This window comes from Bifidobacterium vansinderenii (assembly GCF_002234915.1).
GTDB classification, from domain to species: domain Bacteria; phylum Actinomycetota; class Actinomycetes; order Actinomycetales; family Bifidobacteriaceae; genus Galliscardovia; species Galliscardovia vansinderenii.
This window is the reverse complement of sequence record NZ_NEWD01000004.1, coordinates 57,672-173,014: the sequence shown is the minus strand read 5'-3', so window position 1 is coordinate 173,014 and position 115,343 is coordinate 57,672. Positions and strand designations below refer to the sequence as shown.

97 protein-coding genes, 8 tRNA genes and 2 pseudogenes are annotated in these 115,343 nt (G+C 61.6%); 37 read left to right on the top strand and 70 right to left on the bottom strand.

Going from position 1 to position 115,343, the window contains the following annotated elements:
- Positions 1-285: 285 nt before the first annotated feature.
- Positions 286-1,740 (top strand): NADP-dependent phosphogluconate dehydrogenase, encoded by a 1,455-nt coding sequence (gene gndA, locus Tam10B_RS01795; RefSeq protein WP_093959732.1) that lies wholly within the window; start codon positions 286-288, stop codon positions 1,738-1,740.
- A 529-nt stretch (positions 1,741-2,269) separates the two neighbouring features.
- Here gndA and pgl read toward each other — a convergent pair.
- The 8 genes from pgl to Tam10B_RS01755 all read right to left on the bottom strand — a co-directional run bounded on the left by pgl (position 2,270) and on the right by Tam10B_RS01755 (position 10,421).
- The gene (gene pgl / locus Tam10B_RS01790; RefSeq protein ID WP_093959558.1) at positions 2,270-3,076 is read right to left on the bottom strand and encodes a 6-phosphogluconolactonase; all 807 of its coding nucleotides are present in this window, start codon (positions 3,074-3,076) and stop codon (positions 2,270-2,272) included.
- A gap of 291 nt (positions 3,077-3,367) precedes the next feature.
- Entirely contained in the window at positions 3,368-3,751 is a 384-nt protein-coding gene (panD, locus tag Tam10B_RS01785) for an aspartate 1-decarboxylase (RefSeq protein ID WP_093959557.1), read from the bottom strand.
- 243 nt (positions 3,752-3,994) lie between these two features.
- A complete protein-coding gene (gene panC / locus Tam10B_RS01780) occupies positions 3,995-4,870 on the bottom strand; it encodes a pantoate--beta-alanine ligase (RefSeq protein WP_093959556.1) in 876 nt (291 codons plus the stop codon).
- A 257-nt stretch (positions 4,871-5,127) separates the two neighbouring features.
- Positions 5,128-5,955 (bottom strand): 3-methyl-2-oxobutanoate hydroxymethyltransferase, encoded by an 828-nt coding sequence (gene panB, locus Tam10B_RS01775; RefSeq protein WP_093959555.1) that lies wholly within the window; start codon positions 5,953-5,955, stop codon positions 5,128-5,130.
- A gap of 108 nt (positions 5,956-6,063) precedes the next feature.
- Positions 6,064-6,951, bottom strand: coding sequence for a Rossmann-like and DUF2520 domain-containing protein (locus Tam10B_RS01770; RefSeq protein WP_093959554.1), 888 nt, complete (start codon positions 6,949-6,951; stop codon positions 6,064-6,066).
- Between the two features lie 15 nt (positions 6,952-6,966).
- Positions 6,967-7,776 carry a type III pantothenate kinase gene (locus Tam10B_RS01765; protein WP_093959553.1) on the bottom strand — a complete coding sequence of 270 codons (810 nt, stop codon included), beginning with the start codon at positions 7,774-7,776 and terminating at the stop codon, positions 6,967-6,969.
- Between the two features lie 126 nt (positions 7,777-7,902).
- A complete protein-coding gene (locus tag Tam10B_RS01760) occupies positions 7,903-9,516 on the bottom strand; it encodes a bifunctional phosphopantothenoylcysteine decarboxylase/phosphopantothenate synthase (RefSeq protein WP_233133536.1) in 1,614 nt (537 codons plus the stop codon).
- A gap of 365 nt (positions 9,517-9,881) precedes the next feature.
- Complete coding sequence (locus Tam10B_RS01755; protein ID WP_093959552.1) at positions 9,882-10,421, bottom strand: hypothetical protein; 540 nt, start codon at positions 10,419-10,421, stop codon at positions 9,882-9,884.
- A 423-nt stretch (positions 10,422-10,844) separates the two neighbouring features.
- Between Tam10B_RS01755 and Tam10B_RS01750 the strand changes: the two genes are divergently transcribed.
- The 3 genes from Tam10B_RS01750 to Tam10B_RS01740 all read left to right on the top strand — a co-directional run bounded on the left by Tam10B_RS01750 (position 10,845) and on the right by Tam10B_RS01740 (position 13,279).
- Complete coding sequence (locus tag Tam10B_RS01750) at positions 10,845-11,624, top strand: SDR family oxidoreductase (protein WP_093959551.1); 780 nt, start codon at positions 10,845-10,847, stop codon at positions 11,622-11,624.
- A 103-nt stretch (positions 11,625-11,727) separates the two neighbouring features.
- Positions 11,728-12,057 carry a Cif family virulence factor gene (locus Tam10B_RS01745; RefSeq protein ID WP_093959550.1) on the top strand — a complete coding sequence of 110 codons (330 nt, stop codon included), beginning with the start codon at positions 11,728-11,730 and terminating at the stop codon, positions 12,055-12,057.
- Between the two features lie 199 nt (positions 12,058-12,256).
- Positions 12,257-13,279 carry a LacI family DNA-binding transcriptional regulator gene (locus Tam10B_RS01740; RefSeq protein WP_093959549.1) on the top strand — a complete coding sequence of 341 codons (1,023 nt, stop codon included), beginning with the start codon at positions 12,257-12,259 and terminating at the stop codon, positions 13,277-13,279.
- 300 nt (positions 13,280-13,579) lie between these two features.
- Here Tam10B_RS01740 and Tam10B_RS01735 read toward each other — a convergent pair whose 3' ends face one another.
- A complete protein-coding gene (locus Tam10B_RS01735) occupies positions 13,580-16,804 on the bottom strand; it encodes a glycoside hydrolase family 2 TIM barrel-domain containing protein (protein ID WP_093959548.1) in 3,225 nt (1,074 codons plus the stop codon).
- A gap of 537 nt (positions 16,805-17,341) precedes the next feature.
- Between Tam10B_RS01735 and Tam10B_RS01730 the strand changes: the two genes are divergently transcribed.
- The 4 genes from Tam10B_RS01730 to Tam10B_RS01715 all read left to right on the top strand — a co-directional run bounded on the left by Tam10B_RS01730 (position 17,342) and on the right by Tam10B_RS01715 (position 24,560).
- Complete coding sequence (locus Tam10B_RS01730; protein WP_093959547.1) at positions 17,342-18,901, top strand: glycoside-pentoside-hexuronide (GPH):cation symporter; 1,560 nt, start codon at positions 17,342-17,344, stop codon at positions 18,899-18,901.
- Between the two features lie 153 nt (positions 18,902-19,054).
- On the top strand, positions 19,055-21,304 hold the full coding sequence (locus Tam10B_RS01725) for a beta-galactosidase (protein WP_093959546.1): 2,250 nt from the start codon (positions 19,055-19,057) through the stop codon (positions 21,302-21,304).
- 784 nt (positions 21,305-22,088) lie between these two features.
- Positions 22,089-23,117: a cystathionine beta-synthase gene (locus Tam10B_RS01720; RefSeq protein ID WP_093959545.1), complete on the top strand. Its 1,029-nt coding sequence runs from the start codon at positions 22,089-22,091 to the stop codon at positions 23,115-23,117.
- A 270-nt stretch (positions 23,118-23,387) separates the two neighbouring features.
- Complete coding sequence (locus Tam10B_RS01715; RefSeq protein WP_093959544.1) at positions 23,388-24,560, top strand: cystathionine gamma-synthase; 1,173 nt, start codon at positions 23,388-23,390, stop codon at positions 24,558-24,560.
- A 414-nt stretch (positions 24,561-24,974) separates the two neighbouring features.
- On the opposite strand, the gene Tam10B_RS13470 is transcribed toward Tam10B_RS01715, so the two are convergent.
- The 5 genes and pseudogenes from Tam10B_RS13470 to Tam10B_RS01695 all read right to left on the bottom strand — a co-directional run bounded on the left by Tam10B_RS13470 (position 24,975) and on the right by Tam10B_RS01695 (position 28,173).
- Complete coding sequence (locus tag Tam10B_RS13470; RefSeq protein ID WP_233133550.1) at positions 24,975-25,361, bottom strand: ABC-2 transporter permease; 387 nt, start codon at positions 25,359-25,361, stop codon at positions 24,975-24,977.
- Positions 25,362-25,374: 13 nt separating this feature from the next.
- Positions 25,375-25,875 (bottom strand): annotated as a pseudogene (locus tag Tam10B_RS13465) (UTP--glucose-1-phosphate uridylyltransferase); the annotation flags it as partial.
- A gap of 449 nt (positions 25,876-26,324) precedes the next feature.
- Positions 26,325-26,849: an MFS transporter gene (locus Tam10B_RS13460; RefSeq protein WP_233133535.1), complete on the bottom strand. Its 525-nt coding sequence runs from the start codon at positions 26,847-26,849 to the stop codon at positions 26,325-26,327.
- A gap of 148 nt (positions 26,850-26,997) precedes the next feature.
- Positions 26,998-27,405: pseudogene (locus tag Tam10B_RS13780) on the bottom strand (MFS transporter); the annotation flags it as partial.
- A 222-nt stretch (positions 27,406-27,627) separates the two neighbouring features.
- Positions 27,628-28,173, bottom strand: a complete 546-nt coding sequence (locus Tam10B_RS01695) for a TetR/AcrR family transcriptional regulator (protein WP_093959541.1) — start codon at positions 28,171-28,173, stop codon at positions 27,628-27,630.
- Positions 28,174-28,357: 184 nt separating this feature from the next.
- Here Tam10B_RS01695 and Tam10B_RS01690 point away from each other — a divergent pair, with 184 nt between their 5' ends.
- The 3 genes from Tam10B_RS01690 to Tam10B_RS01680 all read left to right on the top strand — a co-directional run bounded on the left by Tam10B_RS01690 (position 28,358) and on the right by Tam10B_RS01680 (position 31,402).
- Positions 28,358-29,770 carry a DHA2 family efflux MFS transporter permease subunit gene (locus tag Tam10B_RS01690; RefSeq protein ID WP_143248499.1) on the top strand — a complete coding sequence of 471 codons (1,413 nt, stop codon included), beginning with the start codon at positions 28,358-28,360 and terminating at the stop codon, positions 29,768-29,770.
- 48 nt (positions 29,771-29,818) lie between these two features.
- Positions 29,819-30,838, top strand: a complete 1,020-nt coding sequence (locus Tam10B_RS01685) for a lipocalin-like domain-containing protein (RefSeq protein ID WP_093959539.1) — start codon at positions 29,819-29,821, stop codon at positions 30,836-30,838.
- A 276-nt stretch (positions 30,839-31,114) separates the two neighbouring features.
- On the top strand, positions 31,115-31,402 hold the full coding sequence (locus Tam10B_RS01680) for a hypothetical protein (protein ID WP_093959538.1): 288 nt from the start codon (positions 31,115-31,117) through the stop codon (positions 31,400-31,402).
- 95 nt (positions 31,403-31,497) lie between these two features.
- Here Tam10B_RS01680 and Tam10B_RS01675 read toward each other — a convergent pair.
- The 6 genes from Tam10B_RS01675 to Tam10B_RS01650 all read right to left on the bottom strand — a co-directional run bounded on the left by Tam10B_RS01675 (position 31,498) and on the right by Tam10B_RS01650 (position 37,355).
- Positions 31,498-31,571: transfer RNA gene (locus Tam10B_RS01675), tRNA-Pro, on the bottom strand.
- 97 nt (positions 31,572-31,668) lie between these two features.
- Positions 31,669-32,316 carry a class I SAM-dependent methyltransferase gene (locus Tam10B_RS01670; protein ID WP_093959537.1) on the bottom strand — a complete coding sequence of 216 codons (648 nt, stop codon included), beginning with the start codon at positions 32,314-32,316 and terminating at the stop codon, positions 31,669-31,671.
- Positions 32,317-32,393: 77 nt separating this feature from the next.
- The gene (tnpB, locus tag Tam10B_RS01665; RefSeq protein ID WP_093959536.1) at positions 32,394-33,695 is read right to left on the bottom strand and encodes an IS607 family element RNA-guided endonuclease TnpB; all 1,302 of its coding nucleotides are present in this window, start codon (positions 33,693-33,695) and stop codon (positions 32,394-32,396) included.
- On the bottom strand, positions 33,688-34,269 hold the full coding sequence (locus tag Tam10B_RS01660) for an IS607 family transposase (protein ID WP_093959535.1): 582 nt from the start codon (positions 34,267-34,269) through the stop codon (positions 33,688-33,690). Before Tam10B_RS01660 ends, tnpB begins: the two co-directional genes overlap by 8 nt.
- A 159-nt stretch (positions 34,270-34,428) precedes the next feature.
- Entirely contained in the window at positions 34,429-36,576 is a 2,148-nt protein-coding gene (gene der / locus Tam10B_RS01655) for a bifunctional cytidylate kinase/GTPase Der (RefSeq protein ID WP_093959534.1), read from the bottom strand.
- On the bottom strand, positions 36,573-37,355 hold the full coding sequence (locus tag Tam10B_RS01650; protein ID WP_093959533.1) for a pseudouridine synthase: 783 nt from the start codon (positions 37,353-37,355) through the stop codon (positions 36,573-36,575). The genes der and Tam10B_RS01650 overlap by 4 nt, the downstream gene beginning before the upstream one ends.
- A 149-nt stretch (positions 37,356-37,504) precedes the next feature.
- On the opposite strand from Tam10B_RS01650, the gene Tam10B_RS01645 reads away from it, so the two are divergent.
- Complete coding sequence (locus Tam10B_RS01645; protein WP_093959532.1) at positions 37,505-38,611, top strand: MIP/aquaporin family protein; 1,107 nt, start codon at positions 37,505-37,507, stop codon at positions 38,609-38,611.
- A gap of 95 nt (positions 38,612-38,706) precedes the next feature.
- Here the strand turns inward: Tam10B_RS01645 and Tam10B_RS01640 are convergent, their stop codons facing one another.
- From Tam10B_RS01640 to Tam10B_RS01530, 23 genes are all read right to left on the bottom strand, one after another.
- Positions 38,707-39,021, bottom strand: a complete 315-nt coding sequence (locus tag Tam10B_RS01640; RefSeq protein WP_233133533.1) for a DUF3017 domain-containing protein — start codon at positions 39,019-39,021, stop codon at positions 38,707-38,709.
- Positions 39,022-39,047: 26 nt separating this feature from the next.
- Positions 39,048-40,676, bottom strand: coding sequence for a bifunctional phosphoribosylaminoimidazolecarboxamide formyltransferase/IMP cyclohydrolase (gene purH, locus Tam10B_RS01635; RefSeq protein WP_093959530.1), 1,629 nt, complete (start codon positions 40,674-40,676; stop codon positions 39,048-39,050).
- Entirely contained in the window at positions 40,676-42,163 is a 1,488-nt protein-coding gene (locus Tam10B_RS01630) for a cell division protein PerM (RefSeq protein ID WP_093959529.1), read from the bottom strand. Before Tam10B_RS01630 ends, purH begins: the two co-directional genes overlap by 1 nt.
- Positions 42,160-43,080 carry a succinate--CoA ligase subunit alpha gene (gene sucD, locus Tam10B_RS01625; protein ID WP_093959528.1) on the bottom strand — a complete coding sequence of 307 codons (921 nt, stop codon included), beginning with the start codon at positions 43,078-43,080 and terminating at the stop codon, positions 42,160-42,162. The genes Tam10B_RS01630 and sucD overlap by 4 nt, the downstream gene beginning before the upstream one ends.
- Positions 43,077-44,273: an ADP-forming succinate--CoA ligase subunit beta gene (gene sucC, locus Tam10B_RS01620; RefSeq protein WP_093959527.1), complete on the bottom strand. Its 1,197-nt coding sequence runs from the start codon at positions 44,271-44,273 to the stop codon at positions 43,077-43,079. Before sucC ends, sucD begins: the two co-directional genes overlap by 4 nt.
- 100 nt (positions 44,274-44,373) lie before the next feature.
- Positions 44,374-44,952, bottom strand: a complete 579-nt coding sequence (locus Tam10B_RS01615) for an adenine phosphoribosyltransferase (protein ID WP_093959526.1) — start codon at positions 44,950-44,952, stop codon at positions 44,374-44,376.
- Positions 44,953-45,038: 86 nt separating this feature from the next.
- Positions 45,039-45,518, bottom strand: coding sequence for a preprotein translocase subunit YajC (locus Tam10B_RS01610; protein ID WP_158214091.1), 480 nt, complete (start codon positions 45,516-45,518; stop codon positions 45,039-45,041).
- Positions 45,519-45,595: 77 nt separating this feature from the next.
- Positions 45,596-46,654: a Holliday junction branch migration DNA helicase RuvB gene (gene ruvB, locus Tam10B_RS01605; protein ID WP_408606619.1), complete on the bottom strand. Its 1,059-nt coding sequence runs from the start codon at positions 46,652-46,654 to the stop codon at positions 45,596-45,598.
- Positions 46,655-46,657: 3 nt separating this feature from the next.
- Positions 46,658-47,275 carry a Holliday junction branch migration protein RuvA gene (gene ruvA, locus Tam10B_RS01600; RefSeq protein ID WP_093959524.1) on the bottom strand — a complete coding sequence of 206 codons (618 nt, stop codon included), beginning with the start codon at positions 47,273-47,275 and terminating at the stop codon, positions 46,658-46,660.
- An 80-nt stretch (positions 47,276-47,355) separates the two neighbouring features.
- Positions 47,356-47,940 (bottom strand): crossover junction endodeoxyribonuclease RuvC, encoded by a 585-nt coding sequence (gene ruvC, locus Tam10B_RS01595; RefSeq protein ID WP_093959523.1) that lies wholly within the window; start codon positions 47,938-47,940, stop codon positions 47,356-47,358.
- Positions 47,941-47,976: 36 nt separating this feature from the next.
- Positions 47,977-48,732 (bottom strand): YebC/PmpR family DNA-binding transcriptional regulator, encoded by a 756-nt coding sequence (locus tag Tam10B_RS01590; RefSeq protein WP_093959522.1) that lies wholly within the window; start codon positions 48,730-48,732, stop codon positions 47,977-47,979.
- 147 nt (positions 48,733-48,879) lie between these two features.
- The gene (gene thrS, locus Tam10B_RS01585; protein WP_093959521.1) at positions 48,880-50,913 is read right to left on the bottom strand and encodes a threonine--tRNA ligase; all 2,034 of its coding nucleotides are present in this window, start codon (positions 50,911-50,913) and stop codon (positions 48,880-48,882) included.
- 133 nt (positions 50,914-51,046) lie between these two features.
- Positions 51,047-51,898, bottom strand: a complete 852-nt coding sequence (locus Tam10B_RS01580) for a hypothetical protein (protein ID WP_093959520.1) — start codon at positions 51,896-51,898, stop codon at positions 51,047-51,049.
- Positions 51,899-52,219: 321 nt separating this feature from the next.
- Positions 52,220-52,900: an ABC transporter ATP-binding protein gene (locus tag Tam10B_RS01575; protein ID WP_093959519.1), complete on the bottom strand. Its 681-nt coding sequence runs from the start codon at positions 52,898-52,900 to the stop codon at positions 52,220-52,222.
- Positions 52,885-53,949, bottom strand: a complete 1,065-nt coding sequence (locus Tam10B_RS01570; protein WP_093959518.1) for a peptidoglycan-binding domain-containing protein — start codon at positions 53,947-53,949, stop codon at positions 52,885-52,887. The genes Tam10B_RS01575 and Tam10B_RS01570 overlap by 16 nt, the downstream gene beginning before the upstream one ends.
- A gap of 55 nt (positions 53,950-54,004) precedes the next feature.
- Positions 54,005-54,619, bottom strand: a complete 615-nt coding sequence (locus tag Tam10B_RS01565) for a hypothetical protein (RefSeq protein ID WP_143248498.1) — start codon at positions 54,617-54,619, stop codon at positions 54,005-54,007.
- 282 nt (positions 54,620-54,901) lie between these two features.
- A tRNA-Gly gene (locus Tam10B_RS01560) sits at positions 54,902-54,977 on the bottom strand.
- Between the two features lie 27 nt (positions 54,978-55,004).
- A tRNA-Val gene (locus tag Tam10B_RS01555) sits at positions 55,005-55,076 on the bottom strand.
- A 39-nt stretch (positions 55,077-55,115) separates the two neighbouring features.
- A tRNA-Gly gene (locus Tam10B_RS01550) sits at positions 55,116-55,188 on the bottom strand.
- Between the two features lie 22 nt (positions 55,189-55,210).
- Positions 55,211-55,283 (bottom strand) — tRNA-Val (locus Tam10B_RS01545).
- Between the two features lie 41 nt (positions 55,284-55,324).
- Positions 55,325-55,399, bottom strand: a tRNA-Val gene (locus tag Tam10B_RS01540).
- A 38-nt stretch (positions 55,400-55,437) separates the two neighbouring features.
- Positions 55,438-55,508: transfer RNA gene (locus Tam10B_RS01535), tRNA-Cys, on the bottom strand.
- Positions 55,509-55,531: 23 nt separating this feature from the next.
- Positions 55,532-55,604 (bottom strand) — tRNA-Gly (locus tag Tam10B_RS01530).
- 199 nt (positions 55,605-55,803) lie between these two features.
- Between Tam10B_RS01530 and Tam10B_RS01525 the strand changes: the two genes are divergently transcribed.
- Positions 55,804-56,628, top strand: coding sequence for a PAC2 family protein (locus Tam10B_RS01525; RefSeq protein ID WP_233133532.1), 825 nt, complete (start codon positions 55,804-55,806; stop codon positions 56,626-56,628).
- 114 nt (positions 56,629-56,742) lie between these two features.
- Here the strand turns inward: Tam10B_RS01525 and Tam10B_RS01520 are convergent, their stop codons facing one another.
- Positions 56,743-57,669: an undecaprenyl-diphosphate phosphatase gene (locus tag Tam10B_RS01520; protein WP_093959515.1), complete on the bottom strand. Its 927-nt coding sequence runs from the start codon at positions 57,667-57,669 to the stop codon at positions 56,743-56,745.
- A gap of 240 nt (positions 57,670-57,909) precedes the next feature.
- On the opposite strand from Tam10B_RS01520, the gene Tam10B_RS01515 reads away from it, so the two are divergent.
- Positions 57,910-58,704 (top strand): fructosamine kinase family protein, encoded by a 795-nt coding sequence (locus tag Tam10B_RS01515; protein ID WP_093959514.1) that lies wholly within the window; start codon positions 57,910-57,912, stop codon positions 58,702-58,704.
- 113 nt (positions 58,705-58,817) lie between these two features.
- Here Tam10B_RS01515 and dnaJ read toward each other — a convergent pair whose 3' ends face one another.
- Together dnaJ and hrcA are read right to left on the bottom strand one after the other, a co-directional pair.
- The gene (dnaJ, locus tag Tam10B_RS01510) at positions 58,818-59,969 is read right to left on the bottom strand and encodes a molecular chaperone DnaJ (protein ID WP_093959513.1); all 1,152 of its coding nucleotides are present in this window, start codon (positions 59,967-59,969) and stop codon (positions 58,818-58,820) included.
- Positions 59,970-60,063: 94 nt separating this feature from the next.
- Positions 60,064-61,179 carry a heat-inducible transcriptional repressor HrcA gene (hrcA, locus tag Tam10B_RS01505; RefSeq protein WP_093959512.1) on the bottom strand — a complete coding sequence of 372 codons (1,116 nt, stop codon included), beginning with the start codon at positions 61,177-61,179 and terminating at the stop codon, positions 60,064-60,066.
- Positions 61,180-61,463: 284 nt separating this feature from the next.
- Here hrcA and tkt point away from each other — a divergent pair, with 284 nt between their 5' ends.
- The 7 genes from tkt to Tam10B_RS01470 all read left to right on the top strand — a co-directional run bounded on the left by tkt (position 61,464) and on the right by Tam10B_RS01470 (position 69,768).
- Positions 61,464-63,566 (top strand): transketolase, encoded by a 2,103-nt coding sequence (gene tkt, locus Tam10B_RS01500; RefSeq protein WP_093959511.1) that lies wholly within the window; start codon positions 61,464-61,466, stop codon positions 63,564-63,566.
- 90 nt (positions 63,567-63,656) lie between these two features.
- Positions 63,657-64,760 (top strand): transaldolase, encoded by a 1,104-nt coding sequence (tal, locus tag Tam10B_RS01495; RefSeq protein ID WP_093959510.1) that lies wholly within the window; start codon positions 63,657-63,659, stop codon positions 64,758-64,760.
- Positions 64,761-64,991: 231 nt separating this feature from the next.
- Entirely contained in the window at positions 64,992-66,011 is a 1,020-nt protein-coding gene (locus tag Tam10B_RS01490) for an ABC transporter ATP-binding protein (RefSeq protein WP_093959509.1), read from the top strand.
- A complete protein-coding gene (locus tag Tam10B_RS01485) occupies positions 66,008-66,847 on the top strand; it encodes an ABC transporter permease (RefSeq protein ID WP_093959508.1) in 840 nt (279 codons plus the stop codon). Before Tam10B_RS01490 ends, Tam10B_RS01485 begins: the two co-directional genes overlap by 4 nt.
- Before the next feature lie 71 nt (positions 66,848-66,918).
- Positions 66,919-67,656: an ABC transporter permease gene (locus Tam10B_RS01480; RefSeq protein WP_233133531.1), complete on the top strand. Its 738-nt coding sequence runs from the start codon at positions 66,919-66,921 to the stop codon at positions 67,654-67,656.
- A gap of 106 nt (positions 67,657-67,762) precedes the next feature.
- Positions 67,763-69,073 carry an ATP-binding protein gene (locus Tam10B_RS01475; protein ID WP_158214090.1) on the top strand — a complete coding sequence of 437 codons (1,311 nt, stop codon included), beginning with the start codon at positions 67,763-67,765 and terminating at the stop codon, positions 69,071-69,073.
- Positions 69,070-69,768 carry a response regulator gene (locus Tam10B_RS01470; RefSeq protein ID WP_093959506.1) on the top strand — a complete coding sequence of 233 codons (699 nt, stop codon included), beginning with the start codon at positions 69,070-69,072 and terminating at the stop codon, positions 69,766-69,768. The genes Tam10B_RS01475 and Tam10B_RS01470 overlap by 4 nt, the downstream gene beginning before the upstream one ends.
- Positions 69,769-69,796: 28 nt before the next feature.
- On the opposite strand, the gene Tam10B_RS01465 is transcribed toward Tam10B_RS01470, so the two are convergent.
- From Tam10B_RS01465 to uvrA, 11 genes are all read right to left on the bottom strand, one after another.
- Entirely contained in the window at positions 69,797-70,408 is a 612-nt protein-coding gene (locus tag Tam10B_RS01465) for a pyridoxal phosphate-dependent aminotransferase (RefSeq protein WP_158214089.1), read from the bottom strand.
- 116 nt (positions 70,409-70,524) lie between these two features.
- Positions 70,525-72,120 (bottom strand): aminotransferase class I/II-fold pyridoxal phosphate-dependent enzyme, encoded by a 1,596-nt coding sequence (locus tag Tam10B_RS01460; RefSeq protein ID WP_093959504.1) that lies wholly within the window; start codon positions 72,118-72,120, stop codon positions 70,525-70,527.
- 392 nt (positions 72,121-72,512) lie between these two features.
- Entirely contained in the window at positions 72,513-73,349 is an 837-nt protein-coding gene (locus Tam10B_RS01455) for an HAD family hydrolase (protein WP_093959503.1), read from the bottom strand.
- Between the two features lie 126 nt (positions 73,350-73,475).
- Positions 73,476-73,724 carry a preprotein translocase subunit SecG gene (gene secG / locus Tam10B_RS01450; protein WP_093959502.1) on the bottom strand — a complete coding sequence of 83 codons (249 nt, stop codon included), beginning with the start codon at positions 73,722-73,724 and terminating at the stop codon, positions 73,476-73,478.
- A gap of 104 nt (positions 73,725-73,828) precedes the next feature.
- On the bottom strand, positions 73,829-74,629 hold the full coding sequence (tpiA, locus tag Tam10B_RS01445; RefSeq protein ID WP_093959501.1) for a triose-phosphate isomerase: 801 nt from the start codon (positions 74,627-74,629) through the stop codon (positions 73,829-73,831).
- Positions 74,630-74,807: 178 nt separating this feature from the next.
- Positions 74,808-76,016 carry a phosphoglycerate kinase gene (locus Tam10B_RS01440; RefSeq protein WP_093959500.1) on the bottom strand — a complete coding sequence of 403 codons (1,209 nt, stop codon included), beginning with the start codon at positions 76,014-76,016 and terminating at the stop codon, positions 74,808-74,810.
- A 264-nt stretch (positions 76,017-76,280) separates the two neighbouring features.
- The gene (gene whiA, locus Tam10B_RS01435) at positions 76,281-77,243 is read right to left on the bottom strand and encodes a DNA-binding protein WhiA (protein WP_093959499.1); all 963 of its coding nucleotides are present in this window, start codon (positions 77,241-77,243) and stop codon (positions 76,281-76,283) included.
- Positions 77,244-77,446: 203 nt separating this feature from the next.
- The gene (rapZ, locus tag Tam10B_RS01430; protein ID WP_093959498.1) at positions 77,447-78,355 is read right to left on the bottom strand and encodes an RNase adapter RapZ; all 909 of its coding nucleotides are present in this window, start codon (positions 78,353-78,355) and stop codon (positions 77,447-77,449) included.
- Positions 78,355-79,248: a shikimate dehydrogenase gene (locus Tam10B_RS01425; protein WP_093959497.1), complete on the bottom strand. Its 894-nt coding sequence runs from the start codon at positions 79,246-79,248 to the stop codon at positions 78,355-78,357. Before Tam10B_RS01425 ends, rapZ begins: the two co-directional genes overlap by 1 nt.
- A gap of 82 nt (positions 79,249-79,330) precedes the next feature.
- Complete coding sequence (gene uvrC / locus Tam10B_RS01420) at positions 79,331-81,673, bottom strand: excinuclease ABC subunit UvrC (RefSeq protein WP_233133530.1); 2,343 nt, start codon at positions 81,671-81,673, stop codon at positions 79,331-79,333.
- A gap of 2 nt (positions 81,674-81,675) precedes the next feature.
- On the bottom strand, positions 81,676-84,648 hold the full coding sequence (gene uvrA / locus Tam10B_RS01415; RefSeq protein WP_093959496.1) for an excinuclease ABC subunit UvrA: 2,973 nt from the start codon (positions 84,646-84,648) through the stop codon (positions 81,676-81,678).
- Between the two features lie 292 nt (positions 84,649-84,940).
- On the opposite strand from uvrA, the gene Tam10B_RS01410 reads away from it, so the two are divergent.
- Both Tam10B_RS01410 and Tam10B_RS01405 read left to right on the top strand, forming a co-directional pair.
- Positions 84,941-87,340 carry a carbon starvation CstA family protein gene (locus Tam10B_RS01410; protein ID WP_093959495.1) on the top strand — a complete coding sequence of 800 codons (2,400 nt, stop codon included), beginning with the start codon at positions 84,941-84,943 and terminating at the stop codon, positions 87,338-87,340.
- 111 nt (positions 87,341-87,451) lie between these two features.
- Positions 87,452-87,643, top strand: a complete 192-nt coding sequence (locus Tam10B_RS01405) for a YbdD/YjiX family protein (protein WP_198947496.1) — start codon at positions 87,452-87,454, stop codon at positions 87,641-87,643.
- Between the two features lie 16 nt (positions 87,644-87,659).
- On the opposite strand, the gene Tam10B_RS01400 is transcribed toward Tam10B_RS01405, so the two are convergent.
- Positions 87,660-88,028 (bottom strand): metallopeptidase family protein, encoded by a 369-nt coding sequence (locus Tam10B_RS01400; protein WP_093959493.1) that lies wholly within the window; start codon positions 88,026-88,028, stop codon positions 87,660-87,662.
- Positions 88,029-88,199: 171 nt separating this feature from the next.
- On the opposite strand from Tam10B_RS01400, the gene Tam10B_RS01395 reads away from it, so the two are divergent.
- The 3 genes from Tam10B_RS01395 to Tam10B_RS01385 are packed head-to-tail and all read left to right on the top strand — an operon-like array spanning position 88,200 to position 90,858.
- A complete protein-coding gene (locus tag Tam10B_RS01395) occupies positions 88,200-89,654 on the top strand; it encodes an MATE family efflux transporter (protein WP_093959492.1) in 1,455 nt (484 codons plus the stop codon).
- A complete protein-coding gene (locus Tam10B_RS01390) occupies positions 89,651-90,136 on the top strand; it encodes a KdsC family phosphatase (RefSeq protein ID WP_093959491.1) in 486 nt (161 codons plus the stop codon). The genes Tam10B_RS01395 and Tam10B_RS01390 overlap by 4 nt, the downstream gene beginning before the upstream one ends.
- Positions 90,133-90,858: a MurR/RpiR family transcriptional regulator gene (locus Tam10B_RS01385; protein WP_093959490.1), complete on the top strand. Its 726-nt coding sequence runs from the start codon at positions 90,133-90,135 to the stop codon at positions 90,856-90,858. The genes Tam10B_RS01390 and Tam10B_RS01385 overlap by 4 nt, the downstream gene beginning before the upstream one ends.
- On the opposite strand, the gene Tam10B_RS01380 is transcribed toward Tam10B_RS01385, so the two are convergent.
- From Tam10B_RS01380 to Tam10B_RS01370, 4 genes are all read right to left on the bottom strand, one after another.
- The gene (locus tag Tam10B_RS01380; RefSeq protein WP_093959489.1) at positions 90,855-91,499 is read right to left on the bottom strand and encodes a sugar O-acetyltransferase; all 645 of its coding nucleotides are present in this window, start codon (positions 91,497-91,499) and stop codon (positions 90,855-90,857) included. The two genes, Tam10B_RS01385 and Tam10B_RS01380, sit on opposite strands and share 4 nt — an antisense overlap.
- 11 nt (positions 91,500-91,510) lie before the next feature.
- Positions 91,511-91,891 (bottom strand): DapH/DapD/GlmU-related protein, encoded by a 381-nt coding sequence (locus tag Tam10B_RS13450; protein WP_233133529.1) that lies wholly within the window; start codon positions 91,889-91,891, stop codon positions 91,511-91,513.
- A complete protein-coding gene (locus Tam10B_RS13445; protein WP_233133528.1) occupies positions 91,824-92,177 on the bottom strand; it encodes a maltose acetyltransferase domain-containing protein in 354 nt (117 codons plus the stop codon). The genes Tam10B_RS13450 and Tam10B_RS13445 overlap by 68 nt, the downstream gene beginning before the upstream one ends.
- Positions 92,178-92,307: 130 nt before the next feature.
- Positions 92,308-92,880, bottom strand: coding sequence for a TetR/AcrR family transcriptional regulator (locus Tam10B_RS01370; protein ID WP_093959488.1), 573 nt, complete (start codon positions 92,878-92,880; stop codon positions 92,308-92,310).
- 145 nt (positions 92,881-93,025) lie between these two features.
- On the opposite strand from Tam10B_RS01370, the gene Tam10B_RS01365 reads away from it, so the two are divergent.
- From Tam10B_RS01365 to Tam10B_RS01345, 5 genes are all read left to right on the top strand, one after another.
- Positions 93,026-94,312: an NADH:flavin oxidoreductase/NADH oxidase family protein gene (locus Tam10B_RS01365; RefSeq protein ID WP_093959487.1), complete on the top strand. Its 1,287-nt coding sequence runs from the start codon at positions 93,026-93,028 to the stop codon at positions 94,310-94,312.
- A gap of 26 nt (positions 94,313-94,338) precedes the next feature.
- Positions 94,339-95,169, top strand: coding sequence for an SDR family NAD(P)-dependent oxidoreductase (locus tag Tam10B_RS01360; RefSeq protein WP_093959726.1), 831 nt, complete (start codon positions 94,339-94,341; stop codon positions 95,167-95,169).
- 213 nt (positions 95,170-95,382) lie between these two features.
- Entirely contained in the window at positions 95,383-96,984 is a 1,602-nt protein-coding gene (locus tag Tam10B_RS01355; RefSeq protein WP_093959486.1) for an ABC-F family ATP-binding cassette domain-containing protein, read from the top strand.
- A 266-nt stretch (positions 96,985-97,250) separates the two neighbouring features.
- A complete protein-coding gene (locus tag Tam10B_RS01350) occupies positions 97,251-98,297 on the top strand; it encodes a cation diffusion facilitator family transporter (protein WP_093959485.1) in 1,047 nt (348 codons plus the stop codon).
- Positions 98,298-98,532: 235 nt separating this feature from the next.
- The gene (locus Tam10B_RS01345; RefSeq protein ID WP_093959484.1) at positions 98,533-99,543 is read left to right on the top strand and encodes a hypothetical protein; all 1,011 of its coding nucleotides are present in this window, start codon (positions 98,533-98,535) and stop codon (positions 99,541-99,543) included.
- A 48-nt stretch (positions 99,544-99,591) separates the two neighbouring features.
- Here Tam10B_RS01345 and Tam10B_RS01340 read toward each other — a convergent pair whose 3' ends face one another.
- The 8 genes from Tam10B_RS01340 to Tam10B_RS01305 all read right to left on the bottom strand — a co-directional run bounded on the left by Tam10B_RS01340 (position 99,592) and on the right by Tam10B_RS01305 (position 108,696).
- Positions 99,592-100,794, bottom strand: coding sequence for a DUF3322 and DUF2220 domain-containing protein (locus Tam10B_RS01340; RefSeq protein WP_093959483.1), 1,203 nt, complete (start codon positions 100,792-100,794; stop codon positions 99,592-99,594).
- Positions 100,791-104,294 carry an ATP-binding protein gene (locus tag Tam10B_RS01335; protein WP_093959482.1) on the bottom strand — a complete coding sequence of 1,168 codons (3,504 nt, stop codon included), beginning with the start codon at positions 104,292-104,294 and terminating at the stop codon, positions 100,791-100,793. The genes Tam10B_RS01340 and Tam10B_RS01335 overlap by 4 nt, the downstream gene beginning before the upstream one ends.
- Before the next feature lie 45 nt (positions 104,295-104,339).
- Positions 104,340-105,116 carry a DUF4194 domain-containing protein gene (locus Tam10B_RS01330; RefSeq protein ID WP_093959725.1) on the bottom strand — a complete coding sequence of 259 codons (777 nt, stop codon included), beginning with the start codon at positions 105,114-105,116 and terminating at the stop codon, positions 104,340-104,342.
- Between the two features lie 8 nt (positions 105,117-105,124).
- Entirely contained in the window at positions 105,125-106,633 is a 1,509-nt protein-coding gene (locus Tam10B_RS01325) for a DUF3375 family protein (protein WP_093959481.1), read from the bottom strand.
- A 108-nt stretch (positions 106,634-106,741) separates the two neighbouring features.
- The gene (locus Tam10B_RS01320; protein ID WP_143248496.1) at positions 106,742-107,185 is read right to left on the bottom strand and encodes a hypothetical protein; all 444 of its coding nucleotides are present in this window, start codon (positions 107,183-107,185) and stop codon (positions 106,742-106,744) included.
- Between the two features lie 88 nt (positions 107,186-107,273).
- Complete coding sequence (locus Tam10B_RS01315) at positions 107,274-107,594, bottom strand: transcriptional regulator (protein ID WP_198947495.1); 321 nt, start codon at positions 107,592-107,594, stop codon at positions 107,274-107,276.
- Between the two features lie 268 nt (positions 107,595-107,862).
- Positions 107,863-108,228 carry a phage holin family protein gene (locus tag Tam10B_RS01310; protein ID WP_093959479.1) on the bottom strand — a complete coding sequence of 122 codons (366 nt, stop codon included), beginning with the start codon at positions 108,226-108,228 and terminating at the stop codon, positions 107,863-107,865.
- A gap of 165 nt (positions 108,229-108,393) precedes the next feature.
- Entirely contained in the window at positions 108,394-108,696 is a 303-nt protein-coding gene (locus tag Tam10B_RS01305) for a DUF2316 family protein (RefSeq protein WP_093959478.1), read from the bottom strand.
- Positions 108,697-108,914: 218 nt separating this feature from the next.
- Between Tam10B_RS01305 and Tam10B_RS01300 the strand changes: the two genes are divergently transcribed.
- The 6 genes from Tam10B_RS01300 to Tam10B_RS01275 all read left to right on the top strand — a co-directional run bounded on the left by Tam10B_RS01300 (position 108,915) and on the right by Tam10B_RS01275 (position 115,343).
- Complete coding sequence (locus tag Tam10B_RS01300; RefSeq protein WP_198947501.1) at positions 108,915-109,745, top strand: hypothetical protein; 831 nt, start codon at positions 108,915-108,917, stop codon at positions 109,743-109,745.
- Between the two features lie 75 nt (positions 109,746-109,820).
- The gene (locus Tam10B_RS01295; RefSeq protein ID WP_093959476.1) at positions 109,821-110,957 is read left to right on the top strand and encodes an ABC transporter ATP-binding protein; all 1,137 of its coding nucleotides are present in this window, start codon (positions 109,821-109,823) and stop codon (positions 110,955-110,957) included.
- Positions 110,958-111,154: 197 nt separating this feature from the next.
- Positions 111,155-111,865, top strand: coding sequence for a carbohydrate ABC transporter permease (locus Tam10B_RS01290; RefSeq protein ID WP_233133527.1), 711 nt, complete (start codon positions 111,155-111,157; stop codon positions 111,863-111,865).
- Positions 111,862-112,680: a carbohydrate ABC transporter permease gene (locus tag Tam10B_RS01285; protein WP_093959474.1), complete on the top strand. Its 819-nt coding sequence runs from the start codon at positions 111,862-111,864 to the stop codon at positions 112,678-112,680. Before Tam10B_RS01290 ends, Tam10B_RS01285 begins: the two co-directional genes overlap by 4 nt.
- Positions 112,664-114,016 carry an MBL fold metallo-hydrolase gene (locus Tam10B_RS01280; protein ID WP_093959473.1) on the top strand — a complete coding sequence of 451 codons (1,353 nt, stop codon included), beginning with the start codon at positions 112,664-112,666 and terminating at the stop codon, positions 114,014-114,016. The genes Tam10B_RS01285 and Tam10B_RS01280 overlap by 17 nt, the downstream gene beginning before the upstream one ends.
- A 46-nt stretch (positions 114,017-114,062) precedes the next feature.
- Positions 114,063-115,343 carry an ABC transporter substrate-binding protein gene (locus tag Tam10B_RS01275; protein ID WP_093959472.1) on the top strand — a complete coding sequence of 427 codons (1,281 nt, stop codon included), beginning with the start codon at positions 114,063-114,065 and terminating at the stop codon, positions 115,341-115,343.

The window sequence follows — 115,343 nt, the reverse complement described above, 5'->3', positions numbered from 1 at the left end:
TCGATGTGGTCTGCGTCATGCGGGCCGTGTCGGCGGGCATTGTCGTATGTCGACGGACGTTGGCCGTTGGTGTGTGTTGGATGCCGGTCATCGATATGTGCGGTCGTTCATGCGTCGGCGAAACATGTGGAATCAAAAGGTACTATCATTCGCGGCAATGATATACTTTCAATCGCGGGGAAAACCGTGCTCATGGGCGGAACCGTGGACCAGCCATGGAAACGTGGAATCGCGATCCCGGAATCGCGGGAATCGCGCCGCCCGATGTTCTATCGAAAGGCAATGATGAGCGAAGCACAAGCCAATATCGGTGTTGTCGGTCTTGCGGCGATGGGAGCGAGCCTGGCTCGTAACTTGGCGCACAAGGGCAACACGGTGGCCGTATACAACCGTCACTATTCGCGTACCGAAACCCTGATCAACGAACATGGCGACGAGGGCAAGTTCGTTCCCGCCAAGACTCTTGAGGAGTTCGTCGCATCCCTCACCAAGCCGCGCGCCGCCATCATCATGGTCAAGGCCGGCGAGCCCACCGACGACATGATCAACCAGCTGGCCGACCTCATGGAGCCCGGCGACATCATCGTGGACTGCGGTAACGCCTACTACAAGGACACCATGCGCCGCGAGAAGGCCATCCGCGCCCGCGGCCTGCACTTCGTCGGCTGCGGTGTGTCCGGCGGCGAGGAAGGCGCTCTCAAGGGACCGTCCATGATGCCCGGCGGCACCGCGGAATCCTGGAAGACCCTCAAGCCGATTCTGGAGAGCATCTCCGCCGTGGCCGAAGGTGAGCCGTGCGTCACGCACATCGGTTCCGACGGCGCCGGCCACTTCGTCAAGATGGTGCACAACGGCATCGAATACTCCGACATGCAGCTGATCGCCGAAAGCTACGACCTCATGCGTCGCGGCCTGGGCATGGAGCCCGCCGAGATCGGCGACCTGTTCGAGGAGTGGAACAAGACCGAGCTCAACTCCTACCTGATCGAGATCACCGCCGAAGTGCTCCACCACGTGGACAAGAAGACCGGCAAGCCGTTCATCGACGTGGTGCTCGACCACGCCGGCATGAAGGGCACCGGCACCTGGACCGTGCAGACCGCCCTCTCGCTGGGCGTGCCGGTGACGGGCATCGCCGAGGCCGTGTTCGCCCGTGGCCTGTCCTCGCAGACCGAGCTGCGCGCCGAGGCCGCCAAGCAGGGTCTTGAAGGCCCATCCGAGGTCGTGCCGATGCCGCTCGAGGAGCGCCAGGCGTTCATCAACGACATCCGCGAGGCGCTGTACGCGTCCAAGATCGTGGCCTACGCTCAGGGCTTCAACGAGATCTCCGAGGCCGCCAAGGAGTACGGCTGGGACATCGATCTGGCTGCCGTGGCCCGTATCTGGCGTGGCGGCTGCATCATCCGTGCCCAGTTCCTCAACCGCATCTCCGAGGCGTTCGAGTCCGGTGAGGCCAACGTGTCGCTGCTGTTCGCCCCGTACTTCAAGGATGCGGTGGAGACCGTGCAGCGCTCTTGGCGCCGCGTGATCTCCCGCGCCATCAGCTTCGGCATCCCGATGCCGGTGTTCTCCAGCTCCCTGGCCTACTACGACGGTCTGCGCTCCAAGCGTCTGCCCGCCGCCCTGATCCAGGGCCAGCGCGATCTGTTCGGCGCCCACACCTACCAGCGTGTGGACGAGCCCGGCGTGTTCCACACCCTGTGGACCGAGCCCGGTCAGGAGGAGATCAAGCAGGCCTGATCTGCTGATTGATCCTGTGAACGGCAGGTCTGCTGATCCACTGATCTGTGGTCCTGCCGGGTAACTGATGACGGGTGACGGTCCGACGGATCGTCACCCGTATTTATTTGTATTTGTATCTATATCGGGTGGATGGGGATCGTTTGTGAATCCCCATCCACCCGTCAACGAAACGCGGCCTCCCGGTTAGGGGAGGCCGTTCGTGGTTATGACCGATGGTTTCGGGCGGGCGAGGTCCTTGATTAACCGGTCTGGTCGGTCTGGTCGATTTGGTGGTTACTCCGGGGGATCTGGGTATAACCGCATCATAAAAATTGGTTCTGGGTATAACCGCATCACGAAGACCCTGAAAACCGGATCTTTATGATGCGGAAATACCCAGAACCAGATAAATGTGCCGGTTTTACCCAGAATTATTGTCCGGTTTTACCCAGATCGGTGCCTGGTTGGGCCCAGATTACTGTCCTGTTTGACCCAGATCGGTGTTCCGAAAGACCTGGGTAACAGACCGGGACGAATAGACGGGCGGTTATTCCGCGGAACCGCCGCGCAGGATGGAGGCCGCGTCGTCGTCGATGAGCCACAGGGACTCCTTCGCGCCACCGGCGAACGAGCTCGGCACCTGCGGATTGTTGATGCTGCCCAGAGCCTTCGCCACGGCATCGGCCTTGCGCTCGCCGGACGCGATCATCCACACGCGACGGCACTTGCGGATGAACGGTGACGTGAGGCTGATGCGCACCGGCGGCAGCTTGGGGGAGTCGCTCAGACCGATCACGCGCGTCTTCTTATCATGGCTCTTCAGCGCCGGATGGTTCGGGAACAGCGAGGCGAAATGACCGTCCGGGCCCACACCGAACAGCGCGATGTCAAACGCCTGCTTCTTGCCCAGCTCGTTGACGATCTCCTTCTCGTACGCGTGCGCGGCCTTGGCAGCGACGTCGTAGTTGTCCTTGTCGGACGCGGCGGCGATCTCCTCGGGAGTACGGGTGTCGGCCGGCATCTCATGCACGTGAGATTCGGGCATCACGCCGCTCTCCACCAGCTTGCCGAACCATGCCTCGCGAGCCTGCACGGCGTTGCGATCGGGATCGTCGGCGGGCACGAAACGTTCGTCGCCCCACCACAGATGCACGCGGCTCCAGTCCACTGCCTCGCTCAGCGGGCTCGCCGCCACGGCGCGCAGCACCGCATTGCCGTCAGTGCCGCCGGTGAGGGCCACATCCACGCGCTGATGACGGGCGAGACGATCGGAGATCTTGATAAGCAGACGTGCGGCTACGGCCTCGTGCAGCACATCGGCGTTCGGGTATTGGATGACACGACGTTCGACCATGATTCCTATTCCTCTGTCCTACGTTTCCGCTGCGGATTCGCTTGGTTCCGCGCGGTTTTCCAATCGCTACGATTTTAGTACGGAGCGGTTACGAGGTGGGATTCGCGTGCGCTTTTCGGGGTATGGGGCGTTGTAGGGCGTGGGAAGGATGCCTTGGTCGGATTTATGGTGGTGGCTCCCCTCAGTCAGCTGCGCTGACAGCCCCCTCCCTGCTGGATCCGGAGATCGTGTTTGCTTTCGGGTTTAGAAAACGGCTCCCCTTGGGGAGGGGAGCCGGGATGAGGGTGTGGGTCAGGCGATCTGGCCGTGCTTCTCGTAGTTGGTCACGCGGGTGGCGTGGTTCTTCTCGTCTACGAACACCACCTTGGGCTTGTGGGTCTTGGCCTCCTCGGCATCCATCTGGCAGTAGCACATGATGATGGCCGTGTCGCCGGGGTCGAAGAAGTGGGCTGCGGCGCCGTTCAGGCAGATCACGCCGCTGCCGGGTTCGCCGGCGATGGTGTAGGTCTCCAGACGCTGACCGTTGTTCACGTTTACCACGGCCACCTTCTCGTATTCGAGAATGCCGGCCGCGTCGAGCAGATCGGAGTCGATGGTGATCGAGCCGACGTAGTCGAGACGGGCCTCGGTGACGGTGACGCGATGGATCTTGCCTTTCAGCATGTTGAGCTGCATGAGTGTTTTCCTTTGGATTGAAGTTGTGGGATTTTTATGGGGTTGGGCCTTTGCCTTCCCCTTGAGGGGAAGGTGTCACGCGCAGCGTGACGGATGAGGTGGGTCGGCGTGAGCCGACGGGGTATTGCATCGACCGTAGGCCGATTCTGTCTGACTGCGGCCTTGCGGCCGTGTCACCTCATCCGTCCGGCGTTCGCCGGCCACCTTCCCCTCAAGAGGAAGGCGATCAGAACAAGCGGGAACTCAGTGGAGTTCGGGGTAGAAGAAGTTGTCGATCAGGCGGGTCTTGCCAATGCGCACGGCGATGGCCACGAGCACGGGCTGGTCGAGCGTGGCGACCGGGTGCACGTTCTCCAGATCCACCACCTCAACATACTCCGGGTCGGCGAGCGGTTCGGTGGCCAGCACCTCGCGCACCTTCGCCTTGATCGCGTCGGCGCTCTTCTCGCCAGACTTGGCCAGCGCACGACCGGCCTCCAGCGCCTTGTGCAGAATCGGCGCGGCGGCGCGCTCCTCCGGATTCAGATACGTGTTGCGAGAGCTCTTGGCCAGACCGTCGGCCTCGCGGATGATCGGGCAGCCGATGATCTCGATGTCGAAGTTGAGATCGCGCACCATGCGCTTGATGACCAGCAGCTGCTGCGCGTCCTTCTGGCCGAAGTAGGCGCGGTTCGGCGTCACGATGTTGAACAGCTTGGCGACCACGGTGCACACGCCGCCGAAGTGCACCGGACGGCTCTTGCCGCACAGCTCCTCGGTGATCGTGGCCATGGTGATGGCGGTGGTGCGGTTCGGGTAGTACATCTCCTCGGGGGAGGGGTTGAACAGCAGGTTCGCGCCGGCGCCGGACACGAGCTTGGAATCGCGGTCCAGATCGCGCGGGTAGGCCTCCAGATCCTCGTTCGGTCCGAACTGCACGGGGTTGACGAAGTCGGAGACGACCACACGGTCGTTGTCGGCCACGGCGCGCTCGATCAGGCTCTTGTGGCCCTCGTGCAGGAAGCCCATGGTGGGCACCAGGCCGACGGTCAGGCCCTGGGCCTTCCACGCCTTGACCTGTTCGCGCACCTCGGCGATGGTGTGAACGACGGCGAATCCGTTTTCGTTTTCAGTGGTCATGATGTTGTCCTTTGTGATTGTCTGTTTGATTGATTGGATTAATGACGTTTCGTTGGGTGTGGGTGCTCATCTCTGTCTTCCTTCCCCTCGAGGGGAAGGTGGCCGGCGAACGCCGGACGGATGAGGTGACCGACCGCAAGGCCGCAGTCAAGCGGAATCGGCCTGTGGCCGATGCGATATTCCGCCGACCATGCCGGCCCACCTCATCCGTCACGCTGCGCGCGACACCTTCCCCTCAAGGGGAAGGAAAGCGGGACTCAGTGGAGCTCGTCGAGGATGGACTCGTCCATCTTGAAGCCTTCGCGATCGTTGTCGGGGAAGGCGCCGGACTTCACATCGGCGCTGTACCGGGCGAACGCGTCACGCATCTGCGCGCCGATCTCGGCGTAATGACGCACGAACTTCGGCTTCATCTCGCCGTACATGTTCAGCAGATCCTGATACACGAGAATCTGACCGTCGGTCACATCTCCAGCACCGATGCCGATCGTCGGAATCGACAGCTCCTCAGTGATCTTCTTGGCCAGCAGCGTCGGCACGCCTTCCAAAACCACTGCGAACGCACCGGCGTCCTCGATCGCACGTGCGTCGTCGAGAATCTGCTGCGCGGTCTTGATGTTCTTGCCCTGCACCTTGAAACCGCCGAACGCGTTCACCGACTGCGGGGTCAGACCCAGATGGGCCATCACCGGAATCGACGCGGTCACGATCGCCTGAATCTGATCGTGGAACGCCACACCACCCTCGAGCTTCACGGCCTGCGCGCCGCCCTCCTTCACCAGACGGCCGGCGTTCTCCACGGCCTGATCGACGGTGTGATACGCCATGAACGGCAGATCGACGACCACGAGCGCGTTCTTGGCGCCACGCGTCACGCACTTGGCGTGGTGGATCATGTCCTCCATGGTCACCGGCAGCGTGGAATCGTAGCCGAGCATGACCATGCCCAGCGAATCGCCCACCAGAATGCCGTCGATGCCGGACTCGTCGACCAGCTTGGCGGTGGTGTAGTCGTAGGCGGTGAGCATGGACAGCTTCTCGCCCTTGGCCTTTGCCGCACGGAACGTTACCGCAGTGTTCTTCATCTGTTGTTTCCTTTCGTTGGTCGCAGTCGGGAAACCCGATCCACGCCGTGTTCAGTTATATTCAGTTATTGGGAAATCCAAAAATCTATTCGGCCGGTATGTGGTCGGCTATTCGGTTGGGTGACTATCGGCGGTGTCGTCGCCGAGCAGTTCCCGCAGAGCCGCATAGTCGCGGTTCGGGTTCTTCGCCTCAGCGATGCCTAGCAGCGCGCGCGACAACGGTTCGTACAACGCACGGGCCTCGGGGGAGAGCGCGGCAAGATGCGCGCGAACCGTGCCCACATCCGCCCGTTCGACCGGACCGGTGAGTGCCGATTTCGCGCCGCGCTCGCAGAAGCTTTCCGCGTTGTGCACGATCATCGCGCGCAACGCATCCCGTGCATCGGATTCCGTGAAACCGCACGATCGCAACGTTTCCACCGCCGCATTCCACAACGCGATCGGCAGATTGCTCGCCATCGCGGCCGCCGCATGATACCGGGTCTTGGCATCGGCGTCGATCACACGCGAACGATTGCCAAGCGACGCCAGCAGCTGCCCCAGCATCTCCGTCACGCGGGCATCGCCCTCAAGCGCGAAGAACGCGTTGTCGAGCTGATCACGGCCGTCAGCGGGGAAGCGCTCGCTCACCGCCTGCATCGGATGCATCGAGAACGTGGATACGCCGGCCTTGTCGCTGCCGTCGAACACGCGCGACGACAGGCATCCGCTGCAGTGGCCGATCGACATGCCGGATATCGAGTCGCCGGGCAGCTCCCGCAGTTCCCGCCACACGGATGCGATGGTGTCGTCCGGCACGGTGATGAACAGCATGTCGCTTTGTTCCACGATGTCGGTCAGTGACGTGAACTCGGTCACGCCCAACGCGTTCGCTGCGTCATGCGCAGCGTCGGCCGGCCGATTGTAGTAGCCACTGACGGTGACGAGCGCCGATCGGCGCAGATGCGCGCCCATCGCACAGCCGACCTTGCCGGCACCGATGAATCCGATTCTCATGTCGCCGCCGTCCTGTTACTTCCTGCGGGACTTGCCGTTGGTCTTGCCGCCCTTACCCTGCGCGCGGAACCGCGCGTAGATGATCGCCAGACCCTTGAAGATCAGCTGGCTGTCGTACACGTCGATCGAATCGGTGGCATCGTACAGCACGCGGCCGAGTCCGCCGGTGGCCACCACTTTGAAGTCGTGGCCGATCTCCTTGCGGAACTGCGCGATCGTGTACTCCACGCCGCCGAGGTACTGGTAGTAGATGCCGGCCTGCATGGCGGTCTTCGTATTCGTTGCGAGGATCGTGTCCGGCCGGTCGATTTCGATCTCCGGCAGTTGCGCGGTCTGGCTCCACAGGGAGTTCGCGCTCGTCTCCAGACCCACGCCGATCACGCCGGCGCTGAACACGCCATCCGCGTCCACGTAGTCGAAGGTGGTGGCCGTGCCGAAGTCGATCACCAGCACCGGGCCGCCGTACAGATAGTAGGCGCCCGCGCAGTCGGCGATGCGGTCGGCGCCCACGGTCTTCGGGTCGTCGAGACGCAGGTTGATGCCGCACTTGATGCCCGGCCCGATGATGATCGGCTCGAGTCCGAGGAACTTCTTGATGCTCGACCGGAACGCGTACATGACCTTCGGCACCACGGACGAGATGATCACGTCGTCCACCTCGTCGGGGCGGATGCGCGACATCGACATGAACGTGGACAGCATCATCGCGTACTCGTCGCTGGTGCGGCGGGTCTTGGTGGTCAGACGATAGGTGCCCACGATGTCGTCGCCATCGATGAAGCCGATGACGATGTTGGTGTTGCCGATGTCGACGGCGATCAGCATTGTTCTCCTCTTTTCCTACTTCTCGTTGTGCTGCTGCGCGTTTTGTGTGTGGGGTGTTTGACGATATTGGCGTTCGCTAGGACAGTGCCGGTTCGGACGGTCTGTCTGTCTGGCGCGGTGCGCGGATCAGTGCCTGTTCCGCAGACCGTTGAGCCGGGCGAGGATCAGCTTCGCCAGTTCGGTCTTGGGCATCTGCCCGATGCGTTCGATGTCGGCGATGTTGTGCGATTCGTCCGCGGGATCGTCGGCGTCGGCGGCCGGCGTGAGAATCGTCACCACGTTCGTGTCGGTGGCGAATCCGGCACCCGGATCGCGCAGATTGTTGGCCACGAGCATGTCGCAGTGCTTTTCGGCGAGCTTGCGCGCGGCATTCTCCACCAGATGCTCGGTCTCCATGGCGAATCCGCACAGCGTCTGCGAACCGTCGGTGCGCTTGTGTTCGCCGGCCCAGGCGAGAATGTCCGGATTGGCGACGAGCTCGAGCGTGAGCGTGGTACGGCCGTGCTTCTTGATCTTCTGCGGGCTGGCGGTCTCGGCTCGGAAGTCACCAACGGCGGCGGCCATCACGGTGATGTCGGCGTGCTCGAAGCTGTCGGACACCGCGGCGAACATGTCGCGTGCGGTGGTCACGTGCACGATGTTCACGCCCTCCGGTTCGGGCAGCGAGACCGGCCCGGACACGAGCGTGACCGTGGCGCCCAGATCGCGTGCGGCCTCGGCCAGCGCGTAGCCCATCTTGCCGGTGGAATGGTTGGTCAGGTAGCGCACCGGGTCGAGCGGCTCCTGCGTGGGGCCGGCGGTGACGAGCACGTTGAGGCCCTTGAGGAAGGGCGTGGTGTCCGGAGCGGCTGCGGGGGTGGTCGCGGTGGCTGCGGGGGTCGCGTTGCCGCTCGGCGTGGTTGCTCTCTCTGTCTCGGCCAGAATGTCGCCGATCACCGTCTCGATGTCGGCCGGCTCGGCCATGCGGCCCTTGCCCACATCCTGGCAGGCGAGCATGCCGGACGTCGGATCCACGAAACGGAAGCCGAGCTCACGGCAGATGCGAATGTTGCGCTGCGTGGCCGGATTCTCATACATATGCACGTTCATCGCCGGGCAGACCAGCTTGGGGCAGGTGGCGGCCAGCACGGTGCTGGTCAGGTAGTCGTCGGCCAGTCCGTACGCGAACTTGGCGATCACGTTGGCCGTGGCGGGCGCGATCACCACCATGTCGGCCCACTTGGCGTCCTCGATGTGGCTCACGCCGACGCGCGCGTCGCCGTATTCGTCGGTCGAAACGGCGTATTCGGAGGCGGGGAACATGTCGGTGCGGGTGGTGGTGTGCGTCAGAGCGTCGAACGAGGCCGGGCCGATGAACTTCTGCGCGGCGGCGGTCATCATCACACGCACCTCGCAGCCGTGCTTGGTCAGGCTCGACGCCAGCTGGCAGGCCTTGAACGCGGCGATCGAACCGGTGACGCCAAGAAGAATATGGAGCGGACGCTGCGTCTTGTGATGGCGGCGCTGGGAATGGGAGGTTGGGCGACGGCGGTTCTGCGCGGCGGGGGATGAAGTTGTCGCGGCGTCGGATGTGGTTCGGGTGGTGGTCGTCGTCTGCGGGGTCGTCGTCTGTGTGACGGTGGTCTGCGTGGTGGAGGTGGTTCGTACGGCGTCGGACTGCGCGGCTTCGTCGATGCCGCCGGTGTTGCCGGACCCGCCGTGGGTGTTGTGGTGCGATTCGTCGTTGAGCATGGCGTTCATTGCACTTGCCTCCATACGGCACGGTGCGATCATCGGTCGGTCGCGGTGCCACTGTTCCTAGTCTCTGCGGGAAGTCCCCGTCAAAGCCGATACAAGTCTAGTAAGAGTGCCGCGCGTGATGCCACTTCATGCCAAAGATTGCCCCTGTAATCTTCCTCACAGTCCGTCCCAACTGTCTAATTGCCGAATCCTCTCTCCGTACCGACTCGTGCTCTCCCTCTCGGGAGAGAGGCGTCGTAACGAATGTCATGGCAGAAGGAGGGCTTGTCCGGCCGCAATGACGAACCCGCAGCAAGGCGTTGACTTGGCTGCGGGTTCGGCTGGTGTGGTGGAACGGAAACGAAGACGTATGATGTGTTGCCGCGTTACCGATCCGAAACCGGAGTCGGGTTGCCGTCCTTGTCGAGGAGGTGGGTGCCGTCGTCGACCGGGACGGGCTTGCCATGCTCGTCGAACAGCTGCACGGTGTTGCGGTCCCGACGCAGCAGCGTGTACTGATGGAACAGGCCATCCCCGCCCCACGCATGCAGGAAGACCGTGCGACCCGGCTTGGGCAGGTCGCCGTTGGGTGCGAAGTCCATGTTCCATGCGTTGCGAATCGGGGTGAACGGGTCGGGGAGATTACGTGGCGGCTTCCGTTCTGACGGTGAGGGCAGGGCGAACGTCAGACCGATGAATACCAGGCATAGGGCGATCCAGGTGCGCGGGCCAAGTGCCGGGCTGGTTCTGGCGATCGCCGCGGCGCCGACGATCAGTAGAACGCCGAGAATTCTGACGACCCAGACCGAAATCTCCTTGATCTTGAACGACTGATCGTATTCGTCCGCCCACTCTTTGATATCGAGTGCGTTCGACGGTGTGTGGGATGCGTTTGGCGTGTCCGGGGATGTGCTCGGCGTGCTCATATCACTGCTCCTGATGCGGGTATTACGTAGGATTCCATTCTATCGATCACCATTGCGCCGAATTTGGTAGTCGGAACGATACATTCGCAAATTTGGTAGTCGAAATGAGACAGTTTCTCCGACTGTGTGCGCTCACATTGTCGCGTTTCGACTACCAAGTTTGTGCAGTGTCGCGTTTTGACTACCAAATCTGTGCAATGCTTCGTCGTGACTGCTGAAATCCACTCACGTATTTTGAACATGGGAAATGTGAGCGGGAACATGTTATTGGCAAAGCGTGGCAAGTTCCTACGCCAATGATTCCAATGCCTGTACAGTGAGAATCACCTTCCGGCAGTGACGCTTTCGGAGGGAATCTCACATTGTTCGGTTTCGTTTCACGATGGTCGTGATGTTGGCGGAACGGGCAGCGAAAGGACAAGCATGGGCGTTTACGTCATTACCGGCGCTACCAGCGGCATTGGAGCCAAGACCGCCGAAATTCTGCGCAATCGCGGGCACGAAGTCGTCAACATCGATCTCAAGGACGGCGACATCAGCGCGAATCTGGCCACCAAGGAAGGCCGCCAGTACGCCATCGACCAGCTGCACGAACGCTACCCCGACGGCATCGACGCCATGATCTGCAACGCAGGCGTGGCCGGTGGTCGTGCGCCCATCCCGCTGATCGTCTCCCTCAACTACTTCGGCGCCACCGTGATGGCCCAGGGCGTGTTCGACCTGCTCAAGAAGAAGCACGGCAGCTGCACCGTCACCTCCTCCAACTCCATCGCCCATGGCGACGCCCGCATGGACGTGGTCGGCATGCTCAACAACAACCCCGACGAGGAGCGCATCGTCAACCTCGTCAAGGACTACGATCCGATCGGCGGCCACGCCTTTTACGCCGCCACCAAGTACGCGCTCGCCCGCTGGGCCCGTCGCATGAGCGCTCAGTGGGGTGCTTCCGGCGTGCGTCTCAACGCCGTGGCCCCCGGCAACGTGCGCACCGCCATGACCGGCAATCTGCTGCCCGAGCAGCGCGCCGCCATGGAGGCCATCCAGGTGCCCACGCACTATGGCGAGGAGCCGCTCATGGATCCGGAGGAAGTGGCCAACGTGATCGCGTTCGTGGCCAGCCCGGAGGCCAGCGGTCTCAACGGCGTGGTGCTGTTCGCCGACGGCGGCACCGACGCGCTGCTCCACTCCGAGAAGGTCTACTGATCCGTCTCCCCGCCGGATTCGCTCCGGATTTCCGTTATTCCCCAGACTTGTGGGACTTTTCCCCGACTTTTCAGACCTTTCAGACCTTCAGACAGGAGACTTCATGATCATCGACGACTACATCAAGGCGCTGCAGGACAAGGATTACGAGGCGCTCGGTGCGTGCTTCGCCGAACAGAGCCGCATGTTCGACTACTGCCCCTCGCTCGTGGGCAAGGAGAATATCTTCCTCTACGGCAACAAGGCCGTTGATATGTTCTTCCACAACCAGTTCGTGATGGGCGGATTCTCGGTGAGTGATCCGCATATGGTCAACAGCCGCACCGTGAACTTCTACGCCAACTATGCGGGCGTGATCATCCATGCGCTTGCGCAGATCGAGAGCGTGGACGACGACGGCAAGATCCAGGAGCTCGTGGTGCGCCCCGCCTGAGCCTGGCCTAAGCCTGAGTCGTGTGTTCTCTTCTTTGGGAGAGCGCGGAGAAAAACCTTCCTCTCCTGAGGAAGGTTTTCTTGTATGGGGGTGTTTTGCACGATCACAATGTTGCATTTGTGCGGTAATATCGTTAAGTAAATAGATTTACTGACACGATGCGCACTGACGATGGCGCGCACTGGAGATACGAAGAAGCATGGTCACGATCAAGGAAATCGCCAAACGGGCGGGCTACTCGCAGGCGACGGTGTCCCGTCTGCTCAACGGTGATCCCACGCTGTCGGTCAAGGACGAAACCCGTCGCCGCATCATTCAGGCGAGCGAGGAACTGGGATACGCCACCCAGCCGTCACGTCACGTCACTGTGCCGCGCACCGTGGCGATCCTCGACATGATCGATCCGGGCGACCACCTGCAGGACGCCTACTTCAACGAACTGCGCGACGTGGTGGTCGGCACCGCCTCCGAACAGCATATGGACATCACGTTCTACACCGACGTGGAACAACTGATCGCCGAGGCCGCTCGATACGACGGATTCATCACGATCGGCGCCGAAATGCTGCCCGTTGAGGCCCTGCACCGTCTGCATGACGTGCTTCCGTACGGTGTGTTCCTCGACACCAACCCCGCGCCGAATTTGTTCGACTCCGTGCAGCCCGACCTGCAGCAGACCGTGCTCGACGCGCTCGATGAGTTCGCCGCGGCCGGCATGAAACGCGTCGGATTCATCGGCGGCACCGGCCGCATTATGGGCACGCACGAATACCCGGAAGACATGCGACTGCTCGCATTCCGCAACTGGGCGGATCGTCTCGGATTCGACACCGACGGGCTGATCTACATCGATGGCCCGTTCAACGTGGAAAGCGGTCGCAAGCTGGGGGAGAGGATCATCGCCGAACGTGGGGGCGATCTGCCCGACGCGTTCCTGGTGGCGGCCGACGTGATCGCCGTGGGCGTGCTGCAGTCGTTCACCGCGGCCGGTGTGATCGTGCCGCGCGACGTGAGTCTGATCAGCGTCAACAACCAGCCGATCGCCCAGTACACGTCGCCGCCGCTGAGCACGTACGACATCGACCGACGCGAACTCGTGCGCACGGGCATCGACGCTCTCGGCGAGGCGATCGCCGGTCGGCGCAAGGTGAAGCACCACGTGCTGCTGTCCACCACGCTCGTACCACGCGGCAGCTTCGTGCCGGCCGGCAGGGTGCGGTAGTCGCGCGGTAATGCGATAGGGGAGCGGTCGGCGGATGTCGGCCGACTCTCTACTCTGCGGAGGCGGAAACGAAATCGGCGCTTTACGCGGTATCCCGCTGTGGCGGGGGCCGCGTAAAGCGCCGATTTTTTATGGGATGGTATGGGGTCCTCCCTCAGTCACGCCATTTGGCGTGACAGCTCCCTCCCTTGGAGGGAGCACGGAGGTGGCTGAGCCCTCCCCTCAGTCCGCCGTTTGGCGGCCCTCCCATGGAGGGGAGCCAGAGGGGAACGGGTCGCACCCTCTAAAGGGGACGTCGACTCAGATCAGGGTGAGGGTGACGTCGAGGGTGTAGGGGTCGGAGGCGGGCAGCTGGAACTGCGGGTGCACCGGAGCGCCCCACGAATCATCGCCGCCAACGCCCATCTGGGCGGCCAGCAGACGCAGGAACGTGTGACGCGGTGCGGGCAGTTCGTTCTGATGACGGGCCTCCTCGAGCATCAGCGTGCTGTACGGCAGCAGGCTCGCCGAGAACGCATCGGCACCGGCCTCACCGCGGCCCGCGGCCACGCGCATGCCATGGCCGGTCGCATCCGTGACCTCGGCCCAGCGCACGCCCTCATGGTTGCCGGTCTCCTGCGGCACCAGATACGGCGCCACGGAATCGGCCGCCGTCGTGGTGAACACACCCAGCTTGCCGCCGTGCTTGCGGTCGAGATACGTCTCGTCCTGACCCAGACCGTAGAACTTCAGGTTCTCGTACTCGGCGGGCAGCGTCCACTCCAGACCGAACGCGGGCAGCGTCGGCGCGTCCACGCCGCCGGGGTAGGAGGCGGTCAGGTGCACGGTGCCGTCGGCCGCCACCTCGTAGCGCACGGTCACATGCGTACGGTTCGGCTCGGCCAGCTCGTACGTGTACGTGGCGGTGGCGGTCTCGTCGCCCGCCTCGAACGCGGTGTCCACCACTCGGGCGTAACGGCCGGCACCGAACCACTGCGCACGGTCGAAACCGCTGCCGTTGCCGCGGTCGTTGTCGGTGAGCGGACGGAACGTCACCAGATCCGGACGACGGATCACCATCTCGCGGTCACCCGAACGGAACGACACCATGCCGCCCTGCGTACGGGAGAGGATGACCTCGAAGTCCTTGCCGTTCGTGCCGTGCACACCCAGGTTCCAACGGGAGTCCACGACCTCCACATCGGCCTCGGCCGCGGCGCCGGACAGTACTCCCGCACCGGACGCAACGGCAGCAGCGTCATCATCAACGTCGTCAGCAACACCCGCGCCCTTGACCACGGTCACGTACTGGCCGAACGCCAACTCATAGCCGGCCTCCGCCCAATCGGTGGCCTCGGCCAGACGCTGATCCACCTCATACGTCACCTCAACGTCGTCGGCCTCGCTCACGTCGGGGAACGCCACGTCGAAGCGACGGGTCTCGCCGGCCGGCACGTCGAAACGGTAGTCGGCGCTCCACGTCTGCACGCCGTTGACCAGCAGTCGCGCGGTGAACACGTAGCCGGCGGTGGACACGAACAGGTTGTCGTTCGTGATCGTCACGTCGGTGTCGGTCGGCGCGATCTTCACATTCGCATACAGCTGCTTGACCTCCTGCGCCTTGGGGGACGCGGTGCGGTCGGCGAACACGATGCCGTCGCCGGAGAACTCGTAGTCGTGCGGACGGTCACCCCAGTCACCGCCGTAGGTGAGGCGCTCGCTGCCGTCGCCGAGCTTCTGCCAGATCGCCTGATCGATGTAATCCCAGATGAAGCCGCCCTGATAGTGCGGGTAGCGCTCCAGTTCGGTGTACAGGTGCATGCCGCCCACGGAGTTGCCCATCGCGTGCATGTACTCGCAGGAGATGTACGGCTTCTTCGGGTCGTTGGTCAGATACTCCTCGATCTCGGCCGGCTTGGCGTACATGCGGCTTTCGATGTCGGACAGCGCGTCGAACTCGCGGTTCCAGAACACGCCCTCGTAGTGCACCGGACGGACCGGATCGAGCTCGTGCGTCAGATCGCTCATGGCCTGGAACACGGTGCCGGCGTAGGACTCGTTGCCCATCGACCAGATCACCACGCTCGGATGGTTGAAGTCGCGGCGCACCATATTGTTCACGCGGTCGAGGCAGGCGCCGAGCCACTCGTCCTTGTTGCCGGGCACGTTGGTCTCGGCGGTCACCTGGTCGCCGGGGGCGTTCCACGTGCCATGCGTCTCGATGTTGGTCTCGTCGATCACGTACACGCCGTACTCGTCGCACAGCTCGTACCAGCGGGTCTGGTTCGGGTAGTGGCTGGTGCGCACGGCGTTGAGGTTGTGGCGCTTGAAGAAGCGGATGTCCCACAGCATGTCCTCTTCGGTGACGGCACGGCCGTGGCGGGCGTCGAACTCGTGACGGTCCACACCCTTGAACACGATGCGCTTGCCGTTGAGCTTCATGATGCCGTCCTCGATGGCGAAGTGGCGGAAGCCGATGCAGGTCTGCGCCACCTCGATCACGTCGTCGACCGTGTCGTTCAGCGGGCCGTTGAGCGTGACGGTGAGCGTGTACAGCGTGGGCTCCTCGGCGCTCCACGGGTTCACTTCGCCCACGCCGGATTCGATGTGCAGGACGCCGTCGGCGATGTCCGCGGTGGCGAATTCCTGCTTCCAGACGACGTTGCCGTTGGCGTCGGTGATCTCGGCGACGCCGGAGTCGACCGCCTCGGCGTTGGCGATGCGCGCGGTGACGTCGATCGAGCCTTCCTCGGTGGTGTGATCGTAGTCGGCCACGGTGCGCAGATCCACGACGTGGGCCTCGGGCTGGGCGGTGAGCTCCACGCTGCGGAACAGGCCGTACAGGCGCCAGTAGTCCTGATCCTCGAGCCAGCTGGCGGACGTGTATTCGTAGCAGGCGACGGCCAGCACGTTCTCGCCCTCGTGAATCGCGTCGGTCACGTCGAACTCGCTGGGCGTGAAGGAGTCCTCCGCGTAGCCGATGAACGTGCCGTTGAGCCACACGTAGATGGCGGTCTGCGCGCCCTGGAAGGTGAGGGTGACGGGGCGCGCGGCGGCGATGGCCGCGGCGATCTCTCCACCGGCGGTGAACGTGCGACGGTAGAGCGCCACGTGGTTGTTCGCGGGCACATCGGGGGCGATTGGATCGTCGTGGCCGTCCCACGGGTACTGGATGTTCACGTACTGCGGGTTGAGGTAGCCGCCTTCGCTCAGGTGGGCGGGCACGGCGATGGTGCCGAATGCGGAGTCGTCGTAGTCGGGCTGGGCGAAGTCGGGGGCGTGCTTGCCGGGCGCGCTGGCCACGGGGTAGCCGTCCGCGCCGGTGGTGACCACGTTCACGCGCCATTCGCCGTCGAGGCTGGTGCGCAGGGCCATGGTCTCGCCGGGCTGGGGCTTGTGATCGTAGAAGCGGTGGCTGGTGTGGGCGGGCAGACGGTTGACGGCGAACGTCTGCGGGTCGGTGATCCATGCGGCGCTGGCCTCGGTGGCGTGCGCGATGTGGATGGATTCCGCGAGGGATGCGTGTGCGGTGGGCTGGGTGGTCATGTTCCCTGTCTTTCTGACATATAACGTCGTTGTCTCAGTCGGTGGCGGTCGTGGCGGCGAGCGTGTCGACCGCATGACCAAGAGTTAAGTAAAACTCTTTGCTGATAACGGTAATAACAGATGGCGGTTTATGCAAGTCGATGCTTCGTTGTGTCGTGGTCATGCCGATATTGTGCGACGATCTGTGGGGTATATGAGCGCTTTTGTTGACATTTTGTGCGATTTACCATGGGATTTTGTGTAGTTTCGGCGGTGTCTGCGGGCGTATGGGTCATACCTCTTATAGAAAGCAAATCAACGCAACAAAAACAATCTGACGTGCGACTGACTAATATCGTTGATATTGCAACGATTTCCGATGCTGATCGCATTTGTCGCCGAAAATCCGAATTACTTGCGCAAACGCACACGACACGCCCGGATTGCCAACAAAATAGTAATGGATTTTACTTTATTGTGGTAACGGCATACACTAACGAATGTCAGATCAACGGAAGATCTCGCACACGTTTACGTCTTCTAAGGAGAAGCACGAACATGAAGGAAGAAAACCAGCCGACCGCCGCCAAGTCGGGCGGCATCGGACGCCGTATCTGCTACGCCGTCGGCAACTTCGGCCAGTCCGCGTTCTACAACGCACTGAGCACCTACTTCGTCGTCTACGTGACCAGCACCATGTTCGCCGGAGTCGACAAGGCGCTCGCCACCAAGCTCATCGGCATCATCACCGGCCTGATCGTGGCCATCCGCATCGGCGAAATCTTCATCGACCCGCTGCTGGGCAACCTCATCGACAACACCACCACCAAGTTCGGCCGCTTCCGCCCGTGGCAGGTCATCGGCGGCTGCACCTCCGCTGTGCTGCTCGCCCTCGTCTACACCGGCCTGTTCGGTCTGGTCAACGTGAGCGAGACCTGGTTCATCATCCTGTTCGTCGTCGTGTTCATCGTGCTCGACGTGTTCTACTCCCTGCGTGACATCTCCTACTGGGGCATGATCCCGGCGCTGTCCGAGGACTCCCACGAGCGCAGCGTCTACACCGCACTCGGCTCCTTCACCGGCTCCATCGGCTACAACGGCATCACCGTGGTCGTCATCCCGATCGTCACCTACTTCAGCTACGTGTTCACCGGCTCTCACACCGAAAGCCAGTCCGGCTGGACCGCCTTCGGCGTGATCGTGGCCCTGCTCGGCATCCTCACCGCACTCACCGTCGCGTTCGGCACCAAGGAGAACGAGAGCGCCCTGCGTTCCAAGGCCCAGGAGAACGGCAACCCGCTGCAGGCGTTCGGCGCCCTCGCCCACAACGACCAGCTGCTGTGGGTCGCCCTGAGCTACCTGCTGTACGCCATCGCCAACGTGGCCACCACCGGCGTGCTGCTCTACCTGTTCAAGTTCGTGCTCGGTCAGCCCGCTGCCTTCTCCATCGCCGGCGTGATCCCGATCATCACCGGCCTGATCGCCGCGCCGCTCTACCCGATCCTCAACCGCTACATCCCGCGCCGCTACCTGTACCTCGCGGGCATGGTGTTCATGATCGCCGGCTACGTGATGTTCATCATCGGCGCCCAGAGCCTCACCCTCGTGATCGTGGCCCTCGTGCTGTTCTACATCCCCGGCACATTCATCCAGATGACCGCCATCCTGAGCCTCACCGACTCCATCGAGTACGGTCAGCTCAAGACCGGCCGCCGCAACGAGGCCGTCACCCTGTCCGTGCGCCCGATGCTCGACAAGATCGCCGGCGCCTTCTCCAACGGCATCGTCGGCTTCATCGCCGTGGCCGCCGGTATGGTCGGCACCGCCACCGCCGACGACATGACCGCTGCCAACATCCGCACCTTCAAGATGTTCGCCTTCTACACGCCGCTCGCCCTGATCGTGGCCAGCCTCCTCGTCTTCATGTTCACCGTGAAGATCGACGAGAAGATGCACGCCAAGATCGTCGAGGAGCTCGAGGCCAAGCTTGCCAGCGGCGAGATCACGTCCGAGGACGCCCAGGACGCCGACGTGGTCGAGGAGAACGCGACCGAGACCGCCGACGCCTCCGGTGCCGCTGCCGGTGCGAACGCCGCCGGTTCCGCCTCCGCCAAGTAGGCGCAAACCAAATCATCGGTCGTCGCCGAGCCTTGACGACGACGGCCGGCACCCTCCCTCCCCTCGGAGGCGGGCGAGCCCTTCACCTCCGCTCGCCCGCCTCCGTTTTTCATATCTTTTATCTTTTCCGTATTCGCATCGCAAGGAATCATCATGACCGTTACCAACACCGCCGCATTCGCACAGTCCACCTCACCCGTGCCATCCGCCGACAAGCCGCTCGGCCACGGACCCGACGCCGTGCGCCGACCCTTCCGCTGGCCCGCCCTGCTTACCGACAACGGCCGCGGCATCGCCTACGGCGGCGACTACAACCCCGACCAGTGGCCCGAAGACGTGTGGGACGACGACGTACGACTCATGGTCAAGGCCGGTGTGAACACCGTCGCGCTCGCCATCTTCAGCTGGGACCGTATCCAGCCCACCGAGGACACGTGGGACTTCGACTGGCTCGACCGCATCATCGACAAGCTCGGCCGCGCCGGCATCGCCGTCGATCTCGCCTCCGCGACCGCCGCCGCACCGCTGTGGCTGTACGAGAAGCACCCCGAAGTGTTGCCGATCGAACGCAACGGCGACGTGGTCAACGCCGGCTCCCGTCAGTCGTGGCGGCCCACCAGCCCCGTGTTCCGCGAGTACGCGCTCGACCTGTGCCGTCGCCTCGCCGAACATTACAAGGACAATCCGTACGTGACCGCCTGGCACATGAACAACGAGTACGGCTGGAACAACCGTCACGACTACTCCGACGACTCGTTGCGCGAATTCCGCCGCTGGTGCGAGCGCAGGTACGGTACGATCGATGCGCTCAACGAGGCGTGGGGCACCGCGTTCTGGTCGCAGCACGTCAACTCGTTCGACGAAGTGCTGCTGCCGCGTCACATGGGCGGTGACTCCATGGTCAATCCCGGCCAGATGCTCGACTACGAGCGCTTCGGATCCGACTGCCTCAAGGAGTTCTACAAGGCCGAGCGCGACGCCATCGAGGCCATCTGCCCCGGCAAGCCGTTCACCACCAACTTCATGGTCTCCACCGACCAGTGCACCATGGACTACGCCGACTGGAGCGACGACGTGGACTTCGTGTCCAACGACCACTACTTCACCGCCGGCCGCGACCATCTCGACGAACTCGCCTGCTCCGACTCGCTCGTCTCCGGATTCGCGCAGCGCAGGCCCTGGTACCTCATGGAGCACTCCACGTCCGCCGTGCAGTGGAAGCCGCTCAACTCGCGCAAGCGCCACGGCCAGCTCGTGCGCGACGCTCTGGCGCACGTGGCCCTCGGGTCCGATGCCATCTGCTTCTTCCAATGGAGGCAGTCCCGCTCCGGCGCCGAATGCTTCCACTCGGCCATGCTGCCACACGCCGGCGAGGATTCCGCCGTCTACCGCGAGGTGTGCGAACTGGGTGGCATGCTGCGCACGCTGTCCGACGCCGGCGTGCAGGGGAGCGAGGTGCGGTGCTCTCGCACGGCCATCCTGTTCGACGCCGACTGCGAGTGGATGACCCGCTGTGAGACCCTGCCCAGCATGAAGCTCAACCACTGGCATGACGTGCGCGACTGGTATTACGCGTTCCTCGACGCCGGCGTGCGTGCCGACGTGGTGCCGCTGCGTGCCGACTGGAGTGAGTACGACACGATCGTGATGCCGACGATGATCAACCTGTCGGAGTTTGCGTGTGACCGCGTACGGGGGTATGTGCGCGGCGGCGGTCGCGTGGTGATCGGCTATGCGACCGGACTGATGGATGAGACGTTCCACACCGCGCTTGGCGGCTATCCGGGCATGCTGCGCGACGTGGCAGGCGTGCGCGCCGAGGAGTTCAACATCCTCGGACCGGTGGACGGCGACCCGGATGCGGTCGGTCTGTCGAACGGCGCGATTGCGCGCCTGTGGGCCAACGTGGTCACGTCCGTGGCGGATTCGGCGACCGTGCTTGCGACGTACGAGGGCGCGGATGCCGAGGAGTGGGAGCTCGACGGCGTGCCCGCGCTCGTGCGCAACGCCTACGGCGACGGCGAGGCCTACTACGTGGGCTGTGACCTCGACCGCGAGGCGCTGGGCGATTTCGTACGGGGGTATCTTGCTGGTGCTGGTGCGGCCGGTGCGGTCGCCGGAGATGACTCCGAGGATGGTGTCGACGTTTCCGATGCCGCCGGTACCGGCGCATCTACAGGTGTGGTTTCCGGTGGTGTCGTTGCGGGCGATGCTTCGATCCTCCACACTGTGCGTGAGGCCGCGGACACTCGCTTCGACTTCTACCTGCCGCGCGGCAAGGAGGACGTGACCCTGGAGTCCGTGCCCGGCGACGTGATCATCGCCCACCGCTGCGAGCCGAACGCCAACGGCGGCTACACCCTCCACCGCAACGCCGTCCTCATCACCCGCACCACAAAGTAGCTGCTCCATCTGCGTTAGTTCCCTCTGGTTCCTCTGGCAGGGAAAAATACAGCGCGACTGCTGCCCCCCTCTGGCTCCCCTCCTTGGGAGGGGAGCTGTCGGCGCAGCCGACTGAGGGGAGGGCGCCTCAACCCAATCACGAACTTGGTAGTCGATCCCGCACACTTTGGTAGTCAATCCGAACTTGGTAGTCCAAACGCGACATCCCAACCCCTCTGTGCGCGCTCACACTGTCCCGTTTCGACTACCAAATCCGTCAAGCGTCCCGTTTTGACTACCAAATTCACCAAGGAAGGAACTTCGATTGTTGCGACACGCCGGGGTGGATGGGTGTGCTACGGTTTGAGTCATGACGTTCTTTTCATGTTGTTGTCGCTAGCCGCCGCCCCTCAGGGTATGCGCACCGAACCGCGGATCGCGGTCGCCGAGTGCAGGCATACGGGGTGCTGGCCAGTGACGCATAACTGAAACAGAACGGTTTTTCATATTCCGCCAAGTCGGGCGACGAATCCACTTCACACTTCAGCCGATCATCGGTTGACCATACGGATTCGGCATCACGAACGAATCACACACCGACGATCGACGGAAATCAACGAAATCCTCGGAACCTCCTCCCGGCCAGCACCGGACGGAATCCACAATCCCCGCTCTTGTTTCACGCGATTGCAACACCGGTTGGCAAAGGGGTCGGCGGTGTTACCGATGCCAATCAAATCGGCACCACATCAAGCATCCGATACCAAACAAGCCAATCGCATATCGTGAAACAAGGGGAACTGCAATGACCATCGTCAACTCCATCACCTCGCTCGTCGGCAACACTCCGCTCGTCCGCCTCAACCACGTGACCGACGTCATCGACGCCACCATCGCCGTCAAGGTCGAATACTTCAACCCCGGCGGCTCGTCCAAGGATCGCATCGCCGCTCGCATCATCGACGCCGCCGAACGCTCAGGCCAACTCAAACCCGGTGGCGTGATCGTCGAACCCACCAGCGGCAACACCGGCGTCGGCCTCGCGCTCGTCGCCCAGCAGCGCGGCTACCGCACGATCTTCGTAGTGCCCGACAAGGTCTCCGAGGACAAGCGATCCGTACTGCGCGCATACGGCGCCGAAGTCGTCGTCACGCCCACCGACGTGGAACCCGACGACCCGCGCTCCTACTACTCGGTGTCCGACCGACTCGCCCGCGAGATCCCCGGCGCGTTCAAGCCCAACCAGTACAGCAACCCCAACGGCCCCGAAAGCCACTACCGCACCACCGGACCGGAGATCTGGGAGGGCACCGACCGCAAGATCACGCACTTCGTGGCCGGCATCGGCACCGGCGGCACCATCTCCGGCACCGGCCGCTTCCTCAAGGACGCGTCCGCTAACCAGGTGACCGTGATCGGCTCCGACCCGGAGGGCTCCATCTACTCCAACCCCGACAACGTGCACCAGTACAAGATCGAAGGCGTGGGTGAGGACTTCTACCCCGAGGCGTATGACCCGACCGTGGTCGACTCGATCGTGCAGGTCAACGACGCCGAGGCGTTCGAGATGACCCGCCGACTCGCCGCTGAGGAGGGGCTGCTCGTGGGCGGCTCGAGCGGCATGGCCGTCGTCTCCGCGCTCAAGTACGCGCGCATGCACAAGCTCGGCAAGGACGCGCTCATGGTGGTGCTGCTGCCCGACTCTGGACGCAGCTACCTGGGCAAGATCTTCAACGACCAGTGGATGATCGACAACGGATTCGGCGACATCGTGGCGCGCACGGCACAGCCGTCGCTCGTGGACGCGGTGCTCAGCGAGCCGGTGTACGCGTAGGGCGCGTCACCTCATCCGTCCGGCGTTGCCGGACACCTTCCCCTCAAGGGGAAGGGGAATAAGAGAAGAGCCCCGAGTCTTTTGCTTCCCCTTGAGGGGAAGCTGGCAGCCGAAGGCTGACTGATGAGGTGGCAAACGAACGGCGACGTGAGATTGCGACTGACGCTGCATCGCCTCATCCGTCCGGCGTGGCCGGACACCTTCCCCTCAAGGGGAAGGACAAGTATTAGACCTATTAAACAAACACAACACCATAAAGGAAACCAGATCATGACCATCGACTTCACCGCAACGCAGCTCGCCACCCGCGCCATCCACGCCGGCCAGGAACCCGACCCGATCACCGGCGCAGTCGTCCCGCCGCTCTACCTGACCTCCACGTTCAAGCAGGACGGCGTCGGCCAGCTGCGCCACGGCTACGACTACAGCCGTTCGGTGAACCCCACGCGCGACTCCTTCGACACCCAGCTCGCCGCGATCGAAGGCGGCAAGTACGCGCTCGCCTTCTCGTCCGGACTCGCCGCGATCGACGTGCTGCTGCGCTCCACCCTCAAGCCCGGCGACCGCGTGCTGCTCGGCAACGACGTGTACGGCGGTACCTACCGACTGCTGAGCAAGGTGTTCGTACCGTGGGGCATCGGCCTCGACGTGGTCGACATCTCCGACCCCGACGCCGTGCGCGATGCTCTGGAATCCAACGACTACGCGTACATCTGGGTGGAGACCCCGTCGAACCCGATGCTGCGCGTCACCGACATCGAACTCACCGCCGACATCGCTCACAAGCACGGCACCAAGATCGTGGTGGACAACACGTTCGCCTCGCCTGTACTCCAGCACCCGCTCGAACTCGGCGCCGACGCCGTGGTTTACTCCACCACCAAGTACATCGGCGGCCACTCCGACGTGGTCGGCGGCGCGATCGTGCTCAACGACGAGGAGGTGCGCGACCAGGTGGCGTTCCTGCAGAACTCCGCCGGCGCCGTGCCCGGACCATTCGACTCCTGGCTGCAGACCCGCGGTCTCAAGACCCTCGAACTGCGCGTGAAGCGCCACAGTGCCAACGCGCTCGCCATCGCCGAGCACCTGGCCGCCCGCCCCGAAGTGGAGCGCGTGCTCTATCCGGGCCTCGAATCGCACCCCGGCCACGAGATCGCCGCCCGCCAGATGCACGGCGGATTCGGCGGCGTGGTCTCCGTGCAGCTGGCCGCCGGTCGTGACGCGGCGCTCAAGTTCGCCGCCGGCACCGAGATCTTCACGCTGGCCGAATCGCTGGGCGGCGTGGAATCGCTGATCGAACACCCGGCCGCCATGACCCACGCGTCCGTCTCCGGCACCACCCTGCAGGTGCCCGACAACCTGATCCGCCTGTCCGTGGGCGTGGAGAACGTGGACGATCTGATCGCCGACCTCGACCAGGCGCTCGAGCGCAGCGCGCAGTAAGTAGGCAAGCGGGGATGGAAGGTCCGCGGGAATGGGGGATTTCCGCGGACCGGGCTCCCTGGCTTTTGGGGGATTTTTTCTTACTCGCAATGGGGTGAAGCCCTCCCTCAGTCCGCCTACGGCGGCCAGCTCCCTCCCTCGGAGGGAGCACCAAGCGATCGTCGGTACCCACACCACCATGTTCGCTCTGTCCGCAGCTCCCTCCCTCGGAGGGAGCACCAAGCGATGGCACCTGTGTGCTCCCTCCAGGGGAGGGAGCTGTCACGCCGAACGGCGTGACTGAGGGAGGGGTCCAGTTGTAACTGAGGGAGGGGTCCAGCCTCTACGCGCCTACAAACACCATGACGATCTCGTCATCGTCCCGCACGCACCCATATCGCACATCGTGCTGTTCCCGCACATCGCGTCGTCGCGCTAGCCCAGCACCTTGGTCTTGCTGAGGGTGGCGATGGACTTGGCATTGAAGCTGATGAGCGGCTTGCGCAGCACCAGACCGAGCAGCAGCATCGGCAGCACGAACGCCAGCAGACGGCCCATCGAAATCCAATAATCATTGCCGTAGATGCCGGCGATGGCGGAACGGAACGCATCCACCGCGTGCGTGGCCGGCAGGAACGGATGCACGTTCTGGAAGAACTCCGGCAGCATGGCCACCGGGAACGCGCCGCCCGCACCGGTGATCTGCATCACCATGATCAGCACGCACAACGCCTTGCCCGGATTGCCGAACGACACGACCAGCGTGTACACGATGAACGCGAACACCAGCGACGTGGTCCAGCCGGTCAGCATGAACAGCATCGGATGCTCGCACTGGATGCTCTACGGGGGCACCGGTGGCGGCGTCGATCTTCGGCTCCACATGCTGGATGATCTCCATGGGGATGTCTTCCTGATGGAAGCGGCGGTTGTGGTGCAGCACGGCCATGGATTCCTTTGACGTGCGGAAGGAGTTCATCAGCGTCAGCGGCAGCTGCACGTTCTCGCGGGTGCGCGCCGTGATGACCTGGCCCAGAATGATGTCGAGGAAGCGCATGCGCTTCGCCTTGTGACGGCGGACGGGCAGGAGCGACTTCGGACCTGCGAGACCCATCGAGGTTCCCAGACCGCCATTGAGCTTGAGGAATGCGGTCTTGCGGAACGCCTCAAGCGCCTTGTCGTGATCGATGGTGTGGTGGATGTCGCGCACGGCCGGAATGTCGGTCAGAGGCTCAACGTCCTCTTCGCGGATCCACTCGGACTGATCGGCCTGCCATGTGCGGTAGAGTCGCTCGAACTGCGAAATGGCGATCTCGCTCATGCCATGTTCGCGCATCTTGGCGGCGGACAGGCTAAATGAATCGTTGGACACGGTTCCCCTTTCGTTTGGACACAGGATTTCATTTTATAGGACAAAAGCGAATAAGGGGGTATGGTTTGTCAAAAAAGACGGCTGTCGTTCACCGTCCGTTGGTTTTGAGGCAAAATCATGAGATCCGGAAACGATGGGAGGCGGCAATGTCGGCGTCCTCTTGATTCCGTCTGCGGGAATACAAAAAACCCGGAATCATTGTGATTCCGGGCTAATTGGTCGGACCGGCGGGATTTGAACCCGCGACCCCTTGTTATTTTGAAGGGTTGATTTGCTCGGTTTCCGAGGACTTCATTAGGTGCGTTTTCGTTGCAATGACGCCGTTTTGACGACTTTCGTGAGATTTCGCTGATTATAGTAGCCCACCGACCTGGCTAGCACCATTGCGTCGTAGGGTGTTTCGCCGAGCATGGTCATCGCCCCGCTTCCTTATTCCGTCCGATGATGATGCCGATGGCGGTCTGCGCGACGGCTAGTATGGCCAGCATGATGAGCACCGTCCGCCATCCCGAGGTGATGTCGTAGATCGTTCCGGCCAACGTGGGACCGACTGCGGCGAGTAGGTATCCGACGCATTGAGCCATGCCCGACAGTTGCGTCGTCTCCTCGGTGGTCGAGGTCTTCAATCCGATCAATGAGAGTGCCACGACCAGAGAGCATCCCGAGCCGATGCTGGCGACGATGATCCACAGCAGATCGAGCCGCGGTGCGAATGCCAGTCCGAGTGCACCGATGGCCAATGGCACGCTGGCGACGACAACGGCGGCGACCTGGCTGTCGCCCTTCAACAGCACGGGGATGAGCAGTCCCATGACGATACCGACGAGCTGGAAGACCGCCAGATGCCAGCCGGTCCGGTCGGCGGGCACCCCGAAGGAGACCTCGATGGTGGGCAGCCAGGTGACGCACACGTAATAGTTCACAGATTGCAGCCCCATGAACAGGGTGACAGCCCATGCCTCCGGCCTTTTTCCACATGGAGACGCGGAGTCGGGTCTCCGATGCCGTACTCTGTCGGCTGCGGGGCTGCTCATCGGCGGCGGTCTTCGCAGCCGGGGTCGTCCTTTGCGCATTCGCCCGTGAACGCCATAGCCACAGCAGCGTGACGATTCCGGCGGGAATGGCCCAGATGCCGAGCGTGCCCTGCCACCCGATTGCATCGGACAGGGGCAATGTCACGGCCGAGGCGAACGCGGCCATGCCGGTCATGCATGCGGAGTATATGCCGGTGGCAAGTGATGTGTGACCGGGGTAATCGCGTTTGACTATGGCCGGCACCAGAACGTTGCCCACCGCGATCGAGCAGCCGATGACGAGCGTGCCGGTCCACAATCCGATGGTGCCACATGCCGAACGGATTACGATGCCGAGCGTCAGGAACGCCATTGCGGCCAGCACGGTGCGTTCGATGCCGAGGCGTTCGGCGGCCCGGTGCACCATCGGGGAGACAACGGCGAACGCGAGGATGGGCAACGAGCCGAGCAGACCCTGCATCGTCGCGTTGAGATGTTCGGACGCCCCTATCCGTGGCAGCAGCGGGCCGACGGATGTGAGTGGGGCTCGCAGATTCAGCGCGACGACGAAGACCAGCGCGGTCAGTATCGATGCGGCGAATCGCGATGCCGACGATGGGATGTGATGATGTTCTGTTATCTGTTCCATGATGATTGAGAGTATCCGTGTGATGATGCCGTTGATTCGTATAGGGGGTGTTCGTTATCGTCCGTCGGGGATCCGAGCGGCGATGGCGTTGAGGTTTTCGACGACAGCCGCGATGATCTCGTCGTCGCTTTGTCCGCCTTCCAGCTTGAGCAGGCCAAGCGAGTGGAGGGCCCCGGCGATGGAGAAGACGGCGGCGATGCGCTCGCGCTCGTTCGCTGCTCGGGCGGAGTAACGTTCGACGAGCATCGATTCGATTTTGCGGAACATGACTTCGGGGCGGCCTGCGAACAGGACGCGCAGATCGTCGATCTGGCTGTCGATGGCCGGTCTCCAGCCATTGAGGAATGCGGGTGGATCGGACAGGATCTTGTCCTTGTCGGGGTAATGCTCCAGCATCGCGTCGATGGTCTCGTCCTCAAGCTTGTCGTTGAGGTCGTATACGTCGAGGTAATGCTTGTAGAACGTGCTCGGGTTGACGAGCGCAAGGTCGCAGATGTCCTTGACCTTGACCTTCGAGACCGGAACTCCTGATGCTCGTAGGCGCAGAAACGCCTCGCGGATTGCCTTGCGGGTTTTGACGATGCGCAGATCGGTCACCATGCTCCTTTCGTTCTGCCGGTAGCGTCATTCCTGCTCCGTCCATAAGCCGCGTGTTATTCGACGATTCAGGCAAATCGTCGAATAAGCGAGAAATGTCGCATATCGGTGGTTGTCATCCGTTGCGTTTCGATAATAATTGATGCTCGTTGAATAATCAATAACTATTGTTTATCGGAGTGTTATTGTGAAACTTGGCATCAACAGAAAACAATGGATCATGGTCATCGTGCTGCTCATGGGCACATTGCTGGCCGTGCTCAACATGTCGGTGGTCACGCCGGCACTGCCGTCCATCATGAAGGATCTCGGGGTGGATTCCACCACCGTTCAGTGGCTGTCCAGCGGCTATTCTCTGGTCGAGGCGATGGTCATCCCGCTCGCAGCGTTCCTCATGGGACGCTTCTCCACCCGCAGACTGTTCATTGGATGCATCTCATTGTTCGCGGCCGGCAGTCTCGTCGCCGCATTCGCGTCGACCTTCCCCCTGCTCATGGTCGGCCGGGTGCTGCAGGCCCTGTGCACCGGTGCGATCATGCCGATGGTCACCGCGGTGATCCTGCTCGTGTTCCCCAAGGAAAGCCGCGGTACGGCAATGGGCATCACAGGACTCGTCGTCGGGTTCGCCCCGGCGCTCGGCCCGTCCGTCTCCGGCGTGATCATCGACTCGTTCGGCTGGCGCACGCTGTTCGTCATCATGGCGGCAGTCTCGCTGATCGTCATCGCGTTGGCCGCCGTCTACCTGCGTAACTTCGACGGCTTCCAACCGGGTGCGTTCGACCTTGTCTCCGTGCTGCTCTCCTCGGTCGGTCTGGCATGCCTGTTGTACGGGCTGTCCACGTTCACGTCCACCGGCAACATGATGCTCACCGTCTCGCTGATCGTCGTTGGCGTGCTGCTCGTGGCCGTGTTCGTGCGCCGACAGCTCAAGGCGAAGGAACCGATGCTGCGCGTCGGAATCCTCGCCAACCGCACCTACGCGCATTCGGTGATCATCGTGGCATGCATGCAGGCGGCCCTCATGGGTTGCAACGTCATGGTGCCGATGTTCATCCAGACCGTGCTCGGCGCATCCGCCACCGCCAGCGGGCTCGCCATGCTTCCCGGCGCCCTCATCGGCGCATGCTGCGGTATCGTCTCAGGCCGCATGTTCGACAAATACGGCATCCGCAAGGTCGCCCTGCCCGGCCTGACGGTCATGACCATCGGCGGCGTGCTTATGGCTCTGCTCGGCGCGGACGCCTCGGTCATCCTCACGGCATGCGCCTATACCGTGCTCTACGCGGGACTCATGTTCGCCATGACCCCGGTGAACACCTGGGGCATCAACGCACTCGACAACGAAAACATCGGACACGCGCAAAGCGTGACCAACACCGTCGGACAGATCGCCTCCTCGATGGGCACAGCCCTCATCGTATCCATCTCCGCGCTGTCCACCACCCTCGCGCCCACCGCCACCGGACACGCGCAATCCATACTCGGCTCGACGCTGGCATTCTCCGCCATCGCGGTCATCCTCGCGGCCGCCCTCGTCACAGCGCTTCTGGCGACTCGAACGCGCCGAGGCACGACGAAACGGACTCTCGTCGGACAGTGACCGAAACGACAACGTATCAACAGACACGGAACCAAAACGAAACGAGACATGATGAACAACACGAACAACTCGCTGACCCACAACATCCGTACCTTCCACCACGGCACCGAACCGCTGGTGGATCCCATCCAAGACACATTCATACGCACCGACAAAGTCGGCAACTCATGGTTCTGGGTCGGTCATTTCGAGACGGGCGGCCACACCCTTAACTTCATGTACCATGTCAGCGTCCTGCAGTTCTCCAAATACCTGCCGGTGCGCATGATCAACAGCGTGCTGTCCATCACCGATGAGACCGGACGCATCTACCGTCACGAAGACCGCTTTTACAAGGTCAGGCGAGGACAGGTCGCAGGCCAGGGACTGCACATCCACACCGACAAGGACGTCATCGAAGGCGACCTCGACAACATGCGCATCGCATCGGCCATGCCGGACGGATCCATCTACCTCGACCTGCACGGCACCGGATACCCACTCTACAGTCTCGGTACCGGCTACTTCCAGATCGCCGGAGTGGCCAACTACCAATACTCGTTCCCGCACATGGCTGCCAAAGGCGTCATCACTCTCGACGGCCAGCGCCACGAGGTGGAGGGAATGGTATGGATGGACCGTCAGTTCGCCGGCATGCCCAAAGGCAGAAGCCTCAAGGACGGCTACAACTGCAAATGGCTGTGGATGAACCTCTGCTTCGATAACGATCCCGACGTGATCAGCCTATGGGGTGTAACCGAACTGGCCACGGGCAGCGAACATTGCTGGGCCAGCGTCCTGCATGAGGACGGCACCCAATCTTCCGCCGGCGTGGATCCGATGGTCGGCGACTCCTTCAACGTATGGGAAAGTCCTGTGACCGGCATGAAATACCCAACCGGATGGACTATCTCCATCCCTGAATGGGAAGCGAAACTCATCGTTACATCCATCATGGACGAACAGGAAATCGCTTCGCCGAACCCCTCAGGGCGCAAATACGAAGGCGCAAGCCAAGTGGTCGGCACTTACCGAGGCCACTCGGTAACGGGCCACTGCTGCCTCGAACTCGTCGGAGGATGGAACTAACAACACCGGCCCATTTTCCGAAAAACACCGGCATCGGTCCAATTCCGCCAACCCGCCGAAGAAAGCCACAACCCGACGAACCGGTGAACAACAAGGGATTTGGAATGGGCGTTGAATAGCCTTTCGGGGGCTCTCGCACAAGTTAAGCCCGTCTCGCGCATAACACGAGACGGGCTTAACTTTTATTTAGCTTCACTGTCTTTGCTGAGCTTGCCGCCGAACGCTTGGTTCACCAAGGTGTAGACGACTTATGCGACGCCGATCGACCATGGCGGCGTGTTGCGCGTCATCGGCAAACCACGCAAGCAGTGGAGACTCGCCGTCGTCTACATCCGGCGTGACCGTCTGACGAACTTCCGCGTCAGAAAGGTGTTCGATCCGAAGGTGCTGCGTTGCATGGCGAGAGACGAAGGACAGGACCGGCCGCGGCCGGGAAGGTTCAGCATCTGGTGGGGCAGGAACGAGGAAGCCCACAAACGGGTCGAGGAACAAGCGGCCTACTACAATCAGGACATCTATTCGGTCAGACAACGCGAACGGCACCCCTCAACAAAAACCGTGTGAAGAAACTGTGGAGTAGGCTTCGCGTCGGATAAACGCGGGCCGTGCGGCCTCAAGATACAAAAAACCCGGAATCATTGTGATTCCGGGTTAATTAGTCGGACCGGCGGGATTTGAACCCGCGACCCCTTGACCCCCAGTCAAGTGCGCTACCAAACTGCGCTACGGTCCGATGTTGCCGTGGCAACGAGTAGATAATCTAGCACAGCATTTTCGGTAATGCAAAATCGTGTGTCGCAATCGGAGTGTTGCAAGGAATTGCAACGATTTTATTCATACCGTATGAGTTCGCTGGCCACCATGCAGGTGGTGTCGTCGGTCAATACGCCGTCGATCGCCTGCCGATCGAACAACTCATCAACCCACGAGCGATAGGATCCATAATCAGGATCGTTCGGCAACGGACTGTGCGAATGCGAGTCCATGTAGGCGTGCCACGACTCCTTCGTGTAGCGGATGGAGTTGGGGAATGAGCGAACGGTAGGATTCCGGAAGAACGAGTTTCTGGTGTCTTCGAAGTGCTGGATGCTGCCCGTGATGACATCCCCGTGCTCGTCTCGCCGATCTTGCCTCATCGCCGAGTCGAAGGATGTGACGTTGTACAGAGAAATCAGCAGGTACCGTCCGCCGCGTGCGATGCGTCGGCATTCGGTCGCGAACGTCTTGGGATCGAACCAGTGAAGCGCCTGCGCAACCGTGATCACATCCACACTGCGTGCCGGAAGGGTGGTGTCGTCGGCCGTGCCGTCGACGACCGTCACGGTGGTGATCCCCCGTGTACGACCAGCCAGTTCCGCGCGCATGTCCGCGTCGGGCTCGATCGCGTATATCGGCCGGCCAAGTCTAGCCAGAGGAATGGTGAGCTTGCCCGTGCCGGCGCCGATGTCCGCGATCGTCTGCATATTGTCGCCGATCATCGTTCCGGGTTCATACCGGACCAATTCGTCGATGTACCGGATCGCCTCTGCGGGATAATCAGGCCTTCCGTTGCAAGTTAGTTTGTTCTAGCTTGTAGGACGCTCTTGCGGGCGTCCGCTCCAAGTCTTATACGGCTGTCGCCGTTGCTTGGTTCGCACTTCACCGGGTCCTGCGTTGCGCGACGCGAGGCGTCGTTCCGTCTTCCGGTCCCTCCATGCGCGTTTAGGGTCTCCGGGGCACTCCCGGCGACCTGGATGTTGACGGCCGCGTTCAGGTCACGGTCGATGGTCAGTCCGCAGTCTTCGCACCGGTAGGTTCGCTCGCTTAGGGAGAGCTTGGCTTTCACGCTCCCGCAGTTCGAGCAGCGTTTCGAGCTGGGATACCAGCGGTCGATGACGTGCAGTCTCGCGCCCGTGCGGACGGTCTTGTACTCCAATTGGCGGCGCAGCTCGGCGAACGACACGTCCATGACGGCCTTGGCGAGCCGGTGGTTTTTGACCATGCCGGCCACGTTCAGATCCTCGATCGAGATGTCCGAGTACGTGGATGCGAGCATCGTGGTGAGCCTGTGCAGCAGGTCACGGCGTTGGTTGGCGACGCGGGCGTGCAGCCGGGCGACCCGCTCGCGCGCGTCGCGCCTCCGATGTGATCCTTTCGTTTTGCGGCTCAACGACTTCTGCGTGTGCTTCAATCGACGTTCGCCGGCCCTGAGCGCATGCGGATTCGGGATGACGGTGCCGTCCGAGAGCGTCGCCAGGGTCCTGACGCCCAGGTCGATGCCGACCGCCTCGCCCCTTGGCGGGCGGATGGGTCTCACGTCCGGTCGTTCCACGGTCAGGGACGCGTACCAGCGGCCCGCATGCCGGCTGACGGTCATGCGCAGCACCCTCGCGCCTCCGACCCGTTTCGTAACGTTCTCCATGCAGTGGACACGCCCGATGCGTGGCAGCCTCAGCGCCTTCGGGTCATCCCCGACGAGGCCGAATGACCCGGTCGTGTACGCGAAGCGGGGTGCCGCCTTGTCCTTCGTCTTGAACTTCGGGAACCCGACCTTGCGGCCTTTGCGTCGGCCCTTCCGGCTTTTTGACCAGTTCGACAGCGCGTCGGCCAATGCCTCGAGACCGCTGTTGTATGCCTCCTTGCTGTTCTCCCGCCACCATGGCATGCCGTCCGCGTCCACGGCCAGCGCGTCCTTATTCGCGTTCCACCAGCGACGCAGCGCGTACAGCGACCACTCCGGCTTTCCCTTGGATTCCAGCACGTCCCTGACGTGGGCGAGCCCCGCGTTGAACGCGAACCGGGCCGCGCCCGCATGCGACATGAGCCCGCGCTCCTGCGCGGGAGTGGGGTCCAATGCGACCCTGACCGCCTCAAGCATTCTCCGCCGCCTTCAACGCGGCCCTCGCCTTGCTCCTCGCCGCGCGACGCCCATACAGGCGCGCGCAGAACGAGGTCAGCACCTCAGTCATGTCGCGTACCAGATCATCGTCGAGCTCCGTATCATCCACGACGATGAGACGGCGGCCCTGCGCCTTCAACGCGGATTCGACCAGTCCCGCGTTCATGCGGGTCAGCCGATCACGATGCTCCACGATGATGGTACCCACGTCCGGGTCGGCGAGAATCCGGTTGAGCTTGCGACGCCTGTCGTCCACGCCCGAACCGGTCTCCATGACCACCCGGATGTCCGACGCCCCCAGGTTGATGGCGAACGCCTTCAACCGGTCCGCCTGCCGTTGCAGATCCGCCTTCCGGTCCGCGGATGACACTCGCGCGTAGCATACGGTGCGCGAGCCCGCGACGGGAGTGTCGGCCCTCTCGTATTTCGGGTCGTGGATCAGCCACACGCCCCCGGAACGCTCGAACGGCACGGGCATACGATTCTCACGACACCACTTCCACACCGTCTGCTCGTTCAAACCCTCACGGGCCGCCCATTCCCTGACACGCATGAACAAATCATAACACTGGCGAACAAAGAAAAACAAGCCAATAACACAACAGGCGACAACCCCATGATCCCAGCATAGGTGCGTTCGCGCGAATATGAGAAACGCCCCTGTCCCATGCAGGCATGGGACAGGGGCGGTCAGTGATCGGTCTTCACACGATCACTTGCGGCGCTTCTTCTCCCTGATCTTCACAGAGATCTGGATCGGAGAGCCTTCGAAGCCGAACTCCTCACGCAGGCTGCGCTCGATGTAACGACGGTAGCCGTGCTCAAGGAAGCCGGTCGCGAAGATCACGAAACGCGGAGGACGGTTCGACGCCTGAGTGGCGAAGAGGATGCGAGGCTGCTTGCCTCCACGCAGCGGATGCGGATGCGCGGCCTGCAGCTGGCCGAGGAACGAGTTGAGCTTGCCCGTGGGCACGCGCTTGTCCCAGGAGTCCAGAGCGGTGCGCATGGCCTTGGCCAGGCGGTTGGTGTGCCATCCGGTCTTGGCGGACAGGTTGACGCGCTGCGCCCACGTGACACGATCGAACTCGGTGGCCCACAGACGTTCGACACGCTGCCGGCCGAACTCGTCGAGTGCGTCCCACTTGTTGAACACCAGTACGACGGCTCGGCCGGCGTCCACGGCCTGGCTCATCACCTTGAGGTCCTGATCCGAGATCGGCTGCGACACGTCGAACAGTACCAGGGCGAGTTCGGAACGCTCCAGGGCGGCCTGCGTGCGCAACGTCGAATAGTATTCGGCTCCCGACAGCTTGTGCAGGCGGCGCTTGATACCGGCCGTGTCGATGAACAGCCAGTCCTCGCCGTCTACGGCCACGATCTCATCGACCGGGTCGCGCGTGGTGCCGGCAAGATCGTTGACCACGGCACGGTCCTCACCGGCCAGACGGTTCAGCAGGGACGACTTGCCCACGTTCGGACGGCCGACCAGCGCGACACGACGCAGATGCGACGGCGTGAGCAGACCGGAGGTCTTCTCGGCCTTCTTCAGCTTGTCCAGCGCGGCATCGAGCAGATCGCCCACTCCCCTGCCATGCATGGCGGAGACCGAGTACGGTTCGCCCATACCCAGCTTCCAGAAGTCGGCGGCGAGATACTCGTTAGCCTGGGAGTCGACCTTGTTGACGGCCAACGTCACGGGCTTGCCGGACTTGCGCAGCATCCTGACGATACGTTCGTCGCTGGCGGTCATGCCCACCAGTCCATCGACCACCAGCACCACGGCGTCGGCCATCTGCACGGCGATCTCGGCCTGGTTGGCGATCGACGATTCGATGCCTTCGACGTCCGCCTCCCAGCCGCCGGTGTCGACGAGCTTGAAATCGGTGCCCGCCCATTCCGCGTCGTAGCTGACACGGTCTCGGGTCACGCCGGGAGTATCCTCCACCACGGCGGCACGACGGCCCAGAATACGGTTGACCAGCGTGGACTTACCCACGTTCGGGCGGCCCACCACAGCCAGCACGCCCACGGCCTTGGGGCCGGTCTCGCGTCCGCCTTCGTGGAATGCGCCGCTGATCAGGCTCTCATCCTCGGCGTCAAGCTCGTAATCGGCAAGATTGGCGGCATAGCTCTCATACGCCTGTGCCTCCATGGCGTCCTCGACCAGTCGCACGAGCACGTCCAGCGTCTCGCCGAAATCCAGATCGGAGTTGTCGACGGTGGTCACGCCGTCGGCGGCGCTCAGGAAGTTGGTGACCTTGGAGTCGGCGCGGTCGCGGGCGGCCACGTCGTCGGTGCCCACACCACCATGTTCGCTCTGTCCGGACTGGGCCGACTGGGCGGCGCGGCGCTGAGCGCGTACCTCCTCGCGGGCGGTCAGCAGCACACGGACCTCGGCATCGGGAGCCACAACGGTGGTGATGTCGCGTCCCTCGGCGACGATTCCGGCGCCGTTCGAGAAGGAATCGGGGCCATCCTCGCCGGCGATGAACGCACGCTGGGCGGCGATCAGCAGACGACGGACGGACGGGATCGAGGACACCACCGAAACATGCGACGAGACTTCGGCGGAACGGATCTCCTCGGCGATGCTTTCGCCGTCGGACATCACATCGGGATCGTCGGGATTCACGGAGATATCGAAATGATCGTCAGTGAAGAACCGGCCCACGGTGGCGGTGATGAGGTCGGCGTCCGGCTGCTCGGCGTCAAGATCCACGCCCTGGTCCAGGCACCACCACGTCGCCGCGCGATACATGGCTCCCGTGTCGAGATACGCGAATCCGAAGTACTTGGCCAGCGCCTTGGACGTGGACGACTTGCCCACACCGGCGGGACCATCGATCGCAACGCGGATCACAGGCCGACCTCCTTCTCCAGGGACTTCACTTCGGTGGCCGACAGCACGCGATACGAACCGGGCTTGAGCTCGCCGAGCTTGATCGGGCCGATCTGCGTACGGATCAGACGGCGGACCGGGAATCCGATCGAGCCAAAGATACGACGGACGATGCGGTTGCGGCCGGAATGCAGCACGACGCGCACCATGGTGAACTCGCGGTTCTGATCCAGGATCGAGCACTTGTCGAGCTTGACCCAGCCGTCATCGAGCTTGACGCCGGTGCGCACCAGACGTCGGCAGACATTGCCGCCCAGACGTCCTTCGACCGTGGCGATGTAGGTCTTCGCCACCTCGTACTTGGGATGCATGACGTGCTGCGACAGCTCGCCATCGTTCGTCATCAGGATCAGACCCTCGGAATCGTAATCGAGCCTGCCCATGTGGAACACGCGCTCGTACTTGTCTCCGATGATGTCGCGCAGCGTCCAGCGTCCCTTCGGATCGCTCATGGTGGACAGCACGCGCTTCGGCTTGTTCAGGGCAAGCGTCACATGATGATCGTCGATGTGAATGCGGGATCCGTCGACGAGGATCTTCTGACGCTTCGGATTGACCCGGGTTCCCAGCTCGGTCACCAGTTCGCCGTCGACCTCCACACGGCCTTCGGTGATGATCTCCTCGCACTTGCGACGGGATCCGAAGCCCGCCTGGGCCAGGACCTTCTGCAGGCGAATATTTTCGGAGTCGCGATCGGAACGCTCGGATGATTTCTTGGAGGATGAATACTGTTCTGGCATCGTTCTCCCAACGTGGCCTTTCATAACTTGCATATCTACTGCTGTTTTTCACAGATGATTCTCAGGAAATCACAGTGATTACATTCTATCGGTACGCCTGAACCACTGGTAGCATATGAGACGTTTTGTCGGACTATCAAAGGACTTTTATGTCACAGACAACCCCGTCGGCACCCGTGAAGGAAGCGGCGCCGGATACCGAGGACACCACCGCGGAACAGCCCGTCGCCAGCATCGATTCCAGTCCTATTTCGACTGACGGTGCGACCTCGCTGAGCAAATCCCCTCTCGCCCGAGCGCTTGCCGAATTTGCCGGCACGTTCCTCATCTGCTTTGCCATCTACACCGTGAGCACGTATGGCACCGTGCTCTATGGCATCAACATCCTGCTCATCGCAGTGCTGACTGGTGCGGCCTATGCCGCGGCCACAGCGGTGTTCTCCCGCTTCTCCGGAGCACATTTCAACCCCGCCGTCACACTGGCCGCCGTGCTAACTTCCCGCATTTCCTGGCTGGATGCGCTGCTGTATCTGGTGGCCCAGGTGCTGGGCGGCATCGCAGCCGGTGCCGTGGCCATCGCCATTCTGCCCACCACCGAAACGGTGACGGCCAAGGCATGGCTCACTTACACGATCAACGGCTTCGATACCACGTCCCTGTCCTATCTGGCGAACAGCACGCTGCAGCAGGCCGGACTGAGCTTCGGATCCACCATGGCCATCGTCGTCGAGGTCGTCATGAGCCTGCTGGTGGTTGCCGCGGCCATCGTGACGATGCGTGAGGACGGCTCTGCACTTCCCAATCGCACGACAGCTATTGGCTTCGCCTATGGTGTCGCCGTCGCCGTCGCCTACCCCATCACCGGGGCCGGCCTCAACCCGGTGCGTTCCACCGGCATCGCCCTGTTCGCTCAGGGCAAGGGATTGACCGTCGAGCCGTTGAGCCAGCTGTGGCTGTTCTGGATCTGCCCGCTGCTTGCCGGTGCCGTCGTGGCTCTGGTCATGCTGCTGAGTTCCACGTTCTCCGAGATGATTGCCAAGAACGCCATGGCCAGGACCGCCGCTGCCGGTCTGGACGTTGCCGAGAGCACCGAGAATGGCGAAGCCGTGGCGGCGGATGCCGGACAGCGGGAGGCGGCCGATATCGAGACCGTTTCCGACGGAACGTCCGCCTCCGAACCGGTGCAGACCGAATCCACGGAATCGGAATCGGCAGACGCGGAATCCGTCACCGGTAAGTCCGAAGCTGTCAAATAGCTTTAACTTTTTGAACGTTTAAGACAAGAAGGCTGTGCACGAGGAGTTCGTGCACAGCCTTCTTGTGTTTTGTCAAGGTCCGAATGCGGGCAATGTCACAGCAGTACGATTGCTGCCCACGATGCCATCAGTCCGATTCCGAGTGCGAATCCGAAGAAGGAATCGAATCCGACGGATCGGATCTTCCACGGACTTCGTTCACGAAGCACCAGACGTACGGCGGCGCAGACGATCGACGCTGCCGAAATGACCAGCGTGGCCGCCAGCAGGTGGCCGAATGCGGCCAGCACCGCGGAGACGAGTACGCAGGCCGCCACTCCCCATTCGAAGGGCGGCTTGCCTTCGTGAGCCTCGGATACATACGGATGAGACTCCGCTCGAACTCCGTTCAGATCCTTCCGTGGTTTCACCTTCATACCTTGCTGAATCCCGCCGATCAGTGGAAGAAGTGACGGGTGCCGGTAAGGTACATGGTCACGCCCGCCTTCTTCGCGGCTTCGATCACCTCTTCGTCGCGAATGGAGCCACCGGGCTGCACGATCGCCTTCACGCCGGCCTTGATCAGGATCTCGGCGCCGTCGGCGAACGGGAAGAACGCGTCGGAGGCGGCCACGGAACCGGTGGTGCGATCGGCGCCGTCGGCCAGCGTGTTCGCACGTTCGACGGCGAGGTTGCAGGAGTCCACGCGGTTGACCTGGCCCATGCCGATGCCGACGGTGGCCTGATCATGGGCGACCAGGATGGCGTTGGACTTGACGCAGCGGATGGCACGCCAGGCGAACACGAGATCCTTGAGGGTCTCGGCGTCGGCGGGCTCGCCGGAGACGAGCTTCCATGCATCCGGATCATCGCCGACGGCGTTGATGAGATCGGTGGACTGGACCAGCAGGCCGCCGTCGATCTGACGGATCTGACGCTTGGCCTTCGGCGGTTCGGCCACCTTGAGGATGCGCAGGTTCTTCTTCTTGGTCTGCAGCAGTTCCAGCGCTTCGGGCTCATAGTCGGGAGCGACGATGACCTCGGTGAAGATCGGACGAACGCCCTCGGCCATCTCCAGCGTGACCGTGGAGTTGGCCGCGATCACGCCGCCGTAGGCGCTCATCGGATCGCAGGCGTGCGCCTTCCTGTGGGCCTCGGCCACCGTGGCGCCCAGAGCCAGACCACAGGGGTTGTTGTGCTTGACCACGGCGACGGCGATCTGCGGGGCGAAGTCCCATACCGCGCGCCATGCGGCGTCGGCATCCACATAGTTGTTGTAGCTCATCGGCTTGCCGCCCAGCTGCTCGGCGTGGGCGAAGCCGTTGCGGTTCAGCGGGTCGAGATACAGGGCTGCCTGCTGGTGCGGGTTCTCGCCGTAGCGCAGCACGTGGGTGCGGTCCCAGGTCTCGGTGAACGTGGCCGGGAACTGCTTCTCGTCGATCTGCGGCTCGTCGTTCGCCTCGTCCTTGGCGAAGGACTGCGGCTTCGGCCACTGCTTGGACGTCCACTCGGTGATGGTGGCGTCGTAGGCGGCCGTATGGGCGAAGGCCTTGGCGGCCAGATAGCGACGCTCCTCGAGCGTGAAGCCGGTGCCGTTCTCCACGCGTTCGGCCACCAGGGCGTAGTCGGCGGGATCGGTGACGATGGCCACGGTGGCATGGTTCTTGGCGGCGCCACGGACCATCGACGGACCACCGATGTCGATCTTCTCGATGGTGTCGGCCTCATTGGCTCCGGAGCGCACGGTGTCGGCGAACGGGTACAGGTTCACGACCACCAGATCGAACGGCTTGATGCCCAGTTCGGCGAGCTGGCTCACGTGCTCGGGATTGGTCATGTCGGCGAGGATACCGGCGTGGATATGCGGATCCAGCGTCTTGACACGGCCGTCGAGGCTTTCGGGGAATCCGGTGACCTGCTCGACCGGCGTGACGTTCACGCCGAGTTCGGCAAGCTTCTTGGCGGTGGAACCCGTGGATACGACTTCGGTGCCGGCGGCCACGAAGGCCTTGGCCAGCACCTCAATGCCGTCCTTGTGGAACACGGACACCAATGCACGCTTGATGGGACGCGCGGTGTTTGACATTACTTGTCCTCCTTAGTTGTCGGATTGACGGATTCCGCCGAGGAAACGGTGCGGAAAGTCTTGGCTTCCACTGTAGAGGCAGTGGCGGATTGCGTGTCTGTCCTTCGGTCGCTGACCACGGTGCGCGGCGTTCTCTCGTCGGTTCCGGTCGGCTTCGGGGATTCGTCGTCTGCCTTGGAGGCCTTGGCGGTGGTGGAGATCCGGCTATTACGGTTACGGATGGTCTGCGAAAGTCTGGCCATGCCGTATCGTGCCGCAACCGCAATCACTCCAAGAAGCCAGGCGGCCAGGAATCCCAATGCCGTGGGGCGGGTCAGTGTCTGGGTCGATGCGGCGATGTCCACACCGATGTGGGCCAGACGGTCATAGCCCAGCGAGCCGTTGGCCATGGCGAAGACGGCTGGCAGCAGCACGCTGATCAGCACGCAGGTCAGACAGAATGCGATCGTCGGGGGAACGAACAGACGCACGGTCTTCCAGGAGACGAGTTCGGGCGTGTCCCTTGTATCATCGTCCTTCGTCGTCGACGACGAACCGTCGTGTTCTCGCCCAAGGACGTTGAACCGGCTGGAGGCGAACATCTGCCACAGTCCGAGGATCAGAGACAACGCAAAAGGCATGGCCATGAGTGCGATTCGTGCCCATGGCAGTTCGACCGCCTCGGGGAACAATGCGAACACAGGAATCGTCGGCAGCGACTGGGCCTGACCGTTCCACAGCGAGAACGTGGTCAGGGATCCGATGGAGAATCCGGATCCACTCACCCAGGACAGGGCCCACGTCATGAACGTCGGCAGCCAGATCATGCTGGCGATCGTGGTCATGATCGCCGATCCGGTCTCCATACCCATGGAGGAGAACAGGCGTCCCATGGCCTGATGGTTCAGCGCCGTCCATGTGCATACCGTGACGAACGATATGACGACAAAGCATGTCACGATAATGGCCGTCAGACGTAGTGCAGCGCGCACCGCATCGATCACGGGATCCGGCAGGAACGCCATGTCCTTCCACGTGATGCGTCGGGGCAGATTGGTGCGGGGAATCAACGCCCACAGATATCCGACCGCGTATACGGCTCCCGTCTTGAGCATGACGAACGGTATGGCATCGATGATCACCATCTGCACGGTGGCGGCCATCCATGCATGCACGGCCGCCCAGACGGCCAGTCCGGTGAGGAATCCCGACCAGGAGCATCCCAGTCTTGCCGCAGCGGAGCGAATCAGCACGACGAGCAGAATCGTCAGACCCCATGGGACCAGTGTGAGGCGAATGGACTCGAACTCGAGTCCGACGCCCTGCGACAGCAATATCACCGATTCGGTGAAAGTCATGGTGTAGTCGGTGACGCCCTGACCGCCTTCCTCCATGGAGATGATCAGCAGCATCAGGGCGTTGAAGCATGTCAGTGCTATGGCATACAGGGCAAGGGACAGAGCGGAAACGCTCAGTCCCTTGCCGAAATCCTTCAGGGTCGGCCTCATGCGATGTTGTTCGCGGCCAGAATCTCGTGCATGATCTGGGCGGTCTGACCGGGAGTGCGACCGACGCGGATGCCTACGGCTTCCAGCGCCTCCTTCTTCTCCTTCGCGGTGCCCTTGCCTCCTGAAACAATGGCGCCGGCATGGCCCATCTGCTTGCCCTCAGGCGCGGTGAAGCCTGCGATGTAGGCCACCAGCGGCTTGGTCATGTTGTCCTTGGCCCACTCGGCGACCTCCTGCTCGGCACTGCCGCCGATTTCACCGATCATCACGACGGCCTTGGTGTTCGGGTCGGCGTTGAAGGCCTGCACGGCCTCGAGCAGCGTGGTGCCCACGATGGGATCACCACCGGCGCCCAGAGCGGCGGTGAAGCCGATGTCGGACAGTTCGCCCATCAGCTGGTAGGTGAGCGTGCCGGACTTGGATACCAGACCCAGCGGTCCGCGCGGCACGATCCCGTCCGGGATGATGCCCAGGTTCACGCCCTGCGGGTCGTCTCCGCTGCCGAAGGTGACCAGACCCGGGCAGTTCGGCCCGACGATGCGCACACCCTTCTCGCGCGCGAGGGCGACGAAGTATGCGGAGTCTGCGACCGGGATGCCTTCGGTGATGACCACGATCAGCTCGATGCCGGCCTCGACGGCCTCGACAACGGCGCCCTTGGCGAACTTCGGCGGGACGAAGACCACGCTGGCCTTGGCGCCGGTGACCTCGCGGGCTTCGGCGCAGGAGCCGAACACCGGGATCTCGATCTGCTGGCCGTCCACGGTGAACGGCACCTTGGTGCCGGCCTTGCGGGGGTTGACACCGCCGACGATATGGGTTCCGGCCTTGAGCATGCGTGCGGTGTGCGTCATGCCCTGATGTCCGGTCATGCCCTGGACGATGACCGGCGCGCCATCTTCGATAAACAGTGTCATCGTGCATCTCCCTTGTTGTTCGCTGCGAGTTCGGCTGCCTTGGCGGCGGCCTGTTCCATGGTTTCGGCAACGAGGATGTGCGGATTGTTCGCCGTGGCGAGAATACGCAGCCCCTCCTTGGCCTTGTTGCCATCGAAGCGCACCACGATCGGTCGGATGCTGCTGATGGAGTCGATGGCCTCGAGGATGCCGTTGGCCACCTCCTCGCATGAGGTGATGCCGCCGTACACGTTGATGAACACCGAGTTGACCTCCGGGTCCGACAGCACGATCTCCAGGCTCTCGGCCATCACGGCCGCGGAAGCGCCGCCGCCGATATCGAGGAAGTTCGCCGGCTTGATGCCGGTTCCCTGGCTTTCGCCGGCGCCGGCCACGGCGTCGAGCGAGCTCATAACCAGGCCCGCACCGTTGCCGATGATGCCCACCTGGCCGTCAAGATGCACGTAGTGCAGACCCAGTGCATGGGCCTGGTTCTCCAGCGGATCGCCGGCGTTCGGATCCACGAAGCGCTTCCACCCGTCGTGGCGGAAGGCCGCGTTGTCGTCCAGCGAGATCTTGGCGTCGAGTGCGCACAGGGACTTGGAGGATTCGTCGTCGGGGTCGCCGATCTTCGCCAACGGGTTGATCTCCACCAATGTGGCGTCGGTGTCGCGGAACGCCTTCCACATGTTCAGCAGGATCCTGGCGGCCTGATCGCCGTCGGCATGGTAGAAGCCGATCTGCTCCGCCATGCGCTTGGCCGCGGCCAGATCGAAGTCCTCCAACGGCTCGATGTGCAGACGCTTCACCGATTCAGGATGCGCCTTGGCGATCTCCTCCACTTCGGTGCCGCCGTTTGCGGTGGCGAGCACGTCGTAGTCGCGCGAGGTGCGGTCCACGGAGATCGACACATAGTATTCGTGGAGGATGTTCTTCGCCTCGGCGACCAGAACGCCGTTGACCTTGTGGCCGTGGATCGTCATCGGGAACAACTGCTCGGACAGTAGAATGGCCTCGTCAAGGTTGTGGGCGATCTTGACGCCGCCGGCCTGGCCACGGTGTCCGATCTTCACCTGAGCCTTGATCACGCAGGGGAAGCCGATGGTTTTCGTTGCCTCTGCCACGTCGTGGGAGTTCTGCGCGAAGATCGCGCGCGGCGTGGGGATGTCAGCCTCTTCGAGCAGTTCTCGCGCCTGGTATTCGTAAAGGTCCATGGGACGACCTCGTATTTCCTTTCGTCTCTTGCAAATGGGAATGCGCCAACCTGCCGAGGCTTCGAAGGCCAATTGGCGGATTGACGAAAACGTATTCCCGTCAGGCGGGCATGGTCAGCAGCGAAGACCGCTTGTGCCGACTGATGGACGCCGGCGTGGGAATGCCGGTCAGCTCCATTACGAAACTGAATCCCGCCACGGTCGCGCCGTGCTCCTGGATCAGCTTCTCAGCCGCCTGTGCGGTACCTCCGGTGGCAATGAGATCGTCGACGACCAGTACGCGTTCGCCGGGGCGAATGGCCTGATCCTCGACTTCAATGGCGGCGGTACCGTATTCGAGAGAATACTCCATACGCTTGGTGGGCGGGGGCAGTTTGCCCGCTTTGCGGATGGCGACGAATCCCTTGCCGAGATGCAGCGCCAGCGGAACGCCGATCAGGAAGCCGCGGGACTCGAGTCCCGCCACCGCATCGATCTCGTCCGGAGATACCGGAAGCGACTTGGCAAGCGCGTCGATAAGAATGGAAAGCCCCTTCGCGTCGGCGAGAACGGGCATGAAGTCCCTGAAGTTGATCCCTTCCTTCGGGAAGCCGGGAATGGTGCGGATCAGGGACAGCAGGTATTCAGCGTTCTCCTCCCCCACGATCGACAGCTGATTGACGGTGATGTCGGATGTCATTTCTTCACCCCTGACGAAATATGTGGCCGGCACCCAAGGGAGCCGGCCACGGTTTGCCAATACTGGTTTGGCGGACCCGCCTCCACTTACTTGGCGGGCTCGTCCTTCTTGTCCTCGTCGTCCTTGTCGGACTTCTCGGACGTCACGGTTTCAGCGTCTTCCTGAGCGTCGGAAGGATTGACGTAATCGGCGGATTCTCCGTTCTCGTCCTTCGCTTCCGGGGTTTCGGCCTGATCGGCTTCGTCGGCCTTGGCCTTCTGCTCGCGCTCGTACTCCTCGTCGGACACGTAGTTCGGAACCACCGGCGGTTCGGTGACCGCCTGAATGCGCCAACGGCTCAGCGTGCCTTCCGAATTGATGACGATCTGGTCGGCATCGAGATCGACCTCCTCGACAACGCCGATCAGACCGGAGAACGTGGCAACCGGGTCGCCCTTCTTCAGGTTCGTGCGGAAGTCCTGCACCTGACCCTGCTTCTTCTTGGACTGGCGGGACTGGTACCACATCATGCCGGCGAAGACGACGATGATGGCGATGAGCATCATGGTGTTTGAATTACCACCCATAATGTTTGGATCTCCTTTGCAGGCTAGTCGTGATGTTTCCGAATGGTTGAAAACCCTCGGGAACCAACCCATTCAGGCTAAAACAGCACGTTGACATCATCCGGCGGAGTGATTCCCAGATGCTCCCATGCGCGAGAGGTGGCCACGCGCCCCTTCGGGGTGCGGACGAGGAAGCCCTCACGCACCAGATACGGTTCGCAGACGGTCTCCACGGTCTCCGATTCCTCGCCCACCATGGCGGCGAGATTGTTCAGCCCCACAGGCCCACCGTTGAAGCTGCCGCAGATGGCCCTGAGCACGGCGATGTCGAGACGGTCCAGTCCCTCCACGTCGATCTGATACAGGTCCAGCGCCTCCTGCACGGCGGTCGCATCCACATGATCGAGATCATGCACTACGGCCCAGTCGCGCACTCGACGCAGCAGACGGTTCGCGATTCGCGGTGTCCCTCGGGAACGGCGCGCCAGCTGATCGGCCGCGTCCTCGTCGATGCTCACGCCCAGCACTCCGGCCGAACGCAGGATCAGCTTGCGCATCTCATCCTTCGGATAGAAGTCCAGATGCGCGGTGAAACCGAATCGTGCACGTAACGGCGACGGCAGCATGCCCTCACGGGTCGTGGCGCCCACCACGGTGAATCTCGGCAGGGTCAACGGAATGGACGAGGCTCCCGGCCCCTTGCCCACCACGACATCCACTCGAAAATCTTCCATGGCGATGTACAGCAGTTCCTCCGCGGCTCGCGGAAGACGATGGATCTCGTCGATGAACAGAACCTCGCCCTCCTCCAGGGACGACAGTATGGACGCCAGATCCCCGGCATGCTGAATGGCCGGACCCGAAGTGATGCGAATGGGGGACTCGAGTTCGTTCGCCACGATCATGGCCAACGTGGTCTTGCCTAGACCGGGAGGACCAGCCAGAAGGATATGATCCGGCGGCACCCCGCGTTTCATGGCTGCATTGAGGAACAGCTTCATCTGCGCCTTAAGTCGGGGCTGGCCGATGAACTCATCGAGACCTGACGGTCGCAGTTCCTCGTCGCTGACCTGATCGGCCCCCATGGGAGACGCGGAAACCATGCGTAGAGATTCCTCCCGCGCGCCGTCGTTGGTCTGCATGTTGTCGTCCATCATCGACTACCTCCCCCTGTCCATGGATGCCAGCGTGGTCTTGAGCAGTTTCGGTACGTCCTTGGACGTGACCGGTCCCTCATGCTGCTCGTTCTGCAATACACGGCGAACCGCCTGCACGGCGTCCCGCTGCTGCCATCCCAGCGAGACCAGCGCCTCTACGACCTGCTCGGTGCCGGAGTCTTGCGTCTCCTCCGGCGACTGGTCCCCGCCCTCGATCTCGTCGAGGTTGATCGAGCCCTTGAGCTCGAGGATGATCTTCTGCGCGCCCTTCTTGCCCAGTCCCGGAGCTTTGGAAAGGGCCGCGGCGTCACCATTCGCCACTGCGCTCATCAGCTGTGTGGGGCCGAGTGTGGAGACGATGGACAGAGCCACCTTCGGCCCCACGCCGCTGACCTTCTGCAGGCTGAGGAACAGATCCTTGGCGGTCTTGGACAGGAATCCATACAGGGCGATGGCATCCTGTGAGACGGTCATACGGGTGAAGACGGTCGTCTTCTGACCGATATGCATGGAGGCCAGATCACTGCCGGGCATGCGGACCTCGTAGCCCACTCCCCCCACTTCGATGATTGCGGCGTCCTTCATGACCGCCGCAATCGTGCCACTCAGGCTTGCGATCATTGGCTACCTCGTTTTCCCAACATAGATTTCGAACATCTGTTCGTATTGTAGCGGAAGGTGGAACCTATGTCCACATACCCCTACATGCCGCGATGGAGCATGTTGCCCCCGCGGTTCGCCTTGCGCGTCGCCTCGGCCCACTGTCGTTGAGCCTGGGTGAGATGCTGCTCGCGCTCGCCACCCTGCAGGGCTCCCGATGGACGCAGGGCATGGCATATGGCCAGTGCCAAGGCGTCGGCCGCGTCCGCCGGCGTGGGCATCGTGTTGAGATTGAGAATGCGAGTGACCATGCGCTCGACCTGGATCTTCTGCGCCTGGCCGTTGCCGGTGATGGCCAGTTTCGCCTCGGTCGGCGTGTGCAGAGCCACGGGAATGCCGCGTTGCGCCGCCGCCAGCATGGCCACTCCGGCCGCTTGGGCGGTGCCGAGCACGGTGTTGCGGTTGGACTGGGCGAAGACTCGTTCGATCGATACCGCATCGGGGATGAACTCGTCGAGCTTTGCGCATAGTCCCCGGTATATCGTGAGCAGGCGAAGATCCTGCGATTCGTGCGGATCGGAGCGGACGACATCGACGTGAATAAAGGAAAGCCGGCGGGATGCGCCGGCTTCCACAACGCCGACTCCGCACCTGGTGAGTCCGGGGTCGACTCCAAGAATGATCATGAAATGAATTCCTTGGTAGTTTGCTGGAGTGTTGGACTACTCCTCGTCCAGCTGGGCCATGATCTCGTCGGTGGCCTTCCACGTGCTGTAGATGTTCTGCACGTCGTCGAGGTCGTCGAGGGCGTCGATAAGCTTGGACACCTTGCGGGCGCCTTCGAGGTCGAGCTCGATCTCGTTCTGGGCGACCATGGCGGTCTCGGCGGAATCGTAGTCGATACCGGCGTCCTGCAGGGCCTTGCGAACGGGGATCAGGTCGCTCGGGCTGGTGGTGACGGTGAACACGTCGCCGTCCTCGGTCACGTCCTCGGCACCGGCCTCGGCGGCGATCTCGAACAGGTTGTCGAAGTCCACGCCCTCGGCCGGGACCTCGATGAGGCCCTTGCGCTCGAAGTTGAAGCTCACGGAGCCGTTCTCAGCCAGGGAGCCGCCGTTCTTGGACAGGGTGGAACGCACGTCGGCGGCCGCACGGTTGCGGTTGTCGGTCAGGCATTCGATGATCAGGCCAACGCCGCCGGGAGCATAGCCCTCGTAGACGATGTCCTCGTAGTTGGCGCCGCCGGCTTCCTCACCGGAACCACGCTTGACGGCACGCTTGATGTTGTCGGCCGGCATGGAGTTCTTCTTGGCCTTGACGATGGCGTCGTACAGGGCCGGGTTGCCGTTCGGGTCACCGCCGCCCTGACGGGCCGCGATCTCGATGTTCTTGATGAGCTTGGCGAAGAGCTTGCCACGCTTGGCGTCGATGGCCGCCTTCTTGTGCTTCGTAGTCGCCCACTTGGAATGTCCTGACATGACTCTCCTAAGGAATTATGAATGGTTAAACAGTGCGATTTTATGGTGGTATGCCGACAATGCCGGGCTTTGGAACGCATGATCATATCGTTCTCGAGCCCGGCATCGCCGGCTGCCGGTCGTGGACCGGCTTGGAATGCAAGGGAATCAGTCCTCGGTCGCCGCGGCGAAGTCGTCGGCGGAGTTGACCTGCACGCGCTTGGCGATCACCTTGAGGATCGAGGCCTTGGCCTGATCCACCGGAACGCCGTTGAGCTGGCTGCCGTCGCGGAAGCGGAAGCTCACCGCGTTCTTGTTCATGTCGTCCTCGCCCACGATGAGCGTGAACGGCACCTTGGACTTGGAGGCGTTGCGGATCTTCTTGCCGAAGCGGTCGTCGGAGGAGTCGATCTCGCAGCGCACCATGTTGTCCTCCAGTTCGTGGATGAACTTCTCCAGATGCGGGGCGAACTCGTCGGCCACCGGGATGCCGGTCACCTGCACGGGGGCGAGCCATGCCGGGAACGCGCCGGCGTAGTGCTCGAGCAGGATGGCGAAGAAGCGCTCGATGGAGCCGAACAGCGCGCGGTGAATCATCACCGGACGCTGGTGCGTGCCGTCCTTCGCGATGTACTCGAGCTTGAAACGCTCGGGCAGGTTGAAGTCCAGCTGGATCGTGGAGACCTGCCAGGTGCGGCCGATGGCGTCACGAGCCTGCACGGAGATCTTCGGGCCGTAGAAGGCGGCGCCGCCCGGATCGGCCACGAGTTCGAGGCCGGACTCCTTGGCCACCTCGGCCAGCGTGTTGGTGGCTTCCTCCCAGATCTCGTCCGAGCCGACGAACTTGTGCTCGTCCTTGGTGGACAGCTCCAGGTAGAAGTCGTTGAGACCGAAGTCCTTGAGCAGGCCGAGCACGAAGTTCAGCAGGCTCTTGAGCTCGTCCTTCATCTGCTCGCGGGTGCAGTAGATGTGGGAGTCGTCCTGGGTCAGGCCACGCACGCGGGTCAGGCCGTGCACCTCGCCGGACTTCTCGTAACGGTAGACGGTGCCGAACTCGAAGAGGCGCAGCGGCAGCTCCTTGTAGCTGCGCTGACGGGACTTGAAGATCAGGTTGTGCATCGGGCAGTTCATCGGCTTGAGGTAGTAGTCGAAGCCCTGCTTAGTGACGTTGCCGTCCTCGTCGCGCTCCTCGTCGAGGCGCATCGGCGGGTACATGCCGTCCTTGTACCACTGCAGGTGGCCGGAGGTCTCATACAGGCCGCCCTTGGTGATGTGCGGGGTCTGCACGAAGCTGTAGTGGTGCTTGCGGTGCTGCTCGCGCGAGTAGTCCTCCATAGCGTTGATGATCGCGGCGCCCTTGGGGTGGAACACGGCCAGACCCGGTCCGATCTCATCCGGGAAGGAGAACAGGTCCATCTCCTGGCCGAGCTTGCGGTGATCGCGCTTGGCGGCCTCCTCCAGCTTGGCCTGATAGTCCTTCAGTGCCTCCTTGGTGAAGAAGGCCACACCGTAGATGCGCTGCAGCATCGGGTTCTTCTCGCTGCCACGCCAGTAGGCGGCGGCGCTGCGCTCCAGCTTGAACGCCTTAATGAAGCGGGTGTTGGGCAGGTGCGGTCCGCGGCACAGGTCCTTCCACACCACGTTGCCGTCATGGTCCACGTTGTCGTAGAAGCTCAGCTCGGACTCGCTCACCTCGGTGGCCGCCTCCGGGTCGAGATGCGCCTCCTTGTCCTTGATCAGCTCGATCTTGTACGGCTGGTCCTTCTCCTCCTCGAGGGCCTCCTCTTCGGTGACCGCGCGACGGCGGAAGGTCTGACCGGACTTGATGATGCGCTGCATGCGCTTCTCGATCTCCTTGAGATCGGCCGGGGTGAACGGCTCGTCCACATCGAAGTCGTAGTAGAAGCCGTTCTTGATCACCGGACCGATGCCGAGCTTGGCCTCGGGGCGGATCTGCTGCACGGCCTGCGCCATCACATGGGTGGCGGAGTGGCGCATGATCGCCAGACCGTCCTCGCTATCCAGTGCGACGGGCTCGACCTTGTCGCCGTCATGCAGCGGCGTGTACAGGTCACGCAGCTCGCCGTTCAGACGCACGGCGATGATGTTCTTGTCGTCGGCGAACAGTTCGACGCCGGTGGTGGTTGCTTCCACCTCCTTCGCCTCATCGTCAACCGTGATGGAGATGGTAGCTTGCGCCATGGTATGTCCTTTGCTATCGGGGGTCCGCGTTACTAATGTGCAGGCCTGGACTGAACTTGACGATGCAACTGTATGCGCCGTCGGAGACAATCGCCATGCCTCGTGTGAGCGTGCGCAATCGTTGGAATCGCACTCAGAGCTGCCGATGGATATAGGCGGCCATGCTGCCGCGGGACAACACTACGCACCCTAGTGTGAGCAAGGTCACACAAGTCAGCGCCGATGCCGCCGCGAACATGACCGATTCCACCGGTTCGAAGATCGTGCGTTGCGTCCAGACCAGAATCAGCACTGCCCACGCCAGGCCGATGCCATGGCCGATCGCCGTCAGCAGCATGTTCGCCACGATGTAAATCAGCGCCGTGGGATTCCGCCCCGCGCCGAGACTGCGGTACAGGGCGAACTCATGACGACGGAACACCATCGGCAGAAACAGGAGCAGGAACGACATCACACCGCCCGCCGCCCACAGGAACCGGGTGGGGCGAGACATGTACCGGTCGAGCAGCCTGCCGGCATCGGACTGCGTCATCGACGTGACCGATACGGTGGACCGTCCGTCATCCAACGCCGCCGACAGCCATCCCACCGCCTGCTCGTCATCCGTCATCGCACCGGGAACGAACTCCACATAGCAGTCGGTGAGACTGCCCTGCGGCGCCGCATACGACCACAGCCTTGGGGTGTCCGCGAAACCGCGTTCCGCCTCGACAACATGCGCCGTCGCGGTCTCGACGGCGCCGTCGTCCATCCTGATCCGCACATTGTCCCCGTCGGATATACCGATCCCCGCGGCCGTCTGACGTTCGATGAAGACGCCTTCGCCGTAATCGGGCGCGTTGCCCACCGACAGGATTCGAGTGATGTTGCCGACCATGGGAACATAGGAGAAACGCTGCCCGGGAGCCTTGACGATCGTCGCCGCCCGAGAACCGAACACCCGGCCGCCGCATTCACCGACGGATTCGTATTCAACGACGCGCACGACGCGGCACTGATCCGTCCGGTACCATCATCGCCCGCGGCATGCGCGCGATACACGTTCAGCCCGGCCGAGACCGCCTGATCGTGTTCAGCCATGATCTCATGACGTGACGAAGCGTCAAGAACCACGCACGCACCCGCAATCACGGCCACGGCAGCCACCAGCAGCAACGCCATCAGCCGTTGCGCGGCCAACGTCCGTCCAACCTGACGCAGCACCACACGAAACGACCACTCAACATCATGTTGTTTAGTAATATTTCGCCGTACATCATCGTTCCAAGCACGGCGCCGACCATGCTTTCCACGATTGTTATGCACACTACTCATCGGAGGCTCCTACCACCATGTCGCAGTCATCCATCCGACGCGCATCCCCATCCTTGACGGAATGAATCCGCCCGTCCTCCAGACGAACAACGCGCTCGCAATACGAGGCCACATACTCGTCATGCGTCACGAGCACCATCGTCGTGCCATGGTCACGCGCCTTCGCGATCGCATTCATCACCAACGTGGTGGTCGCATGATCCAACTGGCCAGTCGGCTCATCGGCCAGCACCACCGGAGGTCGGCACGCCAAGGCGCGGGCGATCTGCACACGCTGCTGCTGACCGCCCGACAACGTGTTGACCCGATGATCGGCATAGCCATCCAGACCCACATCGGCAAGCATCTCCCCCACACGGGCCTCACGGGTCCGCGCATTCCAGGGCGCGGTGCTGATCGCGATGTCGATGTTCTGCCGAACCGTCTGCCGTGCCAGCAGTATCGGCGTCTGAAAGATCCACCGCATGCGACCGACCGGCGTATCGCAACGAACCATACCGTCACTCGGCTTCAGAATGCCACCGATGATCTGCAGCAACGTCGTCTTGCCCGACCCGGACGGGCCGACCAACGCGATCATCTGACCATCCGGAATCGTCAACGTCACCCCGTCCAGCACCGCCGGGCCCTGTGACGAATACCGGAAGCGCACATCAATCATTTCGATGGGCATTGCGCGCCTTCCCCCATGATCGTCAATGGATCGGCAAGCACATAGAAGTCCGCCAGATCATCCGCATACTGCACATGCGTCTTCCCCAACGTGCCACTGGTCACTGTCACCGCAACGGCACGATACTTCGCATCCTTCGACGAATACTTGCCATACACGCAAGTACTGCCACCGCTCTTATCGGTCAGCACGGCGGCGGACGGCACCGACAGCGCCTGAACCGGCTGCTCATACCGCAACGACACCTGATACTGCCTCGCATCGGCATTCGACGAATCGTCCGCCTGCAAACGGCCCAGCAGATCCTGATTCACATCCTCAGCCCTGCTCACCGTGGCTACATCCTGCCCATGCTGGCTCAACACATACGTGCCGTTGAACGCGAACGCCCCACCGGCGGTGGACGTACTGATCGCATCCAACGACGAAGCCGAAACGAACACCGTCTCCCCCGCAGCCGGCGCCTGCTGATTCACCTGCACGTTCACCGAACCGACCGTCAACTGATCCGCCGGAAGCCACACCAGCCAACCCGGATCGAACACTCCAGACGGATTGGCGACTCCAATACGCTTCTCCAACGCGATCACCGCAACACGCGTGGCATCATCGAACACCGTATTCGGCTTGCGTTTGAAATATCCCAACGTCTGCAGCACCGACTCCAGATCACGTACGTCCTCGCCTTTGTCATTCACCGTCAGCGACCGGTAGAACGGGGACGCGCTCGCCGCAGCCAGGCGCGCCACGCCATCGACTTTCAACAGTTCGGTTCCAGTGGACACGGTGGCGCCGGGCGCAACGGACACGCCGGTGACCGTTTCCTGCCATGCCGGTGCGAGCACGGCCGTGCCCTGCCTATAGGTGGCGGTGATCGTGGCGTTCACCGAGCCGTCGTCGGTGATGGTCGTCGGCTTCTGAAGAACCGCCGTGGGTTTCGGCGCCAGTTCCTCAGGATCCCGCGCCTGCACCCAAGAGAACACGCCCACCCCTACCAGTGGCACCACCGCCAGCACCACGATGATCAGCCACGACACCACACGCTTCATTACGTCAATCCCCTTTCGCCGTCGGTTTTTCGTCGGTATTCAGACGACTGCTGCGTCATTGAGACTGTTCCGACAGCTGCCCTTTGGCTATCAGTTCCTTGCGCTCCTGCTCGGTGAGCTGATCCAATGGTTTGGATGCGACGCCGAAGGTCTCCGGTGCCGTCGTGTAGTACGTCTGACAATTGGTGAGTGCAGTCTGATCCTCTGAGGAAAGATCCTTCTCATGCGAAGAGATGAGTTCGCTGAGTTTGCTCAGACCATCGCTGTCATGTGGCCAGGAATCATCGATTGCGTTATTCAGGGACGGAACGCGTCCGATGATGCAATCCACCGTAGCCTCGTACTGGTTTTTCGCCAAACTATCCCAATCGGCGTGACTCTCCAGATACGTGGATATGGGATTGAAGACAGCATCGCAGGAACCTTTCTTCTTGCTATAGGTTGCCTGGATCTTCTCGGAAAGCTTCTTCCCCGCTGCGGTGCTGGGATCCAGATCCATATATCGGAAGTCGGGGCTGTCGTATGAGATTTCGCCATCGCCGATGAGAATCCAATAGTCGGTTGCGGGGTCATAGTGATACTTCCCACTCAGCCCGGCCTCGGTCAGGCATTGAACATACGACTCCGCAGACTGCTGCGCCTCCGCGGTCGTCACCTTTTTATCACTCATGATCTCGTTCACGATCGTCTGATAGTCGCTTTTGCTTGATTCCCCTCCCTCAATGAACTGCTCGTCTTGCTGTTGGGAATTGCCGCATCCCGATAACAGTGCTATGCATATCCCGATACTGATGAGCGCTGAACAGTGTCGCATGACGGAACCTTTCGCCGATCCACTCTCCCTGTCTTCCTCGATGGGGGGGGGTAACTCCAGCATATGGTATGCGAAATCGGCAACACGCGTTTGATCAGAAACGGTCAGATAACAAAAAACCGCTCCGAAGAGCGGTAGTGGAGCGGACAACGGGACTCGAACCCGCGGTCTCGACCTTGGCAAGGTCGCGCTTTACCAACTAAGCTATGTCCGCAAAAAGATGACCGGTTTGGTCAAATCGTGGGCGATACAAGATTCGAACTTGTGACCCCTTCCGTGTCAGGGAAGTGCGCTACCTCTGCGCCAACCGCCCGGTTGTGTCGGAACCAGTCGATCACTCAACCGATTCAAGAGCGGACAACGGGACTCGAACCCGCGGTCTCGACCTTGGCAAGGTCGCGCTTTACCAACTAAGCTATGTCCGCATAGTACTGTTTCCAGCACCTGTGGGTGATGTAGGAATCGAACCTACGACCCCTTCCGTGTGAAGGAAGTGCGCTAGCCGCTGCGCCAATCACCCAAACTGAACCTCTTCAATTAGTCAAATCGGCTAGGCCGATCTGGTGGGCGATACAAGATTCGAACTTGTGACCCCTTCCGTGTCAGGGAAGTGCGCTACCTCTGCGCCAACCGCCCGGTTGTGTCATGCCAGAAACTTTCATTCCCGACATAAGAGGTGGGTACGAGAGTCGAACTCGTCTATACGGCTTTGCAGGCCGCTGCCTAACCGCTTGGCTAACCCACCACTTGCGGTCCTTTAGGGACTCGAGCGGACAACGGGACTCGAACCCGCGGTCTCGACCTTGGCAAGGTCGCGCTTTACCAACTAAGCTATGTCCGCATGTGATTTCAACCCCGACCTGACTGGCCGGTGCCGTAAGCACGAGTAATTAATATAGCGATCACCTTGGGTTAGCGCAAACTCGGCGTGTCGCGTCGCTGTATGCGCTCCGTGGATGGGTGCTCCCCTCGTTCTCGCTGGGCATACTCAACCGTTGGAAACACAGGGCTGCGGTAGTGTGGGAGGCATGAGTGAGAGTATGAGCAAACGACGTTTTCTGATCGCCGCCTTCGGTGGCTGGAACGATGCCTGTCAGGCCGCCACCGACACGGTGCGCCATTTGCTGGATGCCTATGAGTCCCGGGAGATCGGACACATCTGCTGTGACTCCTATTACGATTACCAGACTTCAAGGCCGATGATGTGCACCGTGCAGGGACGCAAACGCATCGTCTGGCCGGAGACCACGTTCTATGAGGTCACGATCGACGAGAACACCACCATCTATGTGGAGATGGGCCCCGAGCCGAACTTCCACTGGTCCGACTACTGCCAGAGGTCGCTGCGCTTCGCCGACGAATGCGAAGTGACCGACGTCATCACGCTCGGCGCCATGTTCGCCGACTGCGTGCACACCCGGGCGCTGCCGGTCAGCCACTCCGACGGTGACGATGACGACCCCCAGAACGACTCCTATTGCGGCCCCGTGGGCATTCCCACCGTGCTCAACTACGCGGCCGCGGAAGACGGCTTCGAGGCCCGTTCCCTGTGGGTTTCCATTCCCCAGTATCTTGGCGGCGACGACTGCCCGGCTGGAACCATGCGTCTGTTGGAGGAGCTTGGTTCGATCATCGGCGTGGGATTCGATGAGACCGATCTGGCCGCACGCGCCGAGAAATGGCGTAGAAAGGCCGACATGCTCACCCGTTGCAACGACGATCTGAGCGATTACGTGCACCATCTTGAACGGATGATGGACGAGGACGGCGAACAGGACGTGCCCACTCCCCACGCCAAGCAGCTGGTCGAGGAGACCGAGGAGTTCCTAAGGTCGTTCGATCATCCCGCCACGCCGGAGGACTGACGGAACGCCATTGAGCAGTCGCACGGAAGCGACACGACCAAAACAATAAGGGCGGCTGGTTCCGAAATGAACCAGCCGCCCTTATATGTAGTATTTGGCGATTCGCGTCTTCGGCTAGGCCGCGGCCGCGACAGACGGATCAATCGCCGGCAGCACGCCGGTAATGAGCAAAATAGCCACCACGACGGCAAGACCGATACGGTAGATGGCGAACGCCTTGTACGAGAACGTGGACACGAACTTCAGGAAGCCGATGATCACGATATAGCCCACGAAGAACGACACGAACGTGGCGGCGATCGTCGGACCCCAGCCGGGGAACGCGCCGATGGCTGCGCAGGCCTCGGCGGCGGCCTTACCGCCGGCGGAGCATGCGCTCACGTCCTTCACCGCGGAGACCGTCTCGAGAATGCCGGCGCCGAACACGGCAGGAATGGCCATCAGGAACGCCACACGCACGGCAGCCTCACGGGTGTAGCCCAAGGCGCGACCGAAGGTGATGGTACCGCCGGAACGGGAAACGCCGGGAATCAGCGCCAGCATCTGACCGATACCGAAGATAATGGCATCCTTGGCGGTCATACGATCCATGGTCTTGATCTGCTTGGAACGGGCATCGAACACCCACAGCAGCACACCGAAGACGATGAGCACGGTCACCGTAATCCACAGATTGCGGAACGTGGTCTCGATCACGTCCTTGAGCAGCAGACCGGCAATAAGAATCGGCATGGTGCCGATGATGATGTACCAGCCCATCTTGGTGTCCTCGTTATGAGCGCCAAGACGACTCTTCCAGTCCTTGCCCTCCTTGCCGAACAGGGAGCCAAACCAGGCGCCCAGAATACGGATGATGTCACGACGGAAATACAGCAGCACGGCCAACTCGGTACCGATCTGAATGATGGCCGTGAACGCGGCGCCCGGATCCGAACCGATCATCAGATCGCCGACGATACGAATATGCGCACTGGAAGATACAGGCAGATATTCGGTCAACGCCTGTACCAGACCGAGGACGATGGCTTGGAAGAAATTCATATACCCCTCGTTGTCCCTTATGTCTCTTGACTGGTTATCTACGATACGTTGCAACACAATAGCCGCACCCCTCTAAGAAACGATGAAGAAAGGGGTGGGTGCTCACGTAATGAACACGCGACCGTCACGAGCATGTCATATGCGGTCTCGTCCATCGACATGGGGGTATGGGATTGCACGGTTGTCAGCGACACGACAGCGGCCCTAATATGAGTCGTGTTTTCACCAAGGAGGAATGTGATGTCCAAATATCGCAAGAGCCGCGTCATGGCACCGGAAGGATTCTTCGAATGCGAGGGACGCGGCCTGCAGTGGCTGGGCGAGGCCCAGTCCAAAGGCGGTCCCCGCGTAGTGGACGTATACGAATGGGGCAAGGACTATCTGGACATCGAACGCGTGGCATCGGCCTCCCCCACCGCCGACGCGGCATACGCGTTCGGCGCAGCCCTTGCCCGCATGCATGACGCCGGCGCCCCCTATTTCGGATCAGCACCGGAAGGATACCAGGGAACCTGCTACTTCGGCCCCCTGCAGGATCCGGTTCCCATGGACACCGGCGAATGGACCGACCCCATCACCTACTTCGCCGAAGGCCGACTGCTACCAATGGTGCGCATGGGCATCGAACGCCGTGAACTCGACCAATACGACTACGAAATGGCCCAGGAAGTGGTGGACGCCCTGCCCGACCTGATGGGCGGCGCCGCCAAGGACAAGCCGGCACGCATCCACGGCGACCTATGGAGCGGCAACGTGATGTGGACCAAGGACAAGAACGGCAAGTCAGAAGCGGTGCTCATCGACCCCGCAGCCCACGGCGGCCACCGCGAGGAAGACCTGGCCATGCTGCACCTGTTCGGCATGTCATACCTCGGCCAGATCATGGACGGCTACCAGTCGGTGCACCCGCTCAAGGTGGGATATGAAAAGCGCTACACGCTGTGGCAGCTCTACCCCATCGCCGGACACTGCGTGTTCTTCGGTGGCGGATACGTCAGCGAATTCCGCTCGATGTGTCGATCGCTGCTGCGATAACAAACAAGGAAGGGGAGGAAGAGGAACCACGCAGGCTTCCCTTCCTCCCCCTCCTTACATTCAGACGGTTCACCTTGCAAAGGAGAACCCAAGATGCCTGAAATACTTAAGCGTCAGCTCAGCGCGTCCTTCAACTTCGAGAAGAAACCGCTCCTCTTGGAAGAACCGCCAGCCGGACGCGGCTTGGACTGCTGCGTGACATGCTGGGCATCACCATCATGGGATTCCGCGAACTCCTCCATCAGCTTGCGCTCCTTGTCGCTGAGCTTGGTCGGAATCGCCACCATGATATGCGCGATAATATCGCCGCGCTCGCCCTTGGAGCGCAGACGCGTCACACCCAGACCATCCAACGTGACCGTATCCTCCTGCTGGCTACCAGCGGGAATGCTGATGGTACGGGCTCCGTCGAACGTGTCGATCTCAAGATCGTGACCGAGTACGGCCCAGCTCATCGGCACCTCGATCCAGCAATGCAGATCATCGCCATCGCGGACGAACGTCTTGTCCGGGGCGATGCGCACATCGATATACAGATCACCGGCGGCACCGCCACATTCGCCGACCTCGCCCTGCGAGGCGAGACGCAGACGGGTGTCATCGGAGATGCCTGCCGGAACGGAGACGCCGACGTTGCGCTTGGAACGGATGCGACCATGGCCCATGCAGGACGGGCACGGATTCTGGATGATCGTGCCATGGCCCTCGCAGCGCTCGCACGGCGCCGAGGTCATCATCTGGCCGAGCATGGTGCGTACCACCTTCTGCGCGAATCCACGACCCTGGCAGTCCGGGCAGGTCACCGGCTGCTCGCCCTTGACGGCGCCGCTGCCCTGGCAGTCCGGGCACAGCGACATCGTGCGGATGTCCACATGCGCGGTGCCGCCGAACACGGCCGTCTTCAGATCGATGGTCACGTTGGCCAGGGAATCGCGGCCCGGCTGAGTGCGTGGAATCGGTCCCTGGGAGCCGCCGCCGAAGCTCTGACCGAAGAACTGGCCGAAGATGTCGCCCATGTCGAAGCCGGCAGCTCCACCGAATCCGCCTGCGTTGGGATTGTTGGGGTCCACGCCCTGGTCATACATACGGCGCTTGTCCGGATCGGAAAGCACCTCGTATGCGGAGTTAACCTCCTTGAACTTGTCCTCGAATTCAGGACCCGCGATATCGGGATGGTACTTGCGGCTCATCTTGCGGTAGGCCTTCTTAATCTCATCCTCGCTGGCGTTGCGGTTCACGCCCAGCACTTCGTAATAATCAGCCACTTCCTGATCTTTCCTGTCGTCGGTATGGGTATTGAAGTTGAACTAGTCGAATAGGGTTTTGCTGTCGAATATTGTGCCACAAGGTATGGCGGGATCAGTCCGTATCGTCGTCCGTTTCGTCCTCCCCCTCTTCGTTCAGCATGAATTCGGTGAGATACTTCGCCACGGCCCTAACCGCGGGAATCGTGTTTGCATAGTCCATATGCGTGGGGCCGATGGAACCTACGAACGCCACGGGCTCGACCGTTGTGGAATCGGAGGATGCGTTTCCGGGGGTCTTGGAGATGCCGGCCGTCGACTGGCCGTAGCCGGAGGTGATCACCGAGGCGTGCATCAGACCGGGCGTGTGGGTTTCGGAACCGATGGCGATGCCCACGCCATGCAGTTGTGAGACCTCGGTGAGCGCGGTCATCAACCGCATCAGCACCGCCTGCTCCTCTAACGCGTCGAACAGGGACGCCAGCGATGCCATGTCGGAGACGGATCGATGGGCCAGTTGCGATGTGCCGGCCATGTAGAGGTTGCTGGTCTGTTCCTGTGTGGCGAGCTCGTCGAGCACGCGTGCGACCGCCTCCAGGAAGGAACGCATCGGAGCATCGGGCTCATCCTGTGAGAACAAGCGGATGCCGTCCGCCGCCCGGCGAAGCGATTCGCCCTGACATGCGGCGTTGATTCGGGAGCCCAGCTGATTGAGGACATCATCCGACGGTCGGGCCGCGGTGACGATCGTACGCTGCTCCACTCTTCCCGTATCGGTAATGACGACGACAAGCACGGTGGCCGACGACACCGGAACCATTTCGATATGACGCAGCGCCGAACGGGCCAGTGATGGACTGGCCACCACGGCCACCTGTCCGGTGATCTGAGCGAGAAGACGCGCCGAGCGACGCAGCGTGTCGTCGAGATTCACCGAACCGGAGAGAAATGTTCGAATCCCCCGCTTCTGAGCCTTGGATAGTGGCACCACCGTGGCCAGCTTGTCCACGAAATACCGATAGCCCTTCTCGGTAGGGATTCTGCCGGCGGAAGTGTGCGGCTGCACCAGATAGCCTTCGTCCTCCAGCGCGGCCATGTCGTTGCGCACCGTGGCCGAACTCACCCCGAGTTTGTGTCCGCGTGTCAACGCGCCGGATCCGACCGGTTCCTGTGTGCGAATATAGTCTTCGATCACGGCACGGAGAACCAGCATGCGTCGTTCGTTTGCCATGGAACCTCCTTTGAAAATCGCCGTACTGTACCTTTTTAGCACTCGGAGGTGTCGACTGCTAGCCGACGGCGAAAACCGAACTTTTGAACGGTCTTAAACGAACAAAAAAAGACATATTTGAACATTTAGTTCACAACTCGCGTACGGAAATGTTGAAAGAAGTCTCCATACTGGGTTAGCATGAAAGGGCAAATGAAGCCAATGCGCACGTTCTACTCGTCCGTGCATGCACGGCGGCCGGAACGGGCACGCTGGTTCCATCCGATTGGAAGGAAAGTTGATCCATGACCGAATTCAAGGAGACCGAACTGGACGAGCGCGCCATCAAGATGGCCAAGGTCCTTTCGGCTGATGCGGTCGAGAACGCAGGAAGCGGCCACCCCGGTTCCCCCGTCTCGCTGGCACCTATCGCCTACACCCTCTATCAGCATTTCATCAAGCATGATCCGAACGATCCCAATTGGGAGGGTCGTGATCGCTTCATCCTTTCCGGTGGCCACGCCTCCCTTACCCAGTACGTCCAGCTGTACTTCTCCGGCTACGGCCTGACCCTGGATGATCTCAAGCACTTCCGTGGCGGCGCCGACACCCACACTCCGGGCCACCCCGAGTACGGCCTGACCCCGGGCATCGAGATGACCACCGGCCCGCTTGGCCAGGGCTTCGCCTCCGCCATCGGCTTCGCCTACGGCGAGCGTTTCCAGCGCGGTCTGCTTGATCCGGAGACCAAGAAGGAAGACTCCCCCTTCTACCACAAGATCTGGGCCATCTGCGGTGAAGGCGACATCGAGGAAGGCATCTCCGGCGAAGCTGCCGCCCTTGCCGCCAACCAGAAGCTCGGCAACCTGACCGTGATCTTCGATGCCAACCGCATCCAGATCGAAGGCGACACCAACCTGGTGCTGGCCGAGGACGTGCTCAAGCGCTTCCAGGCCTACGGCTGGTACACCGACGAGTTCAGCTTCATCCAGCCCGACGGCTCCTACAAGGAGGACATCGAGGGTCTGGCCGACGTCATCGCCAAGGCCGAGAAGGAAGCCCCCGATCAGCCGAAGCTCATCAAGGTCCACTCCCTGATCGCATGGCCGACCCCGGGCAAGACCAACGACCCGTCCTCCCACGGCTCCAAGCTGGGCGCCGAGGCCGTTGCCGGCCTCAAGGAGCTGCTCGGCTACGATCCGGAGAAGAGCTTCCAGGTCGACGAGGAGGCCCTCGCCCACGCCCGCAAGGTCGCCGAGCGCGGTCTGGCCGCCCACGCCGAGTGGGACAAGAAGTACGAGGAGTGGCGCAAGGCCAACCCCGACAAGGCCGCTCTGTACGACCGCCTGAAGGCCGGCGAGCTGCCCGAGGGCTTCGACAAGGCTATCGATGACCTTGAGGCCACCTTCGAGGTCGGCAAGAAGGTCGCCACCCGTGGCGCCTCCGGCTCCGTGCTCAACGCCATCGCCGCCGTCATGCCCGAACTGTGGGGCGGTTCCGCCGATCTCGGCGGCTCCAACAAGACCGATCTCAAGGGTGCGGCCACCTTCGCTCCCGAGGAGTGCGCCACCAAGCAGTGGCCGGTCTGCAACGAGTTCGGCCGTCAGCTCCACTTCGGTGTCCGCGAGTTCGCCATGGGCTGCATCACCAACGGCATCCTGCTGGGCTCCCACACCCGTCCGTTCGGTGGCACCTTCTTCATGTTCTCCGACTACGAGCGTTCCGCCGTTCGTCTGGCCGCCCTCATGGAGATCCCGAACCTGTACATCTGGACGCACGATTCCGTCGCCGTCGGCGAGGATGGCCCGACCCACCAGCCGATCGAGCACCTGGCCTCCTTCCGCGCCATGCCGCAGCTTGAGGTTGTCCGCCCGGCCGACGCCTTCGAGACCGCCGAGGCCTACCGTTACTTCTTCGAGAAGAAGAACACCCTGCCGTCGGCTCTCGTGCTCTCCCGCCAGGGCGTGCCGGTGCTCGCCGAGACCGCGGCCAAGGCCAAGGACGGCGTGAAGAAGGGCGCCTACGTGCTCGTCGACACCGAGGGCACCCCGGACGTCATCCTCATGGCCACCGGTTCCGAAGTGCAGCTGGCCGTCGAAGCCGCCAAGACCCTCGCCGGCGAAGGCGTGAAGGCCCGCGTGGTCTCCGTTCCGTCGCTCGAGTGGTTCGAGGAGCAGGACGCCGACTACAAGGAGTCCGTGCTTCCGGCTTCCGTGAAGGCCCGTGTGTCCGTTGAGGCCGGCGTTGCCATGCCGTGGTACAAGTACCTCGGTTCCTACGGCAAGCCCGTGTCCATCGAGCAGTTCGGTCTGCAGGGTGACGGCGCTCAGAACCTGATCGACCTCGGCATCACCGCCGAGCACGTGGTCGAGGCCGCCAAGGCGTCCATCGCCGAAGCCAACGCCTGATCCGTCCAGGTAACCGGCAATAAAGATTTTCCGTCTCCCCTTTTTCCGATCGAGGGGAGACGGAATGAAATAAACAAGGAGAAAAACACTATGACTGCTGCAACTCAGCGTACGTCCGATTCCGGCGTTTCCATCTGGCTGGACGATCTGTCCCGCACCCGCATTGAGTCCGGCAACCTGCAGGAGCTCATCGCCGACAAGAACGTCGTCGGTGTGACCACCAACCCCTCCATCTTCCAGAAGGCCCTGAGCCAGGTCGGCCCGTACGACGCCCAGCTCAAGGAGCTCGGCAAGGTCGATGTTGAGACCGCCATTCGCGAGCTCACCACCACCGATGTGCGCAACGCCACCGACATCTTCCGCGAGATCGCCGAGAAGACCGACTTCGTCGACGGCCGCGTCTCCATCGAGGTGGATCCCCGCCTCGCCCACGAAACCGAAGCCACCGAGAAGCAGGCTGTGGAGCTGTGGGAGAAGGTCAACCGTCCGAACGCGATGATCAAGATCCCGGCCACCCTGGAAGGTCTGCCGGCCATCACCGCCACCCTGGCCAAGGGCATCTCCGTGAACGTCACCCTGATCTTCTCGCTCGAGCGCTACGAGCAGGTCATCGACGCCTTCATCGAGGGCATCGCCCAGGCTGATGCCAACGGCCACCCGCTGGAGCACATCGGCTCCGTGGCCTCCTTCTTCGTCTCCCGCGTGGATACCGCCGTGGACAAGAAGCTCGAGGAGATCGGCACCGATGAGGCCAAGGCCCTCGAAGGCAAGGCTGCTATCGCCAACGCCCGTCTCGCTTACGAGCTGTTCGAGAAGAAGTTCGCCGAGGATCCGCGCTGGGCCGCTCTCGAGGCCAAGGGCGCCAAGAAGCAGCGTCCGCTGTGGGCCTCCACCGGCACCAAGAACCCGGCCTACTCCGATTGCGTGTACGTGGACGAGCTCGTCGCCCCGCACATCGTGAACACCATGCCGGAGAAGACCCTGAACGCCCTCGCCGACCACGGCAACGGCGCCCCGACCATCCCGGGCACCTACGAGGAGAGCCACGCCGTCATGGCCAAGCTCGCCGACCTGGGCATCGACTTCAAGGCCGTCACCGACAAGCTCGAGGCCGACGGTGTCGCCGCCTTCATCAAGTCCTGGGACTCCGTGCTCGCCGACGTGCAGGCCGGTATCGACCGCGTCAACGGCTGAGACTCCTAACCGTCATGCGATTCGTCTAGTGCATCTAGCACGAGTCGCATGACAATGGACCAAGGGCTCCGATCCAACCGGATCGGAGCCCTTTTGCATGTCCACTTTGGTGGACAACAACGGTATTCGTACATACCCGTAAGGGGTGAATTCGACGAATGACGTAGCGCGGGGACACCGATATGAGGTTGCCTTGAATCAACGAACCATCAATGATTCAAGGAGCGTGACATGAGCATGCGGTACACGGCCCGTTCGGGCAATCCCGCAATGGATGCGGTGACCACCCGAGGATTGGTCAAGCGATACGGAGACTTTACGGCAGTGAACGGGCTGAATCTCAACGTACCGGCGGGCGGCGTCTACGGGCTGCTCGGACCAAATGGTGCCGGCAAATCCACCACAATGAAACTGCTGCTGGGACTCGTCTCCCCCACATCCGGCGATATGTGGATGCTGGGTCGGAAACTCGGAGGGCATCACCGGATTCAGCCCGGTTTGGTCGGATCCATGATCGAAGGCCCAAGCTTCTATCCGGGACTGTCGGGCCTGGATAACTGCCGTATGGTGGCCGACTACCTGAACCTGCCACGGTCCGTCGCCCCGTCGATTTTGAAGCAGGTTGGCCTTGCCGGTCATGAGGACAAGAAGGCGAAGGACTATTCGCTGGGCATGAAGCAACGTCTCGGCATTGCGATGGCCCTGATCTCCGATCCCGAGCTGCTGTTGCTGGACGAGCCGACGAACGGTCTGGACGCCGAGGCCGTGGTCGAGGTGCGCGAGATGATCATGGGTCTCAGCCGGCAGCGGGGCATCGCGGTGATTATCAGTTCGCACATTCTGTCCGAGATCGAAAAGATGGCGTCGGTCGTAGGCATTATCGCGTCCGGGCATCTGCTGTACCAGGGATCGCTTGACGCGTTGCGAGAAGAGGGGCATATCGATCTGCGCGTTTCGGATGCAAGACGGGCGGCGGCAATACTGGCTGCGAACAACATCGATCCACAGTTGGTGTCAGATGCAAACGGTGCCGTACTACGTCTCCCGGAATTGCCCGATGACCGTGTGGGTGGGATCATCGCGCGACTCGTTGAACGGAATATTCTGATCTACCGGGTCGCTTCGGAACGCAAGACCCTGGAACAGGCGTTCCTTGAACTCATTGAAGGCCCGCAGTATCACGAGGATCGGCAATCCAAGCCATCGACACGGCGCAAAGCGTTTTCCTCGAAGGACGGAGGTGTGCGATGAACGGCGTGTTCTCTGCCGTCACTGCTCCGAATCGCACACGGCGACCGCGCACGAAAGGCAATGATCCCTTCACGCTGGCACGTCTGGAGTTATTGAAGGTGCGGGGATCGTCCTTCTGGTGGATGTGGTTCGGCATGATCGCGCTGGTGTCGGCATGGGTGGGGATGGCGCTTATGAAGCGAGCCGGCAATCCGAATCCTGCCCTGCGGTCGATCGTGCTGGCCGACGGCGAGATCTACCAGATCGTCAGTCTCCTGGCGCCGATTCTTGCCGCATTGCTGACCAGTCGTATCGCCGTATTGGAGACTATGGAACGCATGAATCTGAAGTGGCTGTCGTTCGGCCAGTCCGATGCGGCGCGCTTCGTTGGCAAGCTCATCGTCTCCGGCACGGCCGTGGGTCTCTGTTTTCTCATCCCGTTGCTGTGGGTACCGCTGGCGGCCAACGGCCTTGGCTTTACCATGGATAGTTCACTCGTTGAATTATTGTGGGCGCCGTCTCTGATCGGATTTCTGTCTGCGCTGGCAACGGCTGCGGTTCACCTGATGCTCTCGATGGTGATCGACCGGCAGGCCGTCGGTCTGGGATTGGGGGTGATCGCCGGCATACTGGCCTCCGGACTGGAGGCGGTGAACCTCCCCTATCTGGGCTGGGCGTTCCCGGCCGGACTGAGCTCAGCCGCAGATCCGTTCGTCAGATCCATAGGCTCGGACGGTGGCGCAACGATGCTGCTTGCTGACCGTCCATGGATGCTCGTGGTCGCCGCGCTGCTTGCGGCCCTTGGATGGACGCTGATTTCGGTGGTGGTTGTCAGGATGAAGGAGTCGAACCGATGACGCGTGTAACCGTAACCGATTCGAATCGCATGATATCCGGAAATCATATAATGCTGCGTCACCGGACTTCGTTGGCGGCCGCATTCCGATGGGAGATGCGCAAGGCCGGCAATCTGTGGTATTGGATTACGACCGCTCTGTTCGATGCGATAGGCATGTTCAACGGGTGGAGCCAATACGCTGACTATCAGGATGAGTTCGTCAGACAGAACGTGACATGGACAGCGATCTGGGGACAGGCGATCCTCCTGCCATCCATGGTGTTCATGCCGATGCTGGTGGCCGCGTTCGCCGCGCAGATTGAATCCAATGAGCATCACGGCCGCAACTGGCAGCGACTCAACGCCGTCGGCACTGTGGACGTGGCTGTTGCCGGCAAGATGCTGCATGGATGCATGGTCTCGTTCCTTACGGTGCTCGTGTTCGAAGTCGAGTTCATCCTCGTCGGACGGTTCGTTATGGGCTTTGACCTTGCGCAGTCGGGGCCGTTCCTGCTACGTAGTATTCCACTGACCTTGTCGGTGTGGGCGATCGTGACCATGACCCAGGTCGTGAGCGTGAAGACCGAATCGTTTGCCGGAACGATGAGCGTAATGATGATTCTGACCATTGGCGGCTGCGTCCTGAGTCTGGCAGCCCCGGCCATCGCCCAGCTGTATCCGCTTGCCCTGATCACCAGTGCGTCCGCTGTCCGAGACCTTGCCGGCATTGCGGACCCTGGATCGATGATCGTGTCCACGGCTGCCTCCGGCACCTGGATTCTTATCGGCGCCGTGGTCTTTCGCCGACTGGCTCGGCGCGCCATATAAGAGCGTACGCCCCCTACGCTCTGCGGACGTCGCCGATATGAGCCTTGTCCGCCGAACGCAGGCGGTACGCTACTGTGTGGGACACGACGATTCAAGAAGGAGGGACGTGAAGAGCATAATCCCAGCCGTATCGCATCTGGCAGATTTTTGGAGGCGCAGTGCTGCCGCAGGAATGATCGTGCCGGCGGCATGCCTGTGCTACGACGTGATGATGATCACTCGTCTGGTATTCGTCGGGCAGGAGGCCGACCCTGTGGCATGGCGGCTCGTCCGTCACGAATGGGGCGCAGCCGTGCTGATCGCGCTGTGCCTTGTCTCGGTGATCGCGCTCGTGTTCCGCCGGCATGTCCCCTTCATCTCGCTGTGCGTCACCTGCATGGTCGCGGTGGCGGGAATGATGGCGGGTATTCGTCCATATGTGATGCTGCCGATGTTCTTCGCACTGTACGTCTGCGTGGCGATCACGGATATCTCCCGTATGATCGGCGGCATTATCGTGACGATCGCCGCCATGCTCATGGGTTCGGCAGTCGAATGGAATGATGCCGGCGTTGGGATCGCCGCGCTGCTGCCAATGATCTTGATCGTGGCACTGGTTGTCATCCTGGGACTATGGTCATACACGGCTCGTCAGAAACGCAACGGAATGGCGGCGATCGCCAGAGAGCACGCCTATGCGACCGAGCTCCAGCGACAGCGTGATCTGGAACGTCGCCGCTCCGACATCGCGGCGGAACTGCACGACAGTGTGGGACATAATCTCACGTCGATCATCGCGCTGACCGAAGGACTGCATGTGGCGTTGGAGGATTCCGACGATGGCGATCTCCGCGAGGCGATCGAATCGGTTGATGTGCTCGCCCGCGAGGCATTGAGCCAGACTCGGCACGCCGTACGCGCACTGGACCGACTGGCGGATCCGGCTGGAATTTCATCCGTCGAATCCGGGGAGGCCGCAGCGATCGAACACCCGTCATGGAACGACATCCGTCCCGTGCTCGATCACGCGCGTGCCGTTGGAATCGCCACGGCGTTGACCGAGACCGGAGCACGGTCGACGGACCCCGATCAGGCGGATCTGTGCTTCCGCATCAGCCGGGAGGCGGTGACGAACGCCCTGCGTCACGGAGGGGAATGCCTCACGCGCATCATCGTGTCATGGGACCACCATCAGGATGGTTCGATGGATATCATGGTGCGCAATGACGGACACGGAGAGCCTGATGGCGAACATTCCGGAGCTGACGGTTCGGGAAGTGGCCTTGCACGTCTCCGTGCACGTGTCGAGGCAGTGGGCGGGGTCTTCACAGCTGGTCCTGCGGAGTCCGGCGACGGGTGGGTGCTCGCCGCGCATCTGCCCGCCGGCACGGGAGACGCTACGGACGATGCGGCGAATCATAGGGAGGATGGACGATGATTCCGGTGATGCTGATCGACGATCAGAGACCCACGCGACTGGGATTCTCCATGATGCTGCGTGCGGATCCCTCCATTCGTGTCGTGGCGCAGGCCGGCGACGGACAGGAGGCGCTGAACGAACTTGACGCCATGCATCGGGAAGAGAGGCCTCTCCCCCGCGTGGCACTGATGGATGTGCGCATGCCGGCCATGGATGGCATTGATGCCACGGCGGAGATTGCAAAACGGTATCCCGACGTGAAGGTCATCATTCTGACCACGTACGATCAGGATTCCTACGCGTTCGGCGGGCTCGCGGCCGGAGCCAGCGGATTTCTGCTCAAGGACGTGCGAGCCAACGACCTGTGCAAGGCGATCCACGCCGTGGCCGCCGGGGACGCCATCCTGACTCCACGGGTGACCCGGGAGGTACTTGCGCAGGGACTGGGATCAACCCGCCGCGCGACGCGGCAGGCGGAATTGCAGGGCGCATTCTCGTCATTGACCCCTCGAGAGCTGGACGTTGCCGGACTGGTGGCCGATGGTCTGAACAATGCCGAGATTGCCGAACGTCTCGGGATCCAGCCCGACTCGGTGAAGAAGACCATTACCAGGATCCTGGACAAGCTTGGTCTCCGAGACCGTCTGCAGATCGCCGTCGCTTGGTACAAGGCCGATATGGATCACGATTCCGACGGCCTGGCATGGGAATAGACGGACGTCCATAGGAGCATCAGAGGCGTCACAGACTTTCCAGCCATGCGCGCATGCGGCGCAGTCCCTCGGCGGTGGCCTGTGCCGTGCCCACGTACGACATTCGTACGAATCCCCTGCCGCGTGAGCCGAATCCCAATGCCGGAGTGACCACGACCTTGCCCTCGTGCAACAGCCGTACGGCGAACGTCTTCGAGAACGAATCCACGACAATGGTTCGCTCCTTCATTCCCGGCATCGACGCGATGGACAGGCAGCGGACGTCATCGTCGTAGACGAATGCTCGGTACACCTCATCGCTGATCACCCACAGATCATGACTGACTGCCACTTCGGCGATGGCGGCAAGTTCATCGGGATCGATGATCGCGCCGGTGGGATTCGACGGGGAATTGAGCAGCAGCACCTTGGTGCGGGGCGTGATCGCCGCCTCGACATCCGCCGCGCGCATACGGAACCCGTTGGCTGCGGACAACGGGACCGGCACCACGTTTGCGTGGACCATGCGCACCTGTCCGAAGTAGTTCGCGTAGCCGGGATCCGGGATGAGGATGTCGTCGCCGATGTCCAGCGTGGCGATCAATGCCAGATAGATCGCCTCCATGCCGCCGGCATGACAACCCCCTGCCAGTTCATTCATATGACAATCGCAAGGGCATTGTACACACGACGATGTTGCCGGGATTCGCATCGTTCCGCATCGGCGAGAGCGACGTGACGACAGAACCTTCGCCGATGCGATTTACCGTCACATTCCTACTGCCTGTAGTAGCTGAGGAAGTCGGTGAGCTTTGCAGTGGCGTCCTTGAGGACCTCGATGCGGGGCAGGTAGACGATGCGGAAGTGGTCCGGCTCGTGCCAGTTGAAGCCGCCGCCGCGGGTAATCAGAATGCGCTCGTCGTGCAGCAGGTCGAGTGCGAACTGCTCGTCGTCGCTGATGTTGAACTTCTTCACATCGAGCTTCGGGAAGATGTAGAACGCCGCCTTCGGCTTGACCGCAGTCACGCCGGGAATCGAGTTCAGCGCATTGTAGATGTATTCGCGCTGCTCGTAGATTCGACCACCGGGCACGATGTAGTCGTTGACGCTCTGATGGCCGCCCAGTGCGGTCTGGACGATCGACTGTGCGGGAACGTTCGAGCAGATGCGCATGTTCGTGAGCATGTTGATGCCCTCGATGTAGTCCTTCGCCACGTTCTTGTTGCCGCTCAGCACCATCCAGCCCACGCGGTAGCCGGCGATCATGTGGGATTTCGACAGGCCGGAGAATGTCACGCAGAACAGGTCCGGTGCCAGCGATGCGATGGAGGTGTGCTGCAGGCCGTCCATGACCAGACGGTCGTAGATCTCGTCGGAGAAGATCATGAGCTGGTGCTCGCGGGCGAGATCGACGATCTGCTGGAGCACTTCCTTCGGGTAGAGTGCGCCGGTGGGGTTGTTCGGGTTGATGACGACGATCGCCTTGGTCTTGTCCGTGATCTTGGAACGCATGTCGTCGATATCCGGATACCACTCGGACTGCTCGTCGCATAGGTAGTGCACGGCGGTACCGCCGGCCAGATTGACGCAGGCGGTCCACAGCGGATAGTCGGGGCTGGGGATGAGCACTTCATCGCCATTGTCGAGCAGCGCGGACATCGAAAGGTTGATCAGCTCGCTGACGCCGTTGCCGGTGTAGATGTCGTCGATGCTCACGTTCGGCAGGTTCTTCAGCTGTGAGTACTGCATGATGGCCTTGCGCGCGGAGAACAGGCCCTTGGATGCCGAGTATCCTTCACAGTCCGGCAGCTGGTGGGCCATGTCGTAGATCACCTCGTCCGGGGTGCGGAATCCGAACGGCGCGGGGTTGCCGATGTTCAGCTTGAGCACATGCGTGCCGGTGGCCTCCATTCGGGCCGCCTCGTCGACCACCGGGCCTCGCACGTCATAGAGCACATTGTCGAGTTTGGTGGATTTAGTGAAGCGTCGCATGGGTCGTCCTTCCGGGATCGTGGTGGATGGTGTGGTGTGGAGCGTAGGGAGAGTCTGGGTGGGAGCACTGGATGCGGCACTCGCCACTGTCGGTTCATCTGAGACTGATGATTGTGCCGCTTGTCCGGTGACGTCGGATGAGTCGGTGCGCTCCATGGGGACATCGTCACCGTGGAGCCATTGATCATTGACGTTCAATGTGGCGGCCAGGAATCGTAGGGTGTCGACTCGGGGAACGGTCTTGCCGCTGACGTATTGGCTGATGTGGCTCTTACCGAGTTTCAGCCCTTGCTTTTGTGCGGCGCGTACCACGTCGATCTGTTTCATATGACGTAGAGACATGGCGGAGTTCAACCGCTTGGCGAACGTTTCCCGACTCATACCGCTCCTCAGAAGTTCAAATTACCGGAATCTGGTTCAAAGACTAGCACGGGCTGGATGAAGGAAACGCCTAAGTTCGAAATATGGACGTCTGCAAACGTAGTCATATGAAAGACGCGGTTCAAAATAAGATTTACATGAGGTGTAAAGAGACTGAAAACTCTGAAAAGAACGAATGACAACGTTTGTAGCAATAAGCAAATGCAAGGCCTGGGTTCGTTGCTATGAAAAAGTGATGGTGAAAGCGTGTGTAAATTGAACTTTTGGATGAGTATACTGCTTATGCAATAGCGACGATTGCGGTTGAATGGGCTCCCCGATCATGCCGTGTGTCATGTACGCGTGACGACGCTTTTCGGGGAAAGCCCGATACCACATGACGTAGCGATAACTTAGTTCAATTTACTTTCGATCCATTGCGCGACGCCGTCCTCGTTGTTGGATGGGCAGATCTCGTCGGCGATGTTCAATACCTGAGGTACGGCGTTGGCAACGGCCACTCCCCTGCCGGCGCGCTGCAGCATGGTGATGTCGATGAGATCGTCTCCGAACGTGGCGGTCGAGTTCAATGGAATCTCGAACTTGGCGCACAGCAGGTCCAGCGCATGGCTCTTGTTGGCCAACGGGTTCATGAGCATCCACATCACACCCTCGCTGATGCTGACATCGAAGTCCGGGGGAATCAGCGTGCGCAGGCGATCCCACTGTTCCGGTTGCGGCAGAATGATGATCTTGTCGGCGGTACCCTCAGGCACGTCGGTGAAGTCGGTGTACCGGAACGTCTGCGTCTTCCAGAGCTCACGCACATCGAAGTTCGTGTATCGGATGTCGTTCATCACGATGCCGATACGGATGCCGGGGAACTCCTCCAACAGAAAACGGCAGACTTCGCATGCTCGCCGTGAGGAGAAGCCAAGTCGGAGCAGATGCCCATCGTCGGGAATGACTCCCGTGGTGAGCATGTCGTAATCGGACCGACTCGGATCCATGTCGATGAGTGCTCCATTGAGATATGCGCAGGCGTCGACGGGAAGACGATCAACGAGTTCAAGAGCGGTACTGACCGGTCTGGCGGTCGCCACTGCGAACCGCACTCCCCTATCGTGCATGCGGTTGATCGCATCGATGGTTCGCTGCGTGATGAATCGTCCTTCGAAGGTATCGGAATCGTGAAGCAGAGTGCCGTCGAGGTCGGCGACGATCAGACGAGGGGTTTCGCGGTCGATCATGGAATCGGATTCTCCTTATGGCAAACGGATGGACGTTTTCGTGAGCGTTTGGAAACGTGAGGGCAAGCGAAAACGACAAGGCCCGCGGCAATATCAGCCACGGGCCTTGGAATGATAAGAATGGAATCAGGCGAGACCGTACTTGGCCATGAGTCCCAGTGCGATGATGATGGCCACCCAGATCAGTGCGACGATGACGGTGAGACGGTTCAGGTTTTTCTCTGCCACACCGGAGGTGCCGGCGTTCGCGGTCAGGCCGCCACCGAACATGTCGGACAGGCCGCCGCCCTTGCCCTTGTGCATAAGGATCAGCAGGGTCAGCAGAATGCTGGCCAGCACGACGATGATTTCAAGAACGATCTTGACAATGGCCACGATTACCTCCGAATTACGACTCTTAGCAAGGATACCCCACATATGGGATAAATGCCGATGTTTTATGGGAAAAATCCTATGGAACGGTTTCGGCGCGACAAATGTCAGCGACGGTTACGTGCCGCCTTGGCTGTCAGGCGGGCGATCGTCGCGAATTCGTCGGCGTCGAGTGACGCTCCGCCAACAAGGAATCCATCGATGTCGCGTCCCTCCTGCATGAGCTGGGTCGCGTTCGAGGCATTCACGGATCCGCCGTAGAGAATACGGACCTTGTCGGCCACCGTGTTGCCGTATACCTCTCCAAGATGAGAACGAATGGCGGCCGCGGCCTGCTGCGCGGACTCGGGGGTGGCGACCATGCCGGTGCCGATGGCCCAGACGGGTTCGTAGGCGATGAGCATGCGTTCCGCTTCCTTGTCGGAAAGATCACGGATCACATCCTGCACCTGTCCGACGGCGAATTCGAGCTCGATGCCCTGTCGTCGTTCCTCAAAGCTTTCTCCCACGCAGAGGATGGGACGCATGCCGGCTGCGAGAACCGCACGTACCTGATCGACGATGTTCGCATCATCCTCGGGATGGTACTTGCGCCGTTCGGAATGGCCGACCAGCACGTAGCTGCATCCGAGTCGGGCGAGCATGTCGGCCGAGACGTCTCCGGTGAACGCCCCCTGATTGGTGACCGACACGGCTTGGGCGCCGTAGGTGAGTTTGAGCCGATCGGCGTCGATGAGCACCTGCACGCTGCGGATGGAGGTGAACGGCGGCATGAGCGTCACCTCGCAGCGTTTGAAGTCGAAGTTGGCGTCGCGAAGTGTCCATGCCAGTTTCTGAACGAAATACGTGGCCTCAAGATGATCGAAGTTCATCTTCCAGTTGCCGGCCACCACCGGTGTGCGTGCCATGGATACTCCTTGTTATTTGTACGGAAGCGATGCCTGATCGAAAAGAACGGGAGGGATCGCGTCGATGGAATGATGCGGGATTGGTTGTCGTATCGGCCTGTTGACATGCAGACTCCCCGGCAGTCCGATACGTACGGTTGACGCATCGGACTGCCGGGGAGTCAGCAGAAAGGCGAAACTACTCGAGAACGCTCAGGCCCGGCAGTTCCTTGCCTTCGAGGAACTCGAGGGAGGCGCCGCCACCGGTGGAGATGTGCGAGAAGCCATCCTCCGGGAAGCCGAGGTTACGCACGGCGGCTGCGGAATCGCCACCGCCGACGATGGTGAACGCACCCGCGTGGGTGGCGTCGACCAGAGCTTCGGCCACGGCCTTGGTGCCTTCAGCGAAGGTCGGGATCTCGAACACGCCCATCGGGCCGTTCCACACGACGGTCTTGGAATCGACGATCTTGTCGTGGAACAGCTTGCGGGTCTCCGGACCGATGTCCAGGCCCTCTTCGTCGGACGGGATGGCGTCGGCCTTGACGACCTTGGGGTCGATCACGGCGTCATCGCCGGCCGGGAAGCCGGGGTTCACGACGATGTCGATCGGCAGCAGGAGCTCGACGCCGTTCTTCTTGGCGGTCTCCATGTAGCCCTTGACGGTTTCGATGTTGCTCTCGTCGAGCAGGGAGTTGCCGACCTCGTAGCCGAGGGCCTTGAGGAAGGTGTAGGCCATGCCGCCGCCGATGATGAGGCGGTCGACCTTGCCCAGAAGGTTGGAGATGACGCCGAGCTTGTCGGCGACCTTGGCGCCGCCGAGGACGGCGGTCAGCGGACGATCCGGGTTCTCGGTGGCCTTGGACAGTGCGGTGACTTCCTTTTCGACCAGCAGACCGGCGGCTGCCGGCAGGTCGGCGGCAACGTCGTAGTTGGAACCCTGAGCGCGGTGCACCACGCCGAAGCCATCGGAGACGAAGACGTCGCCCAGAGCGGCGATCTTCTTGGCGTACGGGGCACGCACCTCGGGATCCTTGCTGGTCTCCTCCGGGTTGAAGCGAACGTTCTCCAGCAGCACCACGTCGCCGTCCTTCATGGCGGCGACCTTGGCCTGGGCGTCCTCACCGTAGGTGTCCTTGGCCAGCGGCACGGTGATGCCCAGCAGCTCGCCGAGGCGGACGGCCACGGGGGCGAGGCTCAGCTCGGGGACGACCTTGCCCTTCGGACGGCCGAGGTGGGCCATCAGAATGACCTTGGCACCCTGCTCGCGCAGGTTCTTGATGGTCGGCAGGGCTGCCTTGATACGGCCATCGTCGGTAATGGTCGTGCCATCAAGCGGAACGTTGAAATCAGCACGCACCAGAACGCGCTTGCCCTGAAGATTTCCTAGATCCTTGAGAGTTTTCATTGATATCCTTTCCTGCTGCGGCGCGGACAAAACAAAATCCGCATGTGCTGCGCCATTAAGGAATCTTACCGTGCCAGCGGGAAAAAACCTATTAACCCGGCTCATGATGTCGCGCATCCTTGGATTTCGGGAGTGGCGCGGAAGAATGGGTGAACGGAAAGCGGGTTCCGCTCGGACGATGCCGAGTGGAACCCGCCTGATTGGCCATGACGATTACATGGCGTCGCGTCTACTGATGCATGTGCTGCATGGGGAGGATCGTGGTCACTCCTGTTCGGCCGCCGCTGCCGCCGCGCGCTGCTTCTCCACCTTGTTGGCGAGCTGCAGAAGTCGACGGATTCGGCCGGCGATCGCATCCTTGGTCACGGGCGGATCCGCGAGGCGTCCGAGCTCTTCGAGGCTGGCGTCACGGTGATCGAGACGGAGCTGTCCGGCGGCGCGCAGGTTTTCGGGAACGTCGTCGCCCAGGATCTTGAACGCCTTCTGCACCTTCTCGCTGGCCTCCACGGCGGCCTTGGCGCTGCGGCGCATGTTCGCATCGTCGAAGTTCGCCAGACGGTTCGCCTTGCCTCGGTATTCGCCGTCGTTGCGCTTGCCGCTCCATTCACGGGCCGTGCGGGTGGCTCCCATCAGGGTGAGCATGCGTTCGATCACGTCGGGATCGCGCAGCGTCACGCGTTCGGAGCTGCGCACCTGACGGGCCTTGGCGGTGATGCCAAGACGTCGTGCCGCACCGACCAGGGCCAGTGCGGCCTCCGAACCCGGGCAGACGATTTCAAGATAGCTGGCCTTGCCGGGGTCGGACAGTTCGCCATGGGCGAGGAAGGCACCACGCCATGCGGCCTTGATCTGCGCGATGTTGCCGGAGACGATCTCCGCGGGCAGGCCGCGAACCGGACGCTTGCGACGGTCGAGCAGACCGGACTGCAGGGCCAGAGCGCCGCCGGCCTTGAGCACGCGCACCGAATAGCGTTCGACGGTGCCGGTGGGGGTCTTGCGCGCCACCTTGATCAGATCGGCCTCGTGTCCGTAGACCTCCTGAATGGTGCGCTGAAGCCACTGGGCTGCATCCAGTGAATCAAACTGACTTTCGACGACAATGTGGCGTTGGATGAGGTGCAAGCCGCCTCCGAAACGGATCATCGCAGCCGCTTGCGCCTTCTTGGCGGCAGGCAGTTCGTCGTCGATTGCGGCCAGTTCGCTTTTGACTTCATCAACCAGAGCCAAGAGCTAACCTCCTTTAAATTGTACAGCTTCAATGGGGGTGTCGATCGAGTATCGCCGTTCGGGCTGTCGTATGCACCGATCTTCTGTGTTACAGAATCAGGTGGACAAAAACGGTGTTCATACCGCTCCCCATCCAAAGGTTTTCAGGATGTGAGATAACGGGGTGAATCCGACCCGGCGGAACCGGGTCGGGGGGATCGGGGTCAGTGGTGCTTCTTCAGCTCGCGCGCCGAAACGGTGACGTTGAGTCCCTTGGCACTCAGACGCTTCGCCAATGCGCGGCTCATGGCCACGGAGCGGTGCTGGCCGCCGGTGCATCCGATGGCGATGGTCACGAAGTGTTTGTCCTCGCGCGAGTATCCGGCGATGGCGGTGAGAATAGCGTCCGTGTACGAGTCGAGGAACTTCATGGCACCGTCGCTGGAGAGCACATAATCGCTCACCGCCTTGTCGTTGCCGGTGAGCTCCCGCAGCTGGGGAACCCAGAACGGGTTGGGCAGGAATCGCACGTCGGCGACGAAGTCAGCATCCAGCGGAATGCCGTACTTGAAGCCGAAGCTGAAGATATGGACGGCCACGGTCTGCGGCCCCTTGCCGAGCAGAGCATCGTAGAGCTTGGTAGACAGCTGATGGATGCTCAGCGTGGAGGTGTCGATGACGATGTCGGCGCGCTCCTTGAGATTCTCCAGCAGTGCGCGCTCCTCTTCGATGCCGTCGATCAGACGGCGCCCGTGCTGCAGAGGATGGGGGCGCCGTACGGACTCGTATCGTTGGATGAGCACATCGTCGGCCGCGTCCAGGAACAGGATGCGGCACTTGACGCCCAGATCGTCCAGATGACTGAGCACCTGGGCCAGATCGTCGAAGTAGGATCGAGAACGTACATCGATGACCGCGGCGAGCTTGTGAACCTTCGAACCCGACGAGGTCATCATGTCGACGAGCGGGACCAACAGGTTCGGCGGCAGATTGTCTACCACGTACCATCCCATGTCCTCCACGCTGTCCGCCGCGCGGGAGCGGCCTGCGCCGGACATACCGGTGATCAGCAGCACCTCGAACGAATCGGCGGGCTGCGGACGTTCTTCCTCGTTCATTTCGGTACCGGTCATTACAGCACTTCCTCCAATGCGTGACGGATGGTCGAATCAAGATTGGTCGGCAGGGCATCGAAATCGGTGCCGGTCATGTAGGCGATCTGCGGGATGGCCTGATACAGCAGCATCTCCTCGCCGCCGAGCGCAATGCCGCCAAGACGGCGCCATGCGCTCATCAACGCGGTGGGGCGCGGATCATAGACGACGTCGAGCAGTGTGCCGCGCACGCTGCCGGAACGCAGCGAAGACAGTCCGGCCGCAGTGGAGTCCGCGGCATGTGACGGCAACGTGCTGACGACGATCTGTTCGCCTCCGACGATCTCCGGAATCTGACTGAGCGCGATCACGTCAACACTCATGCCGAACGTCTGCGCCAACGGAGCCAAGGCGTGCGCCTTGTCCGGGTGCCGGGCGGCGATGGTCACATGCTGGATCTGCAGTGTGGAGAACGCGGCGATGGCGGATGTCGCGGTCGAACCGCTGCCGATGACCAGACCCTTGCCGCGAATGTCATCGGGCACGACTCCCCTGCTGTGCCTCATCGCATTGGTGATGGCGAGATTGATGCCCGCCACGTCGGTGTTGTACAGCTTGATGTCGGGGCCGCTCGCCTCGGGACGCCATTGGAAGATGGCCGTATTCGCCACACCGAGCTTCTCTGCCCAGCGATTGCTTGGCTCGCCCATCGGCATGATCGCCTTCTTCAACGGCATGGTCAGACTCAGGCCGCTCCACCGGGGATCCAGCTCGCCGATGAAATCCCCCAGCGTATGCTCGTCCACCTCATGGCTGTCATAGAACCAGCCGTCCAGACCCATCGCCCTGTAGGCGGTGTTGTGGATAAGCGGGGACAGGGAATGTGATATGGGCTTGCCCAACACGGCTGCGCGGTGCCTGATTTCTGTCATCGAATGCTCCTTGCTCTCTGGGTCTCATGCTAGCCCATGGAACCGATTATCCATGGACGATTGTAAATGCGCCGACATGACGTCATGATGACGCGCGTTCATGCCCCTCGGCGTGCAGGGCGTCGTATATGGCCTGAGCCTTCTTCGCACCGATGCCGGGAACCTCCATCAGCTCTTCGATGGACGCGCCGCGCATCGTCTTGACCGATCCGAACCGTTGCAGCAGTTTCTTCTGATGACTTAATCCGATGCCGGGAATCGCATCCAACGCCGAACGCAGTCCGCCTTTCGTACGCGCCTCACGATGATAGGTGATGGCGAACCGGTGGGACTCGTCACGCACCCGCTGCAGCAGATACATGCCCTCCGACTGACGCTTGAGGATGATCGGATAATCGTCATCCGGCACCCAGACCTCCTCCAGACGCTTCGCCAAGCCACACAGCGCCACATCATTCACGCCGCAGTCCGCCATGGCTCGGGCTGCGGCCTCCACCTGCGGCTGCCCGCCATCGACCACGATGAGATTCGGCTTGTACGCGAAATGCCGACGATCCGTGTTCTGCTGCACGACCGCATCCGACGACGAGACCGACGTGGAATCCGCATCGCCACTGAGACCATGCGAGCCCGCATCCATGGCGACGCGACGCTCGTTATCCATGCTCTCCCCGGAATCCCCGGCGATGTTGCCGTGACGGAACCGACGAGTCAGCGTCTCGTACAGTGCCGTAGTGTCATCCACCGCGCCCCTGCCGTCCTTGCCACGGATGGCGAACCGACGATACTCGGACTTCTTGGCAATACCGTCCTCAAATACCACCATTGACGCGACCTGATAGATGCCGCCGACCGTGTTCGAGATGTCATAGCATTCGATACGCAACGGAGCCCGCTGCAACCCCAGCGCACGGGCCACATCATTCATGGCCTCGGTACGGGTGCCCACATCCTTGATCCGACTCATCTTGCTGCGCTGCAATGACTGCTTCGCATTCGCCGTCGCACGATCCATCAACTCCTTTTTCTCGCCGCGCGCCGCAACGCGAATGGTAACCGCGGAACCACGAAGACCGGTAAGCCAACGTTCCAGATCCTCACGGCGGGACGGCTCGACCGGTACGATGACCTCACGGGGCACCGGCGCGATCGGCGCCAGAAGATCGGCCCGGCCGGTTACCTCCTGACGGGAATTACGCGAACGCGTGGCCTGGGCGCGAGCCGACGCATCCACGGCGGTCACACTCTGCGTGGAACCGATCGCATCACGACTGCGCGACACCGACACGGCGCCAGCCGGCGCGGCACCATCCATGCCGGCCGGGGACTCCCCCGTCACATCGGCATACACCTGCGTGACCAGATCGGCAATCAGATCGGCGTCATCCACATCCTCCACACGTTCCACACTCCAGCTTCGCTCGCCTCGAATGGCGCCGGAACGTACGAAAAACGCGTGCACGCTGGCTTCAAGCTCGTCCGCGTCATAACCGAATACATCCGCATCCACGTCCGAATCGAATGCCACCGCATTACGCTGCAGCACCGTGTTCAGCACCGCGATCTCGTCACGAAGCCGAGCGGCCCGTTCGAACTCCAGCTCGGCGCTCGCCGCCTTCATCTCCGAGGTGAGTTGGGCGACGTATGATCTGCCGAGCCGCCCGGTCATGACGCCGACGAGGCGCTCGCACATGAGCCGGTGCTCTCCGGCGTCGATGCGCGCCACGCATGGGGCTGAACATTTGCCGATCGACGCGAGCAGACAAGGACGGTTCGTCAGACGGGCCTTGCGGAATGCGCTGTCCGTACAGGTGCGCACCGGGAAGCTCTTGAGCAGCAGGTCAAGCGACTGCCGTACCTCCCACACCTTTGCATACGGGCCGAAGTATCGAGTACCGCGACGATTGCGACTGCGCGTGATCCATACGCGGGGATATTCGTCGTTGATCGACAGTGCCAGATACGGGTAGGTCTTGTCGTCGCGGAACACCACGTTGAATCTTGGATCGAACTCCTTGATCCACGTGTATTCGAGTGTCAGAGCCTCGATCTCGGTGCCCACCACGGTCCATTCGAGACTGCGGGCGGTGAGCACCATCGTCTGGGTGCGCGGATGCAGCTGGTACAGCGGCTGGAAGTAGTTCGTCAGACGGTTGCGAAGGTTCTTCGCCTTGCCGACATAGATCACTCGCCCTTCACCGTCGCGCCACTTGTAGACGCCCGGCTGAGCGGGGATGTCTCCGGTCTTCGGCCGGAACAGATCACGGGAGTCTCCGAGCAGCGGCGCCCCGTTGATGTTGACCGCGGAGCCGGGCGTCGTCTCACCGGATTCGCCCATGGCCGCGTCCTCCTGTTCCCGTTGCAGTCGTTCGGCGGTCTTGCGCCATGTGCCGGGTGCGTGCCGTTCGATCATTCCCGATGGCATGGTCACCTCGCCGGCGTAGAGGACGCAAACGCCGGCAGCATCGGCCTGAGGAACCGTCCGGTCCACGATTCCTCGCACTGCGCCACCTGTTCCGGCGTGCCCTGCGCGACGATGGTGCCACCGCCGTCGCCGCCTTCGGGGCCGAGATCGATGATCCAGTCGGCCGACTTGACCACGTCGAGGTTGTGCTCGATCACGATGACCGTGTTGCCCTTGTCGACCAGACTCTGCAGAACGCCGAGCAGCTTGCGCACGTCCTCGAAGTGCAGACCGGTGGTCGGTTCATCGAGAATGTAGATGGTCTTGCCGTCCGAACGCTTCTGCAGTTCGGTGGCGAGTTTGACGCGCTGCGATTCACCGCCGGACAGCGTGGGCGCAGGCTGACCGAGTCGAATGTAGCCGAGGCCGACATCCACCAGCGTGTCGAGGTATCGGGAGATGGACGGGTATGCCCGGAAGAAGTCGGCGGCCTCCTCGATGGGCATGTTCAGCACGTCGGCCACGCTCTTGCCGTTGTACTTCACCTCCAGGGTCTCGCGGTTGTAGCGCTGGCCATGGCAGACCTCGCAGTCCACGTACACGTCGGGCAGGAAGTTCATCTCGATCTTGAGCGTGCCGTCGCCATGGCATGCCTCGCAGCGGCCGCCCTTCACGTTGAATGAGAACCGTCCTGGTCCGTAGCCTCGCACCTGTGCCTCGGGGGTCTTGGCGAACAGCTGGCGGATCTTGTCCCATACGCCGGTGTAGGTGGCCGGATTGGATCGCGGGGTGCGGCCGATGGGGTTCTGGTCCACATGGATGACCTTGCGCAGCTGGTCGACTCCTTCGACCCGCGTGTGCTTTCCGGGCACGATGCGGGCGCCGTTGAGCCGGTCGGCAAGCACCGGGTAGAGGATCGTGTTGACCAGTGTGGACTTGCCCGAGCCGGATACGCCGGTCACGCAGGTGAACACTCCCAGAGGGAAGTCCACCCTGAGATTCTTGAGGTTGTTCTCGCGGGCACCCGTCACGGTGATGCAGCGGGTCTTGCGCACCTTGCGTCGCTGTTCGGGAACGTCGATGGAGCGACGCCCGGCGATGTAGTCGCCGGTGATGGATCGCGTGGCATCGACCAGATGACCTGCCGGACCGGAGTAGACGACCTCGCCGCCGTGCTCGCCCGCCCCGGGGCCGATGTCGACGAGCCAGTCGGCCTCCTCGATGGTCTCCTGATCGTGTTCGACCACGATCAGCGTGTTGCCGAGATCACGCAGGTGATGCAGCGTCTCGATCAGGCGCTCGTTGTCGCGCTGGTGCAATCCGATGGACGGCTCGTCGAGCACGTACATCACGCCCACCAGTCCGGAGCCGATCTGCGTGGCCAGTCGAATGCGCTGAGCCTCACCGCCGGACAGGGTCGCCGCCGCGCGTGACAGGGTCAGGTAGTCGAGACCGACGTCGTTGAGGAAGCCGAGTCGTGCACGGATCTCCTTGAGCACCTCTCCGGCGATCATGGCGGCCGAGCCGGTGAGCTTCAGTCCGTTCACCCATGCCAGGGCTTTGCGCACGGGCATGTCGCACACATCGAAGATGGACTTGCCGTCCACGGTCACGGCCAGCACCTCGGGCTTGAGTCGTTTGCCGCCGCATTCCTGGCAGGGCACCTCGCGCATGTACGACTCGTAGTACTGCTTCATGGCGTCCGAATCGGTCTCGTCGTGGCGGCGCATCAGGGTGCGCACCACGCCCTCGAATCCGGTGGAATACTCGCGCAGGCGTCCCCAGCGGTTGCGGTACGACACCTTCACCTTGAAATCGTGCCCGTACATGATCGCCTGTCGGATGTCCTTCGGCAGATCCTTCCACGGGGTGTCCATGGAGAATCCAAGATCCTCGGCGAGGCCTTCCAACACGTGTCCGTAGTACTGCGAGGTGGTCTTGGTGTTCGACCACGGTTCGATCACGCCTTCGGCCAGCGACTTGTCCGGGTCGGAGATGACCAGCTCCGGGTCGATCTCGAGCTTGAATCCGAGTCCGGTGCACACCGGGCAGGCGCCGTACGGTGCGTTGAACGAGAACGTTCGCGGTTCGATCTCATCGAGTTCCAGCTGGTGTCCGTTCGGGCAGCTGCGCTTTTCGGAGAACGGCTGCCTGCGTTCGGGACTGTGCTCGTCCACATCCACGAAGTCGGCGATCACCACGCCGTTCGCGAGCTTCAATGCGGTCTCCACGGAGTCGGTGAGCCGCTGCCGGATGCCGTCCTTGACCACGAGACGGTCCACCACCACCTCGATGGTGTGCTTCTTCTGCTTGGTGAGCTTGATATCGTCCGACAGCTGCGTCATCGTGCCGTCGATGAGCGCGCGGGCGTATCCGTCGGATCGCAGCAGTTCGATCGTCTCCACGAATTCGCCCTTGCGACCCTTGACCACCGGGGCAAGGATCTGGAATCGGGTACGCTCGGGCCTGGCCATGAGCGTGTCAACGATCTGCTGGGGCGTCTGCGCGGTGACGAGCTCGCCGCATTCTGGGCAGTGCGGGATGCCGGTTCGGGCGAACAGCAGACGCAGGTAGTCGTACACCTCGGTGATGGTGCCGACGGTCGAACGCGGATTGCGGTTCGTGGTCTTCTGATCGATGGACACGGCCGGGCTCAGACCTTCGATGAAGTCCACATCGGGCTTGTCCATCTGTCCGAGGAACTGACGGGCGTAGGCGGACAACGATTCAACGTAGCGGCGCTGGCCTTCGGCAAACAGGGTGTCGAACGCCATCGATGACTTTCCGGAGCCGGACAGGCCGGTGAATACAACCATTTTGTTGCGCGGAAACGCTAGATCCACGTTCTTCAGGTTGTGTTCGCGCGCACCCTGAACCACGATCTTGCGGTCGTTGGGCACGGCCGACAGGTCCGCGATCAGGGATCCCTCCGCCTCCTTGCCGTCGTGAAGCCATGTGATGGAGTCGGTGGTTCCTGCGTTCGAGCGTGTCGCCATTCCTGTGCCTCGCTGTCCTCATGCCCCCGTCGGAGTCCTCTCCGTTCGGGTTCTCCGTGCCGTGATATTTCCGGACTCAAGGATAGCGCAGTTCGCCCATCGTTTCGAACGACTGTTCGATATCGGCGAAGGTGTCCAAAATCTGGTCCAATATGCGGGCAATATTTCGGGATGCGACCTTTTTGATGCCATGTAGATGAATTTTCCCTAAATGACGTTGACAATCACTTTCCTCCAACGTACCTTTACAAACCAGAAGTGCAGAGTCGCGCTTCTGTAAGGAGAAGGGGCCATGAGCAAAGTGGCTGCAAAGGAAGGGATCCCCTCCTACACCGAGGAGGAAGAATCCCGAATCATCAGAAACAAGCAGGGCGTTCCGGTTGGGGTGGAACCCGATTACAAATGGACACCGAAGAAGGTGGCTATCTGGGTGGCCATCACCGCGCTGGGCGTACTCGCGTGGCTGATGATCGCCGTGATCCGAGGCGAGGAGGTGAACACGCTGTGGTTCGTCATCGCTGCGGTGTGCACCTACGCGATTGCCTACCGGTTTTACGCGCTCTACATCCAGCAGAAGATCATGAAGCCGGACGACCGCAACGCGACGCCGGCTGAGCGCATCAACAACGGCAAGGACTTCGATCCGACCAACCGCGTGGTGCTCTACGGACACCACTTCGCCGCCATCGCCGGCGCCGGACCTCTGGTCGGTCCGATCCTGGCCGCCCAGATGGGCTACCTGCCGGGTACGATCTGGATCATCGTCGGCGTGTGTCTTGCCGGCGCCGTTCAGGACATGCTCGTCCTGTTCTTCTCGATGCGCCGCGGCGGTCGCTCCCTCGGTCAGATGGCCAAGGACGAGATCGGCAAGATCGGCGGCTCCGTCGCCACGATCATCGTGTTCGTGATGCTCATGATCGTGCTCGCCGTGCTCGCCATGATCTGCGTGAACGCTCTGGCCGCCTCCCCGTGGGGCGTGTTCTCCGTCGGCTGCACCATCCCGATCGCCATCTGCATGGGTCTGTGGCTGCGCTATGTGCAGCCCGGCAAGATCACCGAGGTGTCCATCGTCGGATTCGCCGTGCTGATCTTCGTGATCATCGCCGGCCGCTGGGTGTCCGAATCCTCGTTCGGCCAGTACCTGCACCTGTCGCCCACCGCGCTGGTGTGGTGCATGGTGATCTACGGCTTCTTCGCCGCCATCCTTCCTGTGTGGCTGCTGCTCACGCCTCGTGACTACCTGTCCACGTTCATGAAGGTCGGCACGATCTGCATCCTCGCCCTCGGCATCGTCATCGTGCGTCCGATCGTGGAGATGCCGGCCGTCACCGCATTCGCCACCAACACCGAAGGCCCGGTGTTCGCCGGCGCCATCTTCCCGTTCCTGTTCATCACCATCGCCTGCGGCGCCCTGTCCGGCATGCACGCCATGGTCTCCTCCGGCACCACGCCGAAGATGATCCAGAAGGAGAGCCAGGTGCGCATGATCGGCTACGCCGGCATGCTCATGGAGTCCTTCGTGGCCGTGATGGCCATCGTGGCCGCCATCTCCCTCAACCAGGGCATCTACTTCGGCATGAACACGTCCGAGGCCACCAGTGAGAACCTTGCCGGCACCGCCGTGGTGCAGACCGCCAAGGACAAGGAAGACATCATGGCCGCCGCCGTGCAGAACCTCGGCGTCACCGACGTGCACGGCAACAAGATCCACGCCGAATGGGACTCCTGGGACGAGAACGGCAACGACAAGGTCTACAAGGACGCCGACGCCTACCGCCAGCTGGCCAAGGACGTGGGCGAGCCCTCCGTCGTCTCCCGTACCGGTGGCGCGCCGACCCTGGCCGTCGGCATGGCGCACATCCTGCACCAGATCGGTGGCGGACGTACGATGATGGGCTTCTGGTACCACTTCGCCATCATGTTCGAGGCGCTGTTCATCCTGTCCGCGGTCGACGCGGTGACCCGAGTGGCCCGCTTCCAGCTGTCCGACGCATTGGGCAACATCTGGCCCAAGTTCAAGGATCCGTCATGGCGCATCGGTGCATGGTCCTGCACGGCCGTCGTGGTCGCCGCATGGGGTTCGCTGCTGCTGATGGGCGTGACCGATCCGCGAGGCGGCATACAGACGCTCTATCCGTTGTTCGGTATCGCCAACCAGCTGATAGCCGCCGTGGCACTGCTCGTGGTGACCGTGATGGTGGTGCGCAAGGGCTATGTCAAGTACGTGTGGATTCCGGTGATCCCGCTGGTGTTCGACACCGCCGTCACCTTCGTGGCTTCGTGGCAGAAGATCTTCTCCACGGATTCCGCCGTCGGCTACTGGCAGCAGTGGCGTGACGCCAACGCGAAGCTCGCCACCCTCACCGATCCCGCCCAGATCGAGATCGAGAAGGCGATCGTGCGCAACACGTTCATTCAGGGCACGCTCTCCGTGGTGTTCCTCGTGACCGTGGCGTTCGTGATGGTGTGCGGTCTGGTGCGCATCGTGCAGACCGTCCGCACCAAGGACACCGCCACCAGTGAGGATCCGTTCGTCGAGTCGAACTTCTTCGCCCCGGTGACGATGATCCCGTCCAAGCTCGACCGCAAGCTCGTCAAGGAGTACGCGATCGTCGGCGACCCGGAGCTCATCCCCGGTCTCAGCCGCGAGCAGCGCGACGAACTGGAGGGCAAGGTCAAGCAGCCGGCGTGATGAACGCCCGGACATGACCCGATTCCAATGATTCATTGTGGCCGTCGGAATGGCATCAGCCGTTTCGGCGGCCACAATGGTTTCGGTTTTCGAAGGAGACTAACGATGAACATGGCAGCCATTCGCACCACATGGCATGAGTTTCGCGCGTTCTGGCGTGATCTTACCGGCGAGAACGCCTATGATCGGTACGTCGAACGGCATTGGCGCAATCATCCCGACCACGAACCGATGAGCGAACGCGAATTCTGGCGCGCACGCGACGACTTCAACGAGACCCACCAGTCCACCGGCTGCTGCTAGTCGATCGATATCTGATTTAGTATCCGTGGGCATGCAGGTAGTCGTCGTCGAAGCCGAAGTAGTGGCCGATCTCGTGCATCACGGTTTTGCGTATCTGTATGACGAGTTCCTCGTGCGTGGCGCAGATGCGCTCATGCGGCCCTTTGAAGATCGTGATGACGTCCGGCATCACTCCCCCGTATCCGTTCGTCCGCTGCGGCAGTGGAATCCCCTCATATAATCCCAGCAATTCACTGCATGCATCATCCATGGTGGCGATTTCGCGTTCGTTCGGCTCGTCGTCCATGGCGATGCCGATGTTGTTCAGCGCCCGATGGAAGCGCGCCGGGATCGATTGCAATGCCTCTTCGATGGCCTTCTCGAAATCCTCGTCGCTGATGCGCATCGGCGCCCCTTCCGTCATCGTTGGTGGACATCAATCCCACTGTCCTATGGTCCACCGACTTTTATTTGACGCCGGCGGTCAAATGTCCAGACTCATGCGGTTTACTACGCAATGGGTCAAGCTGCTTGCCCCGCGAAAAAGAGTGAAACCAATGGCATCTAGAGGCAACTGATGGATAGCGAACTGTTCGAGAAGGCGTCGATTCCCAAAGCGTATTTCAGCTTGGCCATGCCCGTGGTGATGAGCATGCTTGTCACCCTCGTCTACAACATGGTCGACACGTATTTCATCGCCCATACCGGCGACGCGAACATGGTGGCAGGCGTGTCGCTGTCCGCACCCGTGTTCATGGTCATGATCGCCATCGGCGACATCTTCGGTCTTGGCGGAAGCTCCGTCATCTCCAGGCTTTTCGGTCAGCACCGGTATGCCGATGGCAAGAGACTCAGCGTGTTCTGCTTCTATGGTGCGTTGTTCGTCGGCATCCTCGTCATGGCATTCGGATTGATCTTCCATGATCCGATCCTGCGCCTGCTCGGCGCGAACGACGCCACCTGGTCGTACGCCTCCGCCTACTACACGTGGATACTTATCGGATCGCCGCTCATCATCGTCTCCATGACGCCGGTCAACCAGTTGCGCACCGAAGGTCATGCCGTACCGTCCATGATTGGCCAGATCGCCGGCACCGTGATCAATATCATCCTCAACCCGCTGTTCATTCAGGGATTCGGCTGGGGAGCCGCCGGCTCCGCGTTCGCCACCGTGCTGGCCAACGTGTGCACCGACGCGTACTTTGTCTGGTTCCTGCTGTTTCGCAGCACCAATCTGTCGATCGACCCGCGGCTCATGCTGCATTCCAACGCCGATGCCGGCCGCGCCGCGCATGATTCCGGCAAGACTTACGGCAAGGCGTTCGAGGAGCATCCGGTGCCGGTACGCCGCCGTCTGCTCAACATCACGTCCCTAGAGATCAAGGACATTCTCGTCATCGGCATTCCCTCGGCCATCACCAGCTTCACGCAGAGCTTCGGCATCATCATGGTGAACCTGTACCTACTGCGCTACGGTAACGATCCGGTCGCGGCCATGGGCATCGCGTTGAAGGTCGTGATGATCGCCGTGTCCGTGTTCGTTGGTTTCGCGTTCGGCGCGCAAGCGCTCATCGGATACAACTATGGTGCGCGCAACATGAGGCGTCTGGCCGGAATTCTCAGATTCTCCTACATCTTCCTCAGCTGTTTCGCCATCGTCATGACCGTCATACTCAGCGTGTTCGACCGTCAGCTTATGGGTTTCTTCATCAGTGACCGGCACATCATCGATCTGGGTGCGGGCATGCTACGCGTGCAGCTGCTCAGCTTGGTGTGCGTCGGCATCATCATGGTGACCACCTGCACATTCCAATCCACCGGCAAGGCGCTTGGCGCGTTCATTCTGTCGCTCAGCCGCCAGGGCGTGGTGCTGGTCGTCGTGTTGGCGGTTGCCTCCCGCATGGCCGGATACGATGGGGTGATCGCCGCACAGGCCATCTCCGATCTGATCACCGCGATCATCGCCATCGTCCTATTCATCGTGATGCTGCCGGAACTGCGCGGCGGAAAGCGGAAAGGAGCCAACGCATGACGATTCGATTGCTGGTAATGGATGTGGACGGCACGCTGACCGACGGTCGTATCTGCATCGGCGCCGACGGCGAGATGATGAAGACGTTCAACTGCAAGGACGGATACGGCATCAAGCATCTGCTGCCCGATGCCGGGATCACGCCGATGATCATCACCGGACGTAATTCGACGATTCTCGCCCGCCGAGCCGACGAGTTGGGCATCACCGAGCTGCATCAGGGCGTGCATGACAAGCTGCCGCTGTTGAGGCGTCTCATGGAGGAGCGCGGGCTCACGCGAAACGAGGTCGCCTACATCGGCGACGATCTCAACGATCTCGAGGCCATCCGGTTCGCGGGATTGTCCGGATGCCCGGCCGACAGCACGCAGGGCATCATTGACGTCGTCGACTATGTCTGCCGTCGTGACGGCGGACGCGGCGCTGTTCGTGAATTCATCGAACATATGATCCGGCTGAACGAATCCGAGGCCGGTCGATGATGTTCTCTTTCGAGGACATCCAGCGGTTCAACGACACGGAGACAGGCATCTATCGGTACGTGATCGCGCATGCGGAATCCGTGGCGTACATGACCATCCGAGAGCTCGCCTCCGCCACGTTCGTCTCGCCGTCCACGATCCTGCGCTGGTGCGACAAGCTCGGCTACCCCGGTTACACGGAATTCCGCAACGCGCTGCGCGAGGTGAACAAGAAGCGGACCGAACCTCGCCTGGAGCCTCGTCAGGATCTGCACGATCTGGCGTTGTTCTTCGATCGTGCGAACTCCCCCGCGTTCGAGGAGCATCTCGACATGGCCGTGCGGCTGATCGGCGACGCGGAGCCGATCGTGTTCATCGGCGAGGGATCCTCCGGGGTGATCGCCGAATACGGAGCCCGCCTGTTCGCCAATCTCGGCATCTTCGCCATCGGCATGACCGACGCCTTCTACCCGGTCTCAGCCTATGCGCGCGACCATATGGCGGTGATCGCGGTGTCGGAAAGCGGGGAGACGTCCAAACTGGTGAAGGCCGTGGAGGCGTTCCGGGCGGCGGGGAGCGTGACATTGGGCGTGACGAACAGCGTGCACTCCACGTTGGGACGACTGTGCGACTGGTCGTTCAGTGCGGGGCTGCCGTCGCAACGGGTGAATGGCGGGTACAACGCCACCACGCAGGTTCCCGCGCTGTTCGTCATCGAATCGCTGGGGCGCCGTCTGCGCTAACGGGCGTCCGTCGCGCCGGGCTCCGCATCGCTGTCGTTGATCCGACGCAGAACGCGACAGGGGTTGCCGGCGGCCACCACGTTGGTCGGAACGTCTTTGGTGACGACCGAGCCCGCGCCGATTACCGTACCGTCGCCGATCGTTACGCCCGGCAGCACGATCACGCCGCCGCCTAGCCAGCATCCGCAGCCGATCGTGATGGGACGGGCGTAGGTGTGCCACCGGTATCGGGTGTCTCCCGGTGTCCAGTCGTCGCGCAGACGATCGTGCAGCTCCACCGGATGCGTGGCCGTGTACAGCTGCACGTTGGAGGCGATCAGCGTGTCCGATCCGATGGTGATGGTGTTGCAGTCCACGAACGTGCAGTTCATGTTCACCGACACGTTCGACCCGATGTGGATGTTGCGCCCGTAGTCGCAGATGAATGGCAGTCCCACGGACACGTTCTCTCCGATCGAGCCGAACAGCTCTCGCAGGATCGCGGTCTTGCGCTCCTTCTCGTCGTAGGCGAGCCGATTGTATTCGGCCAGCAGACGGCGGGCATGGTTCTTGTAGTCGAGGAAGATCGGATCATGGCAGTCGTAGATCTCCCCGGCCATGCATTTGTCCAGTTCGGTGCGCCTTGGTTCGTTCGCGGCCATCGCCGCTCCTCCTATTCCCATACGTCGAGGCGACGGTTCTTGAAGTAGTATTCGCGGTCCTTTTCGCCGATCTCGCGAACCGGCCTGCACGGCACGCCAGCCGCGACCACGTTGGCCGGGATGTCGTCCACGACCACCGAACCGGCGCCGATTACCGAATTGTCGCCGATCGTCACACCGGGCAGGATCGACACGTTCGATCCCACCCACACGTTGCGTCCGATATGCACGGGGATCGCATACGTGTAATGGTGCTCGCGCAGGATCGGCAGGATCGGATGCCCCGCCGTGGCGATCGTGACGTTCGGGCCGAACATGGCGTAGTCACCGATCATGATCTCCGCGTCGTCCACCATGCTCATGAACGCGTTGATGTAGATGCCGCGCCCCATGTGCACCCGGCGGCATCCGTTGTTCGCGTGCAGCGGTGTCTCCACATGGCATCCCTCCCCCCACTTCGGCGCACATGTCCTTCAGCAGGCGTTGCCGTTTCTCCTGCTCGGTGGGCTTGGTCTGGTTGTATGCCCACAGCTTCTCCTGCCATGCCAGCTGGCCATCCATGATCGCCGGATCGTCGTAGTGGTACGGCAGTCCCGCATCCTTGCGCTCCACGTTGGTCAGCGGTCGATCGTCCATTCCGCTCGACTGCGTATCCGGTGAGTTCGTACCCGTCATCATGCGTCCTTTCGTTCGTCGTCGACATCCATCGTAGATGCGACGACATCGTTGTGGCTATTGTCCGGAGACAGACGGAACACCCTGTTCTGGGAATGGAATGCGGACGTTGCCATGCGGGTGGCGGGCGTCGTTATTCGCCGTCGTTGAGCAGGGCGTGGGCGTAGTGATGGAGTTGCGTGCGGGTGAGCGTGTGCCCGCGAAGGTATGCCCAGTCGAGAACGAGCATCAGGGTGGAGGCGTAGTGGTCGGCGATCAGTTCGTCGGGCAGTTCGTGGCGTTCGTGATCGGTGCAGGTGCGCATGAGGATGCGCGTACGTTCGGCGATGAATGTGCGCAGGCCTATGAACAGCGGGCCGTCGGCGGGATTGTGCTCCAGGATGGCCGCGAGCAGGTCCGCGTTCGATTCAAGCAGGTCCGCCATCGCGTCGAGGGCGACGTCCACGCGACGTTCCGGTTCTACCGATTCGAGATCGATCATGTTCGCCCGTCCCGCCAGTGCGATCCAGCAGTAGTGCATCAGATCGTCGCGGTCGTCGAAGTAGTTGTAGAAGGTGGCGCGCGGGTAGGAGCTCGCCTCGCAGAGCTCGTTGACGCTGATCGCGGTGAACGGCTTGGTGCGCAGCAACCCCATCATCGCGTCGAAGAACGCGTCGAGCGTGCGGATGGTCCCGCGCGTGAGTCTGCCGTTGAGGTCTTTCTTCATGCTGTCTTCCTCAGTGTGTTGTGAATCGTGGCAATGGTTTTACGCTATCGCAACGTCCAGAATTTTACAAATGTCCAGAAATTGACTACTCTCAAATTTAGACATCTGCAAAATTGTCAACATTCGCAAACGGATGGAGGAAGTCATGACAGACAATCACGTGCCCAACGTCGCCACGCCGCTCACGCTGCCCTGCGGTGCGACGGTGAAGAACCGCTTCTACAAGTCGGCGATGAACGAGGCGATGGCGGGCCGGGACTGTGCGCCCACCGAGCGGCATGTGCGCCTCTACCGGACATGGGCCGATGGCGGCGCCGGCGTGCTGGTCACAGGCAATGTGATGGTCGATCGCACCCAGCTGGGAGAGCCAGGCAACGTGGCGGTCGAGGATGAGCGCGATCTCGGCATGCTACGCCGTTGGGCCGAGGCCGGCACACGTAACGGCACCCACTGCTGGATGCAGATCAACCATCCAGGACGACAGTCCCCCATCACCATCAACCGGCACCCCTACGCGCCCAGCGGCGGAAGGCTTGAAGGCGAGTATGGCCGGTTCTTTGCCGAACCGACCGAGCTGACGGTCGGACAGATCCGCGACATCGTGCGTCGATTCGCCAACACCGCCCGCATCGCGAAGAAGGCTGGGTTCACCGGAGTGGAGATCCACGCCGCCCACGGCTACCTCATCAACCAGTTCCTCTCCCCCGCCGACAACCGGCGCACTGATGAATACGGCGGTGACATCGAATATCGTGCTCGATTCCTGTTCGAGGTGTTTGACGCGGTGCGCGAGGCGGTCGGCCCCGCATTCCCCATTGCGGTCAAGCTCAACTCGAGCGATGTGCCCATCACCGTGAAGACCGGTGATGGCGTGTTCGCCGGATTCGATGAGACGGAATCGATCTGGGTCATGAAACAGCTCGAACGACGCGGCGTCGATCTCATCGACATCTCCGGCGGAACCCTCGAAAAGCCGGTTATCCAGACCACCAGCGGCGCCATCGAGGATCGCAGGCGTGGCGTGTACTTCACTGAGTTCGCGCGCCGCGTCAAAGGTGAGCTCACCGTGCCGGTCGCGCTGACCGGAGGATTCCGCAACGCACGCGACATGGAGCGCGCCCTCGGCGAAGGCATCACGCAGATGATCGGCATCGCCCGTCCCCTGGTGCTCGTCCCCGATCTGCCCGCGCGCATCATCCGTGACCGTTGGGATGGCACCGTCGACCTGCCATGGGTGACGACCGGTCTCAAGGCGCTCGACAAGGCGTTTGGAGGCATTCTCGTCATCAGCTGGTTCGAATTGCAGATGAATCGCCTTGGCCGCGGACGGAAGCCAAACCCCCGCATCGGCGGAATGCGTGCACTGCTTTTCGCGATCGGCAAGCATGGACCCGCCGCACTGGCGCCGCGTCGCCGCAAGGGACACCAATGAGATCCCGTCACACGAGAAAACGCATCATGACTGTGAATGCGACAGACAGTATTCGGCGCCACGGCATCGGCAAAAACATTGCGGTGATCACCGGTGCCTCATCCGGACTCGGCGAGGTGTTCTACGAGACGATCGCACGACGCTATCCGGACCTCGATGAGATCTGGCTGATTGCACGACGAAAGGATCGTCTTGCTAGGCTGGCGGTCAGGTTTCCCGATATCCGCGCGCAGGTGCGCTCGTTATCGTTTGATCTCGCCGACCCGGCATCCTATGACGCCCTTGCCGCGATGCTCGCCAATGAAAAACCGGTCGTTCGTACGCTGATCAACAATGCCGGTGTCGAACGCGACGGACTGTTCCGCAATGCATCCGCCAGAGACATACACGCCATGATCGACCTCAACGTCATGGGCGTGACGATGGTCAATCACGTGTTTCTGCCATACATGTGCGAAGGATCGTTCGAGGTGATCACCGGATCCGTCTCTTCGTTCGCCCCGATCCCCTGGCAGGCCGTGTACTCCGCAAGCAAGGCATACGTGCGTTTCCTCGCCCGCGCTCTACACGAAGAGGAACGCAGACGCGGCGTGAACATACTGCTCATGAGTCCCGGGAATATGAACACGGAAATGAACGTGAAGGGAGCCTCGGGAGGCAAGCTCGGCAGACTTCCCTATCTCGATCTGAGCAGGGAAGTCGAGCGGACACTCATTATGGCGGAATGCGGCCGTGCCGGCTACACTCCGATGCTGTTCTACAAGCTCTACTACGCGTTCACGAAGCTGATGCCGAGCGCGCTTGCGGTCAAGGTCGCCAGCCTTGAGGACGGCGGTACTGTCAGACAGCAGTGTTGAAACCGTTCCGGGTGGAATTCCGCGTAGTCACGCACGTTTTACGGGTTCGTATCGTGCGTGACTACGCGAGACCGTCGTGGTGACGCGGAGTTATGCAGGATCGCAGCGGTATTCGCAGTCAGAGGGACGCCGCTGGTTTGGCAGACCGTTCGGTATCATGGTCGGTTGGACTTTACGAGAGAACGACGAACTGACACAATCGGCAGGTGAACCATGGCAATTGACGCACAGGGACTGGAAATCCGCATCGGCGCACGTACGCTGCTCAACCCCACGGACTTCCACGTGGCGAAGGGCGACCGCATCGGTCTGGTCGGCCGCAACGGCGCCGGCAAGACCACCCTCACCCGCGTCATCACCGGCAGTATGCTGCCCACCGCCGGCAAGGTGCGTGTCACCGGCAAGCTCGGCTACCTGCCGCAGGACACGCACACCGGTGACCAGGAGCAGACCGCGCTCGATCGCATCATGAGTGCCCGTGACATCAACACCATCCTCACCCGCATCCGCAAAGCGGAAAAGGACATGACCAACCCTGACCCCGACATCATGGAGAAGGCCATGAAGCGCTACGACAAGGCGCAGCAGGACTTCGAAAATGCCGGCGGCTACGCCGTCCAGTCCGAAGCCATCGTCATGGCCGAAAGCCTTGGCCTCGACCAAGAGGTCCTCAAGCGCGAGCTTGGCACCCTCTCCGGCGGTCAGCGCCGACGCATCGAACTGGCTCGCATCCTCTTCTCCAACGCCGACACCATGATCCTCGACGAGCCCACCAACCACCTTGACGCCGACTCCATCGAATGGCTGCGCGACTACCTCAAGAAATTCCAGGGCGGATTCCTCGTCATCTCCCACTCCACCGAACTCCTGGACGAAGTCGTCAACAAGGTCTGGCACCTCGACGCCCAGCTCGGCCAGATCGACATGTACTCCCTCGGCTGGAAAGCCTACCTGCACCAGCGTGCCGTCGACGAGGAACGCCGCCGCCGCGAACGCGAAGTCGCCGAAAAGAAGGCCGAACGCCTCATGAAGCAGGGCATCCGCCTGCACGCCAAAGCCACCAAGGCCACCGCCGCCCAGAACATGATGCGCCGCGCCGAGAAGCTCCTCTCCGAAACCAGCGAAGCCCAGAAGCAGGAAAAGGTCGCCGACATCCGCTTCCCCGAACCCGCCCCCTGCGGCCGCACCCCCATCATGGCCAAGGACATCTCCAAGGCGTTCGGCTCCAACATCGTCTTCGCCGGCGTCAACCTCGCCATCGACAAGGGATCCCGCGTCGTCATCCTCGGCTACAACGGCGCCGGCAAAACCACCACCCTGCGTATCCTCGCCGGCATCGACAAGCCCGACACCGGCGAAGTCGTCTTCGGACACGGCGCCAAGATCGGCTACTTCGCCCAGGAGCACGACACTCTCGACAACGACGTGACCGTCCTCGAAAACCTCACCCACGTCGCCCCCGAACTCAACGACACCCAAGCCCGCAGCATCCTCGGATCCTTCCTCTTCTCCGGAGACGACGCACTCAAACCCACCCACGTCCTCTCCGGCGGCGAAAAGACCCGACTCGCACTCGCCACCCTCGTCACCTCACGCGCCAACGTGCTCCTCCTCGACGAGCCCACCAACAACCTCGACCCCGCATCCCGCGACGAAATCCTCAAAGCCATCGCCAAATACGAAGGCGCCATCGTCCTCGTCACCCACGACGAAGGCGCCGTCAAGGCTCTCAACCCCGAACGCGTGCTCCTCATGCCCGACGGAGACGAGGATCTGTGGAGCGACGACTACCTCGACCTGGTTGCTGAGGAATAATGGAGCGTCGGCCGCGTTGCTCCTCAGTCGACGTACCTTTGTACGTCTTCCTTCGGTGCGCCTTGCCGCCGCACACGTTATTCCTCCGCAACCCCAACCTTGGGCAGTGCGTTGCGGAGGAGCTCGACAAGGTGAACGGGATTGCAGACCACATATGGACCACGGCCTGGCCATAATCCGCGAAACCCGACATCCCAGGCACGGCAACGGCATATACTGAATGCTGTTTACGCAACCAACGTCAGGGAAGAACGGGGTGAACCGCCATGGACGAATCCACGGATTCGGCTACACAGGCTACAACAACCAACAACACCAACCGCACGACACCAGCCGTACAGGAAAGCAAACACGCAGGATCAGCCGTCAAAGCCGCACTCGCCGCCAACATCGGCGTAGCCATCGCCAAACTCTGCGCAGCGGCATTCACCGGCTCATCCGCCATGCTCTCCGAATCCGTACACTCCATCGCCGACTGCTCCAACGAAATCGTCCTCATGATCGGCGGACGATTCTCCCACCACAAAACCGACGGCGACCACCCATTCGGCCTGTACCGCACAAAGTACCTCGCCTCCTTCGTCGTCGCCACCCTCCTCTTCTTCGTCGGCGGATTCTTCTCCACCTCCGAAGCCATCAAGAAGATCGTCGCCGTCATGGAAAACCCGGCCATGCGTGACGCCAACCAGGGAGAACTCCTCGTCGCGCTCGCCGTCGTGGCCATCAGCGCGTGCCTGGAAGGCTACGGCCTGCATCAGAGCGCCAAAGAGGCCAACGAACGCATGAAGCGCACCAACACCCCGCACATGGGCCTCTACAAGTTCTGGGGACGTACCAAGTCCGCCGAACTCGCGGCAGTGATCATGGAAGACACGCTCGCCCTGATCGGCCTGGCCTTCGCTGGCGCCGGCATCGGACTGGCCATCCTGCTCGACAACGAACTCTGGGATGCGATCGGCGGTCTCATGGTCGGTCTGGTGCTGATCTGCGGATCCCTGCTGCTCGCCTTCAAGTCCGGTTCTCTGCTGATCGGAGAGGCGGTTGACCCGGATACGCGTTCCAAGATCGTCGACGCCGTCAACGCCACGCCCGGCGTAACCCGTCTGCTCAACATGCAGACCGTGCACATGTCCGAGAACGACATCCTGCTGTGCGTCAAGATCGAAACCTCGAAGCTCGATCGCGACTTCGATGTGCAGACCGTCGACAAGCTCGAGACCTCAGTGCGCAACGCCCTGCCATGGTACACGTTCGAGATCTACGTGGAACCCGACATCTACCGCAAGGACCACAGCAAGCCGATCGATCTATGAGCAGACCCGACCGAACGTGAAAGGCGTAGTGATTGGTTGTGCAATCACGACGCCTTTCCATAAGTGCCAAGGTACCGCCGCTTCGAACGTCATGCAGGTAGAAGCAGAATCTCCGGGAAGCGTGCGATGAATGCCATCGGTATTCTTATTGCTCCTCCCGAGATAACATGATGAGGAAAGTCATCGTTGACGATGGGTCATCAATGGCGATCTTGCAGTAAGAAAGAAGTTCATCGTGTCACATGATTTCCGCAGCTCCCTGCCCATTGGTACCACGTTCCGCAGTATCACCGGATACCTGTACGCGTACGACGGGGACAATCCCGTCGACGATTCCCAGGAGACCGCATGGTTTTCGGGAGCCGTCCAGCACGATTCGGATTCCCGCGACTCCGTGGAAATGCATATCGCCGATGCCGTCAAACAGTCCATGTCCAAGCGGGATCAGCTGCGCTCGCAGCTCCGTCTGCTTGCACAGGCCCTGCCGGAAGAGGCAGGCGGCCCCTTGCAGCTGTTCAACCGGTACGGGTTCACGGACTCCGGCTTACCTGAAGACGCCCTGTACATCGCCCAGTTCCGTATGGACGTCACCATCGCGCCGGACGGTTCTGGTGACGTGCGCAACGGCATTGCCGTCAACGACGATCTGCCGGATACCGTGCTCGCCGGTACGCGAAAGAGACTCTCCGTCTTCGCACGCTATGCCGCCAGTCTGTTCGACACACTCGATCCGACGGATCCCACTGACGGCGGGGACGACGATTCGGACGAGTCGCAGTCGCTTACGCTCGCCGTCCTCGCCGCTTTCGACTCGGTCGACGAACTGGACGACGCCATCGCCACCGACGACAGTTCGCCGATGACCGCCTTCCGGATGATGCCCAACGACGACGGCAGCATCCACATCGACACGCAATGGTATGAGACCCCGGACAATGCTTCATGGCTGCTACCGATGGGCTTCGACTTCTACGATCGACTGGTGAGGGACCTGCCGGACGGGACCATCCCGTCGGATTCCTCCTACACGGCGTATGCATGCTTCAGCGGATCCCGTATCCCCGACCGTGCGACCCCGGTCGCATGGTTCTTCGCGGATCATGACGTCCGACCCGCCATGCTGCGCTGCCTTGTCAAACTGCCTGAAGACCAAGAGTCGTTCGACATGCTCGTCCTGCTGCGCCAAATCCTCGCGACATATACCACCAGTGCTCGCCAGACCGCCATGCGATCAGTTGACGAATGAGCAGGCAAGAACAACGTGCGGCGGAAAGGCTTGCCGCGTGTGTTGATCTCAGCTCTCGGCCGGGATGTCGGTGACCGGAAAGCCACGGCGCCGAAGCTCATGGACGGCATCCGATATGGGGATGCGTTCCTGTTCGAGACGACGGTATGGAATTCCCTCTCCGGTGCACAGCATGCGGTACAGCTCCTCTTCCTCGTGAGAAAGTGCAAGATCGGTGTTGGGGATCGTAACGGGAATCTCTTTGCTGTCGGCGGTCAGATTCGTGCCGTATGCACTGTAACGGTGATAGGCGGTGCAGTCCATGAACATCGAGCTGCAATCAATCCCCGCCATGCGTACTTCGGAGAGGATCTCAAAGCCGGCGGCATCCATATCTCCCCAGTAGACAACGGTGATGGATGATCCGGTCGACTCCGAATCGGCGATCCATGGCAGAAGCTGCAGTCCATCACACGCCGCATGTCCATTGCCGAATACGCAAAGCCCGTTCTTGATGGCGGGCATGGCCTGATACGTGTCCTTGTTCTCCACGATAACGACATAGCGAATGCCAAGCATTGCGCCCTCGAACCATGGACGTGTGGCGATCATGTCCGGTTGCTCTTGGCGTGCCGGATCCAGGTGGCGGAATCGAAGCTCTCGAGGTCTTTCCTGCAATGGCAGCGAATCGATGTTCAATAGACGGCAGATCGCGGAACGGCGAGATTTCTTCTGCGACAGCCATTTCGTGCTGAATCCGGCAAGCGGAACCTGACGGGGAGTCAATTCGGCCAGCTGTTCCATGCCATGGCTGGCAAGGTACCGTGCAAAGAAGTCGGTTGCCCGAATCAGAAGATCAACATCCATGTCCGACTCATTGCTGAGCAGTTTCGCTACGGATAAGGCCGTTGCCCTGTTCACGTTGCATTCGTCGCCAAGACGATGCGCACGCGACCGTGCTTGTTGATACTGGCCGGCGATCGTCCTATCGACAACGTGCAATGCCGTCTGCTCATCGGGAATGGTCACGGCATCAATCAGGTCGATCACAACCCCGATCTTTCGTCGACGCAGAACGACCTGACAGCCATGTTGCTCAGCCCACCGTCCAATCGACGCATTATTCGCATGCACATCCAATACATGCAATTCCGCCTCGCTGCTTTTCGGCAGTTGCACATTCACCGTATAGGGCCACAGATCCCTGTCTTCATACATGCCGGAACGCAGGCGCCTGGCAACCATGCCGACGATTGTCGCGACATCCCTCATGCCGCGGTCTCTCCCCCGGACACCTGCTCCGAGCGAACGTCGTCCAACAGCACCTCCTGCAGGTAGGAGCGGGAGGTGTCGGGGTCCTTGTAGGCGACGTAGGCCTTCGAGGAAACTTCGAGAATCTCCGCGGTCTTGCTTTCCGGAGCGGACACGATGACCTGGAAGCCCAGCCTTGGCAACACGGACAACGCACGCTGCGTATACCGGCCGTCGGCCTTGATCAGCGCCTCGTCTAGGAACAGCGTGGTATACGTGGGCTGTCCGGTCACATCACCGCCCAGCAGGTAGATCAGCGCCGCGCCATACACGAACGAAGTAAGCTCCTGCAACGCGCCGCCCGACTTGCCTCCGGTGGACGTGATGCGCTCATCCTCGCCGTCCTCATGATGCACGACCGCGTAGAACGACGACCGGCAGCGCGGATCCAGATTGCGGGCGCCGTAGCTGCGAATGCCGTTCGCGTCACGAACCTGTTCAAGCTCCGTCCGCAGGCGGTTCACCAGACCAGAGCACCGGGCGAACACCCGACGATTCTCCTCCGGAGTCGAAACACCACCGGCCTTCCACTCATTGAGCAGAACCATCGTACGCTTCAACGGGCCGGTGAACGCCGCCTCCGGACGACGGACATCCGCGCCGATGGACAGGCTGCCATGCTTGGGACCGAACTGCTGGCCGCGCAGCATGGCGTTGATCTTGTCGAGCTGATCGCCGATGTCGCGCGCGTCGGCGTCGATCGCACGATTGAGCTGCGTGAAGTCCATGAGCATCTTGTCCAGACAGTTCACATACTCCTCGTTGGTCGCGTTCACCGCGGCCAGCAATGCCAGACTCTTCAGCTCCTCCTGATAGAACCGGTAGTCCCCCACGGTGGCCGTGACCGTGTCATCATCTGGCACATACAGTTCGCAGTACGTGGCCATGCGATCCTCGACGGCGGACCGTGCGGAGCTCACGCCGGCGCGCAGCATGCCGATCCGCTGACGCAGGTCATTCTCCACACTGGCCACGGTGCGGGCGACGAACGATTTCCCCGTGTCATCGGCGTCGGTCTCCCCCGCGCCCGCCGCTGCCATGACGATCACATGCGCGCGGTCATCATGGTTGAGCACGCTGGAGAATGCACGCTCATAGGCCGCATCCAACACCTGACGAACATCGTCGGCGAAAACCGGTATCGTCGTCCCCTCCTCCGACGCGCGGGCGGCATGGCTGTCGCTTGCGGCGGCAGGAGCATGCGCTTCAAGCCACCGCCGCGCCGACTGGATCGCCTGCTCGGTCCCCTGCCTGGTCATCTTGGCTTCGACGGCGTGTTCACGGGCCTCATCCAGTTCACGTACAAGGCCCTGCTTGATGTCGAGCAGTCGGGCCAGTTCGGGATCGTTGCGAATCGCATCGATGGTTGCCTCGAGATCGGCAATCCGCCGTTCGGCGCCATCAACGTCGACCTTGTCCCACGGCGTGTATGACAGCTGTTCGGCAAGAGTCTCCTTGGCCCTCAGGGTCTCCAGATCAGCGTTGGCCGTACGGTATTCGTCGTCGGCGGAGGTAAGTCTGGCTTCCGCATCGGCAATCTGGGCATGCAGCTCCTCAAGATACGCCTCGGTCACGAAGCCGATGACCGGGTGCATGCCCTTGCTGCCATGATGGCCATGCTTGCCGGACTTGACCTGTCCGTCACGCTGCACCTGCCGCGTCGAACGATCCTCATCGTCGATGGCATCCACGCACAGGGCGTCCAGCCGTTCGGAACACGTTTGGGATTTCAGCCAGTCGGCGAACGGGGAATCCTCCCGGTAGCGCAGCTTGCCGGACATCCACGCTTTCTCGCTGTCGGAGATATAGTCCCGCGTGGTGTCCACGAACGTCCACGTACGACGGACCATCAGCTTGGGGTCGATGGCGCTCACCTTGGCCGCGAATCCCGGTTCGTGCCGCTTGTCCACGAGAATGGTCTGGGCCAGCTGACCGTACACCACGTTCATGGCGTTCCGCCATTCCTCGGCGTCCTCCCGTACGTCCATGAGCTCGGCCACATACGGCAGCTCGGCCACGGATAGCCCGGTGGCCTTGGCGATCAGCGCACGGGCCTCATCCATCGGTTGGGAGATGCGGGTGCGCTGCGTGCGCTGACGTTCATAGTCGCGACGTAGCACGGCCAGTTCGCGTTTGATGCCGCCGCTCGTCTCCACGGCGGTGTTGCGTCGTTCCTCCAGTTCGGCCTTGTGCTGCGCGAGATCAGCGTCGAGCGCGGCGAGACGAACGCGGCATTCCTCCCACGACTGCCGATCGGTCGGCATGGTTTCGCCGGCAGCCGTGAACCGTGCCTGCACGCGTTTCCGTTGCTCCTTCACGTCGTCCAGCGCATGCTCGGCCTGTTCGAGCTCTGTTTCCAGACGGCTCAGATTGCCGCCGTCGCGCTCCTGCATCTGCGATTCGATCTGTGTGACTCGCTCCTGCAGGTCATTGACTTTGCGCTGCAGAGACTCAAGCTCCTGCTCTTGACGCTGCAACGCGAGTTCGTCAAGCGGCAGCTGCGCACGCACCTCACCGGTCATACGGGACGTCACCCAGGCGGCAACCGTCGCATGCCCCTGCCGCTCGTCGTCGGGGTCCACCGCAGTAAACGCACGCTCCTGCTGCACGGCGTCGACGTAGACGTCGTGGCTGGTCTGGATGTCCTTGAGCTTGGCGATCCGCTTGGCTTTTTCCTCCATGCTGCGGAAGTTCGCGTCGTATCGCTCGTAGTCCGCGACGGCGGCCTGGGCGAGTTCGATCGCCTTCGGTACGCCGAGCACGCCCTGTTTGAAGATGTCGTCGAGTCTGGATGGGGCATCCGCCGACTGCAGCTTGTGCAGCAGCCGGCATGCCTCTGCGCTCAGGCCCATGATCCGCCAGATGTGCGCATGGAACACGTCGGCGTTCGGGAACGTGTCGCACCCGTCGTATGTGTTCTTCAGCTGGGTTGGGGTGAATGGGGTGTCGCGGTACCGGTCCATCAGTCGAGGATCGATGGCGTGATCCCATGTGACGTACTGGCGGCGAACCTCTCCCTGACCGTCTCCGGCGGACAGATACAGGAACTTGCCGCATGACAGCGTCTGACCGGTCGTGCGGTTCACGTAGGTGTCCACGATGGCGCCCCACACCGGCTGAGGTGTGCCGTCATTGCCTCGACCGCGCAGGAACACGGGGACGTCCCCGCCTCCACTGTTGCCGTAGCCGAGCATGCCGCGCAGATACGTGTAGTCGCTGCGTTCGGAGCGTCCGGCATTGGATGCTTTGTTGAACGGCGTGCCGGTCGGGTACAGCAGGGAGATCTGCGCGTCCACCAACGTGGATTTGCCCGACTCGCTGGCGCCGGCGAGCAGGGTCACCGGAAGCCTGTCGTCGGTGGACGGACGGAACTCGTGATAGCCGTCGTACGATCCCCAGTTGACGATGCGGCGACTGTTCAGCATCCATCGGTCGGCGATGATCTGCATATCGGACGGCATGGTCACTTCCTCTCCTCATCGTTCACGGTGTCTGCGGAGGCGTCGTCATGATCGTCGTCCGCGTCGTCGAACAGTGTTAGGGCGTCGTCTGCAACGGTGTGATGCTCGGCTGGTTCTGTGGCATCCGTTTCCGCCAGCATTGGCCTCGTGTGATTCGTCCGTTCCCGCCTCCGGTGATGTGGATTCGGGCGTGGCGGTGTCTGTGGTGGGATTCGCGTTCAGCCATTCGTTGGCGAGCCGTCGGTCCAGTACCACGGGCACCAGCGGTGTGATGCGGTACATGCCCTCGTCGTCCTCCACCGCGGTCAGATATCCGTGTGTCAACGCCATGGAGACGGTGATGGATAGCTTCTTCAGCACGCCCTCCTCGTCGTTGCGTGCGGCGAGATAGCCTGCGCCGGTGGTCAATGCGGCTCGGATCTCCTCAAAGCCGACGATCCATTGGTCGACGTCGGTATTCACGTTCTCGTACTCCAGCACCCGGATGCGCAGGAACGCAAGTAGCGCTGCCTCCTCGCGGGTTAGGCTCGCACGGGTCTTCAATGATCGGATCGTCACGTCCGGACCGCTGACCGGTGTGGCGTACATGATGCGATACCGGTCGTTGACCACCAGTTCCAGCATGTCGTTGTTGAGTGAACGAACCACCGCGTCTCGATTGTCCAACACCGTGTCGTACAGACCGCCGGCGATGTACCGGTCGCGTTTGAGCGCAATGGCCGCCATGCGGGCGTCGGCAGGCATGGTGCTGAGATCACCTTCGAACAGTGCGTTCGGATTGACGTCGTTGACGGCGTCGTCGCTGTCGATCATTCCGGTCATCGTTGCGTTCATCCTTCCTCCATGATGTCGTCCAGCAGATGTTCGTCCACCATTACCGGACGGGTTCTCCAGGAGCGTTGCGCACCATTGAGCGTGACGCAATGCCAGATCACGTAATCATCGCCTTCGGCGCGCATGCTGCCCAGAAAACCGATGATCTCGCTTTCCCGTCGTTCCTCCGCCGGCAATTGGTTGAAGCTGGCGGCCATATCCACCAGATCGCCGCGTTTGCGGGGATGTTCGCGGATGAGCGAGACCATGCGCTTGAGACGGGGCCCTCCTACTTCGATCATCGAACGAATATCGGGAGGCGGAGCCTGCGTGTTCGTACGATCGTCCAGCTCCGGTGTGGTGGCGCGTGTCATAGGCTTGGCCGGCCGTGTGGGAAGACCCGCAAGGCGGACGAATGCCGTATCGGTCTCATACGGCGCGTCACTGTCATCCGGGTCGGCTTTCGCTTCGGCGTTGAGTTTGACGAACAGTTTGTTCAGTGTGTCGAGCATGGTGCGGTACCGGGTGTCGGTCTGCTGCCGGACCAGACGGCTGACCGCCTCGTCGGAGACGCGCATCTGTCGTCGTACGTCCTCGATGCCGTCGTAGATGTGCGCGAGCTCCGACTTGACCTGTCCGAGCAGTGCGTTCGTCTCCCCCGCCAGATACGGGGTCTTGGCGATGGCGCGCATGGCGTCGTCGATCTGCTGACGGCCCTCGTCGGTGACGATGACTTGGAACGCATCCTCGAAACGGCGACCACTGTCGGACTCGCGGAAGGCCCGACGATATTCGTCATGGTAGGCGGTGAGGATCTCGTCCACGCTCATCCCGCCGGACTGCATGCGCCTGCGTAACTCGTCACCGTTATCGCGTTCGGACAATGCCAGCTCGTGCAGTTCGACGGGTACGCCACGCAACGTGTTGTGGATCACTGCGATGATGTCGTCCACATCCTGTTCCGACAGTCGATTGTCGCTCCGCCCCTGCAGGATGCGCTTGATCTCATGCTTGCGGGCCTTGATCTCGCGGTTGAGCAGGGTGATGCGCTCCCGGGGGTCCTCGGTCAGCTGCATGCGCGCATGCTCGACCTCCATGATGATGCTGTTCGCCTGCGCGCCGGACAGGGTCTGCGTATCGTCATCGAGTCTGGTGAGCGCGTCGATTGCACGATGGGCGCGGGCTGTGAGCCGGTACAGGAACCGGTGTGTTCCCGTATCCAACGAGTTGGCGAGCCATGCGTAATCGCCAGCACCCTCACGAGTGAGCTCGCCGAGAATCAGCCGCGAGGCCGACTGATAGGTCTGGTCCTCGGCAAGCGTGTAGTCGCCGATCTCCGCAAGGCCTCGTAGCCCCTGGGCGATGCGGTCTTCTAGGATCTCGCGAGGCAGTTCCACGGTCAGCGGGTCGAACGCGGAGCGCAGCAACGCCACGTACATCTTCGAATTGGTGCGGAGAAGCAGTCGCAGCACGCCGGTCTCGTACACCGGTCGCAGCCGTTCCATCTCCTGTCTCACATCACCCAAAACCGACCTCGCTCTTCCATATGTCACGTGTGCGATTGCATATAGAAGCTAGCATACGTCGTCATACATGGTGCGGTGTGAAGCGACTCCCGCCGTCGTCCGGTTGTCCTACCCACGCTGGTAGTACAGCGCGAATCCGATGCGCAGAGCCTGCATCAGGCAGACCATGACCCCACAGGTAAGGCCGATGGTGCCGAGCACCACACTGTGATACGTCGGCAACAGCAGCAGCGTTCCGACCATCACGATGACCAACACCACCTCCACCACCTTGGCGGTCATGGCATTGGCCTGGGCGATGATCTGCCGATCGCGTTCATCGAACGGCAGGGTGGTTTCCGTGGCAAGCGACATCTTCTCGGAGAATGCGCTTGCCAGTTGCATCATGCCGACAACGAGCCACAAGGCCGGAAGAGCCCACTTGAAGATGCGGTCGAAAATCGGCATTCCCGTATATGGAGCGGTGACGAACACCGCCTGAATCAGAAAGAACGCCGCCGCGAACAGGCTGATCACCGCCCTGTGCAGCGTTTTGCGTCCGTGGATCTTCATGATGATCACCTCTCGTCTTCGAGTCGTCGGTTTTCCTCGAGCAGACAGAGATCCTCGACCGTGGTGCCGAATACGTGTGCCCGGGATCTCAGTCGTCCGCCGACCGTTCCTCGGACAGGTCGAAGTCTGGCTTGAGGATCCTCTGCAGATCGGCCAGATACCGGTCGAACGCCGCCTTGCCTTCACGTGTGAGCTTCACATGTGTCGCCGGAATGCCGGTCGCGGAGAACGACTTGATGATCGTGATGTAACCGGCTTCGTCCAACTTCTTCAGCTGCACCGAAAGATTCCCCTTGGTGACTCCGAGTAGCTTCACCAAACGTTTAAATGAGATGCGCCGACCTACGCCGAGCTCCGCCATGGTGGCCATCACGCGCAGACGCGTCGGAGAATGAATGATTTCGTTCAAGATCCCCTCCCTTCAGTGCAGTAGTGAGGTTATGGATGACGTTGTTTGGGCAGGTGTTTTGTGATTGGCAGTGTCGTTGGTTTTTATTATAGAAGAGGTCTGTGATATAGACTTGTCTATGAATGATAGTTTTTCTGATCGCCTCGTTTGGCAACATCGACATAACCCACGCCGCCGTTGATCTCCGCACATGGTTCGGGGTCGCGCCTTCCGCAAAGGTGAGACACGACCCCGAACCTCCGATGGTTACCGATGTCGATCGGTACCGTCAGTCCCCTATCACCGCGTTGACGATGCCGGAGACGATCGACATGATCAGTGAGCCGATCACCGCCCACAGGAACCCGTGGATGACCACGCCTACGTCGAACAATGACAGAGCAAGCCACGATGCGAGCTCCATGAACAGCCAGTTGAGGATCAGCGCGAACAAGCCGAAGCTCATGATCGACAGCGGCAGGGCGATCAGATGCACCACCGGTTTGATCGAGGCGTTGATCAGCGCGAGGAACAGCGAGAACGCGGCGACTCCGAGAATCGGCGGCTCCCCCACTGCTTCCATGCCGGGCAGGATGGCTACCATGACGCCGGCGGCGATGGTGAGCACCAGCCAGCGGGAAAGAAATCGTGTCATGCCCCGATTATGGCATCACCACGCCAATGAAAGCGGCATGGCGACAGACTCTCCCCATTTCGTACACTTGTTCGATCGACGGGATGATGGCCACGTCCGCTCCCCTATCCCGCGAGCGCGGTTATGTTTCCTTCGTTCTGCGAGTGCGGTGGTTGTTGGCTGGGTTTAGTCGGTGATGGTGTTGTTGTCGGTGATGGTGTTGTCGAGGAACCAGTAGTCGTGTGGGTCGCCGCGGAGTGCGGTGAATGGTGTGAGTTCGGTGTCTTGTTGGTGGGCTTGGTTGATGAGGTAGGCGCGGATGATCCAGGGGTATTCGAGTCGGTTGGTTTGGAGGTTGATGATGCGTTCGATGGTGTGTGGGGTGACGTTGAATGTTTGTGCGAGTTGTTGGGTGGTGAGTCCGAGGCGTCGCATGTTGTCTTTGAATTCTTTGATGGTGGCGGTTCGTTGTGTGGTGCTGAGTGACATGGTGGTTCTTCTTTTCTGGTGTTGGTTTGTGTGTTCTGTTGCTGGTTGTTGATTGTAGGTGTGTGGTGTTGGTTGTGTGTGGGGTTTTGCCGTGGAGGTAATGGTGGTTCGGTAGACTGGCGCGTGCTGTGGTGCTGGTTGAAAGGATGGGTATGGTGGTTGGTGTGAATCGTGGTGGGCGTTCGTGGCGTGAGCGGGTGCGTACGTTTGGTAGGGCGATGAATTTGGAGATTCATCAGCATAGGGCGTCGTTTGCCGTGTATGCGATTTTGCGTTTGTTGGTTATTGCCATGGCGGTGTTGCAGTTTTTCAATGGTGATTATGAGAATGTGTTTTTGTGTGCGTTGACGTTGTTGATGTTGATGGCGCCGGCGTTTGTTCAGGTGCGGTTTCGGATTGAGTTGCCGTCCGTGCTTGAGGTGATCATGCTGTCGTTTGTGTTTGCTGCGGAGATTTTGGGTGAGATCAGTGCGTTCTATGAGATTTTTCCGTTTTGGGATACGGTGTTGCATACGTTGAACGGGTTTTTGGCGGCGGCGATTGGTTTTTCGTTGGTGGATTTGTTGAATCGGTCGGAGCGGGTCAGGTTTGAGTTGTCTCCTGCGTATTTGTCGTTGGTGTCGTTTTGTTTTTCGATGACGATTGGTGTGGTGTGGGAGTTTTTTGAGTTTGCGATGGATTTGGTGTTTGGTTTTGATATGCAGAAGGACACGGTTGTTCATGCGATTAGTTCGGTTGCTCTTGATCCGGCGCATGGTAATACGCCGGTGCGGGTTGATGGGATTGTTGCTACCAGTGTTAATGGGGTGGATTTGGGTGTTGGTGGTTATCTTGATATTGGTTTGATCGATACGATGGAGGATCTGTTGGTGAATTTCATTGGTGCGGTCGTGTTTTCTGTTATTGGTTTTCTGTATGTGAGGAATCGTGGGCGTGCTGATGCGTTGATTGATAGTTTGGTTCCGCGTCGTAAGTCTGAGGATCAGGATTATTTGCGTTTGGTGCGTGACGGGGATGAGGGGCTGGCGGACGGCGAGGCGCGTGTTTAGAGCGTTGTGGTGTCTCGTGGCGTGTGGCTGGTCTTGCTATGCTGGTTGGGCGAAGGGTTTCGGATTGGGGGCGTCATGTCCATTACCATCAGGCATTTGGGTAAGCGGTACGGCGAGCGCGTGGCGCTTCGGGATGTGAATCTTGAGGTGTGTGATGGTGAGTTGGTGTGTTTGTTGGGGCCGAGTGGTTGTGGGAAGTCGACGTTGTTGAACATTGTTGCCGGGTTGTTGGATCCGTCTGGTGGTGATGTGCTTATTGATGGTGAGTCTGTGGTTCGTACGCATCCTAAGTATCGTGGTATTGGGATGGTGTTTCAGGATTATGCGTTGTATCCGCATATGAGTGTGGAGGAGAATGTGATGTTTCCTCTGCGGGTTGGGGAGCATAGGGTTGCGCGTCGTGAGGCGTTGGTGCGGGCGCGTCGGTTTATGCGGTTGACGGGTATTGAGGATTTGGCGCGGTTGCGTCCGGGGAGTTTGTCTGGTGGTCAGCAGCAGCGGGTGGCGGTTGCTCGTGCGTTGGTGCAGGAGCCTCGTGTGTTGTTGTTGGATGAGCCGTTGAGTAATTTGGATGCGCGGCTGAGGTTGTCGATTCGTGAGGAGATTCGGCGTATTGTCAAGGCGACGCGGGTGACGACGGTGTTTGTGACGCATGATCAGGAGGAGGCGTTGTCGATTGGGGATCGGATTGCGGTGATGGATCGGGGGGTGATTCAGCAGTTTGCTGCCCCGCAGGATTTGTATTTGGATCCGGCGAATCTGTTTGTTGCCCGGTTTATGGGTTCTCCTGTTTTGAATACGTTCTGTTTGTCGTATGACGGTGGGCGTCGTGTGTTGGCGGGTGATGATTTTTCGGTGCCGTTGGGTGTGTTGGATGTGTCGCGGTTTCGTCGGCCGGTCGGTGAGGCCGAGTCGGTGTTGGCTGCCGGCGGATGTGTGTTGGGTGTGCGTCCTGAGCATTTTCATCTTGTTGGCGGGTCTGATGGGCTGGCTGACGCTGGGGCGGATCGTTTTCCGGTGGTGTTTGGGACGCTGGTGGAGTCGGTGGAGATGATCGGCCGGTATGCGGTGGTGCATTTTACGGCTGATGATGAGCGCTGCCGGTGTGTGGTGGATGTGCGTCGTGCGCCGCGGGCGGGTGATCGTGTGCTGGTGGGTTTGGATTGCGTGAGCGTGCATGTGTTTGATGCCGATGGTGGGAGGTTGTACTGATGGCTGGCGGTGTGCGGGGTTGGCTGGCTCGGGTCGGCTCGTATAGTGCGGAGCGTCAGCCGCGGGCGTGGCTGTTGTTGTTGCCGGCGTTGGCATGTATTGGCGTGTTCAATGTGCTGCCGTTGGTGCGGGTGTTTGTGATGGCGTTTCAGTCGGGGTCGTTGCGGCATTTGCGGTTTGCTGGATGGTCGAATTTCGTGGCGGTGCTCGCTGACCCGTCGTTTGTGCGCGCGTTGGTGAACACGGGTGTGTTCGCGTGCGTGACGGTGCCGGTTGGCCTGGTGGTGTCGTTGATGCTGGCGGTGGCGGTGGATTCCCGGATGCGCGGGTCACGCGTGTTCGAGGCGCTGCTGTTCGTCCCGTATCTGACGAGCGTAGTGGCGGTGGGCGTGGTGTTCCGCTACCTGTTCAATGGTGATTTCGGCGTGGTGGATTATGTGCTGTCCCTGGTCGGGTTGGGGCCGTTTGATTTTCTCAACGATCCGCGGTTGAGCATGGTCACGTTGTGCGTGTTCGGCGTGTGGCTGTCGTTGGCGTTCAACATCGTGATCCTGCTGTCGGGATTGCGCGCGATCGACCCGTTGTTGTATCGGGTGGCCGACCTGTATGGGGCGTCCGCGTGGGAGCGGTTCTCGAGGATCACGCTGCCGCAGCTGGCGCCGATGATCACGTTTCTGTCGATCATGGATCTGATCAACGCGTTCAAGGTGTATACGGAGGTGTACGTGCTGTTCAATGGGATGCCGGGCGTGGCGGACAGTGCAGTGACGGCGGTGTTCTACGTGTACGACAAGTTCTATGTGCAGGGCCGGTATGGTCAGGGCATGGCGGCGGCCGTGGTGCTGTTCGCGCTGATTCTGGTGTTCACGCTGCTGCAGTCGCTGCTGGTCAGGAGGCTGTCGAGGTGAAACGTATCGGCCGGTTGTTCGCGTACGGGTTCGTGCTGCTGACGACGGGGGTGACGGTGTTCCCGTTCCTGTACATGGTGTCCGCCTCGCTCATGTCGTTCCAGGAGGCGACGGGCGTGCCTCCCGCGCTGCTGCCCGCCCACGCCCGATGGTCGAATTTCGGGGAGGCGCTACGCGCGGCACCGTTCGCCCGGTATGCGGTGAACACGCTGATCGTGTCCGGCTTGTCGACGTTGGGCACGCTGGCCACGACGGTATTGGCCGCGTTCGCGCTGGTCCGCCTGCGGTTCCGGTTCAAACGGCTGCTGATGGGCGTGATGGTCGCACTGCTGATGGTGCCGTATGAGATCCTCGTGTTCACGAACTATCGGACGATCGCACAGCTCGGCCTGCTGGACACGTACGCGGCCCTGATCCTGCCCTCCCTGGCCAGCGTGTTCTACATCCTCTACCTGTGCCAGTATCTGACCGCGATCCCGGACACGTACTACAAGGCGGCGATCGTGAACGGGTGCGGCGACCTGGAATACATGTGGAGGATCATGATCCCCATGTCACGCTCCGCGCTGTTCACCATGGCGCTGCTCCTGTTCATCTCCGGATGGAACTCGTTCCTGTGGCCGATCCTGGTGACGAACACGACGGACATGCGTCTGGTGGGCAACGGGTTGAGCGCGTTCGTCACGGAAAGCGGCACGGCCGTCCAACTGCAGATGGCGGCGAGCACGATCATCGTGCTGCCGATCCTCATCCTGTACGCGGTCTTCCACCGCAGGATCATCGAAGGAGTGCACGTCAATGGCATCAAACGCTGACCCCACACACGATCCGGCACACGCGACGCCGGTCGGCGAGCGCACGCGGATCACGCTGTTGCGCGGCACGGATACGATCGGCGGGAATCTGATCCTAGTCGACTATGGTCGGGATCGGATCGTGTTCGATTTCGGCTGCGTGTACGATCCAGCGTCCGGTTCCACGCCGCAGGATCTGCCGGGCTTGGTGGCCTCGGGCGTCGTCCCCTATCTGCCGGGCGTGTTCGACCGGGATGTTCCGGTGCCCGGCCACGCGTGGCGGGATGAAGACCGTGATCATGTCGCCGTGTTCGTTTCGCACGCGCATCTGGATCATTCGGCGATGATCAATCTCATCGACCCGGCCGTCCCCCTGTACATGATGGAGGACACGCGTCGCCTGGTGCGGGCGATGAACGCGGCCGGCGGGTTCTGCCTGCCGGCCGGGGCTCGCCATGACGGGTGGGATCATACGCGGCCGATCATCGGCGTGCCCGCGGGAGGCCAGGTGACGGTCGGCTCGATCCGGGTGATGCTCATGCCGGTGGATCATGACGCGTATGGTGCGGCCGGCTTCCGTATCGACACGCCGGACGCGGCCATCGCGTACACGGGTGACCTGCGCTTCCATGGCTGGCATGGCGGCGACTCCATGGCGTTCCTCGCCGCCAATCGTGGCGTGGATGCGCTCATCATGGAGGGGGTGAGCATCTCGTTCCGCGAGCCGGGCGAGCCGGCCGTGGAGCCGGAGACCAGCGAGGCGGACGTGCTGCGTGAACTGGTCGGCCTGGTCGAGGCCAATCCGGGCCGGCAGATCACGTTCGACTACTATCCGACCGACGTGGAACGCGTCCGTCATCTCATCGCCTTCTCGCCGCGCAGGATCGTGCTCACCAGTCGTAGCGCCTCCGTGCTCGCCGCCGTCACCGGCGAACAGGCATACTATTATCGGCTGCCCGGCGAGCGGACGGTCGACACGCTGGACCCAGGCATGGAAGTGGACATCGAACGGCTGATCGCCGACCATCACGACTACTGTTGGCAGTTGGACGCCCGCGCGCAGGACCGGGTCTTCGACCGGCTTGCCTCCGGCGGCCTGCACCTGCATACGGGAGCCCTGCCGTTGGGTGACTTCGACCCCGCGTACGAGCCGTTCATGCAACGGTTCGCCGATCACGGCATCCAACCGTATGACGTGAACTGTTCCGGTCACGCGTACGTGGAGCAGGCGGTCGGCATCATCGACATGGTCCGGCCGCGCACGCTCATCCCGGTGCACGGCGAACGACCCGGCCGATACCATAACCCGTATGGTTCGACGGTCATCCCCCGTCCGGGCATGATCGTCGAACCCTGAAACAACGTTTCACCCCGACACCATCCACCCCAGTAGAGAGGAAACCATGATGAGGATCAGAAGGACACTGCTGCCGGCCGTACTGGCCGCCACGCTCGCCCTGGCCGGCTGCGGTTCGGCCGATAGCGGTCAGGACACGGCCGACGCGACACCGGACACGACCATCAACGGGAACGTGACCATCACGTTCTGGCATGGCATGACCGGCGACCAGGAGAAGACCCTGCAGCAGATCACCGACGCGTTCATGAAGGAGAACCCGAAGATCACGGTCAAACTGCAGAACCAGTCCAGCTACGACGGGCTGCAGCAGAAGCTGACCGCCGCCCAGCAGAGCCCGAAGAACCTGCCCACGATCACCCAGGCGTACTCCAGCTGGATGATCAACGCGATCGACGACGACCTGGTCGTCGACCAGACCCCGTACATCGAATCCAAGGACCAGAACCTTGCGTTCGACAACTGGGACGACGTGCTCGAAGGACTGCGCAAGAGCGTCACCCTCGACGGGAAGATCTACGGCATGCCGTTCAACAAGTCCACCGAAGTGCTCTGGTACAACAAGGACATGTTCGACGAGCTCGGCCTGAAGGTGCCCACCAGCTTCGAGGAGCTGGAAACCACCGCCAAGGCGATCCACGACGCCAAGGGCATTCCCGGCGCCGGCTTCGACTCCCTGCAGAACTTCTACTCCGTGTACCTGTCCGACCACGGCAGCGAATTCGGCAAGGACCTCGACGTGACCGGCAAGGCGTCCCAGGACGCGTTCACCTACTATCAGGACGGCGTACGCGACGGCTGGCTGCGCACCGCAGGCACCAACCAGTACATGAGCGCCCCGTTCGCCAGCCAGAAGGTCGGCATGTACATCGGCTCCAGCGCCGGCGAATCGTTCGTCAAGGAAGGCGCCGCCGGCAAGTTCACGTACGCGGCCGCGCCCGAACCGTCCAAGCACGCCATCCAGCAGGGCACCGACATCTACATGTTCACCTCCGCGTCCAGCCAGCAGCGCACCGCCGCCTACCTGTACGAGAAGTACCTGACCGGCAAGGACAACCAGATCACCTGGGGCGTGCAGACCGGCTACATTCCGATCCGCACCTCCGCGATCACGGACAGCAAGTACACGTCCGCCGACACCGCCATCGCGCCCATCCTCGCCGACGCGACCCGGAACCTGATCGCCGCGCCCATCAAGCCCAGCTCCGAACAGGCCACCACCGACGTGGAGAAGAGCCTCGAGGCGGTGCTCGCCGACCCGAACAGCAGCGTCAAGGACGCGCTCGCCAAGCTCAAGCCCACGTTCGAATCCGACTGGCAGGAGTAG

Excerpts from the sequence above, each read along its gene's own strand:
- gndA (WP_093959732.1), top strand. The coding sequence starts at position 286 with ATGAGCGAAGCACAAGCCAATATCGGTGTTGTCGGTCTTGCGGCGATG.
- pgl (WP_093959558.1), bottom strand. The coding sequence starts at position 3,076 with ATGGTCGAACGTCGTGTCATCCAATACCCGAACGCCGATGTGCTGCAC.
- panD (WP_093959557.1), bottom strand. The coding sequence starts at position 3,751 with ATGCAGCTCAACATGCTGAAAGGCAAGATCCATCGCGTCACCGTCACC.
- panC (WP_093959556.1), bottom strand. The coding sequence starts at position 4,870 with ATGACCACTGAAAACGAAAACGGATTCGCCGTCGTTCACACCATCGCC.
- panB (WP_093959555.1), bottom strand. The coding sequence starts at position 5,955 with ATGAAGAACACTGCGGTAACGTTCCGTGCGGCAAAGGCCAAGGGCGAG.
- Tam10B_RS01770 (WP_093959554.1), bottom strand. The coding sequence starts at position 6,951 with ATGAGAATCGGATTCATCGGTGCCGGCAAGGTCGGCTGTGCGATGGGC.
- Tam10B_RS01765 (WP_093959553.1), bottom strand. The coding sequence starts at position 7,776 with ATGCTGATCGCCGTCGACATCGGCAACACCAACATCGTCATCGGCTTC.
- Tam10B_RS01760 (WP_233133536.1), bottom strand. The coding sequence starts at position 9,516 with ATGAACGCCATGCTCAACGACGAATCGCACCACAACACCCACGGCGGG.
- Tam10B_RS01755 (WP_093959552.1), bottom strand. The coding sequence starts at position 10,421 with ATGAGCACGCCGAGCACATCCCCGGACACGCCAAACGCATCCCACACA.
- Tam10B_RS01750 (WP_093959551.1), top strand. The coding sequence starts at position 10,845 with ATGGGCGTTTACGTCATTACCGGCGCTACCAGCGGCATTGGAGCCAAG.
- Tam10B_RS01745 (WP_093959550.1), top strand. The coding sequence starts at position 11,728 with ATGATCATCGACGACTACATCAAGGCGCTGCAGGACAAGGATTACGAG.
- Tam10B_RS01740 (WP_093959549.1), top strand. The coding sequence starts at position 12,257 with ATGGTCACGATCAAGGAAATCGCCAAACGGGCGGGCTACTCGCAGGCG.
- Tam10B_RS01735 (WP_093959548.1), bottom strand. The coding sequence starts at position 16,804 with ATGACCACCCAGCCCACCGCACACGCATCCCTCGCGGAATCCATCCAC.
- Tam10B_RS01730 (WP_093959547.1), top strand. The coding sequence starts at position 17,342 with ATGAAGGAAGAAAACCAGCCGACCGCCGCCAAGTCGGGCGGCATCGGA.
- Tam10B_RS01725 (WP_093959546.1), top strand. The coding sequence starts at position 19,055 with ATGACCGTTACCAACACCGCCGCATTCGCACAGTCCACCTCACCCGTG.
- Tam10B_RS01720 (WP_093959545.1), top strand. The coding sequence starts at position 22,089 with ATGACCATCGTCAACTCCATCACCTCGCTCGTCGGCAACACTCCGCTC.
- Tam10B_RS01715 (WP_093959544.1), top strand. The coding sequence starts at position 23,388 with ATGACCATCGACTTCACCGCAACGCAGCTCGCCACCCGCGCCATCCAC.
- Tam10B_RS13470 (WP_233133550.1), bottom strand. The coding sequence starts at position 25,361 with ATGCTGTTCATGCTGACCGGCTGGACCACGTCGCTGGTGTTCGCGTTC.
- Tam10B_RS13460 (WP_233133535.1), bottom strand. The coding sequence starts at position 26,849 with ATGGGGCTGCAATCTGTGAACTATTACGTGTGCGTCACCTGGCTGCCC.
- Tam10B_RS01695 (WP_093959541.1), bottom strand. The coding sequence starts at position 28,173 with ATGGTGACCGATCTGCGCATCGTCAAAACCCGCAAGGCAATCCGCGAG.
- Tam10B_RS01685 (WP_093959539.1), top strand. The coding sequence starts at position 29,819 with ATGATGAACAACACGAACAACTCGCTGACCCACAACATCCGTACCTTC.
- Tam10B_RS01670 (WP_093959537.1), bottom strand. The coding sequence starts at position 32,316 with ATGATCGGCGACAATATGCAGACGATCGCGGACATCGGCGCCGGCACG.
- tnpB (WP_093959536.1), bottom strand. The coding sequence starts at position 33,695 with ATGCTTGAGGCGGTCAGGGTCGCATTGGACCCCACTCCCGCGCAGGAG.
- Tam10B_RS01660 (WP_093959535.1), bottom strand. The coding sequence starts at position 34,269 with ATGCGTGTCAGGGAATGGGCGGCCCGTGAGGGTTTGAACGAGCAGACG.
- Tam10B_RS01650 (WP_093959533.1), bottom strand. The coding sequence starts at position 37,355 with ATGCCAGAACAGTATTCATCCTCCAAGAAATCATCCGAGCGTTCCGAT.
- Tam10B_RS01645 (WP_093959532.1), top strand. The coding sequence starts at position 37,505 with ATGTCACAGACAACCCCGTCGGCACCCGTGAAGGAAGCGGCGCCGGAT.
- purH (WP_093959530.1), bottom strand. The coding sequence starts at position 40,676 with ATGTCAAACACCGCGCGTCCCATCAAGCGTGCATTGGTGTCCGTGTTC.
- Tam10B_RS01630 (WP_093959529.1), bottom strand. The coding sequence starts at position 42,163 with ATGAGGCCGACCCTGAAGGATTTCGGCAAGGGACTGAGCGTTTCCGCT.
- sucD (WP_093959528.1), bottom strand. The coding sequence starts at position 43,080 with ATGACACTGTTTATCGAAGATGGCGCGCCGGTCATCGTCCAGGGCATG.
- sucC (WP_093959527.1), bottom strand. The coding sequence starts at position 44,273 with ATGGACCTTTACGAATACCAGGCGCGAGAACTGCTCGAAGAGGCTGAC.
- Tam10B_RS01615 (WP_093959526.1), bottom strand. The coding sequence starts at position 44,952 with ATGACATCCGACATCACCGTCAATCAGCTGTCGATCGTGGGGGAGGAG.
- Tam10B_RS01610 (WP_158214091.1), bottom strand. The coding sequence starts at position 45,518 with ATGGGTGGTAATTCAAACACCATGATGCTCATCGCCATCATCGTCGTC.
- ruvB (WP_408606619.1), bottom strand. The coding sequence starts at position 46,654 with ATGATGGACGACAACATGCAGACCAACGACGGCGCGCGGGAGGAATCT.
- ruvA (WP_093959524.1), bottom strand. The coding sequence starts at position 47,275 with ATGATCGCAAGCCTGAGTGGCACGATTGCGGCGGTCATGAAGGACGCC.
- ruvC (WP_093959523.1), bottom strand. The coding sequence starts at position 47,940 with ATGATCATTCTTGGAGTCGACCCCGGACTCACCAGGTGCGGAGTCGGC.
- Tam10B_RS01590 (WP_093959522.1), bottom strand. The coding sequence starts at position 48,732 with ATGTCAGGACATTCCAAGTGGGCGACTACGAAGCACAAGAAGGCGGCC.
- thrS (WP_093959521.1), bottom strand. The coding sequence starts at position 50,913 with ATGGCGCAAGCTACCATCTCCATCACGGTTGACGATGAGGCGAAGGAG.
- Tam10B_RS01575 (WP_093959519.1), bottom strand. The coding sequence starts at position 52,900 with ATGCCCATCGAAATGATTGATGTGCGCTTCCGGTATTCGTCACAGGGC.
- Tam10B_RS01570 (WP_093959518.1), bottom strand. The coding sequence starts at position 53,949 with ATGAAGCGTGTGGTGTCGTGGCTGATCATCGTGGTGCTGGCGGTGGTG.
- Tam10B_RS01565 (WP_143248498.1), bottom strand. The coding sequence starts at position 54,619 with ATGAGTGATAAAAAGGTGACGACCGCGGAGGCGCAGCAGTCTGCGGAG.
- Tam10B_RS01525 (WP_233133532.1), top strand. The coding sequence starts at position 55,804 with ATGAGCAAACGACGTTTTCTGATCGCCGCCTTCGGTGGCTGGAACGAT.
- Tam10B_RS01520 (WP_093959515.1), bottom strand. The coding sequence starts at position 57,669 with ATGAATTTCTTCCAAGCCATCGTCCTCGGTCTGGTACAGGCGTTGACC.
- Tam10B_RS01515 (WP_093959514.1), top strand. The coding sequence starts at position 57,910 with ATGTCCAAATATCGCAAGAGCCGCGTCATGGCACCGGAAGGATTCTTC.
- hrcA (WP_093959512.1), bottom strand. The coding sequence starts at position 61,179 with ATGGCAAACGAACGACGCATGCTGGTTCTCCGTGCCGTGATCGAAGAC.
- tkt (WP_093959511.1), top strand. The coding sequence starts at position 61,464 with ATGACCGAATTCAAGGAGACCGAACTGGACGAGCGCGCCATCAAGATG.
- tal (WP_093959510.1), top strand. The coding sequence starts at position 63,657 with ATGACTGCTGCAACTCAGCGTACGTCCGATTCCGGCGTTTCCATCTGG.
- Tam10B_RS01490 (WP_093959509.1), top strand. The coding sequence starts at position 64,992 with ATGAGCATGCGGTACACGGCCCGTTCGGGCAATCCCGCAATGGATGCG.
- Tam10B_RS01485 (WP_093959508.1), top strand. The coding sequence starts at position 66,008 with ATGAACGGCGTGTTCTCTGCCGTCACTGCTCCGAATCGCACACGGCGA.
- Tam10B_RS01470 (WP_093959506.1), top strand. The coding sequence starts at position 69,070 with ATGATTCCGGTGATGCTGATCGACGATCAGAGACCCACGCGACTGGGA.
- Tam10B_RS01465 (WP_158214089.1), bottom strand. The coding sequence starts at position 70,408 with ATGAATGAACTGGCAGGGGGTTGTCATGCCGGCGGCATGGAGGCGATC.
- Tam10B_RS01460 (WP_093959504.1), bottom strand. The coding sequence starts at position 72,120 with ATGAGTCGGGAAACGTTCGCCAAGCGGTTGAACTCCGCCATGTCTCTA.
- Tam10B_RS01455 (WP_093959503.1), bottom strand. The coding sequence starts at position 73,349 with ATGATCGACCGCGAAACCCCTCGTCTGATCGTCGCCGACCTCGACGGC.
- tpiA (WP_093959501.1), bottom strand. The coding sequence starts at position 74,629 with ATGGCACGCACACCGGTGGTGGCCGGCAACTGGAAGATGAACTTCGAT.
- Tam10B_RS01440 (WP_093959500.1), bottom strand. The coding sequence starts at position 76,016 with ATGAAAACTCTCAAGGATCTAGGAAATCTTCAGGGCAAGCGCGTTCTG.
- rapZ (WP_093959498.1), bottom strand. The coding sequence starts at position 78,355 with ATGACCGGTACCGAAATGAACGAGGAAGAACGTCCGCAGCCCGCCGAT.
- Tam10B_RS01425 (WP_093959497.1), bottom strand. The coding sequence starts at position 79,248 with ATGACAGAAATCAGGCACCGCGCAGCCGTGTTGGGCAAGCCCATATCA.
- uvrC (WP_233133530.1), bottom strand. The coding sequence starts at position 81,673 with ATGCCATCGGGAATGATCGAACGGCACGCACCCGGCACATGGCGCAAG.
- uvrA (WP_093959496.1), bottom strand. The coding sequence starts at position 84,648 with ATGGCGACACGCTCGAACGCAGGAACCACCGACTCCATCACATGGCTT.
- Tam10B_RS01410 (WP_093959495.1), top strand. The coding sequence starts at position 84,941 with ATGAGCAAAGTGGCTGCAAAGGAAGGGATCCCCTCCTACACCGAGGAG.
- Tam10B_RS01405 (WP_198947496.1), top strand. The coding sequence starts at position 87,452 with ATGGCAGCCATTCGCACCACATGGCATGAGTTTCGCGCGTTCTGGCGT.
- Tam10B_RS01400 (WP_093959493.1), bottom strand. The coding sequence starts at position 88,028 with ATGCGCATCAGCGACGAGGATTTCGAGAAGGCCATCGAAGAGGCATTG.
- Tam10B_RS01395 (WP_093959492.1), top strand. The coding sequence starts at position 88,200 with ATGGATAGCGAACTGTTCGAGAAGGCGTCGATTCCCAAAGCGTATTTC.
- Tam10B_RS01390 (WP_093959491.1), top strand. The coding sequence starts at position 89,651 with ATGACGATTCGATTGCTGGTAATGGATGTGGACGGCACGCTGACCGAC.
- Tam10B_RS01385 (WP_093959490.1), top strand. The coding sequence starts at position 90,133 with ATGATGTTCTCTTTCGAGGACATCCAGCGGTTCAACGACACGGAGACA.
- Tam10B_RS01380 (WP_093959489.1), bottom strand. The coding sequence starts at position 91,499 with ATGGCCGCGAACGAACCAAGGCGCACCGAACTGGACAAATGCATGGCC.
- Tam10B_RS13450 (WP_233133529.1), bottom strand. The coding sequence starts at position 91,891 with ATGGGGCGCGGCATCTACATCAACGCGTTCATGAGCATGGTGGACGAC.
- Tam10B_RS13445 (WP_233133528.1), bottom strand. The coding sequence starts at position 92,177 with ATGATGACGGGTACGAACTCACCGGATACGCAGTCGAGCGGAATGGAC.
- Tam10B_RS01370 (WP_093959488.1), bottom strand. The coding sequence starts at position 92,880 with ATGAAGAAAGACCTCAACGGCAGACTCACGCGCGGGACCATCCGCACG.
- Tam10B_RS01365 (WP_093959487.1), top strand. The coding sequence starts at position 93,026 with ATGACAGACAATCACGTGCCCAACGTCGCCACGCCGCTCACGCTGCCC.
- Tam10B_RS01360 (WP_093959726.1), top strand. The coding sequence starts at position 94,339 with ATGACTGTGAATGCGACAGACAGTATTCGGCGCCACGGCATCGGCAAA.
- Tam10B_RS01355 (WP_093959486.1), top strand. The coding sequence starts at position 95,383 with ATGGCAATTGACGCACAGGGACTGGAAATCCGCATCGGCGCACGTACG.
- Tam10B_RS01350 (WP_093959485.1), top strand. The coding sequence starts at position 97,251 with ATGGACGAATCCACGGATTCGGCTACACAGGCTACAACAACCAACAAC.
- Tam10B_RS01340 (WP_093959483.1), bottom strand. The coding sequence starts at position 100,794 with ATGAGGGATGTCGCGACAATCGTCGGCATGGTTGCCAGGCGCCTGCGT.
- Tam10B_RS01335 (WP_093959482.1), bottom strand. The coding sequence starts at position 104,294 with ATGCCGTCCGATATGCAGATCATCGCCGACCGATGGATGCTGAACAGT.
- Tam10B_RS01330 (WP_093959725.1), bottom strand. The coding sequence starts at position 105,116 with ATGACCGGAATGATCGACAGCGACGACGCCGTCAACGACGTCAATCCG.
- Tam10B_RS01320 (WP_143248496.1), bottom strand. The coding sequence starts at position 107,185 with ATGAAGATCCACGGACGCAAAACGCTGCACAGGGCGGTGATCAGCCTG.
- Tam10B_RS01310 (WP_093959479.1), bottom strand. The coding sequence starts at position 108,228 with ATGACACGATTTCTTTCCCGCTGGCTGGTGCTCACCATCGCCGCCGGC.
- Tam10B_RS01305 (WP_093959478.1), bottom strand. The coding sequence starts at position 108,696 with ATGTCACTCAGCACCACACAACGAACCGCCACCATCAAAGAATTCAAA.
- Tam10B_RS01300 (WP_198947501.1), top strand. The coding sequence starts at position 108,915 with ATGAATTTGGAGATTCATCAGCATAGGGCGTCGTTTGCCGTGTATGCG.
- Tam10B_RS01295 (WP_093959476.1), top strand. The coding sequence starts at position 109,821 with ATGTCCATTACCATCAGGCATTTGGGTAAGCGGTACGGCGAGCGCGTG.
- Tam10B_RS01280 (WP_093959473.1), top strand. The coding sequence starts at position 112,664 with ATGGCATCAAACGCTGACCCCACACACGATCCGGCACACGCGACGCCG.
- Tam10B_RS01275 (WP_093959472.1), top strand. The coding sequence starts at position 114,063 with ATGATGAGGATCAGAAGGACACTGCTGCCGGCCGTACTGGCCGCCACG.